The sequence below is a fragment of the Corynebacterium sp. HMSC05E07 genome, assembly GCF_001807225.1.
In the GTDB taxonomy this organism is placed as follows: domain Bacteria; phylum Actinomycetota; class Actinomycetes; order Mycobacteriales; family Mycobacteriaceae; genus Corynebacterium; species Corynebacterium singulare.
The window spans coordinates 13,497-126,851 of record NZ_KV788207.1 but is presented as its reverse complement, the minus strand read 5'-3'; the positions used below and the strand labels follow the sequence as shown (position 1 = coordinate 126,851).

Annotated in this window: 101 protein-coding genes, 1 tRNA gene and 2 pseudogenes; 50 read left to right on the top strand and 54 right to left on the bottom strand. The window is 59.3% G+C overall.

Annotation, left to right across the window (positions count from 1 at the left end; translation table 11 throughout):
- Window positions 1-526: 526 nt before the first annotated feature.
- The 14 genes from HMPREF3149_RS02350 to HMPREF3149_RS02285 form a co-directional block, all read right to left on the bottom strand.
- The gene (locus HMPREF3149_RS02350; RefSeq protein WP_070536299.1) at window positions 527-1,327 is read right to left on the bottom strand and encodes an enoyl-CoA hydratase-related protein; all 801 of its coding nucleotides are present in this window, start codon (window positions 1,325-1,327) and stop codon (window positions 527-529) included.
- 3 nt (window positions 1,328-1,330) lie between these two features.
- Window positions 1,331-2,302 carry an NAD(P)H-dependent flavin oxidoreductase gene (locus tag HMPREF3149_RS02345; RefSeq protein WP_070536297.1) on the bottom strand — a complete coding sequence of 324 codons (972 nt, stop codon included), beginning with the start codon at window positions 2,300-2,302 and terminating at the stop codon, window positions 1,331-1,333.
- 28 nt (window positions 2,303-2,330) lie between these two features.
- On the bottom strand, window positions 2,331-2,741 hold the full coding sequence (locus HMPREF3149_RS02340) for an acyl-CoA thioesterase (RefSeq protein WP_070536295.1): 411 nt from the start codon (window positions 2,739-2,741) through the stop codon (window positions 2,331-2,333).
- 316 nt (window positions 2,742-3,057) lie between these two features.
- Complete coding sequence (locus HMPREF3149_RS02335) at window positions 3,058-4,572, bottom strand: hypothetical protein (RefSeq protein ID WP_070536293.1); 1,515 nt, start codon at window positions 4,570-4,572, stop codon at window positions 3,058-3,060.
- Between the two features lie 69 nt (window positions 4,573-4,641).
- The gene (locus HMPREF3149_RS02330; protein ID WP_070536290.1) at window positions 4,642-5,760 is read right to left on the bottom strand and encodes an alcohol dehydrogenase catalytic domain-containing protein; all 1,119 of its coding nucleotides are present in this window, start codon (window positions 5,758-5,760) and stop codon (window positions 4,642-4,644) included.
- Window positions 5,761-5,877: 117 nt separating this feature from the next.
- Window positions 5,878-7,596 (bottom strand): helix-turn-helix domain-containing protein, encoded by a 1,719-nt coding sequence (locus HMPREF3149_RS02325; protein ID WP_070536288.1) that lies wholly within the window; start codon window positions 7,594-7,596, stop codon window positions 5,878-5,880.
- A 42-nt stretch (window positions 7,597-7,638) separates the two neighbouring features.
- Window positions 7,639-9,285 (bottom strand): AMP-binding protein, encoded by a 1,647-nt coding sequence (locus HMPREF3149_RS02320; RefSeq protein WP_083280746.1) that lies wholly within the window; start codon window positions 9,283-9,285, stop codon window positions 7,639-7,641.
- A gap of 16 nt (window positions 9,286-9,301) precedes the next feature.
- Window positions 9,302-10,093 (bottom strand): enoyl-CoA hydratase/isomerase family protein, encoded by a 792-nt coding sequence (locus HMPREF3149_RS02315; RefSeq protein ID WP_070536286.1) that lies wholly within the window; start codon window positions 10,091-10,093, stop codon window positions 9,302-9,304.
- On the bottom strand, window positions 10,086-10,517 hold the full coding sequence (locus tag HMPREF3149_RS02310) for an acyl-CoA thioesterase (RefSeq protein WP_070536284.1): 432 nt from the start codon (window positions 10,515-10,517) through the stop codon (window positions 10,086-10,088). Before HMPREF3149_RS02310 ends, HMPREF3149_RS02315 begins: the two co-directional genes overlap by 8 nt.
- Entirely contained in the window at window positions 10,510-12,096 is a 1,587-nt protein-coding gene (locus HMPREF3149_RS02305; protein WP_070536283.1) for a sodium:solute symporter family protein, read from the bottom strand. Before HMPREF3149_RS02305 ends, HMPREF3149_RS02310 begins: the two co-directional genes overlap by 8 nt.
- Window positions 12,089-12,340 carry a hypothetical protein gene (locus HMPREF3149_RS02300; RefSeq protein ID WP_070536281.1) on the bottom strand — a complete coding sequence of 84 codons (252 nt, stop codon included), beginning with the start codon at window positions 12,338-12,340 and terminating at the stop codon, window positions 12,089-12,091. Before HMPREF3149_RS02300 ends, HMPREF3149_RS02305 begins: the two co-directional genes overlap by 8 nt.
- Window positions 12,324-13,154 (bottom strand): enoyl-CoA hydratase/isomerase family protein, encoded by an 831-nt coding sequence (locus HMPREF3149_RS02295; protein ID WP_070536279.1) that lies wholly within the window; start codon window positions 13,152-13,154, stop codon window positions 12,324-12,326. The genes HMPREF3149_RS02300 and HMPREF3149_RS02295 overlap by 17 nt, the downstream gene beginning before the upstream one ends.
- 6 nt (window positions 13,155-13,160) lie before the next feature.
- Window positions 13,161-14,033 (bottom strand): 3-hydroxyacyl-CoA dehydrogenase family protein, encoded by an 873-nt coding sequence (locus HMPREF3149_RS02290; RefSeq protein WP_070536276.1) that lies wholly within the window; start codon window positions 14,031-14,033, stop codon window positions 13,161-13,163.
- A gap of 2 nt (window positions 14,034-14,035) precedes the next feature.
- Window positions 14,036-15,214 carry a thiolase family protein gene (locus HMPREF3149_RS02285; RefSeq protein ID WP_070536274.1) on the bottom strand — a complete coding sequence of 393 codons (1,179 nt, stop codon included), beginning with the start codon at window positions 15,212-15,214 and terminating at the stop codon, window positions 14,036-14,038.
- 142 nt (window positions 15,215-15,356) lie between these two features.
- On the opposite strand from HMPREF3149_RS02285, the gene HMPREF3149_RS02280 reads away from it, so the two are divergent.
- A complete protein-coding gene (locus tag HMPREF3149_RS02280; RefSeq protein WP_070536273.1) occupies window positions 15,357-17,276 on the top strand; it encodes a helix-turn-helix domain-containing protein in 1,920 nt (639 codons plus the stop codon).
- Between the two features lie 87 nt (window positions 17,277-17,363).
- On the opposite strand, the gene HMPREF3149_RS02275 is transcribed toward HMPREF3149_RS02280, so the two are convergent.
- From HMPREF3149_RS02275 to HMPREF3149_RS13835, 3 genes are all read right to left on the bottom strand, one after another.
- Complete coding sequence (locus tag HMPREF3149_RS02275) at window positions 17,364-19,373, bottom strand: hydantoinase B/oxoprolinase family protein (RefSeq protein WP_070536266.1); 2,010 nt, start codon at window positions 19,371-19,373, stop codon at window positions 17,364-17,366.
- A 38-nt stretch (window positions 19,374-19,411) separates the two neighbouring features.
- On the bottom strand, window positions 19,412-21,469 hold the full coding sequence (locus HMPREF3149_RS02270) for a hydantoinase/oxoprolinase family protein (RefSeq protein ID WP_070536264.1): 2,058 nt from the start codon (window positions 21,467-21,469) through the stop codon (window positions 19,412-19,414).
- Between the two features lie 196 nt (window positions 21,470-21,665).
- The gene (locus HMPREF3149_RS13835) at window positions 21,666-22,046 is read right to left on the bottom strand and encodes a hypothetical protein (RefSeq protein ID WP_246819922.1); all 381 of its coding nucleotides are present in this window, start codon (window positions 22,044-22,046) and stop codon (window positions 21,666-21,668) included.
- 75 nt (window positions 22,047-22,121) lie between these two features.
- Here HMPREF3149_RS13835 and HMPREF3149_RS02265 point away from each other — a divergent pair, with 75 nt between their 5' ends.
- Window positions 22,122-23,126: a helix-turn-helix domain-containing protein gene (locus tag HMPREF3149_RS02265; RefSeq protein ID WP_246819921.1), complete on the top strand. Its 1,005-nt coding sequence runs from the start codon at window positions 22,122-22,124 to the stop codon at window positions 23,124-23,126.
- Between the two features lie 67 nt (window positions 23,127-23,193).
- On the opposite strand, the gene HMPREF3149_RS02260 is transcribed toward HMPREF3149_RS02265, so the two are convergent.
- From HMPREF3149_RS02260 to gabT (HMPREF3149_RS02245), 4 genes are all read right to left on the bottom strand, one after another.
- Window positions 23,194-24,504, bottom strand: coding sequence for a YkvI family membrane protein (locus HMPREF3149_RS02260; protein ID WP_070536260.1), 1,311 nt, complete (start codon window positions 24,502-24,504; stop codon window positions 23,194-23,196).
- A 100-nt stretch (window positions 24,505-24,604) separates the two neighbouring features.
- A complete protein-coding gene (locus HMPREF3149_RS02255) occupies window positions 24,605-25,585 on the bottom strand; it encodes an alpha/beta hydrolase (RefSeq protein WP_070536258.1) in 981 nt (326 codons plus the stop codon).
- A 9-nt stretch (window positions 25,586-25,594) separates the two neighbouring features.
- Window positions 25,595-27,043, bottom strand: a complete 1,449-nt coding sequence (locus HMPREF3149_RS02250; protein ID WP_070536256.1) for a flavin-containing monooxygenase — start codon at window positions 27,041-27,043, stop codon at window positions 25,595-25,597.
- Between the two features lie 54 nt (window positions 27,044-27,097).
- Window positions 27,098-28,423: a 4-aminobutyrate--2-oxoglutarate transaminase gene (gene gabT / locus HMPREF3149_RS02245; RefSeq protein ID WP_070536254.1), complete on the bottom strand. Its 1,326-nt coding sequence runs from the start codon at window positions 28,421-28,423 to the stop codon at window positions 27,098-27,100.
- Window positions 28,424-28,561: 138 nt separating this feature from the next.
- Between gabT (HMPREF3149_RS02245) and HMPREF3149_RS02240 the strand changes: the two genes are divergently transcribed.
- A complete protein-coding gene (locus HMPREF3149_RS02240; protein ID WP_246819924.1) occupies window positions 28,562-30,094 on the top strand; it encodes a PucR family transcriptional regulator in 1,533 nt (510 codons plus the stop codon).
- Here the strand turns inward: HMPREF3149_RS02240 and HMPREF3149_RS02235 are convergent.
- Window positions 30,072-31,523, bottom strand: a complete 1,452-nt coding sequence (locus tag HMPREF3149_RS02235) for a PucR family transcriptional regulator (RefSeq protein ID WP_070536252.1) — start codon at window positions 31,521-31,523, stop codon at window positions 30,072-30,074. The genes HMPREF3149_RS02240 and HMPREF3149_RS02235 overlap by 23 nt on opposite strands.
- A gap of 116 nt (window positions 31,524-31,639) precedes the next feature.
- On the opposite strand from HMPREF3149_RS02235, the gene gabT (HMPREF3149_RS02230) reads away from it, so the two are divergent.
- Window positions 31,640-32,968: a 4-aminobutyrate--2-oxoglutarate transaminase gene (gene gabT / locus HMPREF3149_RS02230; RefSeq protein ID WP_070536250.1), complete on the top strand. Its 1,329-nt coding sequence runs from the start codon at window positions 31,640-31,642 to the stop codon at window positions 32,966-32,968.
- Window positions 32,969-33,098: 130 nt separating this feature from the next.
- Here the strand turns inward: gabT (HMPREF3149_RS02230) and HMPREF3149_RS02225 are convergent, their stop codons facing one another.
- The 5 genes from HMPREF3149_RS02225 to HMPREF3149_RS02205 form a co-directional block, all read right to left on the bottom strand.
- Complete coding sequence (locus HMPREF3149_RS02225) at window positions 33,099-33,968, bottom strand: endonuclease domain-containing protein (protein WP_070536247.1); 870 nt, start codon at window positions 33,966-33,968, stop codon at window positions 33,099-33,101.
- Between the two features lie 176 nt (window positions 33,969-34,144).
- Complete coding sequence (locus tag HMPREF3149_RS02220) at window positions 34,145-35,521, bottom strand: NAD-dependent succinate-semialdehyde dehydrogenase (RefSeq protein WP_070536245.1); 1,377 nt, start codon at window positions 35,519-35,521, stop codon at window positions 34,145-34,147.
- A gap of 26 nt (window positions 35,522-35,547) precedes the next feature.
- Window positions 35,548-37,101: an APC family permease gene (locus HMPREF3149_RS02215; protein ID WP_070536243.1), complete on the bottom strand. Its 1,554-nt coding sequence runs from the start codon at window positions 37,099-37,101 to the stop codon at window positions 35,548-35,550.
- Window positions 37,098-37,997 carry a universal stress protein gene (locus HMPREF3149_RS02210; protein ID WP_236684022.1) on the bottom strand — a complete coding sequence of 300 codons (900 nt, stop codon included), beginning with the start codon at window positions 37,995-37,997 and terminating at the stop codon, window positions 37,098-37,100. The genes HMPREF3149_RS02215 and HMPREF3149_RS02210 overlap by 4 nt, the downstream gene beginning before the upstream one ends.
- A 47-nt stretch (window positions 37,998-38,044) precedes the next feature.
- The gene (locus HMPREF3149_RS02205) at window positions 38,045-39,550 is read right to left on the bottom strand and encodes a flavin monoamine oxidase family protein (RefSeq protein WP_070536241.1); all 1,506 of its coding nucleotides are present in this window, start codon (window positions 39,548-39,550) and stop codon (window positions 38,045-38,047) included.
- 120 nt (window positions 39,551-39,670) lie between these two features.
- Between HMPREF3149_RS02205 and HMPREF3149_RS12885 the strand changes: the two genes are divergently transcribed.
- On the top strand, window positions 39,671-40,417 hold the full coding sequence (locus tag HMPREF3149_RS12885; RefSeq protein WP_246819920.1) for a TetR/AcrR family transcriptional regulator: 747 nt from the start codon (window positions 39,671-39,673) through the stop codon (window positions 40,415-40,417).
- On the opposite strand, the gene HMPREF3149_RS02200 is transcribed toward HMPREF3149_RS12885, so the two are convergent.
- From HMPREF3149_RS02200 to HMPREF3149_RS02190, 3 genes are read right to left on the bottom strand one after another with little or no spacing between them, the layout of a single operon-like run.
- Window positions 40,350-41,384: a histidinol-phosphate transaminase gene (locus HMPREF3149_RS02200; RefSeq protein WP_070536239.1), complete on the bottom strand. Its 1,035-nt coding sequence runs from the start codon at window positions 41,382-41,384 to the stop codon at window positions 40,350-40,352. The two genes, HMPREF3149_RS12885 and HMPREF3149_RS02200, sit on opposite strands and share 68 nt — an antisense overlap.
- Window positions 41,385-41,396: 12 nt before the next feature.
- On the bottom strand, window positions 41,397-42,734 hold the full coding sequence (locus tag HMPREF3149_RS02195; RefSeq protein ID WP_042529750.1) for an aromatic amino acid transport family protein: 1,338 nt from the start codon (window positions 42,732-42,734) through the stop codon (window positions 41,397-41,399).
- A gap of 12 nt (window positions 42,735-42,746) precedes the next feature.
- Window positions 42,747-44,393 carry a thiamine pyrophosphate-dependent enzyme gene (locus tag HMPREF3149_RS02190; RefSeq protein ID WP_070536237.1) on the bottom strand — a complete coding sequence of 549 codons (1,647 nt, stop codon included), beginning with the start codon at window positions 44,391-44,393 and terminating at the stop codon, window positions 42,747-42,749.
- 130 nt (window positions 44,394-44,523) lie between these two features.
- Between HMPREF3149_RS02190 and HMPREF3149_RS02185 the strand changes: the two genes are divergently transcribed.
- On the top strand, window positions 44,524-45,405 hold the full coding sequence (locus HMPREF3149_RS02185) for a LysR family transcriptional regulator (RefSeq protein WP_246819919.1): 882 nt from the start codon (window positions 44,524-44,526) through the stop codon (window positions 45,403-45,405).
- A gap of 178 nt (window positions 45,406-45,583) precedes the next feature.
- Entirely contained in the window at window positions 45,584-46,516 is a 933-nt protein-coding gene (locus HMPREF3149_RS02180) for a type IV toxin-antitoxin system AbiEi family antitoxin domain-containing protein (RefSeq protein WP_070536234.1), read from the top strand.
- Between the two features lie 102 nt (window positions 46,517-46,618).
- Here the strand turns inward: HMPREF3149_RS02180 and HMPREF3149_RS02175 are convergent, their stop codons facing one another.
- From HMPREF3149_RS02175 to HMPREF3149_RS02165, 3 genes are read right to left on the bottom strand one after another with little or no spacing between them, the layout of a single operon-like run.
- Window positions 46,619-47,341, bottom strand: a complete 723-nt coding sequence (locus tag HMPREF3149_RS02175) for a sulfite exporter TauE/SafE family protein (RefSeq protein ID WP_070536232.1) — start codon at window positions 47,339-47,341, stop codon at window positions 46,619-46,621.
- 24 nt (window positions 47,342-47,365) lie between these two features.
- Entirely contained in the window at window positions 47,366-48,049 is a 684-nt protein-coding gene (locus HMPREF3149_RS02170; protein WP_070536230.1) for a TIGR03089 family protein, read from the bottom strand.
- A 45-nt stretch (window positions 48,050-48,094) separates the two neighbouring features.
- Window positions 48,095-49,747, bottom strand: coding sequence for an LCP family protein (locus HMPREF3149_RS02165; protein WP_083280743.1), 1,653 nt, complete (start codon window positions 49,745-49,747; stop codon window positions 48,095-48,097).
- Between the two features lie 68 nt (window positions 49,748-49,815).
- Here HMPREF3149_RS02165 and HMPREF3149_RS02160 point away from each other — a divergent pair, with 68 nt between their 5' ends.
- The 3 genes from HMPREF3149_RS02160 (at window position 49,816) to HMPREF3149_RS02150 (ending at window position 52,597) form a co-directional block, all read left to right on the top strand.
- Entirely contained in the window at window positions 49,816-50,712 is an 897-nt protein-coding gene (locus HMPREF3149_RS02160) for a glycosyltransferase family 2 protein (protein ID WP_070536339.1), read from the top strand.
- Between the two features lie 54 nt (window positions 50,713-50,766).
- A complete protein-coding gene (locus tag HMPREF3149_RS02155) occupies window positions 50,767-51,861 on the top strand; it encodes a mannose-1-phosphate guanylyltransferase (RefSeq protein WP_070536228.1) in 1,095 nt (364 codons plus the stop codon).
- Between the two features lie 433 nt (window positions 51,862-52,294).
- Entirely contained in the window at window positions 52,295-52,597 is a 303-nt protein-coding gene (locus tag HMPREF3149_RS02150; protein WP_042529766.1) for a WhiB family transcriptional regulator, read from the top strand.
- An 80-nt stretch (window positions 52,598-52,677) separates the two neighbouring features.
- On the opposite strand, the gene HMPREF3149_RS02145 is transcribed toward HMPREF3149_RS02150, so the two are convergent.
- Window positions 52,678-53,148: a metallopeptidase family protein gene (locus HMPREF3149_RS02145; RefSeq protein ID WP_042529768.1), complete on the bottom strand. Its 471-nt coding sequence runs from the start codon at window positions 53,146-53,148 to the stop codon at window positions 52,678-52,680.
- 93 nt (window positions 53,149-53,241) lie between these two features.
- Here HMPREF3149_RS02145 and HMPREF3149_RS02140 point away from each other — a divergent pair, with 93 nt between their 5' ends.
- Both HMPREF3149_RS02140 and HMPREF3149_RS02135 read left to right on the top strand, forming a co-directional pair.
- Complete coding sequence (locus HMPREF3149_RS02140; protein WP_083280742.1) at window positions 53,242-53,685, top strand: DUF3499 domain-containing protein; 444 nt, start codon at window positions 53,242-53,244, stop codon at window positions 53,683-53,685.
- A 38-nt stretch (window positions 53,686-53,723) separates the two neighbouring features.
- A complete protein-coding gene (locus tag HMPREF3149_RS02135; protein ID WP_070536226.1) occupies window positions 53,724-55,091 on the top strand; it encodes a phosphomannomutase/phosphoglucomutase in 1,368 nt (455 codons plus the stop codon).
- 194 nt (window positions 55,092-55,285) lie between these two features.
- Here HMPREF3149_RS02135 and HMPREF3149_RS02130 read toward each other — a convergent pair whose 3' ends face one another.
- Window positions 55,286-56,641, bottom strand: coding sequence for an FAD-dependent oxidoreductase (locus HMPREF3149_RS02130; protein ID WP_042529772.1), 1,356 nt, complete (start codon window positions 56,639-56,641; stop codon window positions 55,286-55,288).
- Between the two features lie 231 nt (window positions 56,642-56,872).
- Between HMPREF3149_RS02130 and HMPREF3149_RS02125 the strand changes: the two genes are divergently transcribed.
- From HMPREF3149_RS02125 to HMPREF3149_RS02110, 4 genes are read left to right on the top strand one after another with little or no spacing between them, the layout of a single operon-like run.
- Window positions 56,873-58,543 carry a nitrite/sulfite reductase gene (locus HMPREF3149_RS02125; RefSeq protein ID WP_070536225.1) on the top strand — a complete coding sequence of 557 codons (1,671 nt, stop codon included), beginning with the start codon at window positions 56,873-56,875 and terminating at the stop codon, window positions 58,541-58,543.
- Entirely contained in the window at window positions 58,540-58,791 is a 252-nt protein-coding gene (locus HMPREF3149_RS02120) for a hypothetical protein (protein WP_070536223.1), read from the top strand. Before HMPREF3149_RS02125 ends, HMPREF3149_RS02120 begins: the two co-directional genes overlap by 4 nt.
- A 22-nt stretch (window positions 58,792-58,813) precedes the next feature.
- Window positions 58,814-59,491, top strand: a complete 678-nt coding sequence (locus tag HMPREF3149_RS02115; RefSeq protein ID WP_070536222.1) for a sirohydrochlorin chelatase — start codon at window positions 58,814-58,816, stop codon at window positions 59,489-59,491.
- On the top strand, window positions 59,484-60,458 hold the full coding sequence (locus HMPREF3149_RS02110; protein ID WP_070536220.1) for a sulfite exporter TauE/SafE family protein: 975 nt from the start codon (window positions 59,484-59,486) through the stop codon (window positions 60,456-60,458). The genes HMPREF3149_RS02115 and HMPREF3149_RS02110 overlap by 8 nt, the downstream gene beginning before the upstream one ends.
- Here the strand turns inward: HMPREF3149_RS02110 and cobA are convergent.
- Complete coding sequence (cobA, locus tag HMPREF3149_RS02105; protein ID WP_070536219.1) at window positions 60,455-61,183, bottom strand: uroporphyrinogen-III C-methyltransferase; 729 nt, start codon at window positions 61,181-61,183, stop codon at window positions 60,455-60,457. The two genes, HMPREF3149_RS02110 and cobA, sit on opposite strands and share 4 nt — an antisense overlap.
- Before the next feature lie 29 nt (window positions 61,184-61,212).
- Between cobA and HMPREF3149_RS02100 the strand changes: the two genes are divergently transcribed.
- A complete protein-coding gene (locus tag HMPREF3149_RS02100) occupies window positions 61,213-62,166 on the top strand; it encodes an exopolyphosphatase (protein ID WP_239180552.1) in 954 nt (317 codons plus the stop codon).
- Window positions 62,167-62,175: 9 nt separating this feature from the next.
- Window positions 62,176-63,405: a mannose-6-phosphate isomerase, class I gene (gene manA / locus HMPREF3149_RS02095; protein WP_070536215.1), complete on the top strand. Its 1,230-nt coding sequence runs from the start codon at window positions 62,176-62,178 to the stop codon at window positions 63,403-63,405.
- 63 nt (window positions 63,406-63,468) lie between these two features.
- Here the strand turns inward: manA and HMPREF3149_RS02090 are convergent, their stop codons facing one another.
- Entirely contained in the window at window positions 63,469-64,518 is a 1,050-nt protein-coding gene (locus tag HMPREF3149_RS02090; RefSeq protein ID WP_070536213.1) for a hypothetical protein, read from the bottom strand.
- A 327-nt stretch (window positions 64,519-64,845) separates the two neighbouring features.
- Here HMPREF3149_RS02090 and HMPREF3149_RS02085 point away from each other — a divergent pair, with 327 nt between their 5' ends.
- The 7 genes from HMPREF3149_RS02085 (at window position 64,846) to hpf (ending at window position 71,653) form a co-directional block, all read left to right on the top strand.
- Window positions 64,846-65,199, top strand: coding sequence for a DUF4259 domain-containing protein (locus HMPREF3149_RS02085; protein WP_042529787.1), 354 nt, complete (start codon window positions 64,846-64,848; stop codon window positions 65,197-65,199).
- Between the two features lie 21 nt (window positions 65,200-65,220).
- Complete coding sequence (locus HMPREF3149_RS02080; RefSeq protein ID WP_070536211.1) at window positions 65,221-65,841, top strand: dTMP kinase; 621 nt, start codon at window positions 65,221-65,223, stop codon at window positions 65,839-65,841.
- A gap of 1 nt (window position 65,842) precedes the next feature.
- The gene (gene mtrA, locus HMPREF3149_RS02075; RefSeq protein WP_042529791.1) at window positions 65,843-66,529 is read left to right on the top strand and encodes an MtrAB system response regulator MtrA; all 687 of its coding nucleotides are present in this window, start codon (window positions 65,843-65,845) and stop codon (window positions 66,527-66,529) included.
- Between the two features lie 90 nt (window positions 66,530-66,619).
- On the top strand, window positions 66,620-68,386 hold the full coding sequence (gene mtrB / locus HMPREF3149_RS02070; protein WP_083280753.1) for an MtrAB system histidine kinase MtrB: 1,767 nt from the start codon (window positions 66,620-66,622) through the stop codon (window positions 68,384-68,386).
- The gene (gene lpqB / locus HMPREF3149_RS02065; RefSeq protein WP_070536209.1) at window positions 68,383-70,092 is read left to right on the top strand and encodes an MtrAB system accessory lipoprotein LpqB; all 1,710 of its coding nucleotides are present in this window, start codon (window positions 68,383-68,385) and stop codon (window positions 70,090-70,092) included. The genes mtrB and lpqB overlap by 4 nt, the downstream gene beginning before the upstream one ends.
- Window positions 70,093-70,151: 59 nt before the next feature.
- Window positions 70,152-70,832, top strand: coding sequence for a ComF family protein (locus tag HMPREF3149_RS02060; RefSeq protein WP_236684025.1), 681 nt, complete (start codon window positions 70,152-70,154; stop codon window positions 70,830-70,832).
- Between the two features lie 170 nt (window positions 70,833-71,002).
- Window positions 71,003-71,653 carry a ribosome hibernation-promoting factor, HPF/YfiA family gene (gene hpf, locus HMPREF3149_RS02055; protein ID WP_042529795.1) on the top strand — a complete coding sequence of 217 codons (651 nt, stop codon included), beginning with the start codon at window positions 71,003-71,005 and terminating at the stop codon, window positions 71,651-71,653.
- A gap of 126 nt (window positions 71,654-71,779) precedes the next feature.
- Here the strand turns inward: hpf and HMPREF3149_RS02050 are convergent, their stop codons facing one another.
- Window positions 71,780-72,085: a hypothetical protein gene (locus HMPREF3149_RS02050; RefSeq protein WP_042529796.1), complete on the bottom strand. Its 306-nt coding sequence runs from the start codon at window positions 72,083-72,085 to the stop codon at window positions 71,780-71,782.
- A gap of 265 nt (window positions 72,086-72,350) precedes the next feature.
- On the opposite strand from HMPREF3149_RS02050, the gene secA reads away from it, so the two are divergent.
- Window positions 72,351-74,936, top strand: coding sequence for a preprotein translocase subunit SecA (gene secA, locus HMPREF3149_RS02045; protein ID WP_070536206.1), 2,586 nt, complete (start codon window positions 72,351-72,353; stop codon window positions 74,934-74,936).
- Window positions 74,937-75,073: 137 nt separating this feature from the next.
- Window positions 75,074-75,448, top strand: coding sequence for a hypothetical protein (locus tag HMPREF3149_RS02040; protein ID WP_246819918.1), 375 nt, complete (start codon window positions 75,074-75,076; stop codon window positions 75,446-75,448).
- Window positions 75,449-75,507: 59 nt separating this feature from the next.
- Here the strand turns inward: HMPREF3149_RS02040 and HMPREF3149_RS02035 are convergent, their stop codons facing one another.
- Complete coding sequence (locus HMPREF3149_RS02035) at window positions 75,508-75,894, bottom strand: hypothetical protein (protein WP_236684026.1); 387 nt, start codon at window positions 75,892-75,894, stop codon at window positions 75,508-75,510.
- A gap of 251 nt (window positions 75,895-76,145) precedes the next feature.
- Between HMPREF3149_RS02035 and HMPREF3149_RS02030 the strand changes: the two genes are divergently transcribed.
- From HMPREF3149_RS02030 to HMPREF3149_RS02015, 4 genes are all read left to right on the top strand, one after another.
- Complete coding sequence (locus HMPREF3149_RS02030) at window positions 76,146-76,556, top strand: HAD-IA family hydrolase (RefSeq protein WP_042529806.1); 411 nt, start codon at window positions 76,146-76,148, stop codon at window positions 76,554-76,556.
- Between the two features lie 12 nt (window positions 76,557-76,568).
- Window positions 76,569-77,078, top strand: a complete 510-nt coding sequence (locus tag HMPREF3149_RS02025; protein ID WP_210385393.1) for a DUF6912 family protein — start codon at window positions 76,569-76,571, stop codon at window positions 77,076-77,078.
- Between the two features lie 87 nt (window positions 77,079-77,165).
- Window positions 77,166-77,540, top strand: coding sequence for a hypothetical protein (locus HMPREF3149_RS02020; protein ID WP_042529810.1), 375 nt, complete (start codon window positions 77,166-77,168; stop codon window positions 77,538-77,540).
- A gap of 53 nt (window positions 77,541-77,593) precedes the next feature.
- Window positions 77,594-78,202 (top strand): hypothetical protein, encoded by a 609-nt coding sequence (locus HMPREF3149_RS02015; RefSeq protein ID WP_070536201.1) that lies wholly within the window; start codon window positions 77,594-77,596, stop codon window positions 78,200-78,202.
- A 113-nt stretch (window positions 78,203-78,315) separates the two neighbouring features.
- On the opposite strand, the gene rsgA is transcribed toward HMPREF3149_RS02015, so the two are convergent.
- Complete coding sequence (gene rsgA, locus HMPREF3149_RS02010; protein WP_042529814.1) at window positions 78,316-79,338, bottom strand: ribosome small subunit-dependent GTPase A; 1,023 nt, start codon at window positions 79,336-79,338, stop codon at window positions 78,316-78,318.
- On the bottom strand, window positions 79,331-80,638 hold the full coding sequence (gene aroA / locus HMPREF3149_RS02005; RefSeq protein WP_042529816.1) for a 3-phosphoshikimate 1-carboxyvinyltransferase: 1,308 nt from the start codon (window positions 80,636-80,638) through the stop codon (window positions 79,331-79,333). The genes rsgA and aroA overlap by 8 nt, the downstream gene beginning before the upstream one ends.
- Here aroA and HMPREF3149_RS02000 point away from each other — a divergent pair.
- Window positions 80,637-81,299: an SOS response-associated peptidase gene (locus HMPREF3149_RS02000; protein ID WP_070536199.1), complete on the top strand. Its 663-nt coding sequence runs from the start codon at window positions 80,637-80,639 to the stop codon at window positions 81,297-81,299. The two genes, aroA and HMPREF3149_RS02000, sit on opposite strands and share 2 nt — an antisense overlap.
- Window positions 81,300-81,351: 52 nt before the next feature.
- Here the strand turns inward: HMPREF3149_RS02000 and ybaK are convergent, their stop codons facing one another.
- On the bottom strand, window positions 81,352-81,855 hold the full coding sequence (gene ybaK, locus HMPREF3149_RS01995) for a Cys-tRNA(Pro) deacylase (RefSeq protein WP_042529821.1): 504 nt from the start codon (window positions 81,853-81,855) through the stop codon (window positions 81,352-81,354).
- A 38-nt stretch (window positions 81,856-81,893) separates the two neighbouring features.
- Between ybaK and HMPREF3149_RS01990 the strand changes: the two genes are divergently transcribed.
- Together HMPREF3149_RS01990 and rsrA are read left to right on the top strand one after the other, a co-directional pair.
- On the top strand, window positions 81,894-82,529 hold the full coding sequence (locus HMPREF3149_RS01990; protein WP_070536198.1) for a sigma-70 family RNA polymerase sigma factor: 636 nt from the start codon (window positions 81,894-81,896) through the stop codon (window positions 82,527-82,529).
- Entirely contained in the window at window positions 82,529-82,801 is a 273-nt protein-coding gene (rsrA, locus tag HMPREF3149_RS01985; protein WP_042529825.1) for a mycothiol system anti-sigma-R factor, read from the top strand. The genes HMPREF3149_RS01990 and rsrA overlap by 1 nt, the downstream gene beginning before the upstream one ends.
- A gap of 75 nt (window positions 82,802-82,876) precedes the next feature.
- On the opposite strand, the gene HMPREF3149_RS14045 is transcribed toward rsrA, so the two are convergent.
- Together HMPREF3149_RS14045 and HMPREF3149_RS01980 are read right to left on the bottom strand one after the other, a co-directional pair.
- Window positions 82,877-82,951, bottom strand: coding sequence for a 50S ribosomal protein bL37 (locus HMPREF3149_RS14045; RefSeq protein ID WP_100227335.1), 75 nt, complete (start codon window positions 82,949-82,951; stop codon window positions 82,877-82,879).
- A gap of 80 nt (window positions 82,952-83,031) precedes the next feature.
- Window positions 83,032-83,289, bottom strand: a complete 258-nt coding sequence (locus HMPREF3149_RS01980) for a WhiB family transcriptional regulator (protein ID WP_042529827.1) — start codon at window positions 83,287-83,289, stop codon at window positions 83,032-83,034.
- A 510-nt stretch (window positions 83,290-83,799) separates the two neighbouring features.
- On the opposite strand from HMPREF3149_RS01980, the gene HMPREF3149_RS01975 reads away from it, so the two are divergent.
- Window positions 83,800-84,300 carry a hypothetical protein gene (locus HMPREF3149_RS01975; RefSeq protein WP_042529829.1) on the top strand — a complete coding sequence of 167 codons (501 nt, stop codon included), beginning with the start codon at window positions 83,800-83,802 and terminating at the stop codon, window positions 84,298-84,300.
- Between the two features lie 37 nt (window positions 84,301-84,337).
- Here the strand turns inward: HMPREF3149_RS01975 and HMPREF3149_RS01970 are convergent, their stop codons facing one another.
- Complete coding sequence (locus tag HMPREF3149_RS01970) at window positions 84,338-85,585, bottom strand: Rv3212 family protein (RefSeq protein ID WP_070536335.1); 1,248 nt, start codon at window positions 85,583-85,585, stop codon at window positions 84,338-84,340.
- 77 nt (window positions 85,586-85,662) lie between these two features.
- Window positions 85,663-87,048 (bottom strand): DEAD/DEAH box helicase, encoded by a 1,386-nt coding sequence (locus HMPREF3149_RS01965; protein WP_070536196.1) that lies wholly within the window; start codon window positions 87,046-87,048, stop codon window positions 85,663-85,665.
- A gap of 114 nt (window positions 87,049-87,162) precedes the next feature.
- On the opposite strand from HMPREF3149_RS01965, the gene HMPREF3149_RS01960 reads away from it, so the two are divergent.
- The 8 genes from HMPREF3149_RS01960 to HMPREF3149_RS01925 are packed head-to-tail and all read left to right on the top strand — an operon-like array spanning window position 87,163 to window position 99,462.
- Window positions 87,163-87,384: a DUF3107 domain-containing protein gene (locus tag HMPREF3149_RS01960; protein WP_042529833.1), complete on the top strand. Its 222-nt coding sequence runs from the start codon at window positions 87,163-87,165 to the stop codon at window positions 87,382-87,384.
- Between the two features lie 38 nt (window positions 87,385-87,422).
- Entirely contained in the window at window positions 87,423-88,373 is a 951-nt protein-coding gene (locus HMPREF3149_RS01955; RefSeq protein WP_371440935.1) for a DUF3152 domain-containing protein, read from the top strand.
- A 24-nt stretch (window positions 88,374-88,397) separates the two neighbouring features.
- Window positions 88,398-89,171 carry a hypothetical protein gene (locus HMPREF3149_RS01950; RefSeq protein WP_042529837.1) on the top strand — a complete coding sequence of 258 codons (774 nt, stop codon included), beginning with the start codon at window positions 88,398-88,400 and terminating at the stop codon, window positions 89,169-89,171.
- Between the two features lie 3 nt (window positions 89,172-89,174).
- Window positions 89,175-92,339, top strand: coding sequence for an ATP-dependent DNA helicase (locus tag HMPREF3149_RS01945; protein ID WP_083280741.1), 3,165 nt, complete (start codon window positions 89,175-89,177; stop codon window positions 92,337-92,339).
- Window positions 92,332-95,553: an ATP-dependent helicase gene (locus HMPREF3149_RS01940; RefSeq protein WP_070536190.1), complete on the top strand. Its 3,222-nt coding sequence runs from the start codon at window positions 92,332-92,334 to the stop codon at window positions 95,551-95,553. Before HMPREF3149_RS01945 ends, HMPREF3149_RS01940 begins: the two co-directional genes overlap by 8 nt.
- 42 nt (window positions 95,554-95,595) lie before the next feature.
- Window positions 95,596-96,708 carry a potassium channel family protein gene (locus tag HMPREF3149_RS01935; protein ID WP_042529843.1) on the top strand — a complete coding sequence of 371 codons (1,113 nt, stop codon included), beginning with the start codon at window positions 95,596-95,598 and terminating at the stop codon, window positions 96,706-96,708.
- Complete coding sequence (locus tag HMPREF3149_RS01930) at window positions 96,708-97,442, top strand: NAD(+) diphosphatase (RefSeq protein ID WP_042529845.1); 735 nt, start codon at window positions 96,708-96,710, stop codon at window positions 97,440-97,442. The genes HMPREF3149_RS01935 and HMPREF3149_RS01930 overlap by 1 nt, the downstream gene beginning before the upstream one ends.
- Window positions 97,411-99,462, top strand: coding sequence for an ATP-dependent DNA helicase UvrD2 (locus HMPREF3149_RS01925; RefSeq protein ID WP_070536188.1), 2,052 nt, complete (start codon window positions 97,411-97,413; stop codon window positions 99,460-99,462). The genes HMPREF3149_RS01930 and HMPREF3149_RS01925 overlap by 32 nt, the downstream gene beginning before the upstream one ends.
- Window positions 99,463-99,474: 12 nt before the next feature.
- On the opposite strand, the gene HMPREF3149_RS01920 is transcribed toward HMPREF3149_RS01925, so the two are convergent.
- The gene (locus HMPREF3149_RS01920) at window positions 99,475-100,326 is read right to left on the bottom strand and encodes a TOMM precursor leader peptide-binding protein (RefSeq protein WP_246819917.1); all 852 of its coding nucleotides are present in this window, start codon (window positions 100,324-100,326) and stop codon (window positions 99,475-99,477) included.
- 51 nt (window positions 100,327-100,377) lie between these two features.
- On the opposite strand from HMPREF3149_RS01920, the gene HMPREF3149_RS01915 reads away from it, so the two are divergent.
- Window positions 100,378-100,875, top strand: a complete 498-nt coding sequence (locus tag HMPREF3149_RS01915; protein WP_070536185.1) for a M48 metallopeptidase family protein — start codon at window positions 100,378-100,380, stop codon at window positions 100,873-100,875.
- A gap of 30 nt (window positions 100,876-100,905) precedes the next feature.
- On the opposite strand, the gene HMPREF3149_RS01910 is transcribed toward HMPREF3149_RS01915, so the two are convergent.
- Window positions 100,906-102,375: a zinc-dependent metalloprotease gene (locus HMPREF3149_RS01910; RefSeq protein ID WP_070536184.1), complete on the bottom strand. Its 1,470-nt coding sequence runs from the start codon at window positions 102,373-102,375 to the stop codon at window positions 100,906-100,908.
- 93 nt (window positions 102,376-102,468) lie between these two features.
- On the opposite strand from HMPREF3149_RS01910, the gene HMPREF3149_RS01905 reads away from it, so the two are divergent.
- Window positions 102,469-103,560 carry a YlbL family protein gene (locus HMPREF3149_RS01905; protein WP_042529854.1) on the top strand — a complete coding sequence of 364 codons (1,092 nt, stop codon included), beginning with the start codon at window positions 102,469-102,471 and terminating at the stop codon, window positions 103,558-103,560.
- Here HMPREF3149_RS01905 and HMPREF3149_RS01900 read toward each other — a convergent pair whose 3' ends face one another.
- Both HMPREF3149_RS01900 and HMPREF3149_RS01895 read right to left on the bottom strand, forming a co-directional pair.
- Window positions 103,561-104,259 carry a beta-N-acetylglucosaminidase gene (locus HMPREF3149_RS01900; RefSeq protein WP_070536182.1) on the bottom strand — a complete coding sequence of 233 codons (699 nt, stop codon included), beginning with the start codon at window positions 104,257-104,259 and terminating at the stop codon, window positions 103,561-103,563.
- A 66-nt stretch (window positions 104,260-104,325) separates the two neighbouring features.
- Window positions 104,326-104,889 (bottom strand): PPA1309 family protein, encoded by a 564-nt coding sequence (locus tag HMPREF3149_RS01895; protein ID WP_070536181.1) that lies wholly within the window; start codon window positions 104,887-104,889, stop codon window positions 104,326-104,328.
- A 123-nt stretch (window positions 104,890-105,012) separates the two neighbouring features.
- On the opposite strand from HMPREF3149_RS01895, the gene HMPREF3149_RS01890 reads away from it, so the two are divergent.
- The 5 genes from HMPREF3149_RS01890 to HMPREF3149_RS01875 all read left to right on the top strand — a co-directional run bounded on the left by HMPREF3149_RS01890 (window position 105,013) and on the right by HMPREF3149_RS01875 (window position 110,534).
- On the top strand, window positions 105,013-107,997 hold the full coding sequence (locus tag HMPREF3149_RS01890) for a UPF0182 family protein (protein ID WP_070536333.1): 2,985 nt from the start codon (window positions 105,013-105,015) through the stop codon (window positions 107,995-107,997).
- Window positions 107,998-108,153: 156 nt separating this feature from the next.
- Window positions 108,154-108,230 (top strand) — tRNA-Met (locus HMPREF3149_RS01885).
- Window positions 108,231-108,695: 465 nt separating this feature from the next.
- Window positions 108,696-109,718, top strand: a complete 1,023-nt coding sequence (locus HMPREF3149_RS01880) for a DUF4192 domain-containing protein (RefSeq protein ID WP_042529873.1) — start codon at window positions 108,696-108,698, stop codon at window positions 109,716-109,718.
- Between the two features lie 161 nt (window positions 109,719-109,879).
- Complete coding sequence (locus HMPREF3149_RS13520; RefSeq protein WP_005291046.1) at window positions 109,880-110,023, top strand: hypothetical protein; 144 nt, start codon at window positions 109,880-109,882, stop codon at window positions 110,021-110,023.
- A gap of 91 nt (window positions 110,024-110,114) precedes the next feature.
- A complete protein-coding gene (locus HMPREF3149_RS01875; RefSeq protein WP_042529874.1) occupies window positions 110,115-110,534 on the top strand; it encodes a single-stranded DNA-binding protein in 420 nt (139 codons plus the stop codon).
- A gap of 360 nt (window positions 110,535-110,894) precedes the next feature.
- Here HMPREF3149_RS01875 and HMPREF3149_RS13265 read toward each other — a convergent pair.
- From HMPREF3149_RS13265 to HMPREF3149_RS13830, 4 genes and pseudogenes are all read right to left on the bottom strand, one after another.
- Window positions 110,895-110,999 (bottom strand): annotated as a pseudogene (locus tag HMPREF3149_RS13265) (IS6 family transposase); the annotation flags it as partial.
- A 115-nt stretch (window positions 111,000-111,114) separates the two neighbouring features.
- Window positions 111,115-112,302, bottom strand: a complete 1,188-nt coding sequence (locus HMPREF3149_RS01870) for an MFS transporter (protein WP_070536180.1) — start codon at window positions 112,300-112,302, stop codon at window positions 111,115-111,117.
- Window positions 112,303-112,387: 85 nt separating this feature from the next.
- Window positions 112,388-112,990 carry a TetR/AcrR family transcriptional regulator gene (locus HMPREF3149_RS01865; RefSeq protein WP_042529878.1) on the bottom strand — a complete coding sequence of 201 codons (603 nt, stop codon included), beginning with the start codon at window positions 112,988-112,990 and terminating at the stop codon, window positions 112,388-112,390.
- Window positions 112,991-113,195: 205 nt separating this feature from the next.
- Window positions 113,196-113,355, bottom strand: a pseudogene (locus tag HMPREF3149_RS13830) (IS6 family transposase); the annotation flags it as partial.

Here is a 113,355-nt window from a genome sequence, read left to right as displayed (position 1 = left end):
GGTGGGGGATAGGCAAAACTTCAGCGCCCGGGCCGCACGAATACGGGGCCTCAGGCGCTGAAGCTTCTCTATCTCTCTGTGTGCGTTCTCTCCAACGCACGACACTAAGTATGCAACTTTTCTGTTGAGAATGCTCATTCGGGAGGTTATGAATAAATTGGAGTTGGCTGAATTTTACCTGGGTACGCAAGATTTTGCTGGTTATGGCCACCTGGTGTGCGTTGGTGGTTGCTGGAGAGCTTCCACGGGGTTAACAGCGGGGGTAAGGCTCACCTGATCCTGGGGTGAGGTGGTGCCTCGCGTGGAGGTGTGGAACCTCTGGGTAGAAAACGCCAACGAGCCCCCAGGGAATAGGGGACTCGTTGGCGTCTCTATCAAGTCCCTCCGTGTATCGGCTAGGGGCCGCCCTCCGGAGGGTGAGGGGTTCTCTCTCTCGCATGCGCTCTCTCAAACGCACAACAATGAGTATGGTGTCCTGCGCTGGCACCGCCATGAACTCAAGCTGGCAATCGCCTGCAAGTCTTGTCTAGTCGAACCGCGCCGGGCGCTTTTCAAGGAAGGCCATGATGCCTTCCTTGTGGCCCGCAGAGGCCATCTGGGCGTACTGCGTGGGTTCTTCCCACTGCAGCTGTTCGTCTAGCTGGCGCACTGTGGTGCGGTTGATGGCCTCCTTGGCCTTGGCCAGGGCATCACGGGGTGCGATGTGCAGGCGCTCGGCTACCTTGAGTGCGGTCTCTAGGGCTTGGCCCTGGGGTGCGCGCTTGGCGACGATCCCCGCCTCAGCTGCTTCCTCGACCCCTAGCTTGTCCTGGAGGAGCGACAGGGCTAGGGCACGGTGACGGCCGAGCGAAGCGAGGGCGGTAAGGCTCACGCCGCCATCAGGGATGAGGCCAATCTTGCCAAAGGGGAGGGTGAAGTAGGATTCCTCGCCACCTACGATGAGGTCGCAGGCAAACGCCAATGACGCGCCCGCGCCGGCGGCTGCGCCTTCAACAGCGGCGATGACGGGAATCTCAGCCGCGTGAATCTCGGTGATGAGCGCGTTGAGCTGGGGGAGCATTGTTGACTCGGCGGGGTTCGGGGTTTCGCCTGACTGCTGGGCCGCGGCGGCGGCCTGAGCTGCTGCCACAATGTCTGCACCGGCGCAGAATGCGGTCTCGTCACCAGTGATGATGAGGGCGCGAAGGGAGGGATCCGAGGAGGCTTCGGCAAGCGCGGCGGAGAGGGCCACGCAGTGCTCCTTCGCAATGGCGTTACGACGAGAAGAATTGTTGATCTGGGCGATGAGAACGCTGCCTTCGCGGCGCGTCAGAATGGCGTCGGTCATGATTTAGTCCTTAACAAGTTCGGTGAGGGAGGAGATGATTCGTGCTGCATCGGCGCTAATGCGGGAGACGATCTCAGAACAGGGTGCGACATCGTGAATCAGACCTTGCGAGGTGCCACAGGTCCACACGCCCGCGTCGAGGTCACCGGTCTCATACACAGCGCGTCCACGCTTGCCGGCTACGAGATGGCGGATATCACCGAACTCGGCGCCCTGGGCTAAGCGTTCTGCCACTTCATCACTCACTGCATTCTTGGCGACGCGCGTCGAGTTGCGCAGCTCGCGCAGGATGAGCTGGGTATCGAGCTCGGAGCGCTCCACGATGGCCTGCTTGACGTTCTCATGCACAGGCGCCTCTGTAGAGGCGACAAAACGGGTTCCCATGTTGATTCCCTCTGCACCAAGGGCGAGGGCTGCTGCCAGACCGCGGCCATCGGCGAAGCCGCCCGAGGCAATGATGGGGATGTCCACCTGGTCCTTGGCGGCTGGGATCAGCACGAGGCCGGGGATGTCATCCTCGCCGGGGTGGCCGGCACACTCGAAGCCGTCAATGCTGACGATGTCCACTCCGACTTTTTGGGCACTGAGCGCGTGGCGCACCGAGGTGCACTTGTGAATGACAGTTACACCAGCGTCCTTGAAAGCTGGCATGTGGTCCTTGGGGTTGTTGCCAGCGGTCTCTGCAATCTTCACGCCCTCTTCGATGATGACGTCGCGGTACTCCGCGTAGGGCGGTGGGGTAATGGCTGGCAACATGGTGAGGTTGACGCCGAAGGGCTTGTCGGTGAGTTCGCGGGCGCGGCGAATCTCGGCGCGCAAATCCTCTGGGGTGGGCTGGGTCAGGGCGGTAATCACGCCGAGGCCGCCGGCGTTGGAGACGGCTGCGGCGAGTTCGGCACGGCCGACCCACTGCATGCCGCCTTGGACGATGGGGTGTTCGATGCCGAGCATCTCGGTTACGCGGGTGGAAATCATGGTTGTTCTCCTTCTATGGGGTGAATGGTTATTCGGAATAATGAGCGCGCATGCGCTCTTTAAGGTCCTCGGGGAGGGGGATGGGGCGGCGCTGTGAGACGTCGATAAGCACCAGCGTCGCCGTAGCAAACACGCACGCCGTACCGTCCTGGATGAGCTCGTGGGAGACCTGGTAGGAGGTATTTCCGATGCGAGAAACCCACACGCGGGCCTCAATGGAATCGGTATAGGTGAGCTCGGTGTCATAGACCACTTCGAGAGAACGCACCACGTGAGCGTAGGTATCCGTGGAGAAAGGCCCAGTGAGATCTGTGGCAGCGCGCACGCGGGCCTCCTCGATAAGAGTGACCATGGTGGCGTTGTTGACGTGAGCATTCGCATCCTGGTCGGACCATCTCAACGCGAGGGTTACCGGGATGGCGTTGTCGGGGGCGCGCATTGTTCCTCCTTTGACATGCGGGCAGAGTGTTTCATATCACTATACATACGAATTGTGGTTCGTACCGCGAATCTGGAGCAGGGTGCCGCGATATCCACTTCTTTGAGAGTTGACTGGTGGTTTGCCCTCTAAGAGGGGCCCGTGGAATCGAGGTTGCTCTGGTTTGGACCCTTACCTGGGATGAGAGACCAACTGTGTGCTCAAGAACAGAGAAAGATGGTCCCTTCACTCTGATGCGGGACCAAAGTAAAGGGACCATCTAAAAGATGAGGCGCGTGCCGACGGGGGAGCGCGGTGGCCGGGAGAGAAATATTTCCTAGTCGCTCGAGCTCTTCGGCTTCGGGGTATTCGGATTGATCGGGCGGCCGTCTGCATCGAGGTCATTGAGTTCGGCGAGCTCGGTGAAATCGGCCTGAGCGTCAGCGAAGCCTTCCTTGGGATCGATCTCATCGAAGTTGCGGATGGTGCCATCGCGCTCGTCCTTGAACAGGTCCTTGCCATAAATAACGAGGACCATGATGATGCCCGCAGCAAAGCCCCATGCTGCGCCTTGTGTAGCCAGTACACCGGCGGTAACACCCGCGATTCCGAGGTCTTTCTGATTCTTGGCTTCCATAATGCCGACGCGGACCGAGACGAAGCCTTGAATGATAAGGGTCAGTGCCAGTCCAACGGGAAGAATGGGCTCGACGAAGGAAGTGATTGGCAGCAGGATAAGGCCGACGTTGGTGCCCCAGCGGAAGGAGCCGGCACCGCCGAAGATGGTCCGCATGGCGCGTTTGCCCTGCTTGTAGCGCTCCACGATGACGACGTGCATCGCGGCCCATAGAGGCCCGCACATAGCAATATCGGGGCCGATGATGGACATCAGCATGTTGCGTCCGCCGAAGAGCAAGTGGGCACGGGACGGGCTGTACACCACGGCTTCGTCGGTGCGCACGTGGTCGGCTTCCTTAAGCACGGCGTTGGCCTGCAAGACGTCACCGAAGACGACGATGTAGGCGGCCAGCACCGTGGGGATGGCGGTGAGGAACATGTGGGCCGGGGGCAGACCCACACCGAAGACGGTGTACTCAGACCACAGGGTCATGAAATCCGGCTTAGAGAAACCCCACTGGACATCCGGCCAAGGAGCCTCGCCCGCAAGAGGCGCGACGAAGACGGCGATGAGGATGGCGGGCAAGATGCCAAGGGAAGCAAGGAAGCGCCACCCGGCAGCCTTTTGGCGCAGGGATTGGAATCCACGCGAATACATGAGGAAGAAAGCCACGGCCACCGCGATGGTGATGGTGATGGGGAAGGAGTGGAAACGTCCGTCTTCTTGGAACACTGAAATGATGGCGGCGATACCGGCGCCGAGAACGATTCCCGCGCGCAGGCCTGACGGAATTAGGCGAACGACTTTCGATGCTAATCCCGTTGCACCTAGCGTTAAAGAGAATATGCCCAGCATGAGCTGGAAACTGATAAGCGCCCAGACGCGCTGCTCGCCCTCCGGGAAGGTTTGGATGTAAACGGTTAGCAGCGGAATAGCTGGGGTAATCCAGCCCGGAACAACCGGGTCTCCCAGGAGGTGGTGGGTCAGATAGAGAAGGCCGTTGAGCATGACGACAGCCAAGGCGGCCTCATAGGGCATACCCAGGGCTTCGGTCATCAAAGGAATAGCGCCCAAGTCGACCACACACATGAAGAGGCCTTGGGCGAAGTCCGGCCATTCCATGCGGTAGTGCACGAAGGGGAGGCGAACATCAAAGGGCCCCATCTTCCAGTGGGGTGATGCTTGACCGATGCCCTGCTCTTCGGGTTCGGTGGCTGCGTTGGGTTCGGCCATTGTGGCCTCCTTTCAAAGGTTTTAAGCCCCGCGTGCAGTGGCGCGGGGCTGTGTAGGAGTGGCTGGTGTTTAGTCGAACTCGATGATTTGGCGCAGAGCCACACCGTCGGACAGACGGTCCATGGCGGTGTTGATGTCCTCGAGCTTGATGTGATCCGAGATGAGAGCCTCAGCATTGAGCTTGCCCTCACGCCACAGCTGCTCGTACTTCGGGATGTCCTTCGCGGGAACCGAGGAACCCAAGTAGCAACCGTGGACGCGGCGTGCCTCAGCGGTCATCACGAGCGGGTCGATGGTGATGGTGGAACCCGGGGCCGGCAGGCCGACGGTGACGGTTAGGCCGCCGGGGGCGGTGACCTTGTAGGCGGTTTCCAGGGCCTTCGGGTGGCCGGCGGCCTCCACGACTGCGGTGAACTTCTTGCCGGACTCTTCAGCCTCCTGCGGAGTCATGGCAGAAGTAGCGCCGATTTCAATGGCCTTCTCGCACTTGTCCTTCTGCATATCGATACCGACGATTTCCTTTACACCGAGAGCAGCGGCAGTGATGACGGCGGCCATGCCGACGCCACCAAGGCCGACAACGGCGATGCTGTCCTCTGGCTGCGGGTCGATTTCGTTGAGGATGGCGCCGCCGCCGGTGAGGATGGCGCAGCCGAGGATGGCTGCAATATCGGCCGGAACATCGGCACCCACCGGGACGACAGATAGCTCGGACACTACGGCGTGGGTGGCGAAGCCGGATACACCGAGGTGGTGCTGAATGGTTTCGCCATCGCGGGTGAGGTGGCGGGTTCCGCGGATGAGGGTGCCCTCGTTGTTGGTCTTGGAGCCGACTTCACACGGCATCTTGCCGTCCGTCTTGCAGCCGGCGCACTCGCCGCAGCGAGGGAGGAAGGTCATGACGACATGGTCGCCAACCTTGACGTTGGTGACGCCTGGGCCGATTTCCTCGACCACGCCGGCGGACTCGTGGCCCAAAAGCATGGGAAGTGGGCGTGGACGGTTGTTGTTGACCACGGAAAGATCCGAGTGGCACAGGCCAGCTGCGGTGATCTTGACCAGGATTTCGCCCTCGCCCGGCCCTGTGAGCTCGAGCTCGCTTACGGTGATGGGCTTGGAATCGGCGTACGGGCGCTCGTCGCCAGAGCGCTCGAGAACGGCGCCGCGAATGGTGAGAGTGTCAGACATGGTTACCTCCAGACGTGGGATGAGCTGATGCATCGAAATCTACGTCAGCAGCGCGCCGGGAGGGACGGAATAAGGTGTGGATAAATACACCTAAACGATGGTTCGGTGTGGGTTTATCTACCTTCGGATGGTGTGGGCGCGCAGGGCGAGGAAGACGTCGAGTCCGCGCTGACCAGTGCTCCAGTCCTTACCCATGAGTGCCACAATGCGGTCGAGCCGCTGGCGCACCGTATTGGGGTGAATGAACATTGCTCGCGCGGTCTGGGGAATGCTGTGACCGGATAAAAGATACTGATGAGCCGTGGCTACGAGTTCGGTGGAATTCTCTTCGTCATAGCGCACCAGTGGGGCAATGGTGCGTGTAGACAGCAGCTCCAAGGCATGGGGGTCCGCCCCCATGATGAGGCCCACTGTGCCGAGCGTGTCCTCCGTGACCAGCTGACCGTGCAGGCCCAGCGCAATGGCGGAGTCGAGATAGGCCATGGCGGAATCGTGTGCGCTGCGCGCGGAGGCCACACCGCTAAAGCCGATGGCGGACACAGCCAATTCTGGATGAGCAGCGAGCAAGGGAGCGAGGGCCTTCCTCACATCCCTCTCCGGTTGGTAGAGCACACACACGTGTTGGTCGTGGTGCGTTATTGCCGCGCGCCCAGGCAAGAGTTTCTCCAGCTGCGGACGGGTCGGCAAGTCCTTGTCGGAGCTCATGCCCAAGAAATACAACTGTGCGGAGGACGTCAGGCTAATACCGGTGAGATGGCGCAGGCGAGCGATTTCTTCGCGTCCGGCGTTGCCCAGAGCGACGGCGTAAACGAGGTCATCGACTTTGCGCGCTGTGGCGTCGACAAGCGCCTCAGCAAAAAGCGCAATCGAGGTAAACGCTGCGGAGGCGTGGCTGATAACGCGCAGCTCGGTATCGCTGAGCTCCTTGTCCACGCCAATGGTTCCCAGCACACGGCCATTAAACTCGACTGGGAACGTACTATGCGGTCCTTCGATGGGGGAGTCCTCAGTCGTCCAAAGACTCACGGGAGCATCAAGACTCGTGGCCAAAACGCGCTCGAGTTCCTCGAAGCTGGCGTTGGTCATAAGGACGTGCAACAGCTGCGTATCGACGTCATTGAGCCACTGCAGTTCCTTCACGTGGCGGCTCAACGCGATTTGGGAGCGAGTGAGCTCTTCGACGGATTCGCCCTGGCTCTCGATGACCTGGGCATTTTCAAGTGCTACCGAGGTGATGGAGCCGAGCACCTCTAATGCCGCGATTTCCTCGTGTGTGTAGTGGCGTGGGTGGCGGTCCCCCACGAGCAGCGCGCCGATCGTCTTGCCGCCGATGCGAATTGGGGCGCCGAGGATGCCGCGAATACCTTCGGCTTGAACTGCATGGTCAACATAATCAACGTGCGTGACATCAGGATCCGCGGAGTGGTCAAAGGTCCACGCCGGACGATTCGTCGCCGCCACGATACCAAGGATGCCGGAGCCCATGGGCATATTGATGGTGCGAAACTCCTCGGTCACCACACCACTGGTGGCCAGCACATTGGTGAAACCGGAATCCTCATCGTTGAGGCTTAGATAGCCCACATCCGTACCGATGGTGGAGCGCGCGTGCCGCACGATAGCCTGCAGAATATCGGTGGATTCGCGGCCGGCATTGAGCATCTGGGAGACATCGAGAAGCTTCGTCGACATCACCCGCCACGTGTGGTTGGCGCGCATGGTCTCTTCTACAGCCCGCAGCGCGCTAAGCTCCTCGGCCGCCAGTTGCTCGCGCAGCTCGTCGGGGACACGGGTGCCAGTGCTTAGGTGGTTCAGAATCTCGCCAAACTCGCTCATGATTACATGCAGTGTAGCCGGGATTGGCGCCACTATGCTTATCTATTCGCGCAGCTTAGCCCGCAACATCTTGCCAGTTGCAGTCTTGGGGACCTCGTCGATGAATCTCACTGACCTTGGATACTTGTAGGCAGCCATATTCTCCTTTGCCCAAGAAATAATCTCTTCTTCAGAGGCCACTCCCTTGTATTCGGGGCGCAGTACGATGAAAGCTCTGACGGATTCTCCTCGTCGGTCGTCCTGGTAGCCAACAGCCACGGCCTGCTGGACTGCTGGGTGGTCCTGGAGATACTTCTCCACTTCTTCTGGGAAGACCGAATAACCATTGGATTTTATCATCTCTTTGAAGCGGCCTTCGAAGAAGAGGTAGCCGTTCTCGTCCAAATATCCCATGTCACCTGAGAAATACCGCCCACCGATCTTCGCAGCTTCGGTGGCTTCTGGTTTGCCCTTATAGCCGAGGAAGACCGCCGGGCTTTCTACACTGATTTCTCCTAATTCGCCGGGGCCGAGCTCACGGCTACGGTCGTCAGGATCAGTGATCTTGATATCGGTTTGGAAAGTAGGCCGTCCAGTGCTTCCCCACACGATCTGTCCGGGAGGGGTCATTGTATCCGCGGTATGAGTCTCGCTCATTCCGTAGGCAAACTCAAAGAAGTCCTGGCCTGTATGTTCTTTCCACTGATTGGACAGTGATTCCGTGATTTGTGAGCCAAAGCTGGTGCCCATGCAGACACGCAGTTTGTCCATATGAGATGCGCGACCCGTAGCTAGGATTTCAGAGTTCATCGGAGGCGTTGTGTATGAGACCGTCATCCCGTACTTGGAGGCCATAGTGACGAAGTCCTCACCATCGAAGCGCGCTTGAAGAATCATCGAAGCGCCCGCGACGAAGACAGCAGACATCCCAACGATTTTTCCAGCTACATGGAAAATCGGCATTGAGGCAGAAACCTTGTCAGACGGCGTATATCCGAAGTTGGCTGCAACGCAGTTCGCTTTGAAAGTGCAGTTTGTGTAAGACAGCATCGCGCCTTTGGGCAAGCCGCTAGTGCCGGACGTGTAGATGATTAGCGCGCAGTCTTCATCCAGATTGATTTCTGGGCTCATGAAAGATTCAACTTCGTCCACAAGCTCGCTCTGTGTTGTCGCCTTTTCCCAAGAAATATGGTCGAGAGCAGTCGTGCGCCGGTCCGGCATACTGAAGTTGAATTCCTTTGAATGCTTTTCGCGGTCTAGCGCATCGTCGAAAGAAGTAACAATCAAAGTATGGATCGAAGTGTCGTCTGCCTTTTCGTATTCGACGAGCAGTTCTTCGCTGGCGATGAGTGCAACTGCTTCCAAGTCATTGAGCTGATATGATAGTTCCTTTGCTTTGAGCATGGGGTTGCAGGGGCTGACAACCGCTCCTAGCTTCTGAACAGCAATATATGAAATTACAAACTGGGGGCAGTTTTGCATGTACAGCGCGACTACGTCTCCAGTCCTGATCCCCTCGTGGGCCAAGTTGGTTGCTAGCGCTGATGCTTTTTGCTCAAGCCATCCATAAGTGAATTCAGAACCGTAAAAATAGATTGCGGTCTTCTCTGGGGTATTTTCGGCATGCTCCGAAAAATACTGAGCCAAAGTTTGTGGCTTGAAGAAGGTGAGGCCTTCATCCGGAACGTATGTGGTCAATGACTTGGTCATGGCAATCCTTTCTTGTTTAGCGGCCGGTGAAGCAGGGGTCCCGTTTTTCTCGGAACGCAGCACGCCCCTCGATGTGGTCTTCCGTCAACGTTGACGAGACTGTGGAGTGGGCCTGCATGAGCCACGCTGCACTTTCATCGAGATGCTGTGTTGCGCCCATGGTTTTCTTCATAAGTGAGATGGACTTTGTTGGCAGTGACGATAGCTGCTTAGCAAGAGACCTTCCTTCAGTATCCAAGTCTTCGGGCTCGCAGACTTTTGATAAGAGTCCAAAGTTTGAGAGTTCAGACACCGGTACAAATTCACCGGTCAGTAGGAGCCTGTTCGCGAAAAGTCGGTTTGTTAGCCGTGGGAGCAAGGTTGTTCCTGACGAGAAACCGCGGAGCACAAATGGGAGTCCGATCTTGGTGTTCGAAGATGCGATGATGAAGTCAGAGGCAAGCGCCAACTCTAGCCCGGCTCCCATTGCGAATTTGTGTAGTACCGCAACAACCGGTTTCGGGCATTCACGAATCACATCACAGACTCTTGGGTAACCATCCAAGAATTCTCGGATCTTGTCTTCTGGTACGGGGCAGTTGTCTGTGCCCATATCGATGAGGTCGTCACCGGCGCAGAACGCTTTACCGTTCCCACGTAGAATAATTGCTCGAACGTCAGGATTATCGCCAAGTTCCGCGAACGCAATCTCGAGGCCACGAAGCATTTCAAATGTCAGAGCGTTGAGGGATTCAGGTCGGTTGAGCGTTATTGAAGCAATAGAACCCTCAGTTTCAACCACCACGCTATCGGTGAAAGACTTAAGCATCGCTGGCTCCTTGTTGATTAGATTCGTTGGGCTCCGCGCTAAGGTGCGCGGACAGTTTTTCCCGAACCGGCTCGGGTACTTCCTCCGGTCTTCTGGTGCGCGGGTCAACGTTTACATAGGTCACCTCAGATACAACGCACAGTTCACCTTCTTGGTAGAGCTCCTCATGAAGGGTCACTGAAGTTCTGCCAAGACGGGAAATCGACGTGTGGATTGCGACTTCCGGTACCCAGTTCACTTCTTTTAAGAAGTTCAATTCGTAGCGAACAACGAGAAGCGTCCAGGGTTCTGTCGCAAGATCAGGGTCAAACTCGGCGAAGAAATCTCTGCGAGCAGCTTCGAACCAGGCAGGAAACTTCGTATTGTTTATGTGTCCAACCGCGTCAGTTTCGTTGAAGCGCGGTGTGATAGTCGTCTTATACATTGTTTCCCCCTTTTGAGACTGATCCAGAATTCGACGTTTCGAAGGAGTTCTCCTTGGCACCAGCGTAGGGCTGTGTTCCATTCAGCTCTGCCATGGCGATGCGATTAAACTCCTCCGCTTCAGCGTCAGTTACCTCACGGCTGTGAGCGATTGTGATGCGTCGAATTTGCTCGGGAGTCGCAGGCTTGAAGATATAGGCGCTAATGATGCAAGCAACAGCGGACAAAGGCAGGGCGAAGGCAATCTCGGATAGCGGTGGAAGGTCGAATCCAAAGAGAAGTACAAGGTATGCGATGCCACCGATGCTGGCACCTACGAAAGCGGCACTACCGCTAATCCTGCGCCACCAAATTCCGAGAAGCGTCGGGAAGAAGAGGGAGGAAGCGAGGAGGCCCATCGCTGCGGAGTACAAAAGGGTAAGGAATTGTGGTGGATTCAGCGAAAGCACTAGCGTGAGCGCACCGAATCCTAGAATTCCGAACTTGGTAATCTTGCGCTTCGTTGCATCGGACGTACTTGGCTTAAGCTGACCGATCAGGTCGTAGGACAGAGCTGCTGCCAAGGCGAGGAGCATTGCCGACACAGAAGACATGACAGCGGCAAAAATTCCTGCGAATGCGAGACCTCGAAGCCAATTAGGTACCGCTTGGTCCAGGAAGAGAAGGAAAGCGCCGTCGCTTTGCTCAATATCCTGCCCACCAGTGAGGATGATGGTTCCTGCGATGACGAATACACACGTGGCAATAGACGTAATGACGTACAGCCCCAGCCCCAGGGCCAAAGATGCGCGACCTGTTCGCTCGTTCTTCGCAGCGAAAATACGCATCACAGTGTGAGGGAGAACCGCATTACAAGTTGCCCAAATCAAGAAGGCACCGATATATGCAATTGGAGGATAGGTTTCAGCGCCTGTCCACTCAGGGCGAAGGCCTTGGGCTACCTCATAGACTGAAAATCCGCCGTTTGAGTTAACTGCAATGAACCCAGTTGCAACAACCACGCCGATCATCATGACTCCTTGAAGGAAATCAGTCAGCGTGACAGCTTTCATACCTCCGGCAAATGTGTAGAACACGTAGACAGCACCGATAAGGACAACAGACCAGGTATACGGGATGCCGAAAATTTGTTCCCCAATCAAGCCACCAATCTTCATCTGCGCGACGATGTATGCAGTCAACGTTCCGATGAGAACAATTGGTACTACTAAGTTCATCGCGCGGTGATTGTACCGAGCCTTAATGAGTTCAGGAACAGTAGCTACGTTCATATTACGGAGGACTTTTGCGAGGAAGAACGTTGTAATAAGGTAACCCAACGCGACGCCACCGTTATAGGCAGTGATGTATCCCCAGCCCGCCGAATAAGAAAGGCCGATGTTTCCGAGCATAGTTCCGCCGGTGGCGAAAGCAGCGAAGATTGCGAAACCATTGATCCAAAGGCCAACACCGCCGCCTCCCGTTAGGAACGACTTTGCGGAAGAGTCTTCGGTTTGGCGGTGGGCATAAATACCGATACCGACCGTGATGGCCATGTAAAGAATAAGTATGGCCAGGGGCAAGATATTCTCTTTAGGCATTGTTAACACCTCCATCGTCATTCTTGTTGACGACAAGATCGACAAGCAGAATGATGAGACTCAAAACCATAATGGCCACGAGTACGAAGTTGACTAGAGTCGTGCCACTGATCATGGTGTTAAAACTCATCGGCAGGAAGGCGAAGACAGAAAGCGCGATGATGAAAACTGTCGAACCAAGATGAAACTTCGATGGCTTAAAGAAGCCAAGGTCATTGGTGTTCGGACTATTTTGTTGAGACATGTGATTCTTCCTTTTTGGTTGAGATAGAGACAGAACTGTTGAAATTGGGGGTTCGCTTATCGAGGAATGCCGACAGTCCTTCAGACCGGTCAATGTGACTGAAGGCCATTCCTTGTGAAAGCTGTTCCTGTTGGTGCCCGCCTAGGGCACCTGTTTTGATGGATTCCCGCGCAACACGTTGAGCTAGCGGTCCGTTTTCATTAAGCACGTGGCAGATCTCCATCGCTGTGGCGACCGGTTCATCACTGATGCGGGTGATGACTCCCCATTGCAGCGCAGCCTCAGCATCGAGTTCTTTGCGTGTCAGAATGAGGTCCAAAGCGATAGCTTTACCGGCGACCTCGCGAAGCCTCTGGGTACCACCTGCACCCGGAATGATTCCTAGTCCTAGCTCTGGAAATGCGAAGCGAGATTGCGGAGCCGCAACACGAATATCACACGATAGAGCTAGTTCGAAACCGCCTCCTAGCGCCAATCCGTTAACTGCTGCAACAGTAGGTTTGGGGTAGCTCTCAATTCGGTTGTAGAGCTCTGCCATTGGATACTCATTGACAACCTGCCACGGTGACAGCTGAGAAAGTTCCTTGATATCTGCTCCAGCAGCGAATGCTTTATCGCCAGCGCCGGTGAAGATGACGGCTTGCACTGCGTCGCAAGATTCCCACTTTTCCAGTATCGAGTTAATCGCATTTAAAACTTCAGTGTTTAATGCATTGAATTGCCGGGGCCGGTTGATAGTGATGATCCCGATCCCGGATTCATGTGAGTGCTCGACTACGTTAGCTGGGTTGGTTGTGTTCTCGTTATTAGACATACTCACTCACTTCTCCTTCTCGTACACGTAGAACCCTTGGCCAGACTTACGTCCAAGGCGTCCTTCCTGATAGAGACGCGTAAGGGTTTGAGAAGGGCCCTTAGAAGGGTCACCGGAGTCCTCAGCTTCTAGAACCTTGATGCCGTAATTGACATCGATTCCGGTTAGATCAAGCAATTCGAAGGGACCGAGCGGGTGGTTAAGCCCTGCCTTGACAGCGGTGTCGATCTGTTTAAAGTCCGCAATCCCGTTTTCGTATAGGGAGATTGCTTCATCGAATATGGCTGCAAGAATTCGGTTCGTAATAAAACCGAAAATCTCCTTCTCCAAGCGGACCGGCGTTTTGCCGATGCTATCGACAAAATCGACGGCTCGATCAATAGTTTTCTCTGAGGTGTGGTCGCCCTTGACCACCTCCACAAGAGGCAAAACCAGGGCCGGATTGAAGAAATGAATATTGCATAGACGAGAAGGATCGCGGATTTCGCTAGCTAACTTCGAAGAGACGATGCTGGACGAGTTAGTGGCAAGAATCGCTTCTTTGGGGGCGTACGATGAAATCTCTGAGAAAAGCTTCTTCTTTGCTTGCAGGTCTTCGACGATTGCTTCAATGATCAGACTGGCGTTGGAGCAAGTTTCCTCGAGACTGGTTTCGTACTTTAGCCGAGCGAAAGCTTGGTCAACTTCGTCTTGTGTGATTTTTCCCTTAGCTAGCTTCTTTTCCATCAGCTCGTGTAGAAGGGAATCGGCACGGACGAGTTGGTCAGTATTGATGTCGTAAAGCGTTACTGTGTAGCCCTTGAGCGCGCAGTGAAAGGCAATCTGTGCACCCATAGTCCCTGCTCCGCAAATGGCGACTTTAGATTCAGTTGGATTCATTGCTATTTCTCCTCCATGATGATTTCAGTAGCGATTCCTTGACCGCCGCCGATGCAGGCTGAGACGATTGCTCGGCCTCCGCCTCGCTCGGAAAGCTCGGTGATTGTCTTCTGGATTAGGGCGGTGCCTGTGGCGGCAATAGGATGTCCATGGGCAATTGCGCCGCCCAGTGGATTTATGTTGTCCACTGTGATGTCAAGCTCTTTTGCGCAGGCAAGCACTTGACTCGCGAATGCCTCATTGATTTCGATGAACTCGTAGTCAGAGATGCTCCGTCCAGTTTGTTTTAGTACTGACTGAATGGCAGGTACCGGTCCAATTCCCATATAGTTCGGATCAACGCCAACGACAGAACTTTCTCCGATGCGTGCCAAGGGAGTGAGGTCGTGGTGCATTGCCTTATCTGCTGAAACGATGCAGACTGCTGCAGCGCCGTCGTTAATTCCCGAGGCATTCCCTGCAGTAACAGTGCCTGAGGAAATGAAAGCAGGACGTAAAGCTGCTAATTTTTCAGCGTTGGTATTAGGCCGAGGGTGCTCATCGTGTTCCACCGTCCCGTGACTAGAAGTCTCAGTCGGAATTAGGAAATGCGAGTATTTTCCTTGTGATTTTGCCTTTGCATAGTTTTCTTGACTTCGTAAGGCAAATTCATCCTGTTCTTCCCGCGAGATGGAGTATTTTTCTGCAAGATTTTCAGCTGTTATTCCCATTGTGGGATCGCCAATATCGGCTGTAGAGAGCTCGCGGCGAAGGAAACTCGGGGGTTTGGCATCGTAGGCCCGCTTTGCGCGTGATAATTGGAAAGGTTCGTTAGTCATACTTTCCATTCCTCCTGCTATGTAAACTCCGCCGTCAGAGGCCACGAGCTTTCCAGCAAGCGTTACAGCATTGATTCCTGAGCCGCATTGCCGGTCGATCGTAAGTCCCGGAGTATCTACAGGCAGCCCTGCGCTAAGCGCCGCGACGCGAGCAGGATTCCCATAATGGGAAAGCGTATTTCCCATGATGACGTCGGTTATAGGCTCGTCATTCAAAAGTTTGTTGATGCTTGGATTGCCGATTAAGGCTTTGATGGCAAGTGCACCAAGCTGTACGCCATCAAATTCGGCTAGGGTTCCTCCCTTTCTTCCGATAGGGAGACGTGCGCCGGCGACAATAATTGCATCGCTGGGGCTCGACATGATTACTCCTTCATTGATGTGAGGTAGCGCGAATACGTGGGGTGACTCGAATCACTTGAGGAAGAGTATTGCAGTCTAACTCACACCCGTAAAGTGGTTAATTGCACACTATCGGCCTAGTTATTGTGGGAAAGGACAATCGATGTCGGACTTGGGGATTGAAGGCGTGGTCCAGCTGTGCCGTAAGGCGTTGCAGTTGACACCTGTTAGCTTTCGGGAGGAGCTTCAAGATGCTGTTGCTTCATCTAGGTTTCCGGAACTTAAAGAGGTCCTGCTGGAGATTAGTAACCGTGCCGAGTCATCGCGGAAACTCCGTTCACTGGTTTCGGAAATTGCTGAACTGTCCTTGGACATCAATGGTGACGAGAACGTAGATGTGGCTTTCGGCAGAATACTTTCTTTGGCCCGTCAGATGTTGGGGGCAGATGCGGCGTTCATCATGGAACTTGATGAAACTTCCGGCAGTGCAAGCATTATTCTTTCCAGCGGAATCTGGACCACGGAATTGCAAGAAGTTGAACCCAACGAGAAGGGGTTCTTTTTCGAGATTTATCAGGTAGCTGCGCCATTGCAGGTGGCAAACTACTTGAAAGACGATGACTTTGAACATGATCCCGTGTTGGATACTGCAATAAAGCGAGAAGGGATACGGTCTTTATTGGGGATTCCCGTCGAAGCTGAGTCAGGGTTTCAAGTTCTTTTCGTTGCGGATAGGCACGAGCGTATTTATCACACGGGGGACATCTATATTCTTGAGCAGCTAGCAGTACAGGTGTTAGCGGTGGGGGTCCGTGGAGAAGAGTCGAATCGCCACCAAAACGAAGTAGATAGTCTCAAGACGGTTGCGGAAGAATGCCGTATAGAGCTGGCGAACTCTGCAAAAATGCTAGAAACTGTGGAAACGGTCATTTCAATGGTCGGTGATTTGCTATCTGAGTCTCGCGTAGCCGCTTTTCTTGCAGAAAACATGGGGGTCCAGATCCATATTTCAAGCTTGGAAGACCTCATGCTCGATAGTGCTGGAGGCTGGCTTCCGGCAGATGGTTACGCCCCTATCGAGAATTATGTCCGGAGAACTTCTTCGCCGGGACGAGGAGAGTCCTTATCGATGGGTGAGCGCGAGGTTTATGTCTCTCCCGTAATTCGCGGTGGGAAGCCCTGGGGAGTGGTTGTCGCCGACTTGATCATGCCTAGCCCTGAAGCCCGGATTATTGACTTGGTAGCGCGCGCCTTGAGCATTAAAGACGTCAGTGGATTGGAGCCTGATTCGCAGCGAGTAGTAGAGTCCTCAAATCTCTTCTTTTCATTGATGAGTTCTGGAAGAACGCAGCTAACGGCACGCCAACAAGGCTTGCTTACCGAAGCGGAAATCGCAGAGGATGGCTTAAATCGCTTACTTCTCTTTTCTGGCGATGAAGCAGGTCTTCGACTGATTGCACGACGGTGTTCTGAGGTCTCTAAGGGGAAGCTCCTGATTGGTGTGTCTACTGATCAGGTTGGCGTTTTAGGAGAGGCGAGCATTCTTTTATCCTTTTTTGAAACCTTTTCAAAGCTTGTTGATTTGCGACGCTTGAAAGTTCACGGGTATCTATCAGAAAAATTTACTGGTTTTCATAGAGTGGCGGAAGTATTCCGCTCTTGTATACAGTTCCTTGATGACATCGCTTCCCTGGATCTATCTAGTGAAACAGGATGGTATACCGACACTGCACTTCCGCAGTCTGTGCGCCTATTGGCTCGAATGACTAATGCTCAGCGAAAAGCATTGGTTGACGAGTCAATAGGTAGTTTGCTTCGCTATGATAAGGAAAATTCAAAGGTGCTTGTTCCTACTATGCAAGCCCTTTTCTCGCACCACTTTTCAGCATCCATCGTAGCCGAAGAACTTGATGTTCACGTCAATACCGTTCGCAACAGGATGAAGAGAATTGATGAAATATTAGGTGAAGGCTGGAACGAGGGGGTGCGGTTGCTAGACGTACAGTTAGCACTCGTAGCACTGCGCATCGAGTCTGGTATGCCGACCGTCTTTAACGATGTCACCTGGACAGGAAGCCATTAGCCTAGAATTCTCCAGACACTTCAAAATGAAATTCCCCTCGCCGTTAACCACTGTTGGCTAAAGGCGGGGGGCTAGTCAGGACGCTTACTACTTCCAGTGGGAGGAGGAGCGCTTGGTCATCTGCTCGCGGTACTGCTGGGTGGTGGTGGGCAGGAGCTCACCGGTGGACCAATCGAGGATGACGCCGTAGTGGCGGACTAGGTCGAGCTGATCCAGCTCGCCGGCGTTGTAGCGCTCCGCTACGGACTCGGGTGACTCGGCGAGCTTGTCTAGGCGGGTGGAACGAAGTTCCTCGCGTTGCTTCGCCGTGGCTTCCTCATCGAGTTCGTACTCATCAATTTCCGGGTCAATGGGGCGAATTACTACGCCGTAGTCCTTTGCTGCACGGTTTACGGAGACATAGCCGTCGATGACGTCTTCTAGTACGGCCTTTGGGTCGCGCTCTAGGGCATCGCCGAAGCCACCGCCACCGGCAGAGGGGCGCTCAAAGGTATCGCCCGGTCCCACCGGAACATTGGAGAAAAGCGCACCGAGGAATTTCTCATCCGGGGTGCCACGGTTGAGCCACACTCCCTGCGGGATGGACGGAAGTCCGCCGTCGATTCCCCAGGTGATTGAACGCGAGCGGTCGCAGCAGTAACTCATGACGGTCTGGACGGCGTCTGTGAGCACACCACCCTTAGATACGCCGACACCGCCGCGGAACTTGCCGGGGCCCGCCGAGTCGGTGACCAGCGCGTGGTGGCTTGTGAGCACCGGGGAGAGGCGTTCCTGGCCTTCCACTGGCTGGACCGCCAGACCTGGGCCGAAGACCGGTGCGGTGGCAGAGGATCCATCGCGATCGACGCGGCCGCCCCAGCCGCCCGCCATCCAGTCGTACCACATGAAGAACTCACCTTTGTCCTGTGGTTTCCGCGCATCACGGGTATCCCAGCCGCCGATCAGGAGGTATTCCAGGTTGAAGGCACAGGCCATGGCGCGCTCTTGCATGAGCTGAGACCAAAGCTCAAAGACGGCATTCATGATCTTCTCGAAGGGTCCGGAACAGAAGCCTGTTACCGCGTGCGGCATTCCCGCGTTGACCACGGTGCCCTCTGGACCTAGGTCGATGTCCATGGCGCGGTAAAGGCCGGAATTCAAAGGCACGTCAGGGAAGAAGGTCTTGGTCCCGGCTACGATTCCTGAGAACGCGGAACCGTAGCCCGCGTTGAGGAAGCTAGCGACGGCAGGTGCGGAACCATCCAGCGAGTAGGACAGGCGCCCGCCTTTGATGCGCATTGTCACCTTGATGGGCACGAGACCTTCTTCTTTTGCTGGGTCGAGGTCGAGGTAGTCGGTGGTGGACCACTCGCCGTCCTCCAAATCGGCAACGCGGGCGCTGACAATGTCTTCCACGTAGTCCTGGACTTCACGCAGCGCGGTGCGCACGATGTTCACCGAGTATTTGTCCACGAGACGGAGGATTTCGCGCTCGCACACCGCGGTGGCCTCGGCCTGGGCCTTAAGATCGCCTATGACGATTTCGGGGCTACGAGTGTTGCCCGCTAGGAGCTTCGCGACGTCCTTGAGGAACACGCCCTTGGACCAAACGCGTACCGGAGTGATACGTAGACCCTCAGTGTAGAAGTCGGTGGCGGACACATCGAAGGACCCGGGGACGGAACCACCGGCATCGGCCCAGTGGCCCTTGTTCTGCGCGAAGGCCAGAAGGGTGCCGTCATAGAAGATAGGGCGTAGGAAGGACACGTCATTCATGTGCGTGCCGCCTTGGTAGGGATCATTGATGGCGAAGACGTCGCCTTCGTGGATGTCATCCCCGAATTCCTTGAGCACGGCTTGGCATTGGAAGTGCAGCGTACCTACGTGGACGGCGATGTCCTGGTCACCCTGCATGACGGTGTTGCCCTCGGCGTCGCAGAGCGCGGAGGAGAAGTCGCGGGAGTAGATGACGAAGGAGTAACAGGTGCGCAGAATTTGCTCGGACATTAGGTTCACCGAGGTGGCGAACGCGTTCTTGAGAACCTCGAAGGTCACAGGGTCGAGCGAACGACGGTTGGATGAGGACTGCGACTGCGGTTGTGATTGAGCTGTAGTCATGTCAATTCCTTTCAAAGGAGAGTCTTAAGGCGAGAGGCTTAGGCGTTAGTGGCCTTGCCGATGTGAATGCGGATGTTGGACCACTCATCAATTTCTGCGCGGTCTCCTGGCGGAATGACGGTGGTGGCATCGAACTGATCGATAATGGCAGGGCCGTTGAGCTTTGCACCGGCCTTCAGATCGGGGCGGTGGTAAATCGGGACATCAGCCCAGCCACCGTGGTCGGAGAAGTACACCGGGCGGGTGGTTTCCGGGAGCTCTGCCTCGTGCTCTTCGACCTCGTAGTGTTTGAAGGGTGGGTTCTCCAGCTCACCGATGGCGATCAGGCCGATCTGGTAGAACTCGACTGCGCCCTCTCGGTCAGCGAAGGAGTACTCGCGCTCGTGCTCGTCGTGGAACATGGCGACGGCATCGTCCAAGGGATTATCGGATTCCGGGATCTCCACGGTGAGGGAGCGCCACTGGCCGCGGTAGCGCATGGATGCAGTCAGCTTGAACTTCATGCGCTCCTCAGGCACGTGCTCTTTGCGGAGGCGCTCGCGGGCCTCGGAGATGAGGTCCTGGAATTCCTTACGCAGTTCCGAGGTGTCTACCTCGTCCACGGGTGCTTGGTACATCTTGGTGATGTCGTGGCGGATATCCACGAGCAGGCAGCCTTGAGCGGAGGTAACGCCTGGGTGCGGCGGGACCACGACAGTGGGGATGGAGAGGTCGCGGGCCACCTCGGCACCGTGCAGTGCGCCAGCGCCGCCGCCGACGACGAGGACGAAATCACGCGGGTCGTAGCCGCGGCGGATGGACAGAAGGCGAACGGCGTCGGCCATGTTGGCGTTGGCCACCTGCACGATGTTTTCCGCGGCGGTCTCGGTTTCGAGGCCGAGGGGTTCCGCGACCGTCTTGTTGACGGCTTCGCGCGCGGCATCCGGGTTCAGCTTCAGCGCGCCGCCGATGAGCTCTGTCCCAAGGCGGCCGAGGGTGACGTTGGCATCGGTATTCGTAGCTTCGGTGCCACCGCGCTCGTAGCAGACGGGTCCCGGATCAGCACCGGCCGATTGTGGGCCGTTGCGCAGGGAGCCTGCCTCATCGATCCAGGCCTCCGAACCGCCACCGGCACCGATGGTGCCTACCTCGATGGACGGGAAGCAGATGGGGAAGCCGTACTCGACCTGCCACTGCTTGGTAATACGGATATCGCCTTCGTAGACCAAGGCGATATCGGTGGAAGTACCGCCCATCTCCAGGCCAATCGCGTTGGAGTAGCCGCAGCGCGTAGCAATATCCTGCACCGCGATGGCGCCAGCAGCGATGCCCGAGGCAGCTAAGCGGACTGGGTAGCGAGAAACCATCTCTGGGGTCATGGAACCGCCACCGGAGTGGAGGAGTAGCAGGTCACCGTCGTAGCCGCCTTCCTCCAACTGACGGGACAGGCGGTTGACGTAACCGGAGACGAGCGGAGCTAGGACCGCATTGGCGACGGTCGTGGAGAAGCGGTCGTGCTCGAAAATCTCCGGGAGGATTTCGGAAGAGGTGGAGATAGCGGCGTCGGGAAGCTCTTCGCGCAGGATTTCCGCCATGCGCTCCTCGTGGGAGGCGTTGGCGTGGGAGTTGATGAAGCAGACCGCGACAGTCTCAATCTTCTTGCGGCGCAAGATTCCGGCAATGCGGCGTGCTTCTGTTTCATCGAGCGGGGTGACCTCGGCGCCATCGAAGTCGACGCGCTCTTCTACCTCGTAGCGGTCGCGGCGGCGGATGTAGGGCTCCGAAACGTCCGAGTAGGCATCCCAAAGCTCATCCTTGGTTCCGTCACGAATCTCCAGAACATCCCTGAAGCCCTTCGTGGTGATGAGCGCTGCTGGCGGGAAGCGGCGCTGGATAAGCGCGTTGGTGGCCACCGTGGTGCCGTGCGAGAAAACATCGACCTGGTTGAGCTGGACGTCGGCCTGCTTGAGGCCGTTCATCACCGCCTTCATCGGGTCATCAGGGGTGGAGGGGACCTTGGCTACCGACAGCTCGTGGGTGTCGGTGTTGACAATCGCGACGTCAGTGAACGTTCCTCCGACGTCAACGGATACGCGATAAGGTTTATCCTCCGTCATGGTGTGGACCTCTCTTTCAAAGGTGGGTGAATTCGGTTGGATGAAATCTTCATTGGCTCGCTGCTAGCTAGCAATGGAGATTTGATGAATCTGATGAAAGAAAGTTGGAGGAAGCTCCAAATATCGAGGCGGGAGGCTCTAAAATTGATCCAAAAAAAGTTAGCTATGACACTATTTAGTGGAGGTTTGAATGGAGTCACAGTCTGCGCCAGTGTTGAGTATCGCCGATCTTGTTGTCATGGAACCGCGCCTTCGCCGCATTACTAAGGCGTCGGAAGGTGAAGATTTTGTGGGGTTGTGCTCCGAAGGAGACGGGGATGCGGCCGGCTGGTTGGTCCTGCCACAGGTGCAGGGAACCCCACGTGCCATTCAGCGGCGACTTTCCGATGCTGTAGGGGTTGTCTTTTTCGAATCTGATTTCACCGAGCAGGAGATTCTCGATTCTGTGGATGGCAGCGTTGCCCTCCTGTACGGCACAGGTGGTCTCACACGCCAAGATGTCAGGCGTGCGGTCGATGAACTCCTGCGCCGCCAACCCAACCTCGTGGTTTGGCGCAAACTCAGCGCTATCGGACAATTGAGTCCTGGACTGGTTAACCCGACCCCAGAATCCGAGATTCTTTCCCGCTTCGCTAGCTTCAGTGGTGACTCCATGCTGCTTTTGTCTATCGACGGTCAAGTGGTCGCCGGCGCTGGTGAGCTGCCTGCACGTACCATTGCTCGTTCGCTATCTGTTGTCACTCGCCGCAGTACCACTACCCTGCATGTGGGTCGGTGGAAAGTTTTTGCGCGATGGATGGATATAGCGGGCGAAAGTCCTTCCTTTGACCATGGCTATTGGCTCATTCGTGGTCGGCAGACCAGTCAAGACGTAGATTTCGATGACCCTAGCTTTGCGGCATTGGAGGAGCTACTCACTGTCTCTTTGGTGGCGCAGAGAAACATTCAGAGCAATCATGTGGCTGAATCGACTGCCCTGTTGGAAGCTCTGTGCGGTGACAATTCGAACAAGGAGGAAGCCGCTACTGCTTTGTGCCGGAGAGGGTTTTCGGAGCGCGCAAAAATGCGGCTAATCATCTCCGACTCCGTCAAGGACGCTTACCGCAGCGATGTGCGAGACAAGGTCTTTGCCCTAGCCTACGATGCAGGCGTGCCGATGGTACTCGGTTATGTCGCCGGGCGGACGTGCGTTCTGACGACTCAGTCAGGAACCGAGCATAAGATAGCAGAGCTACTCTTTGGCTCTGTAGGTCTTTCTGATCCCTTTGAGTCTGTGGAAGAAGGAGCAAGTGCATGGCGGCAGGCGCTGGTTGCCGCAGTGGTAGTGGAAAGAAAGCACTCCCTACACATGCAGAGCTTGGAATTTGCGCACTGTAGCGCAGTTGAAAAGGCGGCGGCGTATTTGGGGAAGCGTGATTTGGATAAAGCTGTCGGAGAACTAGACCGAGCCATCCATGAAGTTAAGAACGGGGAAGAGATCCTTCGTGCGTATGAAGCCCAAGGTTTCTCCGTGGCCAAGGCAGCTAAAGTCACGGGAGTTCACGCGAACACTGTTCGGCACCGGCTCGAAGCATTGGAAGAGCGTGTCCGATTCGCTGAAGCCGATCTTGCCCTTTGGGCAGTGTGGAATGCACTTCGCCCCCGCACGCAGTGGTAAGACCGGATGCGGAGGCGTAACTCGCGCAGCGCTTCAAGCAGAGCTACGCAGTTAGTGATTGGAAGGGCTAAATTTTCTTTCTGGTACGCGGGATAGGCTTGCCGGTAACGAGGGCATGGAGCTTACCGTCACCAATCTGCATATCTTCTGGAACGGCTTCGGAATCGACCTCGGTCATAATTTCGCGGATGAAGTCAGACTCCGGGATGGAGGAGTTACGCGCAATGGCGGTGAGCTCGCGCATTTCTTCGTCAGAGAGGTGGTTATTGTTCTCGAAGCGGTGCTGGAGCAGTTCGCGCGCACGGCGGCGAAGTTCTGCCTCAGTCTGCAGTTCCTTACGGTTCTTGAGCCAAGCGAAGCCGATGATGAACATGATGGCAATACCCATGTAGCCCAGAATCGGGTAGACCCAGCCGATGAGGTTGGAGAAGCCGATGAAGGAGAGCACGAATCCGATGAGCACGGAGATGACGTAGGCCTTGTAGAAGTGCTGCGGCTTGCCGCGGGTCAGGCGCTTGGCAAAGGCGTAGAACATGCCGATGGCGGTGTTATAAATCATGCCGTAAATAGCGATGGACATGGCGACACCAAGCCACGGATGAATCTGCTCAATCATGGCCAACGTGGGCATTTCAGCCTCAGTGATGGGGCCCACGGACACGTAGAGGCCACCGACCAGGACGGCGAGCAGGAACAGGAAGGATAGGCCGCCGAGAATGCCGCCGTATCCCACTTCCTTAGCATCCAGGAAGTTACCGCCGATGACGATCATCATGGAGACCACCACGATGACGTTGAGGCCGAGGTTATTGAAGGCAGAAACCCACCAGTTCGGCAGCGTCGTGGGGATCTGTTGTGCCTGCTCGTTGAGGTGCGACCAGTCGGGGTTTGCCGTGAACACGGTGTAGACGGTTCCGATGGTCAGCAGGACGATGATGAACGGGGTGATGAGGCCAATGGCGATGGTCACCTTGTCCACGTCCAGCAAGCCGGTGAGGAGAGTGAGCACGAGCATGAGGATCGCGCCGATCCAGACCGGCCAGCCCCACTGTTGGTTGAGGTTGGTGCCGGCACCAGCAAACATGGCGAAGCCGATGCAGAACAAACAGGTGAGCGTGGCGATATCGAGGATTTTGGACACGATGGGCGTTGAGACCGCGTCGAAGACGGAGGTGTGCTCCTTGGCGCGGTGATAAGAACCCAGCTGAAGAATGGTGATACCGGAGATGGTCATGGCAAGGGCGGTGACGACGGCGCCGACAATACCCATGTTGCCGAAGGCAACGAAGTATTGAAGGGCCTCACGGCCGGAGGCGAAGGATGCGCCTGCGAGCACGCCGATGAATGCCATCGCGATACCAAATGAACGCTTGAGCATGATGAACCTAACTGTTAGGGGATAGAAACGTGTGGTTATGCGAACGGGGCAGGCTGCCTGACGTGAGGGAGCCTGCCCCGCGACGTAGCGACAGGATTAGTTAGCTCGTCGCCGCCGTGATGAATTGGGCAACCTGTGCGAGTTCTTTTTCGCCGCGGTCAATGATGGCTGCGGAGGTAAACAAGCCGTGGTGGTAGCCCACGAGGTGCTTGTGTGTGACGTCGACACCAGCTTTGGCCAGCTTGCCGGCGTACTCGATGCCCTCGTCCGCGAGCGGATCGTTATCCACAGTGATGACGAGTGCTGGGGGAAGACCTTCGGGGAGTTCGTCGAGAAGCAGTGGCGACAAATCCGTGGCCGTGCGCTGCGATTCCTCCGTGACGAAGGTATCGATGAACCAGCGCATCGTGTTCGCAGTCAGCGGGAAGCCCTCTTCCAGACGCTTATAGGAGGCGCCGTTCTCGGTGCGCTCGCGGGAGCAGTCCGTGATGGGGTAGAGGAGGACCTGGGCGCTGAGCTTGGCGGTGTCTTCACTCCCCGTGAACTCATTGGCCAGCGTGGCAGCAAGCTGTCCACCGGCGGAGTCACCGGCCACCGCAATGGAGGTGACGGTGAGGCCGTGTTCGGCTTCCGGATCGGAGAGCCATCGGTACGCAGCGCGGCAATCATCGATGGCCGCCGGGTAGGTGTGTTCCGGGGCGAGGCGGTAATCCACCGCCACCACGGGAAGGCCGGTGAGCACTGCTAGGCGGCGCACCGAAGAGTTGTGGGTCTCCAGGTTGCCCATGAGCCACCCACCGCCGTGCATGTAAAGCACCGCGGGGGTCTCCTGGCCGCGCTCTGATTCCGGACGGGGATCGTAAAGGCGAACCTGGAACTCATCGACCTGGAAGTCGGTGGTGGCCGGCTCGGTGTCCTCATGGAGAGGATTAGCCTTCGCGGAAGCCACGTAGTTCTCACGCACCTGCGGGATGGGGAAGTTGTCGAAGGACTTTGCGCCGTTGTCGCGGAACGGCTTTAGCGCCTTCCACGCATCCTCGGCGACGGGGCGCCCGGAGTAGTCATCGTCCAGCGTATGCATGTCTGCCTCCTAGACCAGCTGGTAATCGTCGAGCTTGAGCTCGTCGGTGAGCTCGTAGTACTCGGCGACGTTGCCGGACCAGTTGTTGATGACGCGACCTTCTTCGTTCTTGTACCAAGAGGAGCAGTCAGCGGAGAAGGCGGAAGCCTCGAGCTCCTTCTGGATGCGGGTGTTGAACTCGTCGATGACGTCCTTCTTCACATCGAGTGCAGCCTCCGGGTTATCGCGCAGGTAGGCGACAGCCTGGGAGATGTAGCGGTCCTGTGCCTCGAGCATGGCCACCACCGAGTGGTGGTTGAGGTTGGTGTTGGGCCCGTAGAGCATGAAGAAGTTGGGGAAGCCATCCACGGACATGCCCAGGTAGGCCTCCGGGGAGTTGCCCCAGCGCTCGCGCAGGTCGATGCCGTCGCGGCCAGCGATGGGCAGGTCACCCTGGAACTCCTGGGAGTGGAAGCCGGTGGCGTAGATGACGACGTCGAACTCGTGCTCCTCGCCATCATCGGTACGGATGCCGGTCTCGGTGAACTTTTCGATGCCCGCGGTGATGAGCTCCACGTTGTCGCGGTTGAAGGTGGGGTAGAAATCATCGGAGCGCAGGATGCGCTTGCAGCCGAAGGCGAAGGTGGGGGTGAGTTTCTCCACGAGTTCTGGGTCATTGACCTGGGAGCGCAGGTGCTCCATGGCCTGCTCCACGCCTTCGGCAGCGGAGTCGGTGCCCTTGCGGGTGCGGTCGAAGCCTTCCTCGCGAACCTCGTGGATCTCCTGGCGGATAGCGCGGTAGGAATCGGGGTTCTCCTTGAACTCCTTGGTCTCCTCCTCGGTGAAGATGACCTGGTTGCGCGGGAGGATGTAGTTAGCGGAACGCTGGAAGACGGAGAGCTTCGCGGCCTCCTTGGCTACCTCCGGCACCAGCTGGACTGCCGACGCCGCATTGCCCACCACCGCGACCTTCTTGCCGTTCAAATCCACATCGTGGTTCCACTCAGCGGAGTGGAACTGCACGCCCTGGTAGGCCTCGCGGTTCGGGAAGCTCGGGATCTTCGGCTTGGAGAGCTGACCCCAGGCGCCAACGAAGACGCGGCCGTAGTAGGTTTCACCTGCAGCCTCGATCTCCCAAGCCTTGAGGTCTTCCTTCCATTCGGCACGGGTGATGCGGTGGTTGAACTTGATGTGGTCGTAGAGGCCGAACTCTTCTGCGAGGGCCTTCAGGTAGCCCTGCATCTCGACCTGGCCGGCAAACATGCGGGAGACACCGAGGTTGAGGAAGTAGGAGTAGCAGTAGATGAGCGCCTGGGTATCGCAGGCAGCGCCTGGGTAGGTGTTGTCACGCCAGACGCCGCCGACCTCGTCGGCTGCCTCGAGGATGAGGAAGTCCTTCTCGTTGTCCTTGACCAACTGGGCACCCATGCCCAGTCCGCCGTAGCCGGTGCCGAGGATGATGCAATCGTAAATCTTCATGGTGTGTGACTCCTTAGTGAGTAGTGATGGGTAGCAGTGAGTAGTTGGGGAGGATTAGTTGGCGCGGATGGCGTCGGCAAGCACGCCAAGGCCGTCGCGGAGGGTGGACTCGTTGATGACCAGCGGCGGGAGCAGGCGGATGACGTTGCCGTCCAGACCACACGTAAGGACGATGACGCCCTGCTCGCGGCAGGTCTTCGCTACCTTGGCGGTGAGATCGGCGTTGGGCTGGTTGTTGTCATCGACGAGCTCGAGGGCGATCATGGCGCCGCGGCCACGAACCTCGGCCACGGTGGTGAGTTCGAGCAGCGGCTCCAGCTCCTCGCGGATGATCGCCTCAATCTCGCGAGCGCGGGAGTTGAGATCAAGCTCTTCCATCTCCTCGAAAGCGGCGAGGGATGCGGCACAGGCCACCGGGTTACCGGCATAAGTGCCACCGAGGGAACCAGGACCGGGGGAGTCCATGATTTCCGCACGGCCGGTCACAGCAGACAGCGGCATGCCGCCGCCGACGCCCTTGGCAGTGGTGATGAGGTCTGGGATGATGCCCTCGTCCTCGCTGGCGAACCAGGAGCCGGTGCGGCAGATGCCAGCCTGAATTTCGTCGGCGACGAAGACGACTCCGTTGTCGGTGCACCACTCTTGCAGTGCCGGGAGGAAACCCTTGGCCGGCTCGACGAAACCGCCTTCGCCCTGGACGGGCTCGATGATGACGGCGGCGAGCTCTTCGGTGCCGACGTACTGTTCGATGTAGCGCAGGGTACGCTCGGCGGCCTGCTTGCCATCGAGGCCATCGCGCAGCGGGTAGGACATCGGTGCGCGGTAGATGTCAGCCGCCAACGTGCCGAAGCCCGACTTGTACGGCTTGTTCTTGGCGGTCATGGTCATGGTGAGGTTGGTGCGGCCGTGGAAGGCGCCGTCAAAAACGACGACGCGGTTCTTGCCGGTGTAGTTACGGGCAATCTTTACGGCATTCTCGACAGCCTCCGCACCGGTAGAGAAGAGTACGGTCTTCTTGTCGTGGGTACCCGGGGTCAGCTCGTTGAGCTTCTGTGCCACCTTGATGAAGCCTTCGTACGGTGCATTGAGGAAGCACGTGTGGGTGAGGTGGCTGGCAGCCTCGGCCACGGCCTTGGCTACGCGCTGGTTGGACGCACCCACGCTGGTGACCGCAATGCCGGAGGCGAAGTCGATGAGGGTGTTGCCGTCGACATCGAGAAGCACGCCGCCGTCACCGTCTGTGATGTAGGACGGGTAGCCCGGGATGACGCCGGCAGCGATTTCGGATTCGCGGGCGGCGTTGAGCTCTTGGCTGCGCGGGCCAGGAATTGCAGTGGTGACGTTCCGCTCCTGAGGGAGGCGGTGGGTGAGATCCTGCATGTTTGTTGTCTCCTTGTGATGCTCGGCGGTGTGCATCGGGTCGATGCTTCACTTTTTATGATGTACGTCATTGTTGCGGTTAGGATGAGGTTGAGGCCATAGACAAACCGGCGAAAGAAAGGTGAAGATTTGTCCACGGTGGATACGGGGGTAGCGTTCGGGCTTGAAGAAGGGCAGGTTTCTCTGCGCTGGCTGGCTGGCCAACCCGATCTGGGGATTGAGATTCTCCATGATTCAGGGCGCGATTTCTCCGTCTTGCACCCCTGTGAACTGCGAGATCCACGTGAATTTGTGGGATCAGGCGCGGTCATTTTGCTCACTGGTATTGCCTTTGAGGGGCACCCAGATCAGCTGGCGGAGTACGTCCGAGGGGTGGCATCAGGTGGGGTTTCGGGGGTGGGATTTGGCGTTGGCATCGCTTTTGATGAAGTTCCGCCCGCTATGGTCGACGCTGCTCGTGAGTGTGATGTATCGCTATTCACCGTGGCCTTGCGAGTTCCTTTTGTGTCTGTCTTGGCTTGTGTGCATGCAGAGCTGCAGCGTCAGCGCGAGGAAGGTCTCGAGCGCTTCATTGCTCAGCAGGGCGCGCTGAACGACGCCGCCGTGGCAGGTCTCGACGAGTTGGTGGAGAAGACCACGGAACTGTTAGGGGCTCATGTCTGCCTCGTAGACAAAGATGGTCGGGTATTCGCCCAGGCCTCAGCGCCGACGCTGCCACCGGTGGACTGGAATCCTGTTATTGCTGACGCCCGTTCTCAAAACTTTCATGCCGCCCGCCATGTGGGGCAGTGGAATGTGCTGGCGCAGCGCTTAGCGGACCATGGTTCGCGCTCTTTCGGCCTGTTAGCGGCATCCCGTGAAAGCTTTGGGGTGAACGAACGTGCCTTGCTGAAACAAGCCGCAGGTTTGGCAGAGCTGAACGTGAAGCGCCCGCAGGAGCTGCGCCAAACGCAAAATCAGCTCAATTCGATGGCCATGGCGATCCAACTCGGCATGGATCAGCCAGAGGATCCCATGCGGCGCATCTTTCACATGGTCGGTGATGCTCAAGGGCGCGTCCGCCCTGTTCTGGTGAAATCGGAAGGTGAGCGTGCTCATCAGCGCTTTACGCAGGCGCTTGATGCCCGGCTCCAGGACCATGGCCGTTTGCTTTTCGAGCTCACGGTGGATGAGTCATCTAGTTTGTTTTTGTTTCGCGGCAACCGCAGTATGAAGAATCTGCAGGACTTGCTGCGCGATATTCGTGGTAACAAACGCATCGTGGTGGGTCAGCCCATGCCGTGGTCCGAGTTGGGAGTGGGGATCGTGCGCGAGCTGGAGTCCATTGCGTTCGGACTTCAGCCGGGAATGTTGGCGGGTCCAGAATCCCGCACTCTGAGCTGGGCTAAGGATCCGCGAGTTAAAGGTGCAGTTGATACTCGAGCCAGAGAGACATGGGGCAAGGTACGTGCTTATGACGCCGAACACTCGACCGATCTTGCCGATACTCTCGAGGTCTACCTTCGTGCTGGTGGGCACGTTAGCCGTACAGCTGAAGAACTCCATGCCCACCGCCACACGGTGCGCAAGCGCATCGCCGATTTGGAGGACCTCCTCGAAGTGGACCTCAAGGATCCACTTGTGGCAGCCGAACTGCTCATTCTAGGCATCAGCGTGACGAATCAATACTGAGTAGCAAAAGCTCTGCCCGTGTCACCGGGTTAGTGAGGTCAACCTGGCACAGCTCCTCTACCTTGTCGAGCCGCGCGCGAACCGTATGACGGTGGACGCCCAGTTCCGCGGAGGCAGCGGCTAGGTTCGCGTTGCCCACGAGGAAAGCGCGAAGCGTCGCGGCAAGCTCGGTGCTGTGACGGGAATCGTGAGCAGCAAGCTTGTCTACGGTCGCTGCGCGGCGAGTGGATAGCGCCTCAGGCACCCCAGGCTCGGCGAGCCAAGAGGGGGCCGCAGAGTCGAAGGGAGACATGGTGCCCAGTGGCAAGCTGCGCGCATGTGCGCTGAGGGATGCGACAAGGGAGGGGGTCACTGTCTGCCACGCAGTGTGGTGTATGACTGCTATGCGCAGGTAGCGTGCATGTTTTTCCCATAAATTACTTTGAGCAGCGCCGGGCGGAAGCACGATAAGTGCCGCATCATGTTCCGGACGAACAAAACTTTCTGGCTCTGCTTTGGTGAGTTCTCCCAACGCACGTGCCAAGCGCGAAGGGGAGGGGGCGGTGACGTACAGCAGATCCACGACCCCGTGGTTATCCACCATGTGGAAAGCCGCTTGTAGGGCGGGGGTGGACACGCCTGCGAGGTGGGCATCGAGAGTTAAAGCACCAAGAATGGTGTGCGCAGTCATATCTGGATGGTCTAGGAGCAAGCTGGCCAGACCTGCAAGGTGGCGAATCAATGCACGTGAGTAGGAATCGAACTTCTCCACGCGGGTGACGGCAAGGGCAAAACGGCGCCCCGTCGTGCCAAAAACACTGCTGATGGTGGCACCAGTGCTTGTCGACGTCCCTGCGCCGCGCGCCGTCTGCTCCGCTGCGGCCACTGCGGAAGACGCGGCGCTGAGTTGCCCACGGTCTCGGTGACTGATGACTGTTCCGGAGGCGCTGGCCACGGCCACAGCAGCGCCGAGTTCCTTACTAGCTTGGCTGATGAGCGCGCCGATGCCGTTAGTGGCCGCTTTGTTGAGGCGTTCCTGTTGGCGGTGCAGTGCGAATTGTGCGTTGTTGTTGAGGCGAGCCTGTTCCTGCGATACAGCGGACATGATGGCGATGAATCGTGTGGCGCGCGGAACCTCGAGCAGGGTGACATTGTGGTGGCGGCAGGCGGCGATAAGCTCGGCGGGCACCTGTGTGAACGCCAGCCCCGTGCCGAAGCCAATGCCGCGTACGCCCGCCGAGGCTAGCCTCGCAGCGTAGCGCTCGAATCCCTCCGGGTTTTTCTCGAAGGCCAAGCCCAAAGTGAGTAGGAGCTCGCCGGGTGAGGTGAACTCGGTGGGGTCAGCCAACTCAGAGGCGTGGATGGTGTCGAAATGCTCGGGCCCATCCACTACGGTTCGCAGGTTGAGGGAGCGCTGGTTGCTGAGCCAGCGGAAGGAGATCTCGCGCATAGTGGACAGACTACACAGTCAAGAGCTCAAAATTTGTACGTGATGTCCATAGAGCGGCCGGGGTGGCATGAGACACACTATGTGCATCCTAGTTACCCGCCGAACAAAGGAACATCATGCAGGAACTTGAATACCACATCGAACAGTCCCGTCACCTGGGCCAGCAGGTCCCCGGCCCGAAGAGCTCCGCGCTGGACGAGCGCCGCAAGAACGCGCTTCCCGCAGGCATGGCTCCGTCCCTTCCGGGCTACGTCGTCGACGCTGACGGCGGCATTCTTGCCGATGCCGACGGCAACCGTTTCATCGACCTTGCCTCCGGCATTGCCGTGACCTCCGCTGGTGCCTCCAACCCGGCAGTCGTGGCTGCGGTGCAGGAAGCCGTGGCGCACTTTACCCACACCTCTTTCACCGTGTCGCCGTACGAGTCTTACGTTGCCGTGGCGGAAAAGCTCAACGAGGTCACCCCGGGCGATCACCCGAAGAAGACCGCACTGTTTAACTCCGGCGCTGAGGCCGTAGAAAACGCCGTCAAGATTGCCCGCAACTACACCGGCAAGCGTGGCGTCGTGGTCATGGACCGCGCTTTCCATGGCCGCACTAACCTCACCATGGGCATGACCGCAAAGCAGTCGCCGTACAAGAACGGCTTCGGTCCCTTTGCCCCGGAAATCTACCGTGCCCCGATGTCTTACCCGCTGCGTGATGGTCTGACGGGTGCTGAAGCGGCGAAGAAGACCATCACCATGATTGAGCAGGAGGTTGGCGCTGCTAACCTTGCCTGCGTGGTCACCGAGCCGATTCAGGGTGAGGGCGGCTTCGTTGTTCCTGCCGAGGGCTACCTGGCTGCCATCCAGAAGTGGTGCAACGATAACGATGTCGTCTTCATCGTCGATGAGATTCAGGCCGGCATGATGCGCACAGGTACCTGGTTCGCTTCCGACCACGAGGGCATCGTCCCAGACATGGTCACCATTGCGAAGGGTATTGCCTCCGGTATGCCGCTCTCTGCTGTTACCGGCCGCGCTGAAATTATGGACGCCCCACAGCCAGGCGGCCTGGGCGGCACCTACACCGGTAACCCGGTTGCGTGTGCTGCAGCGTTGGCCACCTTCAAGGAATTCGAAGAGAAGGACTTCGGCGCCCGCGCACAGAACCTGGAGAAGGTTGCCCGTGAGGAGCTGGAGCCAATCCTAAGCGACGACCGCGTTGCTGAGTTCCGCGGCCGCGGCGCGATGCTGGCCCTCGAGTTCGTCACCGCCGATGGTGAGCCAGACTCCGAACTGGTCCACAAGATTGCCGACGCCGCCAAGTCTGAAGGCGTACTTATTCTTACCTGCGGCCTTGACCACAACGTCATCCGCTTCCTGCCGTCACTCGCCATTCCGGAGGACCTGTGGCGCGAGGCGTTGCAGGTTGTGGTGAAGCAGTTTAACGAATACAAGTAAGCGGCATGTGAAGCCCTGATGGGGCAGTGCAAGATTTGAGCACGATAGTCTCGGAATCGACTCGGATTCTAGGGCTATCGTGCTCATTTTTTGCACCCGCTATCCAGCTCCGCCGTTTATCGACCAACGCTCAAGAGGAATAGATGGTGTACTGGTCCTGATTTGCCTCGCGAACGAAGAGCCAGTGCCAAGTCCACACCCCGTGCTCTGGCATAGGTACTGGGCGCTCACGCACAGACAGAATCTGGTCGACTACTCGGGGAAGTTCGTAGACGATACAACTTCCGCTGTACCGGAGGAGAATATAGCCGGCTAGGGTAGCGTCGTTTCCCTTCCACCGATCCTTCGCGAAAGTCAAGCGATTATCGCTTGTGTGGAAACTAAATCCATCGATTTCCACGATGACGTTGAGCTCAGGGATGACGATGTCCCAGTAATACGCTCCCAGACGGACGTTGTTGGTTACGCGCAGCCCTGCCTCAGTGAGTGCGTGGCTAAGGATCTTCTCCACCTCGGAATCAGTGCCTAGTGCAGCGAGTTCGATGAGAGAGCGCACCCGCGGACTAAAACGCACGCCCTCGTTATGGCGCTTGAGGTACCGGGGTCCGTCTCGGCGAGCGTAGAAGGTTTCCAGCAATGTAGTGGCGGTGGCGTCATCAAGCCTTTCGGCAGCGAGGCACGGTATATGGATAGCGAACCCATTCTTGACCAGCGCTTTAAGTTTCTTTGTGCGATAAGCATGGAAGTAGGGCGGCTGCGGCAGCTGGCTGCGATGGGCGACATGCAGTGGGAATGAGAGTTCCTGTCCCAGATAGATCTGCGCGGCAGTTGGACCCGTGCCCCGCAGTCCGGGGTAGCGTTCCACCAGAAGAGTCAAAAGCTCGTGCGGAGTAGGTTCACGCGTGAGATAAAGCGTCGAGCACACTTTGATGTAACGCCCGGATTTTGCTCCGCGGCTCAACGTGGCGCTACTGACGCCAGTTACGACGAAATTAGTCATGGAGAACCCCCGAGTTCGTGGTGTGCTGCACCCCGCAGCACGTTTCCAGAGTAGCGCTTTGAATGTAGCTGTGCAGAAAACTGCCAAGGAGACCGCGTAATCCTTTGGGATCCGGCAGTCTCCTTGGCAAAAAATTTACACTGGGTGTGTGCTCAGCGCGATAGCGGGAGCGGGGTTTACTTCTCCACGTAGTAGAGCTGCTTGTTGACAAACTCATCCATGCCCAGCGGTCCGAGCTCGCGACCAAAGCCGGAGCGCTTCACGCCACCGAAAGGCATTTCTTCGCCTTCTCCAGCGGGGGTGTTGACGTTGGCCATACCGCACTCGAGGCGACGGGAGACCGCTGCAGCGCGTTCGGTGTCCTGGGAGAACACGGTACCGCCCAGGCCGTACTGAGTGTTGTTTGCCAGATCGAGGGCCTCTTCATCGTTGCTGACCTTGTAGACAGTTGCGACTGGGCCAAAGAACTCCTCGTAGTAGATATCGGAGCCGACCGGAATATCAGTGATGACGGCGGGGGAGACGTAGGAACCTTCTTCGGAGAGTTCTCCACCAGCGCGTAGATTAGCGCCAGCCTTAACGGCACGGTCCAGCTGGTCGCGGAGCTTCTCGGCGGCATCACGGGAGGAAAGTGCGGAGTAGCCGCCTTCCTTCTCGTTATCCGGGGTAGTTTGTACGGCTGCGTTTGCGAGGCGCTCGAGTTCTGCAACGAACTCGTCGTAAATGTCCTCCATCACGATCATGCGCTTGTTGGAATTGCACGCCTGGCCCGTGTTGTACATGCGGGTTCCCCATGCGAGCTCGGCAGCTGCCTTGACGTCGTCGGTGTCGAGCAGAACGTACGGGTCGGAGCCGCCAAGTTCCAGAACAGCCTTCTTCAGGTTCTCACCTGCCTGGGCGCCAATAATGGATCCAGCTCGCTCAGAACCCGTGAGGGAGACGCCTTGGATGCGGGAGTCCGCGATGATGGTGGAAATCTGGTCGTGGCTAGCGAAAACGTTGTTGTAGACGCCTTCCGGAACGCCGGCGTCGTCCATGATCTTCTGAACTGCCAGAGCAGAACGTGGGCAGATTTCCGCATCCTTGAGGATGATGGTGTTTCCCAGCATCAGGTTTGGTCCTACGAAACGAGCGATCTGGTAGTAGGGGAAGTTCCACGGCATGATTCCCAGTAGCGGGCCAATAGGCAGGCGGCGAATAACAGCGGTTCCGTTGGAGGCAGTGGGAATCTCCTGGTCCTTGGTGAAGTCAGCGCCGTTATCGGCGTAGTACTTGATGATGGCCGCGGAGAACTCTGCTTCTTCGATACCTTCGGAGTGGAGCTTACCCATCTCGTCTCCGGCGATCTTGGCGAGCTCTTCCTTGCGCTCTTCGAAAAGCTCGCTGACGCGGGTCATAATTTCGGCGCGCTCAGAAATTGGGCGAGTGGACCACTCTTGGAAGGCAGCAGCGGATTTGGCCAGGGTGGCTTCAATTTCGGCATCGGTTGCGGTGTTGAAGGTTTCGACCACTTCGTTGGTGACCGGGTTTTGGACGCGATAGGTGATGGACAATTTTTTCTCCTTATGTGAGTTTGTAGCTAGACCAGCGGTTGCTGGTCGTCGTCGCAAGAGGTGATTCGTTTGAGTGTTTCGCCCTTGAAGAACCCTGGGTGGGCGAAACGGGTGAACAGCATGAGGATGACGCCTAAGCCCAAGACGGCGACGCTCAAGATGAATACCATGCCGATACCACCGATTTCTGAACCAGATCCGTAGGACGGGTCCATGGAATCGAACGCGGTGATGAAGAACATCATGAGCAAGAATCCGCCGCCGACAGTGGGGAAGAGGAACTTAAATATGATGTTATGCACCGAGCTAAACAATTCCGTTCGGAAGTACCAGATGCAGGCCACGGCCGTGATTCCATAGTAGAAACAGACCATGAGCCCCATGGTAGCGATGGTGTCCCACAGTGCGTTCTCCGAAATGAGACGAGTGACCGCGTAGAACAGAGCTGCTGCAACTGCGGAGACAATGGTTGCTGTCGAAGGAGAGCGGAACCGTGGACTGATCTTTGCAAATGCTGGAGGCAGGGCACGGTAGTAGCCCATCGCCAACAATGTGCGGGCAGGCCCTACCATCGTCGATTGCAGTGAGGCGAATGACGAGGACAAGACGGCAATGTAAATGAGAATCGAGGCCTTACCAAGGACCGGTTCGGAGAGCACTGCGAATATTGATTCCTGGTTCTCTGGGTTGCCCGCACCAAGACCGGTATCTCCGGTGCCCGCCCACGTCACGACAGCGAGCGCCGTGAGGATGTACAACGCGATGATGATGAGCACGGTAATCGTCGCAGCGCGGCCAGGGGTCTTTTCAGGATTCTTGGTTTCCTCATTCATCGTGAGGGTTACATCCCATCCCCAGAACATAAAGATGGAAAGCGAGATACCTGCAGCGATAAGTGAGAAACTACCGATTCCAACGGGGTTGAACCACTCTAGGGAGATCGGCGTGAAATCGAAGCCTCCATTGTTGTAGGCGTTATGGATAGCGACAACGTCGAAAAGCACGATTGCGGAAATCTGAATAACCACAAGGACGTACTGCAGCTTCTGGGTCGAATCCAGGCCGCGGTAGGAAATATAGCCAGCGATGGCGATAAATACGAAGGTAGTGGGGATATTAACCCACAAGTTTCGGGTGAGTTCACCTATCGTCGGGTTATTGAAAAGTTGACCTAGAAGCAGGTAGAAGAAGTCCACAGCAACTGCTGCAAGGTTGGACAGCACAAGGATAGTTGCGGTGATTAGGCCCCAGCCGCCCATCCAGCCTGCCCACGGCCCAAAAGCCTTCGTGGCCCACGTAAATGAGGTACCAGAGTCTGGTACCGCATTGTTGAGCTCACGATAAGCAAAGGCGACCAGCAGCATGGGGATGAAGCCGAGCAGGAGTACCGCTGGGACGTACTGTCCCACTGCGGAAATAGTGGGACCGATACCGGAGGTCAAGGTGTACGTAGGTGCAATGCAGCTAACACCAATGACAACAGCACCTAGCAATCCGACGCGGCCAGTTGCCAAGCCTTTGTCTGAGGCGCCACCTGAGGTCTTGGTGGACGAGTTCGTTGGGGGAGTGGTGGTGGTCATGTGTTCTTACCACCTTTCGGAAGAAGGTTGTTTTCTTCTCCTGCCTGCATGTAGCCGGCGGGAACAACAACCATGGGGACAGGGATCAAACGGAGCATGCGGGATGCTGTCGTGCCGAGGAAAAGACGACCCGGCACGGCCATTCGGGAGGAACCTACAACGGCAATTTCGCCGTCCTCCCAGTCGAGTTTCTCCAAGGCTGCAGCTACATCCTTGCCGGATGCCACCTCGGTTGTGGCGTGGCCTGCATCAAGCATGTGTTGTGCGGAATCGGCTAGTTTGCGGTTGGCGTAGGCGTTAAGTGCGCTGGGCACATCGGTTCCGAGTCCCTGCATGTCAGACTCACCATTGAGGACGAGGGAGACCAAGCGTAGTGGGATTCCACGACGGTGAGCTCGGTCGAGCCCGATGGCAATGACGTCAGAGGTTCCTTGGCGGGGTCCGAAGAATGTGGTGATGCGCCCAATCGGGCCGGGGTGCGAAAATCCGCGTGGGGCAAGCGCAACGGGAACTGGGGCGGAGTGAAGAAGGACGTTGACTGCTGCTCCCATCTGGAAGCGGCCGAACAGACCACCCTTACGAGCTCCGACAACCAGTAGGTCCGCACCTAGCTTCTCAGCGGTCTCACTCAGGGCGGATGCCTCAGACTCGCCGGGAACGATTCGAGCGGTGGCATCGATCCCCTCAGGGACCGCAGCCAAGGCCTCTTCCAGCCAACCGGCGATTTGCTCCTCCAAGATTGATCCATACCCGCGATCGTGCGGGTACACACCGGAGAAAGAGTTCTGTGCCGGTGCGACCATGACGATCTCGAGGCGTACGTTGCGTTCCTTTGCCAAGGCGATACCAAGCTGCAGTGCATCTTTGCCAAAGTCGGTGGCGACGTAACCGATCACAATGCAGCCGCTGGCACCTCGATGAGGAAAACTTGCCGGTGACATATTTACTTCGCTTTCTCAGCGATGGTCAGTGCAGCGATTTCGCCCTGGCGAATGGCACCGTCGACGTGCTGGTAGCCTTCGGCGGCGATGTCAGAGCAGGCGTAGTAAATCGGGCCTGTTGGTTGGTTCTGAAGGTGACCCCAACGGGAGAGTCCACCGAGGTCGTAGGAGGTGGCGTAAGCGCCTCGGGTCCACTCTTCAGCGGCCATATCGGAAAGGTAGAAAGCGATAGGTTCCTTAGTCTTCGGACCGAGGTAGTCTGCCATCGCATCGAGAATTCGGATCTTGCGCTCCTCGGGAGGCAGGTGCCACATCTCTTCAGCGTAGACATCGGAAACAAAGCCCACGAGGGTACCGTAGGTGTCTTCTTCTCCTTCGGCAGACTCGGCAAAGTTCTTGCCGTAGTTGGTGTTGTCATACACTTCCTGAACCAAACGTCCGCCACCGAAACCGGTACCGGAGAGGCCTTCCTCACGCCAGAACGGAGTGTCGTAAACAGCGTGAACCTTAATAACAAGACCCATGGAGATGTGCTGATGGGCGATTTGCTGGTCGCGTGGCATCGGGGGGACGAAAGAGATGCGGTTATACAGGTTCGGCGGCACGGCCAGAACAGCGAAACGAGCCTTGACAGTGACCTTTTCCGAGTAAGCAGTGACGTTACCCGGCTCGCCGTTACCTTCGACTCCATTGCGGACGTCAGCTTGAATCTTGTTGAGTTCATCTGCGGTAGAGGCGTCTGGCTCAGCCCAGTGGAGCTCGCGTACTGGGGTGCCAAGGTGGACGTCTTCGCCTAGGCCCTCGGCCAAAGTAAGGGAGACGGACTGCATACCGCCAACGACGCGCTTATCAAGGATGAAATCTTCATCCACGAGGTTGCTGAAGGATCCTGCGGAGCACGCCATAAGTACTGCTTGCAGGGTGGAGAACGTGTAGGACGGCTTGGTGAGCATGCCGGAGGCGACGTAAATGGAAACGTTGTCGATGGCCTCAGTGTCGTCTGACAGAGTCTCGAGCCAGTTGCGGAAGGAAATGGAGTCCAGCTCCTTAGCGCGCGGGTGTGACCAGGGGTTGGCCGGATCCATCTCAGCGGCGAGCTTGTCCATCATCTCGATCAGTCGGTCCATCTCAGCGATGGTCTTCTCATCGGCGGGAAATACGGTGCCTTCGTACTCGTGGCGGGTGCCGTCCGGTGCGACGTAAATGGACTTGCCCTCGCGGTAGCGCGAGAAGGTCTCGAGGCCGAGCTCGTCTACGAGCTCAATCAGGCGGGTCTGATCAGGGGAAATCCACTGGCCACCCAGCTCGACGAAGTGCTCAACACCTTGGTCGTCCTTGACTTTGCCGTTCCAGGTGCGGCCTCCGACGCGCTCGCGGGCTTCAAGAACGGCAACGCTTAACCCCTTCTTTTTCAAAGTGTGGGCAGCCATGAGGCCAGCCGGGCCGGCGCCGATAACGACGACGTCGCGTTCGATGACCGGGTTATCGGACTTAATGAGGGAGGTCATGATGGGGACTCCGTTCCTGTGGGATGATGGAGGGACAATTAGGCAAAAAATGAATGTGATTCATTTTGTGTCACGTATCACTGTACCGAAGAAACGTAACTCACGACAAGGAAATGAACTGTGACCCGTAGTCGATCAAAGGGACGTCCCACAAAAACACTGGTGACGCGGGAAAAAATAGCAGAGGCCGCTCTCACCATTGTGGGGGCAGAAGGCTACGAAAAACTGACTATGTCGCGCATTGCCCGTGAAATCGGTGTGGGAACCAGTGCGCTCTATAACCACGTTTCGGGGAAAGAAGAGCTCATTACACTTGTCGAAGATGCGGTCATGGAGCAAGTCGACTGTGGCCCTCTCTATGCCGCGCTTGGCGTTGCACCAACGAGCACGCCTTATAAGGCACTTTCCGCTTGGGCCACGTCTTATCGTGATGTCTGTGCTCGGCATACCCCTTTGGTGCAGTTTATCGCCGTCACGCCAATCTCGGGTGCACCGCGAACGATGGAAATGTACGAGCTCGTCGTGCAAGTGTTTAAAAAAGCTGGCTTGTCGGATGAGCGGATCATGCCGCGCATTGTGGCGCTTGAATCCTTTATTTACGGCAGTGCCTACGACGTTCATGCTCCAGAGGAAATTTTTGATATTCCCCCTGAAAATGCCGTCGAGGCACCTCACCTTGTTAGAGCTCGTGAAGCTTTCCTGCCGCACTCTAATGGAGCAGAAGCGGGTAATACAGCGGACCGTAACCCCTATGCCGATGAGTCGTTCCGCCTAGGGCTAGAGGCCTTGCTGGCGGATATCACCACGGCTGAATGCCGGCCCGCTCCCACGCCTCAAGGAACTGCGTCGTTTCCTGCTCATTGGTAATGGACACGCGCACACCTTCGTCGAGATAGCGGCGGATGACTACGCCTTCGTCGAGGATCTTCTTCTCAACTTCGGCAGCGTCGCCGCGGGGAAGCCACACGAAGTTGCCATAGGATTTCTCGGCCCCGAGGGCTTCCGCGACTCGGTCACGTTGGGCTTTGGTCGTAGCGACGGCGTCGAGAAGCTCGTCCTGGTGCTTGAGCACCTCTACAGCGGCCATCTCTGCCATGGCGGTGACCGTTAGGGGCAGGGAGAGTAGACGCAGGGCGTTGATGATCTCGGGGCCGGCTACTGCGTAGCCCACGCGCATGCCTGCGAGACCCCAGGCCTTGGAGAAAGTGCGCACGCCGAGCAAGTTGGGATAACGCAGGTATTCTTCGGTGGAGTCCGGGGTATCGGGGGCATCGTTGTATTCCCAGTAGGCTTCGTCGAGTAGAACGACGACGTCCTTAGGCACGCGGTCCATGAAATCACGGAACTCGGTCCGGGTAATGACCGTGCCCGTGGGGTTGTTGGGATTGCACAGGATGATGAGCCTGGTCTTGTCAGTAAGGGCTTCGAGGGCGGCGTCGAGATCCACGCGGTAGTCGTCCGTCAACGGGGTGAGTACTGGGGTCGCACCGGCCATGCGTACGTAGAGGGGGTAAGCCTCAAAGCTGCGCCACGGCACGATGACCTCATCACCCGTTTGGCAGCATGCGAGGATGGTGGCCTGCAGAATCGGTGTCGAACCAGCAGAGACGAAAATATTGTCCGCGGGTACGTCAAGGTAATTGCACAGAGCGTTGGTTAGTTCCGGGGAGCCGGGTTGCTGATAACGGTTGGTGGTGCGGGCGGCGTCGGCAGCCGCGGCGATGATGTTCTCCGACGGGGAGAAGGCAACCTCGTTGGAGGAGAGCTTGAGGGCATCAGGGTAGTCCTTGCCCACCTTGTATTCAGGGAAGCTGGAGAGATCGCTGCGAAGCATTCACGTTCCTTTCTAAAGCAGGTCCCAGATGGTGACGGCCATGATGAGCACGCCCATACCGAAGACGAAGTAGTTCCACGGGTCGTTACGGAATTTCTTGTAGACGTCGAGTTTCTTGAACATGTACACCGGCACGATGTAGACGATGAACGCCACGAATACACCGGAGACCACGGAGATCATGGAAATGATCGACGGGTTGAACACTGCCACGAGCGTGGTGCCGACAAAGGCAATGAGATAAATGATGTTAAGAACGGTGCGGTGTGAGACCTTCTCTGCCAGCTTCGGGGCGGCTGTCTTGATCAAGTATTCGGTGCCTTCCTCGGTGCCGAGCATGTGTCCGAAGTAGGAGGACACAATGGCGCAGATGACGACGATGGGAGCCATGTAGGCCATGAAGGGAGTGCCGGTGACGTTGGCGAAGTAGGAGAGCACCGGGATGTTTTGCTCGAGGGCCTCATTCATGCCATCCGCGCCCAAGGCAAGGACGCAGGACCACACGAAGAACATGGTGAACACCACGAGGAGGATGGCGGTGTAGAGCTCCGTGCGGGAGACGCGCTTCTCGGTCTTCTCACCGTACTGCGGCTGCATATCGATAGCGAACTGCGAGAGCGCTGCCATGTGGGAGAAAGAAAAGACCAGGACCGGCAGGATGAGGAAAATGCCTTTAAGCATCTGGCCCCAGCCATCAGCGCCGTCGTCGAAGTGGATAAAGCTCTGGAGATCCCAGCGGGGGATGAGGTAAATGGAGGTTACTGCTAGTGCGATGATGAGCGGGTAGACCAGTACCTGGGCCAACCAGATCATGGGCTTGCGGCCGATGGCAAATCCACCGGTCATGACTCCGACGCAGATGGTGGCGAGTAGCCAGCGGTTCAGCGAAGGGCCTCCCAGCTGGTTCACGATGAAGCTATCCACGGCATTGGTGATGGAGACACCGTAAATAAGCACGGTAGAAAAGACCGTAATCCAATACAGCAGGGCGAAGACGACACCTGAGCCCTTGCCCAAGTATTGGGTAACGAGCTCAAGGATGTCCTTGCCATGATCTTCCTGTGGGGCGCCGGCCACGATGCGCGCGTAGGTGCGGTGTGAGAAGTACACCAGCGGCAGGATGAAGACGGTAGCGAAGACGAGCGGCCAGAATCCGAAACCGCCGGCGTTGAGCGGCAGGAAGAGGATTCCGGCGCCCACGGCGGTGCCAAAGAGCGTGATGATCCATGAGGCGGTGGAAGCCGCCGGTCGCTGCTTGGCCACGACATCATCACCGACGCGGTGCTCACCTTCTTTCAGCTCACTGGCAGGCACGGAGGATGCCGCTGAGGGATTATGCGTGGTGCTCATGGTGAGCCTCCTTTAGTCGATGGGCAAGGAAAGATCTTGGTCGGTGATGACGTTGATGAGCGCGGGTACGCCGTCGTTGTTGATGGCAGCTAGGGCGCGGGCGATGGCATCGGGGACTTGAGAGTCTTCGGTGACGAGTTCGCCGTGTGCGCCGAAGCCGCGCGCGACCGCCGCGAAATCCGGGTTCACCAGTTGGGTGCCGGAGACGCGGTCGGGGAAGTGTTTCTTCTGGTGGTCGCGGATAGTGCCGAACTCGCCATTGGACATCACGATGATGAGGAACGGCGCACCATACTGCAGGGCGGTGGCGAGCTCTTGGCCGTTCATGAGGTACTCGCCGTCGCCGGCGATGGTGACCACTGTGCGTTCAGGGAACTGCAGCTTGGTGGCTACAGCGGCGGGGACGGAATAACCCATGGAACCGTTGCGCACGCTGAACTGCGAGGGGTAGACCGTCGAACGAAGGAACCGTTGGGCCCAGATGCAATGGTTGCCGGCGCCGAAGGTGTAGAGGGAGTCTTTGGGCAGTTGCTTGTGGAGGGCCGCAAAGACGGTTTCCATGTGGGCCGTGCCCTCCTTGCCTGCGCGGTACTTGGCGGGCTCAGGTAGGGTTGCGAAGTCTAGGTGGTTCGCATGAGCAGTGTTGAACCACTCCTCGCGCGCCTCCGCGCCCTGGACGCTTAGGCGTTCCAGTGCGTTCGCGAAGGCAACTGGGCTCGCCACGATGTGGCGCTCTAGGGCTACCGAGTGGCCGCGCAAGCTGGTATCGGGGCTGATGACGATGTTGCGGGCATCGGGGGACTGGCGCAGGGTATAGCCGTCGGTAGGGACATCACCCAGTACTGCGCCTACCTCGAGCACGAGGGAGGCTTCCTCCAGCAGTTGTGCTGCGCGTGGATCGCGGCCGTAGCCCAGCCACCCGGCGTTGGCCGGGGACTCGAAAGGCACACGGTCAGCGGCGCGGAAGTCCTGAATGATGGGGATGTGGTTGTCCTCGGCAAACTGGGTAATGGCTGCGGCGGTCTCCGGGGTCCAACGCGGTCCGCCGGCGAATATGAGCGGGCGCTGCGCCTGCGTGAGTTCGCGGCTGAGATGGTTGAGGTCGGCGTCGGAAAGAGCGCCGTCCGCGACCTGGATGGGAGGGTGAATAGTGCCGGTGAACTCGCGGTGGAGGATGTCCTCGGGCAAGCCCACGATCACGGGGCCGGGGCGGCCTTGTTGGGCCTGGAAAAAGGCCTCGGCTACGACACGGGAGGCGCGCTGCGGATCGTCAAGAACGAAGACCTGCTTGGCCTGGGTTCCAAACCAGGCCTTTGGGTCGAACTCCTGAAAGGACTCGCGGTCACGGTCCGAAATGGGGATGAGTCCCACGAATAGCACGAGCGGGGTGGCGTCCTGCCACGCAGTGTGGATACCCACGAAGGCATTGGCCGCGCCGGGGCCGCGAGTCACCATAGCCACACCTGGCTGGCCCGTCGCCTTGCCGTGGGCTTCCGCCATATAGGCCGCTCCGCCTTCTTGACGAGTGACGATGGCCTCGACAGGGGAATCGTAGAGACCGTCGAGGACGGGCAGGAAGCTTTCGCCGGGGACAAGGAACGCGCGGCTGACATTGTGTGCTGCGAGGGATTCGGCAATAGCGGTGCCGACATGTGACATAGAAAACCTCCCGTAGGTTGATGTGGCGATGGTCTCATTATTCTCACTTAATTTTATGTTGTCTAATGTCTAAAAAGCTGGAAACCTATTCCCTAAGGGCATAGGTCGTGCTAAGAGTAGAGAAATGGACATGGTGAAAGCCAGATATTTTCTCGCACTCGCAGACGCCGGCACGGTGACGGCCGCAGCTACGCAGTTGGGAATTACCCAACCGGCGCTCAGTCGCCAGCTGCGTCGCTTCGAGAAGGAACTGGACCTCGAGCTCTTCGCCCGCGCCGGGTCAGCGCTGGTGCTTACAGACGCCGCCCATGCCCTCATCCTCACCTGCCGGCGCCTTCTCGCGGAGTCCGCACGCGCCGGGCAAGCAGTCGATGCCCTGCGCTCGGGCACCGTTGCCGCACTGCGGGTAGCGGCGACACCGACGACAACCTCTACCTTGCTTGCGCCGTTCATTGAAGCAGCGGGTTCCTCTGTTCCCTTGCTTACTACGTTTCCGGTGTCGCACTACGAGGTGTTTGAAGCATTGGAGGGCACTGCCGACCTCGTCATCGCACCCATACCGCCAGGACCCGAGGTTGCCTCGTTGCCGCTCGGCTCAGTTCCTGTTCGTGCTTGGATGCCGCCCACGCACCCCTTGGCGCTGGAGTGTGCTGGATCGGCTGCGGTGGAGGCTGAGCGGTTATTGAAGGAGCGACTTGCCCTTCCCACGCGCCGCAGCGTTTCTCGTGGGGTGCTTGATTCCTTTATTGGAAGGGCAGGCTTGAGCCTCGGCTCTCACGTTGAGTGTGATGACACCGCAACCTTGAGTGCCTTGGCCCGCTCGGGCCAGGCCGTGGCACTGATGACTGAGCTGCAACCGGCGCGACTAGTGGGCTTCGACGTGGTCGATGGTGGAAAGTCTCTGGACGGTGTGCCGCTGGTGGCGGCCTGGTCCCCGGGGCACTACGCGAGGGAGGAGATTGCGCAGATTGCCCGGCGGTTTCGCAGTTTTATTGTGGGATCTCTTCGCTAGAGCTGCTTTCTTGGTGCTGAGCGGTGCACTCCTAGTGGCATTGGATATTACTGCCCTCGTTGCCAAAGATCTGGCTGGATCTTGAGTCAGAGACGATAGCTTCGGCAGATAGGGCAGTTGCTCTGCACTCAGCGGTGCGCCGTGTTAGTTTGGGGCCGAGCTTTCCGGGGGGAATGACATGAAACACGGCATTGTGCGCGGCTTATCTAAAGGTGCGCTTGCAACTCGGGTGCGCCGGGGAGAGATTACGCGTCTCGCCAGGGGGCTCTACGTCTGGGGCAGGCCCGAGCCATTGGAACTATTGAAGCTTTTACAGGAGCACCGGCCATTCCTTAAGGCGACAGGTACAACGGCTGCTCAGGTACTCCTTGGCGAGACCGTCACTTTTCCACTGAGGCTCGCCAGTGTGGAGAGAATGCCGACATCAACCTTTTATGTGCACACACGGGTGAGTGTCGAAAGCTTTGTTACGCTGTCTGGGATCCGGGTCCTTAATCCTCTTGTCGCAATGAAGAAAGTTAGCCCTGAGCTGGGAATTCGCGTTTTTGAGTCCATCTATTCCTCAAAGGCCGGGCGGGCTCGCCTGGATAGTCACCGCGAAGCGCTCAAGGTCACCCCTGTTGCAAGCCAACGGATGCTGGAGCAGGCTGTTTTGTTCACAGACTCTGGTGCGGAGGTCAAGGTGGCCAAGGGATTGAAAAGGCGTGGGCTTAAGGTTGAGTGCAACGTTGTTATCGGCCACTACACCTGGGACATTGTGCTCCCAGCGCTCAAAGTTGCGGTAGAAATCAACGGGATGAAATTTCATTCCCAACAAGAGGCATGGCTGCGGGACCACTGGAAAAACAACGAAGGTGCGCTGATTGGGTGGCTAACGCTGCGCTACACAGGTCATTGCGTGGCGCACCACTTGGACTACGTCATCGACCAGATAGCTAATGCCAGGAATCCCGACTTCGAGAAGCGCTACTTCAAGTTCATCGGCTTCTGGCATGAGGGAGTGTTGCCACCCAAACCAAAACCCTGGGAGTACAGCGAGCACTTGGGATATCTTCCGCCGGACTTGCCTGACCCTCCTGATTACTCAGAGCCATCTAACTGGCCTAGTTGACGAAGTTATTGCCAGATCGTGAACCGGAGGTGGTCTCTTTGGCAGATCGGGTCAGTGTGGAGCGTGATCCTGGCAGTTGACCCTGACAGTAGGTCGCGGACGCTAGGCTGCAATGAGTCCTTCAACAATGAGCGCCAAGGCCGCGCTGATGGCCACCACGAGCACAATGCGATTGAGCACGTTCGCATTGATGAAGCGGTTGAGGTAGCCAGCGGCGATGAGCCCCACAATGGCCACGGGGAGATAGGCTGCGGCGGCGGTGAGCTGCAGCTGGGTGACTTGCCCGTTTACGGCGAGGATGGCCAGGGAGATGAGCGTGCCGATGATGAAGGTGCCGGAGAGCGTGCCGCGCACACGGGCGGGATCGTAGCCTTTGAGCACCAAGGCCATGGGCGGGCCGCCAATTGAGGTCGAAGTACCTAAGAAGCCAGAGGCCACTCCGGCGACAGCGATGTTGCTTGTTGTGCGCTTGGGGGACCAGCCGAGGCTCGACAAGGTCATGGCAAAGATAACGGCGCAGCCAATGAACAGGGATAGCCCACGGTGAGACAGGGAGGCAATCGCCCACGCACCTGCGAGGGAGCCGGGGATGCGCGCGATGGAGGAAATAGCCACAATGTCCCAGGACACGGCTGTGCGCGCCTTGAGCATCGTCGTGGTTGAAATGACAAAAGCCAGCAGGAGGATGAGCGTGGGAACCAGCTCTGGCTTAATCAGCGCCAAGATAGGGGTGGCGATGGTGCCCAGCCCAAATCCGATGGTGCCCTGGCAGATTGTGCCCACGAGGATGAGCACGCCGATGAAGATATAGAGCCAGCTGAACATTGCTCCACTATCTCACGGCGCCACCTAGGCGCGGACGGTGACCTTCTCGTTGTCCGCGATCTCCTTCAAACGGTCCGCCGAGCACAGGCCCGCCACAATGACGGCGGAGCCGCCCGCGGCGAGTGGTTGGAGTACTGCGCGCTCGAAGGAGGAGGTGTCTGTCCAGCCTTGGGAGAGCACGCGTTCAGCGCCCCCTTCGGTGGGGAAGAGCTGCGGGAGAGGTGTGGTTTCCCCGACGAAGTGATCGCCGTAGAAACGGACGGTTGGGCCAAAATCGATGGTGCCGGTGGGGAGCTTACCGCCGGTTTCGGTTACGCCGCGTCCAAAAGGATCTTGAGTAACCAGGACGGTGTCTGCCCCGGGCACTGTGGAGCCTTCAGCACATGCTTCGGGGGAGGTGAAAAGCACCGCGACAGATTCGACAGCCCCAACCGGAGATGCGCCATCGGTCACATCGAAGGGGATACCGGCGGCTAGCGCGCCGAGCGCGATGACCGCTGACTGCCAGGACACGGGCAAATCAATGAGGATACGGGACTCGGCGCCGGGCTCAAGGTCGAGCTCCTCGAGCAACATGTTGGCGATTTTGGAGGTCCAGTTCTCCAGTGTTTGCGCCGAGAAGTCCATGCGGGTGCCATCAGACTCGTTATAGACGCTGAGGCGCGGCGCGGAGGCATCGGCGGACAGGAGATGCTGTAGGAGTTCCATGGCCGCCCATCGTAGGTGGTGAGCACGAAGCCCGCCACGGGGTCTTTAGTTCACGCAGCGCGGGCCATCGCCGCCGGCATCAATTTCAGGTGCCACCTCGGCTGTGCCGAAGTCATCGCCCGGGGTGCCTACCTGCTGGTCTTCGGCCACCTGGTTCGATTCCGCTTCAGCTTCTTGCTCCATGGCGGTGTCATCCTTTGGACCGGCGTAGTCGTCGGTAGCCACAACAATGAAAGTGTCTGGCTCCAGGTTCTCGTTCGCGGTAACCGGCAGGCCACCGAGCTGCTCGGCCAGAGCGAGGGCGCGCTCGTCGGTGGCATCAGCAGCGACAATTTGGGACTCGGTGTAGAGGCCTGATTGCGCGTTGGCGGTGCGTTCGACTGTGTAGCCTACGTTTTTCAGCCACGTGCCGATACCGCCGGCCATGCCGTCGACGGTTCCGGCATTGAGCACGTGGAGGTTGAGGCCCTCAGCCACGGGTTTGTCGCCGTCGTCAGCAGCCTCGTCCGAGGCTTCTTCCTCAGCCTTCTTGTCGTCTTCCGCAGCTTCCTGGGACTTGGCCAGGTCGTCCATGAAGCGATGTACCTCGGCAGCGTCGATGGTGACGACGGACTCGCCATAGTCACCGACGCCGGTAATGGAGGTCACCGGGATTGTCGTAAAGGTGACATTGCCGCCGGCGAGGCCTGCCAGCTGCGTGACAAATCCCATGATGTCCCAGTCATCATCAATGACCACGGAGCGCTCCACCGCATCCGCAATCTTGTTGAGTTTGCCCGGAGAAGTGAGGGTGCCGGAATCCAGAACCTTAGAAGTCAGCGAGGCCATGTAGGCCTGCTGGCGCACGATGCGGTCGAGGTCGCCGCGCGGCAGCTCGTAGCGCTGGCGCACGAAGGACAGGCCCTCTGCGCCGTGCAAGGTCTGGCGCCCAGCCGGGAACTTGGCGCCTGACATCGGGTCGTCCACATCGTCGTTGAGGCAGACGTCGACGCCCCCGACGGCGTCGGTAAGCAGCACGAAGCCCAGAAGGCCCACCTCGGCGTAGTGATCCACGCTGACGTCCGTGAGGGTGCGCACCATGGAAATCAATCCCGTACGTCCCGCCTCCGTGCTGAGCTGCTCCATCTCCTTCTCAGTGTGTGGCGGTTTCTTGCCCTCAGCCTCAGCCTCGGCATTCTCCTGCGTCAACTCCTCCATCGCTGCGGACTTGTGCAGTGCAAAGACGGCGTTGATTTTGGTGTTGCCAAACTCGCTGTCGTGAACGTAGGTATCGCGCGGGATCGACACAGCCGTGGCGCGCGAGCCATCGTTGGGAATGCGGATGACCATGATGGTGTCCGTATTCTCCTCGCCTTCATCCACACCCGCGTGGAGATCCGCCAGCTCCTGCTCAGACAGAGGATTTCCCTTGGCATCAGTGCGGGAGTCCTTGCCCACGAGCAGGATGTCCACTGCGCCGTCGATGCCTTGATCCTTAAACCCCCCGTCGTTGCCCAAGGACAAATTCGAGGCGGAGGAGATGTCATTGCCCAGTTTGCCCACGGTGAAGTAACCCACACCGGAGAGCACGAGGACCACGGCGGAGAGGAAGGCCACGATGGCCTTGAGCGGCGTGGACCCACGCTGGGTTGCGGGTGCGGACTGCGACGGCGCGGCCTGGATGTGGCGGGCGGCGCGCGGGGAGTTCGGGGAAGTCACGGCAACAGTTTAAGTGAGCAAGCGGTCAAAACGTGAAGCAGTGTCGCGAGCGCGTGCGCGCGTCGTCGTTGGGTACGCTCGATGCCATCGTGAAAGATTTACGCAAACCCCTGGCTGTGGTCACGGTGACATTCTCCCCGGGCCGCTACCTCAGTGACTTTTTGGACTCGCTGTGCTTGGCGACGTCCCACCCAACCCTCACCGTTCTTGCCGATAACGGATCGGCCGACGGCGTGCCGGAGGCCGCCGCGCGGGATCATGCGCATGTGGAGTTCCTCGACACCGGAGGAAATAGCGGTTATGGCGCTGGGATGAACGCCGGTGCCCGGTTTGCCCGCACGCGCGGAGTGGATGAGGAGTTTTTCCTTATTGCGAACCCTGACGTGACGTTTAGTGAGGGCTCCCTCGACGAGCTCATAGCGTGTGCGCGTCGCCACCCAGAGGCTGCGGCCGTGGGCCCGCGCATCGTCGAACCGGACGGAACGAATTATCCCTCCGCCCGCGCGGTGCCAACGCTCTTCACGGGCATCGGTCACGCTCTCTTCGGAACCGTGTGGCCCTCTAACCCATGGTCGAAGGCCTACCGCGATGACGCTGACATGGACAATGAACGGCCCGCCGGCTGGCTATCTGGTTCATGTTTGCTCGTACGCTGGGAGGCATTCGATGCAATCGGCGGCTTTGATGAGCGCTACTTCATGTATATGGAGGATGTGGATTTGGGTGACCGCTTCACTCGCGCCGGTTGGAACAACATCTTTTGCCCCTCGGCGGTGATTACTCACGCTAAAGGGCATTCGACGAAGGCTCACCGCGGCGCGATGCTGCGCGCGCACCATGATTCCGCCTACCGTTTTCAGGCGGATCGATACCCACAGTGGTTCGAAGCGCCTTTACGCGCAGTGCTGTGGCTGGGATTGCGGGTACGCGGGCTGGCTTTGAGCGCGTGCCGCGACAACTCCTAGGGCACGCGCCCTATACACTAACGGTGACTTATCTGTGAGAGTTTAAGGATCGATATGACTGAATCAGCGCCCCAGTGGGGATCGACGGCCGATGCCGTCATTCTGGTGGGAGGCCGCGGTACTCGCCTGCGCCCGCTGACGATTGGTACGCCGAAGCCGATGCTGCCGACGGCCAACTACCCCTTCCTTCAGCATCTGTTGGCCCGCATCAAGGAAGCGGGGATTGAGCATGTGGTGCTCTCCACGTCCTTTAAGGCGGAGGTCTTTGAAGAGTACTTCGGTGACGGCTCCGAGCTGGGCCTAGAGATCGAGTACGTGGTGGAGGAGACCGCACTGGGTACAGGCGGCGGTATCCGCAATGTCTACGACAAGCTGCGCCACGACACGGTCATGGTGTTCAACGGTGATGTGCTCTCCGGCATGGACCTCAATGGCATTCTCGATACGCACCATTCCAAGGATGCGGACGTGACGATGCACCTGCTCAACGTGGCTGATCCGCGTGCGTTTGGGTGTGTGCCTACGGATGCTGAAGGGCGCGTGACGGCCTTCTTGGAGAAGACCGAGGACCCACCAACAAACCAGATCAACGCTGGTTGCTACGTATTTAAGCGTGAAGTCATTGAGACCATTCCGGCAAATCGTGTGGTGTCCGTCGAACGCGAGACTTTCCCGCAGCTCCTCGAGTCTGGCCGCCTTGTGGTGGGGCATGTGGACAACTCTTATTGGCGCGATATGGGACGCCCAGATGACTTCGTACGCGGTTCTTCTGACTTGGTACGCGGCATCGCGCACTCGCCGCTGTTGGCTGGGCGCACCGGTGAATCCGTGGTGGATGAGTCTGCGGGTATTGCTGGTGGTGTGCTGTTGCTCTCCGGTACGGCCGTGGGCCGCGGCTCGGTGATTGGTGCGGGCTCACGCCTTGACGGCACAGTTGTTTTTGATGGCGTGACTATTGAACCGGGTGCGATCATCAGCAACTCCATTATCGCGTCGGGTGCGCACATCGGAGCCAATGCGCACATCGATAACTGCGTTATTGGTGAGGGCGCAACGATTGGTGCACGCTGCGAGCTGCAGGGCGGCATGCGCGTCTTCCCGGGCGTGAACCTGCCGGATGCGGGCGTGCGTTTTAGCTCTGACGCTTAACACAGCCCGAGGCGCTGGGAGAGTTTCTCCCAGCGCCTCTTTTTTCTGGCACCACCGCCGTCTGCTCGAGGAGTGACGGAAGGTTTTCGTGGTGCCGGTGAGATCCACGAGAATTGCGCGCATGGGTGGCGACACGCCGTGGAAACCTTGGAATTGTTCACAGGACAAGAGGGTGCCACTATATGTAGTACCCCCGATGTTCACCCCCGCCGTCGGGGTGCTGTGACTGGTGTGAAAGTTGAGGATCGCGTGCTGCGCTTTTGTCGACATTGCGAAAAAATCACTCCTGACAGGTTGACGATATTTAGTGATCCGGTGTGAAATGACATCAGTGTAATCAACGGCACGGCGGGCGCGGCACTGAAAGAAAGTTTCGGTGTAGGGTCGGTGCCACCGACGTGAGAGAGAAACGACCTCGGAGAAAGGAAGCGGCGTGGACGATACAACGAATAACAGCGCTATTCTCCGTGGCGGTGCTGCTGCAGAGATGTCGCTCGATGAACTCTTTGGTGCCGTCGAGCAGGAGTGGCAAGACCAGGCGCTGTGCGCCCAGACGGATCCGGAAGCCTTCTTCCCGGAAAAGGGAGGCTCGACGCGTGAGGCCAAGCGCATCTGCCAGGCCTGCGCTGTGCGTGATGAATGCCTTGAATATGCACTGGAGCACGATGAGCGCTTTGGAATTTGGGGCGGATTGTCAGACCGCGAGCGCCGCCGATTAAAACGCGAAGTCGGCTAGCGCAGCGGATCTGGTAGTGCAGCATCTTCACCTCCCTCGGCACCTTTGCTTCCTGCAGAGTGTCGGGGGAGGTTTGCGTTTTACCAGCTGAAGCGTGGATCGATATCCTCAGGGTCTACATTGAGGTAGTTGGCTACAAGGGCGGTGAGGACGGTAGCGAGTAGCTCCTCGCGCTCCTGAGCTGAGCGCACGCGTTCTTCCACGGGCATACGGAAAATGACGAGGCGGGCACGCGTAGGCTGCCCCGCTGAATCAACGCCAGCCGGCACAATGCGTCCCAAGGGGATGGGGCCATCCGCGATGATCTCATCTGGCATCACCGTCATATCTACAGACAGGCGCATGCGAGGCACAGTGTCGACGGCGAGATCTAGGCCCGCGAGCTGTTCGGCGAAGGCGTTCTGAATGGGGGCATAGGCTTCAAGCACCGCCATGTCGAAGCGCTCGGCGCTGCTGCGATAGCGCGGTGTTGCATGCGGCAGCAGTGGCCCACGGGCGCCGCGGCCGTGGCGGTGGCGGGCCGGGCGAATGTGGGGGCGAGGCGTGGTCATGCGGCTTAGTTTAAGGCGCACTGGCATCCCTTCGTCATGGGGCGCGCCGCGTGGGACTATCTAAATCTCAAGTTTGGGTTTAGACTTGGGCCCGTGAATAGCTCCCGCCGTTGCTCCCGCCCCGGCTGCGGCCGCCCCGCCGTGGCGACGTTGACCTATGCCTACGCTCAGCAGACTGCCGTCGTGGGCCCGCTTTCTGAGGACACCGATCCCCATGCCTGGGACCTGTGTGAGAAGCACAGTGAGCGCATTACGGCACCACAAGGGTGGGAGATGGTGCGCGTCGACCGCATTGAGCTCGATGAGGATGATGATCTCACCGCGCTGGCTGAGGCCGTGCGTGAGGCCGGCCGTGTGACCACCGGGCTTGTCGACGATTCCACGACTGGCTCTGGCGCAGATCCCATTGATTACTCCGCCAACTTTGATGGTGCAGACCCGCGTAACTCCAACCATCCAGTCTTCCGCACTCGCCGTGTTCATGACGCTCGTCAGCGCCGCCGCGCACACCTCACGGTAGTGCCGGACGCCGACTAACCGGACTGCACAGGGGGGCACGGGTATGCTTGTGGGCTATGCGAACTCGTGAACAGCTCAATGCAGTGATTAAAGCCTATGACGTCCGCGGCGTCGTGGGCGAGGATATCGACGAAACTTTCGTGCGCGATACTGGCGCGGCCTATGCTGCGATTCTCCGCGGTGAAGGTGAGAGCACCGTAGCGGTGGGCCATGACATGCGCCCATCCTCCCCACAGCTGGCTGCTGCCTTCGCTGAGGGTGCCGCCGGCCAAGGCGTCAACGTCATCATGCTGGGACTGACCTCCACCGATGAGCTCTACTTTGCAGCTGGTGACCTGAACTGTGCGGGGGCAATGTTTACCGCCTCGCACAACCCAGCTAAGTACAACGGCATCAAGCTGTGCCGCGCGGGAGCGGTGCCGGTGGGCCAGGAGACTGGTTTGGAGCAGATCAAGGACATGCTGATTGAGGGCACCCCTGCCTTCGATGGCGAGCCTGGCTCCATTGCCAAGCGTGAAGTGCTGGGTGACTATGCAGCTTTCCTCCGCGGTCTGGTCCCGTTGGAAAACTCGCGCCCGCTCGTGGTCGCCGTGGATGCTGCCAACGGGATGGGCGGCCACACCGTCCCAGCAGTGTTTGAGGGACTGCCTTTTGACGTGCGTGATCTGTACTTTGAACTGGACGGAACCTTCCCCAACCATGAGGCCAATCCGCTGGATCCGAAGAACTTGGTAGATCTGCAGAAGTTCACTGTTGAACAGAAGGCTGACATTGGCCTGGCTTTTGATGGTGACGCGGACCGATGCTTTGTCGTGGATGAGAAGGGTCAGCCGGTTTCGCCGTCTGCAATCTGTGCGTTGGTGGCTGAGCGCTACCTAGATAAGTTCCCCGGCGCCACGGTCATCCACAATCTCATTACGTCGAAGACGGTTCCGGAACTCATCGCAGAGAAGGGTGGCACAGCGGTGCGCACTCGCGTGGGGCACTCCTTCATTAAGGCACAGATGGCTGAGCACCAGGCGGTCTTTGGTGGTGAGCACTCGGCTCATTACTACTTCCAGGAATTTTGGAATGCAGATTCCGGCATGCTTGCGGCTATGCACGTGCTGGCAGCGCTGGGTGAGCAGGATAAGCCGCTGAGCGAGCTCATGGCGCAGTACTCGCGCTACGAGGCCTCCGGTGAGATCAACTCGACCGTGGATGACCAGAAGGCAACGACACAGCGCGTGCTCGATGAGCTGGCGGACAAGATTGAGTCCGTCGACGAGCTCGATGGTGTCACCGTTGAACTTAAGGGGACCGATGCTTGGTTTAATGTGCGGGCCTCTAACACGGAGCCGCTGCTGCGGCTCAACGTTGAAGCCAAGACCGAGGACGAGGTTCAGGCCATCGTTGACGAGGTGCTGGGTATCATTCGCGCCTAGCGCGAGGGCATGAGCCTTCACGCGCAGTCCTTGAGACAAGAACTGCCCTAACTGACGAGCTTCTCCGCGTTAATTGTGGCGGAAGCGAGAGTTTCGTCAGATAGGGCAGTTTTAGTTCGGGTACGGCCGTAGCGTTGGCGGAGAGGGGGCTGGCGAAGGAGGCTGGGCTGTGGGCCCATCCTTGAGACAGCAGCCTAGTCGCCGCGCGAGTTGAGAACCATCTCTTCCCACTCGACAAACTTCTTGCGCTCGCGGCCCTCGGCCTCACCCAAAGCGCGCTCGGCGGCGTCGAGCTTCTTCCAGCCTTCCCAGGTCAGGTGTTCGAGTCCCTTGGACTCGAAGAGGTCGACGATGTCCTCGTCACGGGAGTGGGAGAGGTTGCCCGCTTCGGCGTCATCAAGCAGCATGCCGATGGTCTCCGTCGCATCGGACTTGGTGTTACCGATAAGCCCCACCGGACCGCGCTTGATCCAGCCGGTGGTGTAAAGGCCCGGCACGATGGTGCCGTCGAGGTCAATGACGTGGCCACCGTCGTTGTTAATGACGTTCTTCTGCGCATTGAAAGGCACGCCGTCGATGGCATCGGAGCGGTAGCCCACCGCCAGGTAGACGGCCTGTGCCGGCCACTCGGTGAACTTGCCGGTTCCGGAGACGGAACCGTCGCCGTTGAGCGCGGTACGTTCGGTCTTTACTGCGGTAACCTTGCCGTTCTCCCCGATGAACTCCACCGGCTGCTCAAAGAGGTGAATCTGCAGGGTGTGCGGGGCATCCTTGGGTTCGCGGATGGCGTAGCCCTCGAGAGTCTGGCACACGAGGTCGCAGGACTTTGCTTCCTCGCGGGCCTTGAGGGAGGCCTCGTCGTAGTCGATGTCCTCCGGGTCCACCACCACGTTGATGGTGGGGGAGTGGTCGAGCTCCTTGAGCTCCAGCGGGGTGAACTTTGCCTGAGCCGGGCCGCGACGGCCGAAGACGCGCACGGTGGTGGCCTGGTTCTTGGCCAGAGATTCGTAGACGTTATCCGAAATCTCGGTGGATTCCTTGAGCTCGTCACCGGTCTTGGCCAGGATTCGGGCGACGTCAAGGCCCACGTTGCCCACACCAATGACGGCAACTTCTTCGGCGGAGAGATCCCAGGAGCGCTCGAAGCGCGGGTTGCCGTCGTAGAAGCCAACGAACTCACCGGCGCCGTGTACGCCTTCAAGATCAGAGCCGGGGATGGACATGCCAAGGTCGCCGACGGCGCCGGTGGCGAAGACGATGGCGTCGTAGTACTCCTCCAGCTCAGCCACGGTGACATCGCGGCCGACGGTGATGTTGGACAGCAGTCGAATCTGTTCGCTATCGAGCACACGGTGCAGGGAATTGACGATTCCCTTAATGCGCGGGTGGTCCGGGGCCACGCCGTAGCGGATGAGGCCGAATGGTGCTGGCATCTGCTCGATGAGATCGATCTGAACGTTGCCGCCGGTCTTCTTAATCAAGATATCGGAGGCGTAAATGCCGGCCGGGCCGGCACCAATGACGGCTACTTTCAGGGGCTGCTGGGTCATGGATGGCCTTTCGGAGTGTTGTGCTAACTAACGAAAGCTTAGGTCTTAAACAAGCGTGGGGTTTATTGAACCGGCTTGTCTGCTCAAGGGCAACTGTGCCTAATTACATTCGGAGAACATTGTGGCATAGACGCAGCGTGCTTTGCATATTGCCGCGAAAATAAAAAAGACTGCTTTGTCTGTTCTGTCTAGACCGGTAGGTTTTCACTATCCGACGAAAGGCAGCAGACTATGACCACCGCCACAAAGCGACCGGCCCGCGCGAAGAAGCCCGAAGGACAGTGGAAGATTGATGGCACCTCCCCACTCAACGGGGATGAAGAGATTAAGCAGGCCGATGAGGCGCTCGCTGTACGTCAGCGTGTCATTGACATCTACTCCAAGGAAGGATTTTCCTCGATTCCCGCGGAGGATCTCGCTCCGCGCTTTAAGTGGCTCGGCCTTTACACCCAGCGCAACCAGAACCTTGGCGGTGAAATGACCTCGAAGCTCTCCAACGCAGAGTTGCAGGATGAGTACTTCATGATGCGCGTGCGTTTTGACGGTGGCGTAGCGGATCCCGCCAAGCTGCGCGCAGTGGGTGAGATCTCTCGAGATTATGCGCGCTCCACCGCGGATTTCACCGACCGCCAGAATATTCAGCTGCACTGGATTCAGATCGAGAATGTCCCCACCATCTGGGAGAAGCTGCGCTCCGTTGGGCTGGATACTCTGTTGGGCTGTGGTGACGTGCCCCGCGTTATTCTGGGTTCCCCCGTGGCGGGCGTGGCCGTTGACGAGATTATCGATGCCACCCCGGCTATCGAGGAGATTAAGAACAATTACCTTCCGCGCGAAGAGTTCCACAACCTGCCGCGCAAGTTCAAGACCGCTATTTCCGGTAATGCTCGTCAAGACGTGACCCACGAGATTCAGGACATTGCTTTCGTCGGTACCAATCATCCTGAGCACGGCCCTGGCTTCGATTGCTTCGTGGGAGGTGGCCTGTCCACCAATCCAATGCTGTCGCAGTCCCTGGGCGCGTGGATTCCGCTCGAGCGCGTCCCCGAGGTCTGGGCCGGTGTGGCCCGCATCTTCCGTGATTATGGTTTCCGCCGCAACCGTAACCGTGCACGCCTGAAATTCCTCGTGGCGCAGTGGGGCATTGAGAAGTTCCGCCAGGTGCTGGAGGACGAGTACTTGGATGAGCCGCTTCTCGACGGCCACCCCCTCCCCGTTGCCCCCGGCAACCGCGATCACGTGGGCGTGCATCGCCAGAAGGATGGCAAGTTCTACGTCGGCGTGAAACCAACCGTGGGCCATGCCACGGGTGAGCAGCTCATTGCCATCGCAGATGTGGCCGAGAAGTTCGGCATCACCCGCATTCGCACCACTCCGATGAAGGAACTGCTCTTCCTTGATGTGGAGGAAAAAGACATCCCGGAGCTGTCTCGTGCACTCGATGAGACGGGCTTGTACTCGCAGCCCTCAGAGTTCCGCCGCGGTGTCATTTCTTGCACCGGCCTGGAGTTCTGCAAGTTGGCGCACGTGACCACCAAGGCCCGCGCTATCGAGCTTGTTGACATTCTCGAAGACACCCTGGGTGATCTGGATGTGCCAATCTCCATTGCCCTCAACGGCTGCCCGAACGCCTGCGCCCGTTCGCAGGTCTCTGACATCGGCCTCAAGGGCCAGATCGTCACCGATGAAGACGGCAACCGTGTCGAAGGTTTCCAGGTGCATCTCGGTGGCGCGCTGGGGCTGTCCCCGGACTGGGGCCGCAAGCTGCGTGGACACAAGGTCATTGCTGATGAAGTTCCGGAGTATGTCATCCGGCTGGTGAGTAAGTACAAGGAGCAGCGCGAAGACGGCGAAGAGTTCCGCCACTGGGTCTTGCGCGCCGAGGAGGAGGATCTGCAGTGAACTTCCGCCGCCAGCCCAACCCTAACCGCAATCATCCGGCCCATTGCCCCTACTGCGCCGGTACGGATCTCTTCCCGGATGAGGAAGATGACTTTGCCTGGAAGTGCCAGGAGTGCTTGCGCATCTTCTCGCTGCGATTCCACGGTCAGGATGATGCCCCGGTAGCCCCTGCACCGGCGCTCTCTGCGAACGAGGCGCTCAAGCGCTCCTTGGCTCGCCGCGGCCACTCCACCGCGCCCAAGGACTAAAGACTGAAGAAGGAGGGCCGCCATGACCGCATTGATTACCCTGTCGCACGGCTCGCGCCACCCTGAGGCCGCGTCAAGCGTGGAGGCCTTGACCCGCGCTGCGGGGGTGCTCACTGGCGTGCCTGCTGTGGCAGCGCATCTGGAGTTCAACACTCCAACTCTGGAGGCCGCAGCTCAGGGATTGGCTGCGCGCGGTGAGCGCGAGGCAGTCGTCGTGCCATTGCTGTTCACCGAGGGCTATCACCAGCGCGTGGACGTTCCCGCTGCGCTCGACAGCGCCTCCGCGTCGACCGGGCTCATCCTTCACCGAGCACGGGGGCTCGGTACCGGTGAGGACATGGCCCAACTGCTGGCTACGCGAGTTCCCGAGGAAGCCAGCAAGGTCATGGTGTATTCCGTGGGTTCTTCTGATGCGAGTGCCAATGCCGCGGTGGCCCGACTCGCGCGCCGCGTGGGCGAGATTGCCGGGTGTGAATGCTCTGCTGCCTATGCCACGGGCCCTAAGGCCGTCGCCGAACAGAACTTTTCACCGCGCGAGCATGGGGAGGTTGTCGTACCCTTATTTGTTAGCCCTGGACTCTTGCTTGACCGCCTCGATGGTGGCTTGACCACGGCTTCGCAACGTCAGGTGCTCCCGCCGCTCGGGACAGCCCTTGCGGAGATTGTCTCCCAGCGCTATCAGGAGGTGGCCCATGCGTAGTCTCATACTTATCGCTCTCGCGGGGGCTGCGGCGCAGCTTGTCGACGGCGGCATTGGCATGGGCTTCGGTGTCACCTCCACCACCATTCTGCTGCTCGCGGGCTTGGGTCCGGCCACGGCCTCCGCCGTGGTGCATACCTCCGAGCTGGGCACGACGCTCGTCTCTGGAATCAGTCACTGGCGCTTTGGCAATGTACATTGGCCGACAGTGCTCAAGCTGGGCGTTCCCGGAGGAATCTCAGCCTTCCTGGGTGCGACATTACTGTCGAATCTGTCGCTCGAAGCGGCAGCTCCCGTCACCTCGGCCATCCTCGTCATCATGGGCATCAATCTGGTGTGGCGTTTTTCTCAGCCGCGCCGGAAGAAGCCCCTGACAGCCCGCTCGCATTCCACGCCTTTCCTCGCCGGTCTTGGCGTGGTTGGCGGCTTCGTCGACGCCTCCGGGGGCGGCGGATGGGGGCCGATTTCCACCTCGACGCTCTTGGCGGTGGGCAGTGAGCAGCCTCGCCGCATCGTCGGCACGGTCAACACCGCTGAGTTTCTTGTTACTTTCGGTGCGACCGCAGGGTTCCTGGTCGGCCTCTGGGAACAGATCGTGGCCAATGCCGCGGCCGTTGTGGCACTGCTGATCGGTGGCACCATCACCGCGCCAATCGCGGCGTGGCTCATCTCGCGCGTGAACCCCACAGTGCTGGGCGGGCTTGTGGGCACTGCCATCGTCACGCTCAACGTGCCTAGAGCCTTGGGCTGGGCGCTGCCGCATCCGGCCATCCTTGGTCTTCAAATCGCGGCGCTCGTCGTGGGCGTGGGCCTCTCCGTGTGGGCGAGCCGGCGCCGCACCCGCTGTGAGCGTGAGGGGAATCAGGACGGCCGTCACGCACCGGCGCGCGGCGGTAGCCGAGTTGTGGTTTCTTCAGAGCCAGAAGCTGCCGAATCGACGGAACCGGTGGGTGTCAACGCTGACTAAAGCCCAGCAACCTCGCCAATGACGATGACGGCCGGCGGGGCCACCGCTTTGTCCTCCATCGTGGAACCAAGCGTGGAGAGCTGGCAGCTAAAAACGCGCTCCTCAGCGAGGGAGCCTTCTTGGATGATGCGCACGGGGGTGTGGGGCGGGAGGGAGGCGTCGATAAGCGCTGCGGCAATGGCTGCGGCATTCTTCACCCCCATGATGACGGACAGGGTTGCTCCCGACTGTGCCAAGGCGGCCCAATCCACCAGTGACTTCGGGTGGCCCGGCGGGAGGTGGCCGGAAACCACGGTGAGAGCATGGACCATGCCGCGATGCGTGACCGGGGTCCCGGCCAACGCCGGGACGGCCACGGCCGAGGTGACGCCGGGGATAACCTCCACGGGAATACCCGCGTCCGTGAGTGCTGTGAGCTCCTCAAAGCCGCGTCCGAAGACATACGGATCCCCGCCCTTGAGGCGCACCACGCGGCGGCCTGCTCGAGCCTGTTCAATGAGGATCTCGTTGATGCGCTCCTGAGCCACCTGCTTGCGGTAGGGGATCTTGGAGACGTCGATAAGCTCCTTGGCGTCAATGTCACACAACCGATCCAGCTGTGCGGTAGGGCCGAGATGATCCGCCACAATAACGTCTGCGGCCTGCAGAGCGTGCATGCCGCGCACGGTGATGAGGTCCCACGCGCCCGGGCCGCCGCCGACAAGGACTACCGGATGAATGCTCATGGCCACTCATCCTAGCTATGCTCGGGCTCATGACTTCCTATGACCCCGAAACCGTGCGCTTCTTCGACGTTGCCCACGAAGGAGCCCAAGCCCGTGTCGTGGCCTCTGCTGTGCCCGACCTCGCTCGAGTCCTGGGCGGAATGCGCCCGCGGTCCCTCGTCATCCTTGCCGCAGACCAGATTTCGCGCGCCGCCGCGCACGTAGCCGTGGGCCTAGCCGAGCCAGCGGATGTGCCCATCATGGTCAGTGAGTCTTTGCCGCGCTTTACAGGCGCACTGGATGTTGTCGTTGTAGCAGGGGAGAGCCTGTGGGCAGAGCGCGCGCTCCATGATGCAGCGCGGCGCGGCGCAACCACCGTGCTTGTCGACGTCCTAGAGGACCCACCTGAAGACACCATCGTGATCGATGCTCTGCCCACAACAGAAGGAGTCTCCCCAGTACGAGCTATCACCGCGCTCCACGCGGTGCAGGCAGTACTGAGCGAAGACCCAGAGTTGGTGGCACGCCGTCTCGACGACGTTGCAGACGCAATCGACCGCGAGATTGACGCGCTGTCCCCGCACCGCGATGCCACCACCAACCCTGGGCGAGCCCTGCGTGAGTTCGCGGAGGGCGGGCGCGTCGTTCACAGCAGCGGGGTGGACCCCTATGGTTTCTCGGACGAACGCACCCGCGTGGACCTCGGTGCGCTCGTTGCCCGCATGGCAGGCGCACTCTGGTCAGTTCATGGCCTCGGCGGCACCGTCGTGGATGCGGAAGGTGTGGGGCCACTTCTTAAGGACGCGCCGACAGATATCTTCTACGACCCGTTTGAGGACGAGGAGCCTTTGGTACCCTTGAAAATTGTTTTATGGGGCCAGGAAGAGGCGAACCTGCCCCATTCCTTCGCTGCAGCGAGCGCCGACCCCGACTGTGGAGATGTGGCTCGCGCGCTGCAGTTGATTACGCGGAGTTATGCCGCGACCGCCTATGACGTGAAATAGAGGATGTCAATGAAGCTGCTTGAGAGCGCTGCCCGCAATTACTCCTGGGGTTCGCGCACGCTGATACCGAACCTATTAGGCGAACCAGAGACTCAGAGCCCTGTTGCTGAGCTGTGGTTCGGCGCACACCCCGCGGATCCCTCAACGATTGATGGCGAACGACTCGACGGCATTATCGCTGCCGACCCAGAAAGCCACGTAGGCCCGCGAGTGACGGCTGACTACGGCGAGAAGCTCCCCTTCCTCCTGAAAATCCTCGCCGCAGCGGAACCGCTGTCACTGCAGGCACACCCGTCCAAAGTCCAGGCCGAAGAAGGCTTTGCCCGAGAGAACGAGGCCGGAATTGACCTGACCGCCTCCAACCGCAACTACAAGGATGACAACCACAAGCCAGAGCTCATCGTGGCGCTCACGGAGTTCTACGCCATGGCGGGCTTTCGTCCACTGGAACAGACTCGTCGCCTCTTTGCCGCGCTGGACTGCCCAGAGCTCGACCACTACGTGAGCATGCTGGCGGACGATCCCGCGGCCGAAAATGATAACCTCCGCGCCCTGTTCACAACGTGGATCACCATTCCCGGTGCCAAGCGCAAGGAACTTATTAACGCCGTGGTCGCTGCCGGTGAGCGCCTTCGTGAGCACGCTGCTGGCGACGAGTGGATGCGCACGGTCATGGACACCGTGGCTCAGCTCAACGAGCAGTACCCGGGTGATATCGGCGTTCTGGGCGCACTGTTGCTCAATCACTTGGTACTGCAGCCAGGTGAAGCGATCTACCTCAACGCCGGTGAGCTGCACGCCTACGTCTCCGGCTTGGGCGTAGAAATTATGGCTAACTCCGACAATGTGCTCCGAGGCGGCCTCACCCCGAAGTTCGTGGATGTTCCGGAATTGGTGAAGGTCCTGACTTATTCCGCCGCGGAGGACCCGCGCGTGGCGCAGGTAGACAAGTCGGGCCAAGACAACGTTCACGGCGCCCAGGCGTGGTCATACCCGGTACCAATTGAGGAATTTGCCCTCGACCGCGTAGAGCTTTCCGGTGAGGACTCCGTGGACGTGGATTTCGACGGCCCCATTATCGTCTTGTGCACATCCGGTGTGGCAGCTCTCAGCAACGAGCAGGGCGACAGCATTGAGCTGACCGCCGGTCATGCTGCGTGGCTTCCGGCACATGACCCTGCCGCCACAATCCGCGCTGTGGAAGGTAAGAGCGCGCAGGTGTTCGTCGCGCGAGTGTAGGCCCGATCACATGACCACCCAAGCTCGTGGAGCTTGGGTGGTCATGGTTATGCGCTGGGTGCTTTAGGGAGCGTCAGCGGTGCTGCCAGACAGCTCGGCTGGAGAGGAGGGCATCTCTGGAATTTCCGCAGAGTCTTCCTCGACAGGAGTCGTACCCTCCGGGGAGTCCTCGGACGTTGTGTCACGTGGGCTGGGGGATGGGCCAAGAGAGGCAGTCTGGACGGATGGCTCCTCGGCGGCGGGCCTGTCGTCGGTAGGAGCTGCCGGAGTCGGGGCCTCGTTGGTGTGAGAAGCTTCCTGCTCGAGGGCGTTGGCGAGCTGAGCCAGCTCCTCGGATTCCCTTCGAGCTGCCTCTTCTTGTGCCTTCTTCTCCGCGTCAGTTGGTTCGTTAAACCCTGCACCGTCGCGTGGCTCTTCCCTGGGCTTTGGTGCTTCTGGAGTCCATCCTGCAGGTTGTGGGGTTGGGTTGTCGCGGTGTGGGGCATCCGCATCGCTCGGCGCCTGAGTGTGCTCTGGCACGTGGGACGGCTGCGGAGCAGGGGAGGCCTGCGGCCCGCTATCACGTGAGTCGGAGTCATCCTGGTGATTCTCGTGCGCGTCCTGCGGGGAGGCGGTGTGCGGCGCTGGCTGGGCGGTGGGCTCCGAACCCGGGGTGACCTTCTGGGTGGACTCTGGGGAAGGAGCGGCAGGCGAGGGTGCTGTGGATTGATCTGCGGGCAGCGGGGTTAGCGGGTAGTTGCTTTCAGTTCTCTGATCCTGCGGTTGCTGATTGTTCAGTGCGGACACGTTGTCAGGGCGGTAAACCGCCGTCGGGCGGGCCGGCTCCGTGCGGTTGAAAACTGCATTGGGTGCCAAGTACGGGTCATCCGCGGGAGCGGCAATCTGCGCCTGCGAAGACTTTGGTTGTGGGGCAGAGGCAGTGGTCGTGTAGGAATGCTCCGCGGACGAGGATGTCGTCGTAGTGACGGAGGCGCTGGTCCCAGCGGTCGCCGCCGAGGGCTCCGTTAAAACAGACTCCGGAGCGCTCATCTGCCAGACAGCAATGCCAATGGCCACCGCGCACAGGAGACCCGCCGCCACAAAAGCGAGGACGCGGCGTGGGGTGCTGGTCATGCTGGGGTCTCCTTTCCGCGCAGAAGGTCACAAGTCGGTAACAACGATAGCATGAAAACCAGCGCAGCTGGTGGTTCCCCTTTCGGCGCCCACATGTGCACAGGATTTTGCCAGGAAAAGGTCGTTTGGCATCGTCCACACGGCCCAGTGTCGTGGCCCTAGACACGGTACGGTGAAGACTAGCGTGACACGGTCTAAAGAATGGTAAAACGTGGGTAAGAGACCTCCCTCGAGGCGAGGAGTGCTGTCGCCCACCACCCCCACAGTTACAGATTTCAGCATCAAGCACCAAGTATGAACAAGCACTAGGTATTAAGGAGAAAACCAATGAGCTCATGGGACGAAGACATCTTCACTGACGAGGCTAACGTCGACTTCCTCGACGAACTGTCGGACCTCGAAGACGACGATATCGTGGCTGCGGTGGATGATGCCTGTGCGCTTGCGGTCTCCGGGGAGGACCAGACCGACGAGGAACAACGCAACGCTCTGGCGGCTGCCACCATCGCTGCAATTTGGGCTGGCGCCCCGTTTAGTGCTGGTGACGTGGTGGAGGACTATCCCTTCATTCGCGAGCTTGCGGGATCCGGTAGCGAGAACCTCAATGAGCATGCTGTGGAGTTGCTTGAAAGCGTAGAAGAGGACTACGACCTCGAGGCTTTCATCGAGGCGCTGTCGTAGTTTTAGAGGTTTTCTACCAGTATGCTGATCAGTATTGAAGGTATCGACGGCGCCGGCAAGAACACCGTCACCCTGCGTCTGTGCGAAGAGCTTGACTGCGCGGTTGAGGTCCTGAGTTTCCCGCGCTATGAGGATTCCATCCATGCACAGCTCGCGCAGCAGGCGCTGTACGGCAATATGGGAGACCTCACCGATTCTGCCTATGGCATGGCCACGCTTTTTGCCTTGGATCGATTGGGTGCGAAGGAGCAGCTGATTGCCGCAGCTGAGGACACCTCGTCCCTTCTCATTCTTGATCGTTATGTGGCCTCCAATGCGGCATATTCGGCTGCCCGAGTGGGTGAGGAGGCCGTCGTTCAGTGGATTTATGACCTAGAGTTTGAACGTTTCGGCCTGCCTGTCCCTCAGCTGCAGATTTTCCTCGATACGGACGTGGCAGTGGCCGGTCAGCGCGCGGTCACCCGGGCGGCGGAGGACGGAACCCGGTCCCGTGACCGCTATGAGCGCGATGCTGGGCTTCAAGCCCGTACGGCCGCTGCCTACCGGCGATTGGCAGATCAGAAGTGGGCAGGGCGGTGGATCGCCACCGCGGATGCCGATATGATTATTCAATCTGTCAAGGACCTTGTAGGAGAACAGTAACGTGGCACCGAAAATCTTGGTCGTGGATGATGACCCGGCAATTGCCGAAATGCTTACCATCGTGCTCGAAGCCGAAGGCTTGGAGCCTATCGCTGTCAATGACGGTAATGAGGCCATTCCTGCCTTCCACGCACACGACCCTGATCTGATCTTGCTGGACCTCATGCTGCCGGGCATGAACGGTGTGGATATCTGCCGCGCCATCCGCACGGAATCTTCGGTACCCATCGTGATGCTCACTGCAAAAACGGACACCGTTGATGTTGTGTTGGGCCTCGAGTCTGGCGCCGATGATTACATCACTAAGCCTTTCAAGCCCAAGGAGCTGATCGCTCGCATTCGCGCACGTTTGCGCCGCACGGATTCTTCTTCTGGTGAAATGATTGAGGTGGGGGACCTGCTTATCGATGTCCCCGAACACACCGTCACTCGCAAGGGCGGTGAGGAGATTTCCCTGACGCCCCTGGAATTCGACCTCCTGCTCGAGATGGCCCGCAAGCCCGGTCAGGTGCATACCCGTGAAGCGTTGTTGGAGTCCGTGTGGGGTTACCGCCACGCTTCGGATACGCGTCTGGTGAATGTGCACGTGCAGCGTCTGCGCGCCAAGATCGAGCACGATCCGGAAGATCCACGCATCGTTCTCACTGTGCGCGGCGTGGGATACAAGACCGGAAAAATCGGCGAGTAAAGGACAGCCGTTATTTTTGTTGGGTTGAGACGCGTCAAGGACGGCGTCGTCGAGCGCTGGCGCACATCCCTGCAGACCCGCGTAATCGGCATGATTCTCGTGGCCTCCGCAGTGGTCATGCTGTTCTTGGCGTATGCGCTGGTCTCCGTGCTGACACAGCAGCTGGTGAGCCAGAAGGAAGACACTGCGCTGCAGGAGCTTGAGCGTGCCCGCGTGGCCGTTGAACAGCAGATTGATGCGACTGGTACGGCGAACTCAACGCAGGTTCGCATCAACTCGGCGCGTGCGGCACTGGGTCAAATGTCAGCGCAGCAAAATGATGCGCAGGCGGTCTATGAGCCGGTTGTCGTCGTCGACAACTCCGACGGGACTGCCACAACCTCCCCAGAGGGCTACCGCATTCCAGAGGGGATGCGCGAGCTCGTCGGCCGCGGGCAGATTGTGCAGCAATACGCCACCGTGGACCAGCAGTCAGGCGCCACCTATAACGCGCTCATGGTGGGCACACCTATCGAGTGCGATATCCCCAACACGCAGGTATACCTTGTGCTCTCGATGGAGTCCGAGGAGTCCACAATGGCGCTGATGCGCGGTTTGCTCTCCGCAGCTGGGGTGGTTGTTGTGGTGCTGCTCGTAGGTATTGCGTGGCTGGCTACCCAGCAGGTCATTACCCCAATTCGGTCGGCATCCCGCATTGCACAGCGTCTGGCCGCTGGGCATCTGCGTGAGCGCATGGTGGTGAATTCTGATGATGAAATGGGCCGCCTTGCTTCCTCCTTTAACGACATGGCGGACAAGCTGTCTAAACAGATTGCGCAGTTGGAGGAATACGGCGACTTGCAACGCCAGTTCACTTCTGACGTATCGCATGAGCTGCGTACTCCGCTGACGACGGTGCGCATGGCTGCGGACGTCATCGCTGCCGACGCCGATGATTTCAATCCTTATACCAAGCGCTCGACCGAGCTTCTCATCAAAGAGTTGGACCGTTTTGAGGAGCTCCTGGCGGATCTGTTGGAGATCTCGCGCCATGATGCCGGCGTTGCAGATTTGTCGACGGCATCCATTGACATTCGCTCCTGCATCGATTCCGCTATGAGCCAGGTTGAGCACCTTGCGGAAGAACTGGGAGTCGAGGTTCGCGTCAACGCCCCAGGAGAGGCTGTGACCGTGGAATGCGATTCACGTCGCGTTGAGCGTATTTTGCGCAACCTTTTGGCCAACGCCATCGACCACTCTGAGGGTAATCCTGTCACGGTGGACGTCGCTGCGACTGATGACGCCGTCGGAATCGCCGTGACAGACTCCGGAGTGGGCCTGAAAGAGGGGCAAGAGGAGCTCGTGTTCAATCGTTTTTGGCGTGCGGATTCTTCACGCAAGCGCCACTCCGGCGGTACTGGCCTGGGCTTGGCTATTGCGCGTGAGGATGCCGTATTGCATGGCGGCACTCTGGATGCGACAGGATACTTGGGCGTGGGTTCGCGTTTCCGACTCATCCTCCCGCGCACTCCAGGTCACAAGATAGAGTCCGAGCCTATTGCTTTGGTGGTACCGGGAGCACCGAGCCCGGACCAGATTCACGCAGATGAGCAAGCTGCCTTGCCCTCCGGCTTCAGCTCTGAAAGCGTGGGCGTAGCGAGCGTAGTAGACGGCATGGGAATGGTGGGAAACACGGTTACCGTCGACGCCGCATTCCGAGACAGCGGCGCCACTGCGTCACAGAGCACGACCACCGGGGATGACGCCGGCATCGTGTGGCCCTCGGAACGTGAGTCCCGAGCTGCTGCCGCTATGGACTCGGAGACTCCCTTCAACCAGGAGCGCGTTGCCGATTTCGACGAGGAGGCCCAGCGATGACCCCCGCTCGCCGTGTTCTCGCTGTTCTCAGCTGTATCTCACTGAGCACTCTCGTGGGCTGCTCTACACTGCCGCATGACACCGACCCCCAGGTCATAGGCACCTTTGAACCACACGAACGGGTCGAGGATGCCGTCGTCGAACCGCGTACCGATAGTGACCCGGATCTTTTGATCCGTGATTTCTATTCCGCGGCGGCGATCCCCACTAGCAACTACGCCGCCGCACGCACCTTCCTGGCCTCCGACATTGCTGACACATGGGATCCCACGAATACGGTCCTTGTCGTGGATTCCATCGATCTGGTGACCTCCAAGATGGACGATGGTGTGTTGGAGTATTCGGTGCGCGGCAACATCATCGGCCGCCTCGCCGATGGCGGTGCCTATGTTCCCGATAACTCACGCATTGAGGCCACCGTCCGCCTGAGCCAATTTGATGGTCAGTGGCGGATTACGGATCTGCCCACTGGTGCGGTTATCGAGCGCACCGAGTTGCGCAACCGTTATCGCCCTCAGTCGTTGTATTTCTATGACGTCACCCAGCGCGTGCTCGTCGCTGATAGGCGGTGGCTCTACACAGGTAAGGATTCCATCGCCGCTGAGCTCGTGACGCTGCTGCTCCAGGGGGCATCCTCCGATATCTCGCCGGCCATTTCCACCCTGGTTCCTAAGGACGCCACCTTCCTGGGGATCAACGACGGGGTGTATGAGTTCAGCGGCATGTCAGGAATGTCGCAGGAGGAACGCCTCAAGTTCGCAGCCCAGTTGGTGTGGACGCTCAACAATGCGGAAGTGGCTAGCACTGTGCGAGCCACCATCGACGGCAGCCCCATGGTTGATGGCATGGAGGAGATGACCATCGATGACTTCGCGGAGTTTAACCCGGAAGTCGCGGCGCAATCCGTGGCCAAGCTCTATGCGGTCAATGATGGCTCCCTTCTTGACATCACCGCGGACGGGCCCACCGAGCTCGCTGGCCCACCTGGCGAGATCAGCGATATTCAATCCGCCGACATCTCAGATGAGGGATTAGTGGCGGCCATACGCAAGCGTTCCGAGAATGAGTCACAGCTATTCATGGGCGAGCTCGACCACAACCTTGGTGATTCCGTCACGGGCAAAACGCTTGCCCGCCCCACGTTCGAGATGGGCGGTCAAGTGGCATGGACCGTCATCGACGGCGAACATGTCGTTCGCGTGACGCGGTCTCCGGCTACTGGTGAACTGAGCACGTCTGAGGTGGATACCTCGGCTCTCGATAGCATTGATGGCGAGATCTCCGTCATCCGCCTATCCACTACGGGGGCGCGTATCGCCATGATTATCGACGGCAGCATCTACACTGGCGTCGTTGCTCGTGCGACCTCGGGAGAGCGGCGCATTGTCAATGTCCACCAGGTCGGCCCTGAGCTCACTGGCTCGGCGCTCTCGTTGGAATGGCAAGCTGATGGCTCACTGCTGGTAGGCACGTCAGCCTCGAGCTCGCCGGTATGGCGTGTGGAGCAGGATGGATCTGCTGCCACCACGTTGCCGACGGGTAACATCACTGCTCCCGTGGTCGCGGTGGCAGCGTCGCCGTCGACGCTGTATGTCACCGACACCCACGCGACTTTGCAGATGCCCGCAGGTGGCTCGGAGAGCTCCTACTGGCGTGAGGTCGATGGTTTGCGCGGCGTGCGGTCCTCACCGATTGTCCCGCGTTAAGCTTCGCTTCGGCAGTCTCACCACAGCAACGTCGCGTCGTCACGGCTACTGTAGGCGCTATGCCGAAGAACTGGGGGATGGGGGAGCTGGCCGCCTCGCTCGTGGAACTCGTCCTACCGCGTCCCTGTGCCGGCTGCGGCGCAGCGACTGAAGCGGGAGGGGTGCTCTGTGGTGCTTGCCAGGAGCATCTGCGCCACGTTCCGCGCCGGGTGGAACGGCCGATTCCACTGGGCTTTCCCGCGTGGGCGTTGGGGCCCTATTCGGATACGCGCCGTGGCGTCATCATTGCGATGAAAGAACGCGGTAATCAGGCGGTGCGCAGGCACGTCGGTGCGGTGCTGGCGGCGGGGATCGAGTATCTGCGTGCGCGTGGCGATATTCCAGAGACGGCCGTGTTGGTGCCCGCGCCGACTCGGGCTTCCTCGGCGCGTCAGCGAGGGGGAGATCCCGTTACCGCGATGTGTGAGGCGGCTGAGGCACGCCTGCCGGGTTGGCGGACGGTGGTCGCCCTGGCCACAGCAGAATCAAGCGCAGACCAGTCGGAGCTTACGGCAGGGGAGCGAGCCGACAATATGCGATCGGCAGTGCTGTTGCGTCCCTGTGCGCAGCAGCTGCGAGGGCGTGCGGTGCTGCTTGTCGACGATGTCGTGACCACCGGTGCCACCCTACGCGCGAGTGCAGCGCGGGTGAGGGCCGTCGGGGGTGACGTGGTCGGCGCGATTGTGCTGGCAGATGCGTAAGGGGATGCGTCGACAAGCACGTGCCGAGGGGGCCGGTGGATCCGTTGGTTATGACCAGTGGTAGCATGAGGGGTGTCACAGGGAAGCGGGCACGAAGCCTTCATCACAGGCCTTGGATAGTCCGCAGAATGTGCGTCATTCAGTCCCCACGAGTAAAGGGAGGCATTTACATGTCCCAGCAGACCAACGCTCAAATCACCATCACGGGCCGCAACGTGGAAGTTCCGGAACACTTCCAGGAGCGCGTCGCGGACAAGCTGGCCAAGATTGAGCGCCTTGATCCGACTCTGACGTTCTTCCATGTGGAGCTGCAGCACGAGCCTAACCCCCGCCGCGAATCTCAGGCTAACCGTCTACAGATCACCGCTACCGGCAAGGGTCACATCGCCCGCGCTGAGGCCAAGGAAGATTCCTTCTACGCCGCCCTCGAGACGGCGTTGGGTAAGATGGAGCGCTCCCTGCGCAAGGTGAAGGTACGCCGTGAGAACGTGAAATCCGGCCACCGCGCACCGAAGAGCACCGGCCAGCTCGCCGCCGAGATGGTGGCGGAAGCTGAAGCCTCCAAGGCTGCCAAGGAAGATCGCTACATCGATCCCTACGCAGAGACCGTTGAGGATGTTCGCCCAGGCCAGATCGTGCGCTTCAAGGAGCACCCGGCCACCCCGATGTCCGTCGATGATGCCCTCAGCGAGATGGAGCTGGTGGGACACGACTTCTACCTCTTCGTTAACGAGGAGAACAACAAGCCATCCGTGGTGTACCGTCGCCACGCCTTTGACTACGGCCTCATCTCCCTGACTGAGGAGAACGAAGAGAGCTAAGCTCTCGTGCCTTCCCGTCTAGTTGCGTAAGTCAAGCGCATACTGGTCGCCGAAGAGCCAAAGGCCCTCGCTGCACTGTGGACTGTGCGGCGAGGGCCTTCTTGCTCTGTACTGATAGGCGGATTCCTAGAGGGAGAATTGGCTCGATAGGCGGACTTCTTGCTCGGCCACGAATTGGAGTGGAATCAGCGCGATAGCTAGCGGGGCGACGATGAGCAAATCCGTGCCGAAGTTTTCGGTTGGATGCGTGTTAGGGGCGTGAGAGCTTTTAGCGATTTCTAATGCTCCGGTCATAATGGTGCTATAGAGCCACATGGCACTTCCGCCTTGTGGGGCATCGTCTTCGGCAGCAAAGGCGGCAGGGGCGGTGAGCGTGCTGACCGCCAGGGCGGTGGAGGTGGCTGCGGCTACGGCAAACCTGGAAAGCTTCATGGTTTAGTCCTTTTCGTGTAGGGCGTGGAGTGGACATTCCTCGGGACGAAGCGAGAGGAGCAAGATGAACATCGTTCACCTTTGTTAAGGAAATCGTTGTCCTCCACGGAATTGTTAACAGGGAGAACTGAGTGAACGTCGAACTCGCGGTGGAGTGAGGCAGTGTAGAGAGACTTTGGGCTAGCCCTGCAGCGAGGCTTAAAAGCTAGTGAGTACAATGGCGACGAGTTAACTATATTGTCGCGACAAGAAGGACTATCTAGACGTGTTTGGACTTTCCAAGCTGCTCCGCGCCGGTGAGGGACGCACCGTGAAGCGCCTAGCCAAGATGGCTGATGATGTTATTGCCCTCGAAGAAGACTTTGGCAAGCTCACGGATGATGAGCTGAAGGCGAAGACTGACGAGTTTAAGGAGCGCCTGGATAAGGGCGAGAAGCTCAACGACATTCTGCTTGAGGCCTTCGCCACCGTGCGTGAGGCTGCATGGCGTGTGCTGGACCAGAAGCACTACAAGGTTCAGATCATGGGTGGTGCTGCTCTGCACTTCGGCAACGTTGCTGAGATGCGCACCGGTGAGGGTAAGACCCTCACCTCGCTGCTGCCGGCTTACCTCAACGCGCTTGAGGGCAAGGGCGTGCACATCGTGACCGTCAACGACTACCTGGCTAAGCGTGACGCTGAAATGATGGGTCGTGTGCACCGCTGGCTCGGTCTCTCCGTTGGCGTCATCCTTTCTGAGATGCGCCCAGCGGAGCGTAAGGAAGCCTACAACTGCGATATCACCTACGGCACCAACAACGAGCTGGGCTTTGACTACCTGCGCGACAACATGGTCCGCTCGCTCGATGACACCGTGCAGCGCGGCCACAACTACTGCATCGTCGATGAGGTGGACTCCATCCTGATCGATGAGGCCCGTACCCCGCTCATTATTTCCGGCCCGGTTGATGGCTCTTCCCAGTTCTACAGCGTCTTCTCCCAGCTCGCTCCGAAGATGCGTGAAGGCATCCACTACGAGGTGGACCACAAGAAGCGCACCATTGGTGTGCTGGAGGACGGTGTTGAGTTCGTCGAGGATCAGCTTGGCATCGACAACCTGTATGCCCCAGAGCACTCCCAGTTGGTGTCCTACCTCAATAATGCTCTTAAGGCTAAAGAACTTTTCACCCGCGATAAGGACTACATTGTCCGCAACGGCGAGGTCATGATCGTCGATGGCTTCACTGGCCGTGTGCTGGCTGGCCGCCGCTACAACGAGGGAATGCACCAGGCTATCGAGGCCAAGGAGCAGGTGGAGATCAAGAACGAGAACCAGACTCTGGCCACCGTTACCCTCCAGAACTACTTCCGTCTGTACAACAAGATTTCCGGCATGACCGGTACCGCCGAGACCGAAGCAGCCGAGCTGCACTCGATCTACGGCCTGGATGTTGTGCCGATTCCGACCAACAAGCCGAACCAGCGTGCTGACCGCGCTGACCGCATTTACAAGACTCAGGAAGCTAAGTTCGCCGCAGTGGTGGATGACATTGCTGAGCACGTTGAGTCTGGTCAGCCGGTCCTGGTGGGTACCACCTCGGTGGAGCGTTCGGAGTACTTGTCGCAGCTTCTGAGCAAGCGTGGCATCAAGCACTCCGTGCTGAACGCAAAGCACCACGAAGAAGAAGGCCAGATCGTTGCTCGTGCTGGTCGCCCTGGCGCCGTCACCGTGGCCACCAACATGGCCGGCCGTGGTACCGATATCGTGCTGGGTGGCAACCCGGAAGTCATCCTGGATGAGAAGCTGCGCGAACGTGGCCTCGATCCTTTCGAGGATGAAGAAAAGTACCAAGAGGCTTGGGACGCCGAGATTGACGCGGAGAAGGAGCACTCCAAGAAGCTGGGTGACCAGGTCCGCGAAGCCGGTGGTCTCTATGTGCTGGGTACTGAGCGTCACGAGTCGCGCCGTATTGATAACCAGCTGCGTGGTCGTTCTGGCCGTCAGGGTGACCCGGGTGAGACCCGCTTCTACCTGTCCATGCGTGATGAGCTGATGGTGCGCTTCGTGGGTCAGTCCATGGAGAACATGATGAATCGTCTCAATGTGCCGGACGATGTTCCGATTGAGGCCAAGATGGTCTCCAACTCCATTAAGGGCGCCCAGGCGCAGGTTGAGAACCAGAACTTTGAGATGCGTAAGAACGTGCTCAAGTACGATGAGGTCCTCAACGAGCAGCGCAAGGTTGTCTACGCCACCCGTCACGATATTCTCGATTCTGGTGACATTAAGGACAACATCCGCACGATGATCGATGACACCGTCTCGGCCTATGTGGCCGGCGCAACTGCCACCGGATACGTGGAGGACTGGAACCTCGATGAGTTGTGGAACGCGTTGGACTCGCTGTACGGTCCCACCATGTCGCACGAATCCCTCGTGGAGGGGTCCGCGTATGGTTCGGCAGGTGAGCTTTCTGCAGAGCAGTTGCGTGACGCTTTGCTTGCCGACGCCAACAAGGAGTACGACAAGCTGGAAGACGCCGTCATTGCCATCGGCGGTGAGAACCAGATGCGTAACACTGAGCGCATGATCATCCTCCCGATCATCGACCAGAAGTGGCGTGAGCACCTCTACGAGATGGATTACCTCAAGGAGGGCATTGGTCTGCGTGCCATGGCGCAGCGCGATCCGCTGGTTGAGTACCAGAAGGAGGGCGGCGACATGTTCAACGCAATGAACGACGGCGTGAAGGAAGAAACCGTGCGCCAGCTGTTCATGTTGCGCAAGCAGTTCAAGGCTCAGGAAGAAGCCAACGCTGCTGAAGCAGGCGAGGCAGCCGGTGCAGACACCGCTGGTCAGTCTGAGGCTTAGGAAGTAGTTCACAGCATCTTGAGAAGGCGCTGCGGGGTTGTCTCCCCGTGGCGTCTTTTCATTGGAAGCACTTAGTTATATACTGTCAGAATCTTATTCATTTCGCGCCCCCGGAGGTTCGTATCACTATGCGCCGCATGTCTTTGCGAGTAGGTTTGTCCGTCTTTGCCTCCGCCACCCTTCTGGGCGGCGGCGCGGTTGCTTCTGCCTTTGAGGCAGCTCCGGAGGAGCAGTGCCACCTGTCCTCCGTTCTGGGCTCGGAGGGCAGTGCCGAGGCTGAGGGCTCTTCCGTTCTGGAGGGTATGAGCTCCTCCGCGGCGGCCGCTTCTCAGTGCGGCACTGCCGCTGATGCGCCAGTTGAGGCTGGCTCTTCCGCTGCAGCTCCGGCCACGGGTGCTGCCACCCAGGCCACCATGTTCGGTGGCATCAGCTTGGCGCTCATCAGTGCATCCGCAGCCTTCGCCGGCATCGACTGGACGCCGATCCTCATCAAGCTGGGGTCCTGGTTCTAAGGCCTAGGGTCTCTAGGGGATAGAGCCCTATGCTGGTGCCGCGTGGGGAGGAGAGCGCATCAGAGCTGGGTTCGCGGGCCGACGGAGAGCATCCGGAATGATTGCAGCTGCCTGCCCGCAGCAGCGCCTGTAAACGCGCGCTGCTGACCACCAATCACGGCGGAGCCGAAGTATTCTCCGTTCTCGCGCGCATGTAAACTGCTGAGCGCTATGCGCCCTCGGCTTTCATCGGCGGGCAGCGCCTTTTTCCACGCACGGATATGAGTTGAAATCTCCGGAGCGAAGCGGCTGTTGTTGAGGTGACTGAGCGGGCGCAGTGACGCGGCGACCTCTAACACAATAACGACGAGTCCACGAACCTCTTCGCGTGTGGCGAGATCACCAGCAGTTGGCTGGCGGTCATAGCGGATACGCTGAGGAGCGACATAAAGCTGTAGGTGGCTCATGCCGGGGATGGGGACATACACAGTTTCTCTGACCTTCCCAGCGGTGAGCAGCGCAGGGAGAGAAGGGGAGCAAGCTGGACGCCCCTTCATTGTGCCATGCTGGTGCAGTGGCTGGCCACTGATGTGTGCGGTGAGTGAAGGGGTGACGACGCACTGGGAGTTGCAGTAGGCGGTGGGAGCAGTGGGGCTGTATGTTCGCTATACTTTCGGACGATATACACAGCTCAACGCGAAGGGTGAAGATAGAGACTATGCGTGGACTCATCGTCGATTTTGTAGGTGTGCTGGATGGCACCGAGGAAGACGTCAAGCGCTGGCGTGCGCTGTTTGCTGCGGCCAAGGCCAATGGCGTGGCCACCGCTATTCTCTCCAACGATCCGGGCGGCCCAGGCGCGGAGCACATCCGCGAGTGGGAATACCGTGGAATCGTGGATGCGGTCATCCTTTCCGGAGAAGTCGGTGCAGAGAAGCCGGACCGTGCTGCTTTCCAGGCCGCGGCGGATGCCATCGATTTGCCAATTAATGACTGCGTCATGGTGGATGATTCCATCGTCAACGTGCGCGCTGCCGTTGAGAACGGCATGGTGGGCATGCTCTACACGGTCTTCGACCGCACCAGCGTTGAGGTTCAAGCCGTCTTCGATATTGAGGGTGAGTTCTAAATGTCCTCGGACGTGCGTGTCTTCCTGCCTGCCACCTTTGCCATGCTCGCTGAGCTAGAAGAAACCGGGCAGCTTGCTGCCCGCAGCGGGTGGGGGTTCATGGTCACCCCGGCGCTCCGCGAGTTTTACACCGAGGGTGGCGACGAAGAAGAGATTGCATACTCAGCCTTCCTAGAAGCTTCCATGGCCTCGCTGCGTCTTTTAGCTATCGGAGACGAGGAGAAATTCCCGCACCGCCGAGTTGTTATCTCCGTGGACGTTGATGAATCCGTGGTGACGCCGAAGCCTGACATGGGTGAGCCGGTTGTCGCGCTGAATCCGGCCGTCATTACCAAGGACAACCTGCAGGCTATCCACGTCGACATCGAAGAATCTGAAGCGGCCACAGCGAAAGCGATCGAAGCTATCGATAACGCTGACCTCGGTGACGAAGACGCAGAGCTTGCCGTTGGTGATGCTCTGGATAATTTCATGGCTTTCTATGACCCGACGGAGCTGCCCTTCCTCGTTGAGCTGCTGTAGGACCGGCCCTGTCCTCACCTATTTTTCCCTGAGCCATGCCTCCCTGCAGGGCTCTCTTGTTCGAGTGTTTTAAGGAGTACCACCACCATGAAGGCATCCCGCCTGACCACCCTCGTCGCTGCCGCTGCTGTGTCGGTTGCTGCTGTCGCTGTTCCGACTGCCAGCGCCCAGGAGGCTCCCACTCCCGTCGAAACCGCAGTTGACACCACTGCAGAAGCTGTTGCCACCACTGCAGGAGCTACCGCAGAGACCACGACTGACGCTGACAAGCTGATTGACGCTGACGAGCTGACAGAGCCGGATCCGAACATCGCTGAGCAGCCCACAACACCGTGGCTGCGCATCCTCGAGGGATCCTCCGCTGGGCCAGTGGGCGTCATTATCACGATTCTGTTCGGCATCATCAGCCTGGGGATGGCTGCTTACCAGCAGTTTGGGGAATATCTGCCCAAGCTGGGCTAATTACTGATAGTCTGCTTGAGTAAAATCACAGCTCAATCGAAAGGCTCCCTATCATGTCTTCCTCTCGTCTGCGCCGCGTCGTAGCTACCTCTACGCTGTCCGTCGCGCTCATTGCTGGCGGCGTTGTTGCCCCGACCGCAGGTGCGGTGACCACCTCTATCAAGAACGAGAAGTGCACCATCACCTTGAGCGATAAGGAATCGAGCGACCTGTCCAATGCTGAGTCCAAGGACAATGACGTTGACTCGGGCCTCCTGAAGGATGACTACGAGATTCTGCCGAAGGATGCCGCTGCCCGCGCTCGCGCTGTTGAGACACAATCGGATGAGCTGTACCGCGACTTGGCTGCATATGAGACTGAAGCAGAAATCGGCGATGAAGAATCTGCCAAGCGCGCCAAGAACAACGTCAAGGTCGTTGAGACCTTCCGCGACATCGCTCCGGAGTACGTGAAGGCGCTCAACGCGTGCGCAAATAACAAGGAGTTCAACAAGAAGAAGGACTCGGACAGCGACAACACCTCGTCCAATATTGATACCGGCGGAGCTATCCTCTTCGGTGTGACCGGTGGCCTGACCATCATTCTGATGGCTCTCCGTGCGGCCGGCCCGTTCCTCAAGACGATTCTGCCGCCGCAGCTTGCGAACATGATCCCGGCTTAAGCACATAATTCTTAGCGTTACGCCCTCAGCGTTTAGCCCCTAGCGTGTGGCGTTGAGATGTCCGGCCCGAGGCACCTCCCCAGTATGGAAGGAGGAGCCTCGGGCCTTGTGCGTTACGCCCAGTCCACGTTGGTGCGCAGGGCTGCAAGCAGGCTGCGGACAGCATCGCGGCGGCGGGCAGAGGCCGTGCCATCGTCGATGTTGAGATCCAAGCCGCACTCAGGGTCAGCTGGGGGGCCAGCGTGGGTACAGCCGCGGGGGCAGTCCTCGATGGCCTCGGCAAGATCCTCGAAGACGTCGATGACGTTCTCCGCATCGATGTGGGCTAGCCCGAAAGAGCGGATGCCAGGGGTATCGATGATCCATCCGCCCCGTGGGGTGTCACCAGTGGCAGGAAGGCGCAGAGCTACCGACTGCGTCGAGGTGTGACGGCCCTTGCCCACGGCAGAAACCTCACCGGTTTCTCGGTGAGCGTCCGGAACGAGGCGGTTGACCAAGGTGGACTTACCTACGCCGGAATGGCCGATGAGGGCGGTAACGTGGCCGTCGATAGCCGCGCAGACCTCCGTGAGGTCATCGTCCACGCCGGCCTCGACCACCGTGACATTCAGATCCTCGAATTCCTTGGCAAACGGCGTGGGATCGGTGAGATCAGTTTTGGTCAGGCAGAGCACGGGCCGAATATTGCCGGCAAAGGCGGCAATGAGCGCGCGCTCAACAAACCCAGAGCGCGGCGGAGGATCCGCCACGGCGGTGACGATGAGGAGACGGTCGGCATTCGCCACGACGATGCGCTCATAAGGGTCCGTATCGTCGGCAGTGCGGCGCAGGACGGAGGTGCGGTCTTCGAGTTTGACGATGCGCGCCAGCGTATCTTTCTTGCCCGAGGTGTCGCCCACGACACCAACGCGGTCGCCGACCTCCACCGGGGTGCGGCCCATTTCCCGGGCGCGCATAGCGGTAACAACGGGGCCATTATTATCCAGCGCTACTCCCCAGCGCCCACGGTCCTTGGTGATGACCATGCCGAACTTGGCGTCCTTGTGTTTCGGACGGTCCTTCGTTCGCGGACGTGAGCCCTTGCCAGGGCGGATGCGGACATCGGATTCGTCATAACTGCGTGCTCGTCTAGCCATGAACCATGGCCTCCCACATGTCGGCGAAGCCAGGCAAGGTCTTTGAGGTGCATTCGATGTCATCGATGTCCACGCCCTCGACGGCCAGGCCAATGATGGCGCCGGCGGTGGCCATGCGATGATCCGCATAAGCATGCCACTGACCGCCGTGGAGTGGGGCGGGGGTGATGCGGAGGCCGTCGTCAAGCTCAGTGACGTTGCCTCCCAGACCGTTGATCTCCGCAGCGAGCGCTGCCAGTCGGTCCGTCTCGTGACCACGCAGGTGAGCAATGCCCGTGAGCGTCGACGGCGTTGAGGCCAGCGCGCACAAAGCAGCAACGGTTGGGGCGAGCTCACCTATAGCTGACATGTCTAGGTCAATGCCGCGCAGCCCAGACAATCCCTCCGCCGGGCCGGTGACCGTAAGGTGCGGGTCCTTCCGTGGTCTCTGCGGCACATATTCCACGGTGGCGCCCATCTGCTCGAGGATGCTGCGGAATGCATCGCCCGGTTGGCACGTCTCTTCGGGCCAGTGAGGAATACTCACGCTGCCGCCCGCGACGGCCGCAGCGGCGAGGAAAGGAGTGGCGTTGGACAGGTCCGGCTCAATGTGCCACTCGCGGCCCTGAATCGGTCCCGGATGCACGACCCACGTGTTGTCTGCCGCGAAAGCTTCAACACGGGCCTCTCGCAGCATAGAAATGGTCATCGCAATATGCGGCTGGGAAGGCACAGGTTCTCCCTGGTGACGCACGACGAGACCATTGCGGTAGCGCGCCGCAGCCAGGAGAAGTCCGGAGATGAACTGGGAGGACGAGGAGGCGTCGATCGTGACCTCGTATGTGTCCGGGATTCCCCGCGGTGTGATGCGCAGCGGCAGGCTATCGCCGTCCACGTCCACACCAAGTTCTCTCAATGCGGCAGTCATGGTGGACATAGGGCGCTTGCGGGCGTAGGGGTCACCGTCCAGGAGCACCGGACCATCCGCCAGCGCTGCTACCGGTGGTAGAAAGCGCATGACGGTACCTGCGAGGCCACAGTCAATCTCTGCGCCGCGAAGCGTTTCAGCTGGGAAAACGCGAAGATGGGGACCCCACGGGACGAATCCCGCTCCCATGGCGTGCAACCCGTCTTTCATGAGTTCGGTATCGCGCGAGACCAGCGGGTTGTAAATGATTGACGCGGAGTCAGCCAAGGCAGCGAGGACGAGGGCGCGATTGGTCATCGACTTCGAGCCCGGGATCTCCTGAGTCCACGACAAAGGGCCGGTGGGTTGGGGTGCACTCCAGAAAGCAGACATGTAGTCCATAATAAAGGGCATGTGCGGAAGATTTGTACTGTTCACTGAGTCCCTCCTTGAGGAGGTCGGGGAGTGGGAATCCATTACTGAGGTCCATGCCCCCGAAGGCCTGCCGCCAGCGCGCTACAACATCGCGCCGACGCAGCCCGTGGCCATCGTGCGGGTGGAGGACAACACGGCGCGGATCGATCCGGCGCGCTGGGGCCTCCTACCGCATTGGAAGAAGGACATGGATGGTCCGCCGCTGTTCAACGCGCGTGCTGAGACCGTGGCGACAAAGCCCTCTTTCCGTGATGCCTTTAAAGCCCAGCGCTGTGTGATTCCTCTTGATGGCTACTACGAATGGAAGGCTGGAGACGAACCAAAAGCCAAGAAACAGCCCTATTACGTCACTGGTCCACATGGGCTGTTGTGGGCAGCGGGCCTGTGGGCCACGGGAATGGATAGATTGTCCGCCACGATGGTGACCACGGAAGCTACTGAGGAGATGGCATGGCTGCATGGCCGGTTGCCTAAATTTCTGACACAGGATGAGATTGCGCCATGGTTAGCGGGGGAGGCTTTGTTGGAGCCAAGCTCTGTGCACGGCTTCAATGCTCGCCCGGCAGACCCTGCGGTGGGTAACGTCCGCAACGATTACGCCGAGCTTATCGACGCACAGCCGTCCAGTACCCTCTTCTGATTCAAGCGCAGTGGTGCTCACGCATGTGTGATTACTGCGTGGAGCTGGGGACCTATTCGGCGAGAAGATCGGTGAAGGTGACCTCGAGGACGGGGGAGAAATCCTCAGGGTTCATCTCGATATCGAGCCCGCGCTTGCCGCCGGAGACAAAGATGGTGTCCCACAGCAACGCAGTTTCATCGATGGCGGTGGGGAGTACATGCTTGTGTCCGAGCGGGGAGATGCCGCCGGGGATGTAGCCAGATGATTTCGACGCATCGGCAGGTTCGGCCATGGATGCCTTGGAGGCGCCGAAGGCAGCAGCAGCTTTCTTGAGGCTGAGCTGGTGGCTCACGGGCAACACGCATACGGCAAGGCGGCGCTTAGGACCTTTTCCTGCGGTGAGATCGATAACGAGGGTTTTGAAGATGCGCTCAGGCTCGACGTCGAGAGCCGCTACGGCTGCTTCCCCGAAGTGATCGCTGCCACCATCGAACGTGGTGACGCGGTGCTCGATTCCGGCTTCTTCAAGAATCTTGAGGGCGGGGGTAGCTGCGTGAGGGGTCTTCTTAGCCATGAAAACCACCCTAGCCTGTCAACGCTAGGATGGAATCCATGGCCACAGACACAACGAGTGCGACCGAGACTGCCGAGGAGCAGCGCGAACAGCAAAGGCTGTTTGAAGAGCAAGCCCTGCCGTTGCTGGACCAGCTCTACGGTGGCGCCATGCGCCTCACCCGCAATCCACAAGATGCGGAGGACTTGATTCAAGAAACTTATTTGAAGGCGTACAAGAACTTCAGCTCCTTCAAGCAAGGCACCAATCTCAAGGCGTGGCTTTATCGCATCATGACGAACACGTACATCAACTCTTACCGCAAGGCCCAGCGCCGGCCTACGGAGTCGTCAGCAGATGAGCTCAGCGATTTTCAGCTCTACACCACGGCCGGGCACGATTCGACCGGCCTAGAGTCAGCCGAGGTAGCGGCCTTGAAGCAGATGCCGGACTCGCAGATTTCCGAGGCGATGAATGACCTACCGGAGGACTATCGCATGGTCGTCTACTACGCGGATGTGGAGGGGCTGGCCTACAAGGAAATCGCCGAGGTCATGGGAACTCCGTTAGGAACCGTGATGAGCCGGCTGCACCGTGGAAGAAAATTGCTAAGGGCGGCGTTGAAGGACGTGGCACGAGAAAAAGGTATTGGCCGTGACCACCCAGAAATGATGTCAGATACGGAGGAGAAGTAATGGAACGCGCAACCGGACGCAACTGCGGTGCGTGCAACTCTCCAGAGGTCAACGCACTCTTTCGGGAGCTGCTCGACGAATCGACGAGTTATGCACGGGCACTGGCCATTCGTGAGCACATTGCTCAGTGCGATGCCTGCCAGGAACGCCTCGACAGCGAAGAGGTGGTGAGAGCCCTCGTGCGTAAGTGCTGTGGTGGACAAGAAGCACCGCAGTCCTTGCGCCAGCGGATTTCGGTGCAGATCACGCGCACTGAGATCACTTGGCGTTAGGTGCGCAGGATCCAGCAAAGGCCCGTTCCCCGCCGTGTGTGCACGGTAGTGGGGAACGGGCCTTCAATGCTGACGTTATGCGTTAGGACGCTTGCCGCGGTTAGCGGACTTCTTACGGCGATCCTTGCGCTTACGGCCACGCTTGCTCATCGCGTACTCCTTCTTTTAAGGGTAAATGAACTTATTCAACTGTAGCGGCAGGGTATGCCGGAGTGCTAATCGGGGTCTGGTTAGGCAGACACGCGGGCACGGGCGCGGCTGCGGTTGCGACGCTTGATTGCGCGGCGCTCCTCCTCAGAGAGGCCGCCCCAGACGCCGGCATCCTGACCGGACTCGAGGGCCCACTTGAGGCATGAGGATGCAACCGGGCAACGGTTGCAGACCAGCTTGGCCTTAGCGATCTGAGTAAGTGCTGGGCCGGAGTTACCGACCGGGAAGAACAGCTCCGGGTCCTCGTCGCGGCAAACGGCTTCGTGGCGCCAATCCATGATTGAAATCTCCTAACAAAATTGTGACAGCAGTGGGCGCACTAAGAACAGCTCACAGCAGTAGCTCACAGCCGTAAACTGTCCCAAGTGTTAGTGGGGTGGAAGTGGACTGGTCTGCGGTCAGTGGGGCCCTGTCTCGAGTTAGGGCCAGCGTCGACGCCGCCTTGGTTCACTTTCTGTTTACTCGGATTTTGCTCCGAGTTACGAACCGGTTTAACGGCTCGTTGTTTTTTCTACCTGAGAATAATGACATGTTTACTCAAAGTGCGCTAGGGGTAAAGGCTAAAAAGTGGCCAAAGTCACTAAAAAATAGAACGCTTGTTGCGCTTACGCCTCCGTCGGCTTGCTGAAAGAAGCCTGCCAATAATCTATCTACCAGCAACAACTCCTTCTGTGTGGTGAGTGTGGTGACCTGGATCGCGTCAAATCCATTCCTGAAGGACTGCCCCCGACATTGCCCACTGGTTCGGTGAACCCTGGGGTGGAGTAAGCGAAGTAGACTTACACAACGTGACTAAGAAGAAGAAAAATACTGGTAGCTCGAAGAAGTCTCGGACGGAGGCGCAGCCGCAGGGGAAGGCTCAAGGGAAAAGCGGGCATACTGCAGGCGCGCCGCGCTCCGTTGTGTTCTCGGCAGGCATCGCGATAGTGCAATCCATCGTGGTCATCATTTTCGGCATCTTCCTTATTGTCCGCGAGGTAACCGGTGCGGAGAATTCCTCGATGGTGTCTGACTCTGGTGCGACGGGGTTTGTGGGACTGGGGACAGCCATCTTCCTCTTTATCGTGTTTGGCTTCGTCATCGTTGGCTCATGGGCCTTTGTGAAGGGCAAACGCTGGGGACGCGGGGCCATCGTGCTCGTGGAATTCATCCTGGCGGCCATCGCCTTCCAAATGTTTAGTGGAGGATCACCGCTTTTGGGTGCCGTCACCTTGGCCAGCGCGGCCATTGTGCTCTACCTGCTCATGGCGGTGCCAGAAACAGCTCACTGGGCAGAGCGCAACTTTTAGAGCGCTTTCTGCCCACCTCCGCCTGCCTGTGCAGAAGCTACGACGCTACAAGGCCCACAGCGGTATCGCCGCGCTGTTCGATAATGGCCTTTCCCGCGAGCGTGAGCGAGATTGGCCCCGTGTAGCCGTCGCGGTCAACGGGGATAGTTCGCTCAGTTCTACCGCTGGACCAGTTCACTACGTCAATGCCCTCCTCGGTGGGGACTAACAGGCGCTCACCCAGGGTAATGCCCGTTCCAAGAGCATTGTCGAGAACGTGATCAACCTCCAGCGCGGTAGGGGTGAAGAGGTAGAGACGCTCGCCATCGAACCAGGACATGTGGTGGGGGAGATCTGCAATCGCCGGCGCAAACGGCGAGGCAGAGTCCGTAATCGCGGTGGAGGGTTCAACCTCCGTGGTGGACACGACTTCGCCGTCGAAGTTGTAGGAGATAATGCGCGGCGTGTCGGCGGGGAGGTACACGGCGGCGGCTTCTTGGCCAAAGGCGACAAGACGTGCGCCAGGGTCAGAAATCTCGATGTCCTTGGTAATTTCTGGCTTTCGGGAATCTTCCGGGGTGGCTTCTTGAATGCGCAACCACGTGGAATCTGGGGAATCGGGGCAGGACTCGGTAACAGCTAAAGACTCAGTACGTGTCAGTGCTGATGTAATGGAGCAGTCCTCGTGGGGCTGCATATTTGGCTCCTGTTTGGCATCGACATCACCGTATTCAACGGTGCGCACGAGATCTGAACGCCACAATTCGACGCGACCAGTGGACACGGTTCCCACGCGGTCATTGGATGTAATGGGGACGACCTCATCGGCGCTGCGCGCGCTGCGCGTATCCGCGTACTCGCCGTTGGCGGCGTGCAGGGCCACGACATCACCACAGCCCACGCCTGTCCGATAGGTCGCCACAACCTTGTTCCACGCCGTGCCCAGTGAGCAAAGATCAGCATCGCGGCGCTCGTAAGACCAGACTGTATTGCCAGCGGAATCGGTGGCGGAAAGAGTGTCACCTTCGTGGCTAATCAGGAGTCCCTTCGAGGACACTGCCCGAGACTGGCCTGGCATCAGGGTGTTGGGCACGGAGAAAGACTCGGTGAGGGAGTCTGGGATGGCGTCGAGAAGCTCCGGCTCCGCGTCGGTAGAGACGTTAACGGCCGGGGTGAGCTCCGCTTTGTGAATGGGGGCAGTGATCACTGCACCGCCGATGGCAATGGCGCACACCGCACTGATGATGCCGACGGCCGTCCAATCTGACTTGGTTGAGCGCAGAATCGGGGCCTTCCTTGGGGGCATAGTTGAGGGCGTGTCCTGCGTCTGCCCGGAGTTATCATCCTGTGGCTGCACGAGGTTGTCGTCCTGCGCCTCTAGGCTCATCGGCGTCCTCCTTGACGGGAATTGCGTTTGCGGGAGCGGGTGCGGCGAGAAGCACGCGCGGAATCAGTGGCAGAGCGGCGCGGCGAGGGTGACCTGCGCGGTGCCCCTAACACCTTGGTTGCGGGGCCGACAGTGTCCTCGGCATCTGCCGGAATAGCGAGAGCCTCAGCGAGTTCCGGGGATGTACTGAACCACTGGGGCGGCTCTGGCTGACCCAAATCGAGTTCATCATTGATGATGCGCCATTTGCTCAGTTCATCGTAGCCCACCAGTGTTACAGCGGTTCCGGTATGCCCCGCACGGCCGGTGCGACCAATGCGGTGAACAAACGTCATGGGGTCATCGGGGACCTGATGATTGATGACGTGCGTGACATCATCGACATCGATACCGCGTGCAGCGACGTCCGTGGCGACGAGAATCTCCACGGTCCCCTCGCGGAAGGCGGACAGGGAGCGTTCACGTGCAGTCTGGTCCATATCGCCATGGACCGCGCCCACGCTAAAGCCTCGCTGCGCTAGCTCATCTGCTACCACCGCGGCTGCGCGCTTAGTGCGGGTGAAGATGATTGTTCGTCCGCGTCCCTCGGCCTGCAAGATTCGACTCAGCACGGCGACCTTGTCCATGCGGTGAGCTTGGAAAGTGACCTTGCGAGTGGAGGAGTGGGTCTGCTGGTCATCGCCGGACTCAGCCCGAATGTGGACTGGTTTGTTAAGGAACGTGCGGGCCAAGGTAACGATGGGCCCAGGCATGGTGGCGGAGAACAGCATGGTTTGGTGCGGGTTGCCGTGGAGAAGAGTGAGAATCTTCTCGATGTCCGGCAGGAATCCCAAGTCCAGCATCTCGTCAGCCTCATCGAGAACGAGGACGCTGACCTTGTCGAAGGACAGATGCTTCTTCTGACACAGGTCGAGCAGGCGCCCCGGAGTGCCCACAACGACGTCGGCGCCGGCATTTATCTGCTTAATCTGTTCTTCGTACGGGCGGCCGCCGCACAAGGTGATGACGCTGAGCGGTAGGTTCTCTGCAGCGACGCTGAGATCCCCGCTAACCTGAATAGCCAGCTCACGCGTCGGTGCGATGACGAGCGCGCGGGGAGTCCCATCCAGTTCGGGAATGTCGGCGTCATCGAAAACCCGGTCCAGCAGAGGGACCCCGAAGCCATAGGTCTTGCCCATACCGGTGCGGGCCTGGCCAATGAGGTCTTGACCGCTGAGAGCGATAGGTAGCGTGAGCTCCTGGATTGCGAAGGTGTGCGTGATCCCACGTGTGGCCAAAGCATCGCAGATCTCGGCAGCGACGCCGAGCGCGGCAAAGGTGGGGGATTCACTGGTACTCCCGCGCTGATCGCGGGAAGCGTTCGAGGTTTTCGGGGCATGCACACCTTGATAGTAGAGGACGTGGCTATAGTGGGGCCATTAGAGCGCTGGAGCGCGGGCGCCTGCCTGCGTCCCTCCGGCGAATGACGTGCGAACGATTAAAGGAGTACAGAAGGTATGGACATCAAGTTTGGATTCGCTGATACGGCCCGTGAGCTGGTTATTCATGCTGAAGGAAAGCAGGAAGATCTCGCGCACACCATCAACGGTGCTCTGGCGGAGAACTCGACTTTGGAGCTGGAGGATGCGAAGGGCCGCAAGTTCATCGTTCGCACCGACCGCGTGGTGTACGTAGAAATCGGCACCGCACGAGCTCACACCGTGGGCTTCGCGGGTTAAGTACGCACCAGCCGCAACAGCGGGTAGCCTAAATGGCCATGGACAATCCCGCGCACACTGATCAGCGCCCCCAGCAGCCCGTCCAGCGCGCCTCAGCGCTGACGCGATTTGCCCGTGACTACGGCTGGTGGCGCGTGGTGGCGATCCCGGTCATGGTGGTCATCACGGTGTGGGTCATGGTTGATATCCTCCGAACTCCGTCGGAGGACGCACTGGAGCCGACGGCAGGGGAGGCCGACACAACGACAAGCGTCGTTGAAACGACCTCTGCGCGCCGGGGGCCGGATCCTGCCAATGCCAGCGCTGTTGCGGCGGCAAAGGATGGCCTTCCCGCCGGTGGTAAGTTTACGGAACAGGGAGAAGAAACCTACCGTGACGCCGGCCCGTCCACGATGCACGTTGGCAAAGGCGGCAAGAATACAGTCCGATTCTCGGTTGAGATTGAGAACGGTGTGGACACGTCCGCATATGGTGGCGACAGCGCAGTGGTAGCGCTTGTCGACGCCACCTTGTCCGACCCCCGCGGTTGGACCGCCGCTGGTGAGTATGAGTTCATCCACGTTAAAGCGGACGATAATCCCGATACCCATATCCGCTTAACCTCGTTGGGCACAACGGCAAAGATGTGTGGCGCGCAGCTGCACACTGAGACCTCATGTCACACAACGATTACCGGAGAATCGGCGGTTCACCTCAATGAATCGCGCTGGGTGCGCGGTGCTGGGACCTTCGAGGGCGACCTGGGTAATTACCGGCAGTACCTCATTAACCACGAATTCGGCCATGCCATTGGCTACGCTGCTCACCAGCCGTGCGGCGGTAAGGGCAAGCTAGCTCCGGTTATGATGCAGCAAACGCTCAGCCTGAATAACGCTGAGCTCTTCATGAAGGATTCGAACGAGGTGTACCCGGATGAGGACGTGACCTGCGAGCCAAACCCGTGGCCCTATCCGAATCCGGCTAACCACGACCACAGCAAGCCGGAATAGCCCAACAAGAAGGACTGAAGAACCATGCCGCTGCCGCCCGAACCTGTTCTGGCCACGTTCAACGCTGAGGTCCGCTCCCGCCGAGCGGGCGGTGAGGTGCTGGGGCCTGCCTGGGATAACGGCATCCTCGTGGGCGATGTCGTGTTTGCTGAAGCGCGCGACTGGTCCGGCTGGTCTGCCAAAGTCCGTGACAAGCTTAGTGTTCCCGGTATGCGTATCGCCCGTCCTGTACTCACTACAGATGGCCGCTACACTGCTGCTGGCTGGAAGGCCACGCAATTTGTCCCTGGTCAGCTGCGCGGGCGTATTGATGAGACAGTGCACGTAGCACTGCGTTTAGAAGCCGTCCTGGCTACCGCACCGCTTCCTACCTTCGGCCAGCGCGACGACATCTTCGCCCGGGCAGAGCGTGCTGCGTGGGAGGAGACAGGTGAGGCTTATTCGGACGCCGAGCTTGCCCAGCTTCCGCTAATGACCGCACATGTCGATGTCGTGGGGACGACGATTTTCTCTGGGGCACATCCCCCTGCGGTGACCGATATCGTGCCCTCGGCGGCTCCTCGCCCGCAGGGTTGGTCTGCAGCGTTGGTCATGGTGGATGGACTTATCGCGGACGCCGTCGACGCGGATATCTGTAGCCGCTTTGCTGCAGTGCCGGGCCTGCGCCAGCTGTTGCTGCGTGCCGTGGCGTACCGTCGCTACGTCAATACTCTGCATCCTTCCTCGAAGTCGACGGTGCGTTCGAATATTGAGAAGGTGGAAGAGGCCCTCGTGTCCGCGGTATCTGACAGACTATAAGGCGTGAATTACAGCAGTCAGTCCGCCACCCGCGCCGGCGTCACGCTTCCTCCATCGCCGGATGTCCGCCTCGTTCCCCGCACTCGTCGTGTTTCCCGGCGTACGTGGGATGTTCCGCTACCGAAGGAGGGAACCTGGCGAGTACTAGGCACAGCGGGGTCGGGCGTGTCGAGCTTGCTTATCGACGTTGTCGTGGAACAACTCACCAGCGGCGCCGATGCTTCCGGCATCCTCGTTGTCGCACCATCGAAAGAGTCTGGTTCCTTACTTCGCCGTGAGCTAGCCGAACATCTTGATGACTATGCCGCACAAGCTTCCATGGTGCGCTCCGTGCACTCCTTGGCTTTCGCACTCCTGCGCCGTGGAAGTGATGAGGAGCTACGGCTAATTACCGGTGCCGAACAGGATGCAGTCATCCGCGAGCTTCTTGCCGGCCACGCGGCCGATGGTCGAGGTGCGTGGCCGGCAGACATCCGCCCAGCTTTGGACTACGTAGGCTTTGCCCGTCAATTGCGTGACCTCCTGTTGCGCGCCATCGAACGCGGGTTGGGCCCCAGCGATCTAGAGGAACTCGGTGCTCAGTACGAGCGCCCCATGTGGTCCGCAGCCGGAGACTTTCTCCGCGAATACGAACGCATCCAGGCGCTTGCAGGTTCGCACTCGTACTCCGCGGCGGAGCTTGTCAGTCAGGTACTTTTGCGCCCAGAGCTGCTCCAGGAGCACCCATGGCACACCATTGTGGTGGATGATGCTCAGCTGTTGGACCCCACCTCCGGACAGCTCATTGCGGAACTAGCAAAAACTGCCCGCCTCACCGTCATTGGCGGTGACCCAGATCAGGCCGTGTTTGCTTTTCGCGGCGCCAACTCGGAGTTCTTGACCACGTGGGAGGCGGGCAACGAACTGCGCCTCGAAGCTCCGCAACGCAAGCCCGCCCCGGCCTGTGTCAGCGTCGTGGATTCTCGCCGCACGTTGCGCGACGTTGTGGCCAATACGGTCCGCCGCCGTCATCTAGAAGACAACGTGGGCTGGCGCGATATTGCAGTCATCGTGCGCTCGACGGGAGACATCGGACCGGTTCGCCGCACCCTGTTAGCGGCGGGCGTTCCTGTGCACATCAACCCTACGGACGTTGTGCTGGCAGAACAGCGTTTGGTGAAGGCCGTCATGCTGGCGCTGCGTGCGCTAGAGTCCGAGCTTGACCCAGCAGACCTTGAGGAACTCATCACCGGGCCAGTAGGCGGTGCCGATCCGGTCACGTTGCGTCGTCTTATTCGCGGCTTGCGCCGTTGGAAGCCGGAGCAGCGCGGCATGGATACGCTGCGCGAGCTGCTCGAGGGTGAGCTGCCGGATTTCAATAACCTCCTTACCGAGCGCGAAGAAGCCATCTTGGCGCGTATTCGTGGCGTCCTCTCTGCCGGGCGTGAAGCCCTGCGCACCGGGGCCGCTGTGGAAGAAGTCCTGTGGGAAGTGTGGCAAGCTACCGGCCTTGATACCCGCCTGCAAGCCGCAGCATTACGCGGTGGTGCGGCTGGCTCGCAAGCAGACCGTGACCTTGATGCCATGATGGCGCTCTTTGATGCTGCGGGTGACTACGCCGAACGCCGCCCCTCAGCCTCGTTGGAGTCTTTCATTCTCCACATTACGGAACAAGAGCTGCCCACCGGTGTGCGTGACCGCCGTTCTGCGCTGCCAGATGCGGTGGAGATTCTCACTGCTCATGGCGCGGTGGGACGCGAATGGGACACCGTCGTTGTCGCTGGCGTACAGGAAGGAACCTGGCCCTCGGTGGGAGAGACTGGTTCGCTGTTCGGACAGGAGGACCTCATCGAACTGCTCGATCGTGGCATCGCACCGGGCACTCCGGTCAGCCATGTTTCCGGGCGCTTGGCAGAAGAGCGGCGTCTTTTCCACGTGGCCACGACTCGTCATCTGCATCGACTGCTCATTGTGTCGGTGGATTCCCCCGAAAGTGATGAGGTGGAAGAACCTTCCCGCTTTATCGCGGAGTTCCTGTCAGCTGGCGGCGTGGATGTTCCCGGAGCCCGGGCGCGCCGGGAAGCAGGTCAGCGGCTGTCGCGCCAGGCCCTGCCGCGCGAGTTAGGCCTGGAGCTTCCGGAGCCAAGTCCGGTAACGGTGCGTCGCGGTGGCGACAACGATGAGGAACTGGATCCTCTGGAAATCTCGGTGCTTTCTGTGCCATCCTTTGTTGCACAATTGCGCCGGTGCGCCACCGACCCAGAGTCAGGGGAGGCCGAACGTTCTCAGGCAGTACGCCAACTAGCCCGACTTGCTGAGGCTGGTGTCCCGGGCGCTCACCCGGATCAGTGGTGGGCCGCACGTTCCGTGGCCTCGGAGCAGCAGCTGCGTGGCTCCACCAGCGTGTCGCCGTCTCGGGTGGAGGCACTCATGGCGTGCCCTCTCAACGCCGTGTTGGGAAGCCTTGCTGAAGAAGAGACGACGAATATCAATCTTATTCGCGGCAACCTTGCCCATGCTTTCCTTGAAGCACTGGGGCGTCGAGTTGAACCTGGAGCTGCGAAGCAACTCGTGGTCGACGCCTTCGCATCCCTGCTTGACGGTCCTTTGTGGCATCGGGATGCCGAGCTTGCCGATTTTGAGCGGCTTATTGATCGCACCTATAGCTGGACTCTGAGCAACAAATTGGAGTCCGTTGGCGTCGAGGTCCCCGTGACCGTTGACGTCGCGGCTGAGGTGACCATACGTGGATACATCGACCGGCTCATGAAAGACGGTGAGGAGTACGCCGTGGTCGATCTCAAGACTGGGGGGCAGGTAGCAACGCAAAACAGCGTTCGGGACAACACGCAGCTGATGACTTACCAGCTGGCCCTTGCTCACGGAGAATTGGTCAGGGAGGACACAGCTGATGGGGAATGGGTCAAGGAAATCCGCACTGGCGGCGGTGTCCCCCGTGCTACAAGCCGGTTGATATTCCCTCGCTCCTCGGCTGCCTCCGTGACGGAACGTGAACAAACAGCGAAGCCGCCCGAGGAACTCGAGGAATTCGCAGCACAGTTACCGGCCCTCGTCGCAGAGCTGCGCGGACCCAGGCTCACTGCCCGTGAGAATGACGGCTGCGATCGATGCGCTATCCGCTCCATCTGTCCCATCATGAACGAAGGAGGTCTGGTGACCAATGCCTAATCAATCTCAGAATCCCAGTAACCACTTCAGCCCTGAAGAATTGGCGGCTGCCCTGGGCAAGCCATTCCCTCCTACGGAAGAGCAGGCTGCCGTCATCGAAGGTCCGCTCGGGCCCAAACTCGTCGTTGCTGGTGCTGGCGCAGGCAAAACCGAGACGATGGCGTCCCGCGTTGTCTCCCTTGTTGCCAACGGCCTTGTGCGTCCCGAACAGGTCCTTGGCCTGACTTTTACCCGCAAGGCAGCGCAGCAGCTTGAGCAGCGTATCCGGCGTCAGCTTATGACCTTGCGCTCGTCGGGAATCCTTACTCCCGGCAGCGCTGCTGCTGAGGCCGTCGAAAATATTGTGCCCAAGGTTTCTACCTACGACTCTTACGCAGGTGACCTTGTTCGTGAATATGGGCTTCTCATGCCGGTGGAACCGAGCGCACGCATTATTACGGAAGCTGAGCGCTACGCCATTGCTCATGAGGTAGTGAGTAACTATTCCGGCTCCCTGAGTACCGATAACTCAGTTGCCTCTGTGACTGCCACCTTGTTGAACCTCGCACAGACTATGGACGGTGAACTCACGGATCCAGACACGTTGCGCGAGCATGCGGAGATTTTTCGCAAAACTGCCGAGGACCTTCCAAAAGACAAAAGGACCAAGGGCGAGTTCAGCCAGGATGTTCAGCGCTATCTTGACACGCAGCGCCTCCGTGTGGAGTACTTGCCTCTCGTGGAAGCCCTCAAGAAGGAGCAGGCTGAGCGCGGTGTTATCACCTTCGGCGAACAGATGTCCATCGCAGCTACCTTGGCCAAGAACTTTCCGCTCTTGGGAGAACAGCAAAGCGCGCGCTATCGCGTTGTCATGCTCGACGAGTACCAAGACACGTCTCACGCACAACGCATCTTGCTGCGCTCCCTCTTCGGTGGTCTGCGTGAGGGATTGTCGGTGACCGCCGTTGGTGACCCCATGCAGTCCATCTATGGCTGGCGTGGTGCTACATCCGAAAACCTTGCCGCGTTCGTGACGGACTTCCCACAACAAGACGGATCCGATGCGCCGAAAGACCAGCTCACCACGTCGTGGCGAAACCCCTCCACGGTTCTAGAGCTGGCCAACGATGTTGCTGCGAAGCTCTTTTCTGGAAGCCCAGGGCAACGTCCCGTTGATGAGCTCTCAGCGAAACCAACGGCCCCGGCAGGAACCGTTGAATTGGGCTACTTCGCCACGGAAGCAGAGGAGCGAGCCTTCATTGCGGAACACCTTCGTGAGTTGTATGAGGCCACGCCTGAGGGCGAGGATTTTAGTGCTGCAGTTTTGGTACGCACTAACCGGCAATCCCCATTGATCGCTGCGGCTCTCGACGAGGTAGGTGTGCCTAATGAAATCTTCGGTGTGGGAGGACTGCTGTGGCGTCCTGAAATCCAGGACCTCGTTGCAGTAGCTACGTTGCTGGTTCGTCCGCAGAACACAACGGCAGCGTTGCGTGTGTTGACAGGACCGATGTGTGGATTGGGCATTGCCGATATCCAGGCCCTTCACTCGCGTCAGCGCAACCTAGCTGGCGCCACTGAAGGCCGCTTGCGGTGGGAGGATGGCGACCCCGTGGAGTACCTAGCCGAACAGGTAGATGCCATCACAACTGAAGGACCTGACCAAGTGCTGGGCCTCGCAGATGCCCTCGCCGATCTTGGTGAACGTGACCGCTACAGTCCAGAAGGGCTCGAGCGGATGGAGGATGTCGCGGCCAAATTGCGCTACCTGCGCACGTACTCGCTGGGTAAATCACTGAATGACATTTTCGCTGATATCGAGCTCGTCTTTGGTGTGCGTACTGAGGTTCTCGCTGCCGGCACTCTCGGAGGAACAACGCACCTCGATGCCTTCGCTGACCTAGTCGCCGGTTTCCACGGGGATAGCTTGGCTGCATTGTTGGACTATCTCGAGCTTGCCAAGGAGAAAGAGGATGGACTCGCCTTGGGTGAGGTTCCAGTAGTGCGCAACCGGGTCCAGATCATGACCGTGCACAAGGCCAAGGGCTTGGAGTGGGAGCACGTGTGCGTAGCGCACGCAGACTCATCGAGCTATAAGGCTCAGGCTGAAACATTCCTCACCAAGATTGAAAAGGCTCCCGGCGATGATGACTACATCGAGCTTCCCGATGACGCTACAAGTCGGTCGGATTTCGGCAAAGCCTGTGAGGCATTCAAGGACCTTGACCGAGAATTCCAAGCAGAGGAAGCAGCTCGCCTTTTCTATGTAGCGATGACGCGCACAGAGTCCACGCTCACGGTGACGGGATCAGGTACCACTAAGCAAAAAGGAAAGAATAAGAAGGGGCCGTACTCCTACCTGCAACTGCTCGCCGCCAAGCATCCTGAGCTCATCATCCATTGGGAAGTCCCAGACCTCCCAGTTGAAGCTGAAGAAGGCGCAGAGCTCAAAGCTCACTTCCCGTCGCTGACCCCGCAACCGGAGGCGGTGGATGCGGCAGCAGCGGTGCGCACTGCACTGGAGGAGCTTCCGCCGTTGCGCGCTGGCGAGACCTTTGATTTGTGGGAGCAAGAAGCCAGCGCACTTATTGAAGAGCATAAGGCCCTACAGGCTCCCGTCGTTGATGTGGAGCTGCCGAGCGAACTGACGGCATCTGACATGGTGGCCATGTCAGCCGATCCCATCCAGTTCGCCCGCCGCCAACGTCGTCCCATTCCCTTTAAACCTAATTCCTATGCCAAGCGCGGTACTGCCTTCCATGCGTGGTTGGAGGAACGCTTTGGAGCACCGGCATTGTTGGGCGAGGATGAGCTGCCTGGCTCCCATGACGAACCGGACCATGATTTGGAATCGCTCAAAGAGGCTTTCCTTGCCTCTGATTGGGCACAGCGGACCCCGGCACACGTCGAGGCGCCGTTTGAAATCACCATCGGGGATTCCGTAGTGCGCGGCCGCATGGATGCCGTATTTCAGCAGCCAGACGGATCGTGGCTCATTGTGGACTGGAAGACGGGCAGACGCCCGCAGGGAGCTGCGCTAAAGTCAGCACAGATTCAGCTCGCTGTATATGCCGAAGCGTGGCGCCGAATCCACGGTGTTGATTCTGTCCGAGCAGCATTTTTCTACGTCCATGAGAACTTCCTTTTGGAGCCGGAGGACTTGCCCACAGGCGCTCGTCTCGCAGAGCTTTTAGACTCTGCAGTTTCAACCCCGCCGGGGTTGAGTCTAAGGTAGTCTCACGGTACATTCGCTCCGTCCAAGGGAGGTTGGCACCTCGTGGCCAAACGCATAGGTAAACGCCTTAAGTCGCGTTTCTTACCGCAGATCGAGTTGACGTCGCAGCCTGACCATGCGCTGATTGACGTCATCACTCTCCCGCGTACAGAAAGCACCAACCCGTGGAAGCAGCTCGCACGCCGCGTTTTGTGGGCCATGGGATTGCTCGTTTTCGTCACCATCGTCGTTTACTTCGACGGCGATGGCTACAGCGAGGATCTGTCGTTCCTCGATGCGGCGTATTATTCGGCAGTGTCACTCACCACCGTGGGTTATGGTGACATCGTTCCGGTTACCCCACAAGCACGGTTTCTGAACCTCGTCATCGTTACACCTGCCCGACTGCTCTTCCTTGTGCTGTTGGTCGGCGCTACGTTGTCAGTGCTCACGGATCGTGCGCGCCGCACATTTGAAATCCAGAATTGGAGAAAGCAATTGCGTAACCACACTGTCGTTATCGGCTATGGCACCAAGGGCGCTGGTGCGGTGGCCGCACTCATTGCGGATGATGTCCCGCCTTCGCAAATCGTCGTCGTGGATACGAACCGTGCTGCACTTGCCAATGCAGAACACCATGGTCTTGTCACCATCTACGGTTCGGGATCGAAGCAGGACGTGCTGCGCATCGCCGGTGCACAACATGCGTCGTCAGTCGTCGTGACGCCGTCCACCGACGATACTGCGGTGCTGTGTACGCTATCCGTGCGCGAGCTCAACCCTAAGGCCAAGGTGGTGGCTTCTGTTCGTGAATCCGAGAACCGCCACCTCCTTCTGCAGTCAGGCGCTGACTCAGTGGTGACCTCTGCAGAGACCGCTGGACGCCTCCTCGGCTTGGCCACCGTTACCCCAACCGTGGTGGAGATGATGGAGGATCTTCTGTCCCCGAATGAGGGCTTCTCCGTCGCGGAGCGCGCGGTACGTGAGTTTGAAGTCGGCTCTAACCCACGCCACTTGGCAGACATCGTGCTAGCCGTCCTCCGCAACAATGAGCTGCACCGCGTGGACACCGCGGATGCGTATGCCCTGAAACCGGGTGACCGCCTGCTCTACATCAAGCATGAGATGCAGCAGGCAATTGAAGACTCCGATGAGGACGAGGACGACGACAAGTAATGTTCCTGCCTGTCACCGAAACCGGCCGGATCCCTGTGGATACAGAGGGCCGGCCGGTCCTTGTTGCCGAACCGGCAGGTGACATTCTTGTGGAGGTAGGCGAGGTCCGTGCCTTTGTACTTGAGACTTCTGCCGCTGAGAAACTTGGTGCTTTGCGGGATGCCACGTTCTTTACTGGTCAGCACGCTGTGCTTAAAGCGCTGCATCTTATCCGTAACCGTCGCGAAGCGCGCTTCGATCCGCGCACAGGTCAGGAGTTGGACTACCCAGCACCTGGAGCCGTGGGGCGCATAGGGGAGCGAATGGTCTTTCCGCGAGTAGATCCCGCGGTTATCGGTATCATTCATCATCCTGAGCTGGATCGCATCCTGTTGGCCCGGAACAGGCACCGCCCGGGATTCTTTTCCCTCATCGCGGGCTATGTTGATCCGGGAGAGACGTTGGAGGACGCGATGGCACGGGAGGCCCTCGAAGAAACCGGCCGCCGTATCCATTCAGTGACGTATTGGGGTTCCCAACCGTGGCCGCCCAGTGGGTCCCTTATGGTGGGCTTTTCCGCGGTGGCACAGGATGTCCAACCCGTGTGCGATACTGACGAAGAACTCGCAGAGGTTCGGTGGGTGTCCCGTGCCGATGTGCCGAGTTTGCCCATTGCCCGTTCGGGCTCAATTGCACACACGATGATTATGGAGTGGTTCCACGGTGATGAGACCGGATCTGTCCCTGCTCGATGAAGATCAGCGCGCCGCTGCGACGGCACCGCGCGGCCCGGTCTGCATCCTCGCGGGCGCGGGCACGGGTAAAACCCGCACGATTACCTACCGCATCGCCCACATGGTGGACCAAGGATTCGTCAACCCGCAGCGCGTGCTCGCCGTCACATTCACCACACGTGCGGCGAGTGAGATGCGCGAGCGCCTCCACCAGATGGGCGTCGGGGGAGTGCAGGCCCAAACCTTCCATGCGGCGGCTCGCCGCCAACTGAAGTTCTTCTGGCCGCAGGTGGCTGGAGACCTGCCATGGCAGCTCATCGATAACAAATTCAGCCTCGTTGGCCGCGCAGTCCGGTCATTGGGCCTAGAGAACACCAAGGACACCATTAGGGACTTCCTTGGGGAAATTGAGTGGGCTAAGTCCTCACTCATTAGCCCCGAGGGCTACCCAGGCATCATCGAGAGCACGGACCGCGAAGCGCCTGGGGATCCGAACGCCGTGGCGGAAGTTTTTCGCCGCTATGAGGATATGAAGTCCACCCCTGACCTCATGTACTTGGACTTCGATGACTTGCTCATGCATATCGCCGGGGCCATTGAAAATGTGCCGTCCGTGGCGGAAGTATTCCGTGAGCAATATCGCACCTTCGTCGTGGACGAGTATCAGGACGTCACACCGCTGCAGCAGCGCGTACTTGAAGCCTGGCTAGGGGAGCGCGATGACCTGACTGTGGTGGGTGACGCCAATCAGACCATTTACTCCTTTAACGGAGCCTCCCCGGAATACCTGCTGGACTTTTCCCGCACGTATCCGCAGGCCACGATGATTAAGTTGCAGCGAGATTACCGTTCCACCCCGCAGGTCACAGATCTGGCGAATGCGGTCATTGCTAAAGCTACTGGACGCGCCGCTGGCACTCGTCTGGAGCTGCAGGGCATGCGTGAGCCGGGGCCAGAGCCCACATTTAAGGCCTATGAATCCGAGGAGATCGAGGCCAAAGAGGTCGCTGGTCAGGTGCTCACCCTGCTGAACCAGGGCGTGAAGGCATCAGAGATTGCCATCCTTTACCGCATCAACGCGCAATCGGAGCAATTTGAACAGGCTTTAGCGGATGCAGGAATTGTCTACCAAGTTCGCGGTGGCGAAGGTTTCTTCCGCCGCCCAGAAATTCTGGAGGCCATCCGCGTGCTCATTGCGGCTACGCGCCGCGATGATCTTCCGGAGGACCCAGTGGCTATTGCCCGTGCCGCCTTTGTGGAGCTGGGGTTAACGGCTACTGAGCCGCAGGGTGCGCAGGCTCGTGAGCGTTGGCAGTCCCTCAGCGCGCTCGTGGATCTCATTGCTCAGATTGTGGAAGACCACGAGGACATTGACCTCAATGGTGTGCTGGGAGAGCTACACCGCCGTTCGGACAACAAGCACAACCCCACCATGGAAGGCGTTACCTTGGCCACCATTCACGCGGCCAAGGGCTTGGAGTGGGATGCGGTGTTCCTCGTGGGGCTCACCGAGAAGCTGCTGCCCATCAACCACGCCATCAAGGCAGGTGACGAGCAGGTGGAAGAGGAACGCCGCCTGTTCTACGTGGGCATTACCCGTGCCAGGGAGCATCTAGCCTTGTCGTGGGCATTGGCAAAAACAACTGGCTCGCGGGCCTCGCGTGAACGCACACGTTTTCTCGATGGCCTTGTTCCTGAACTCGAAGAAAGCCAATCCAGCAACCGCCGTTACCGCCCACGCCGCTGTCGGGTGTGCTCTGCTGAACTCACCAGCCCGGCAGAAAAAGTCCTCGGCCGGCACGAATGGTGTGAGTACGAAGGAGATGAGGACGTATTCACAGCATTGCGTTCCTGGCGTGCCTCAGTGGCGAAGGATTCCAAAGTTCCGGCCTACGTCGTCTTTTCCGATGCCACCCTGCAGGCCATCTCAGAGGCGCTGCCCTCCACGGAAGCTGAGCTGCTCGATGTATCTGGCGTGGGCCCTGCCAAACTGGAGCGCTATGGGGCGGAAGTCCTGCAGATCATTGCCTCTACCCACTAGGGCCGCACAGATTTACCCCCTGCAATAAGGGCAGCGTGGATGTTCCAGTACGAGGCGGTGCTGTTCAACTCCGTACAGGTCAACCTCCTTGAGCTCTCCCGCCAGTGGTCGTGTGCGTGGCGCTCCAGGCGGAGCTGGACGTCCCATCAGCCGCCGGATTGTGACCACTGCATGCATGACCACCGCGGTGCGTGTCACGGGGTCTCCCGGCCGTGATGCTTCACTAGCGCGTTGGGCTACCTCGTGCCACTGTTCATCGGCATCGATGCGGTGCAGGTGTGCGCACATCGGACAAGGTCCTGTGCCTTTGACACGCACTGGCCCGATGATGCCCCGAGCGTCCAGCATGGAAACCGGAAGCCATGTCGCCGGACTTTTGTGGAGAGCATGCGCCCATTCCACCGCTCCACTGAGCATGTCGACCGCCACGATGGGCAGATGCCCGGACACTCCTTCGATATACTTCGCGGGCGTTTCTGTGGGCAGTGGTGAGCGAGGTTGGAAATGGTCGGTGAGGAGGGCATCTCGAAGCTCATCGGCCAACACCGACGTTCCCAGCACCGCCACGCGTTGTGGTGTGGGTTCCGGCCACAGGACGTTGTAGCTGATGAGATCATCCACCACACTGCGTGCGGCCGCTGGGGTAAGCCCGGTGTTTTCAATTGATTTTTCAATGGTTTGCCTTGTCAGCGGCGTGCGAAGGCGGTTGAGCAGACTTGCCAACTGTGGGTGCGCTTCCAGCACACCGACCCGTGTGGCATCCATACCGCACTGTAAGATGCCTGGCTCGCGTTCCAGTACTGCCACGTCGGGCGCCAATGCGTAGGCCTGTGCCGCCATGTGTTCCTCCCCGTGTCGCGGCATCCCTCCCAGCCGCGGTTGGCTTCCATTGCACCACAGGTAGAATGCCCTGTCATGTCGAGTAATCCCGAAGTGCGTGTCATCCGTTCCGCCCGGCGCCGGCGTACCGTCCAAGCCCGCACTGTCGACGGCATTCTGGAGGTACGCATTCCCGCGTGGATGTCCGCCGCGGAGGAGGAGAAGGCCGTGGCGGACATCGTGGCGAAGGTGCAGAAAAAGCACACATCGACGCAGCTTTCCGACGCCTCCCTCACCACCCGCGCCCACTCTCTCAACACGCGCTACCTGGAAGGCCGCGCGAAGCTGGGGTCTATTCGTTGGGTGAGCAACCAAAAATCCCGTTGGGGCAGCTGTACTACCTCAACGGGAGATATCCGCATTTCTGACCGTCTGCAGGACGTCCCTGAGTACGTTCTTGACGCCGTGATCATTCACGAGTTAACCCATACCTTCATTTCCGGGCATGGCCCGGAGTTTTGGGAGTGGGCTGACCGGGCACCGAAAGCGGAACGGGCCAAAGGCTATTTGGAGGCCTATCAGCGCTTCCGCTAACCGCGCAGCACAGTAGTCCTGCCGCGCGCACTAGTTTTCGCGGGATTCTTTGCCTTCGCCCTCATCCTTACCCGTGCCGTCGTCCGAATCGTGGACGTCCTCGTTAGACGCGGAGTCTTGGTCGGGAGTGCCGTCTTCTTCCGCGGCATCAGTTTGGCCACTGGACTGCTGCTTGAGCATTTCCTCCAGCTTGGAGAACTCCTCTTCGAAGCCCTCGTCAGTGCTGTCATCGAGCAAACCGTCGATGAAGGAGGCAGGGTTCTCGATGTGTTCGGCCGTAGGAAGCAGGTCTGGGTGATCCCACGCGGAATCACGCTTGTCCACACCGACGGCCACGGTGGCGCGGCGCCAGAGCTCAGCGGCAGCCTCCACCTTCGGGGCGTTGAGCTCAATGCCGACGACCTGGGAGAAAGCCTTCTCGGCAGAGCCACCGGTGGAGCGGCGGTGCGACCACGCCTCATTCATAGCCTTCGTCGATGGAATGCGCTCGCCTAAGGCTTCGGTGACAACATGCTCGACCCAGCCCTCAACGAGCGCGAGCAAGGTCTCTAGGCGGGAAGCTGCGCCCGCATTACGGGAGGTAATGCGGGGGGAGAGGTCCATGCCCTGTAGTTTGCCCATCGCATCCTGGATTGCCTGCGGGTCACCGGACTCGAGGTTGAGCTCGCGGGTGGCCTCCTCAATGTGGGAGGTGTCGATGACGAGGCCCATGGCGTATTCCTCCACGGAGGATACAAGGCGTTCTACCAGCCATGGAACGTGCCTGAACAGGCGCTGGCGGGCGGCCTCACGGGCGCCGATGTAGACCAGCACCTCTTGGCCCGGAACGTTGAGGTTTCGGGCGATGGCCTGGATGTTGTGCGGCAGCAACGCTGTGGTGCCAGCAGGGGAGACCGGCAGTCCGAAATCGGAACCGGTGAGCGCCTGGGAGGCCAAATCACCGAGCGCGTGGCCGAGCTTCATGCCGAAATTCATGCTGGACATCGAGTTCATCATCGAGGTCATCGGCCCCATCATCTCGCGGGCCTCCTCTGGCAGGGACTCGAGCTGCGCATTGTTCATGTGCTCAGCCACCGGGGTCACCATGCGCTGCCACATGGGCAGGGTGTGCCCCAGCCACTCTGTGGAATTCCACGCCGTAACAGAACCGGAGGCGGTGGGGAGCAGGGTGGCATCATCAAGCCACAGCTCCGCCAAGCGCACGGACTCCTGAACCGCAGTGCGGTCCTTCTCGTTGACTTCCTTGTCTCCGGAGATCTGTTGCTGGGCGATGCGCTTGGCCAAGTCATAGTTGACCGGTCCGGAGCCTTCCGGTGAGCTCATGGAGGAACCCATGCCGGAGAGCATCTGGCCAAACTGGTTGAGGAGATCGCCTAGGCCACCGCCACCGCCAGCGCCACCCGCGCTGAAGCCGAAGGCGCCAAACGGGTTCTGGTCGCGACGATCCTTGTCGTCGTCATCATCGTTGTTGGGAAAAGAGAAACCGAATCCGTTGTTCATGCGCCCCAATCTACCGGTTTCTGAGCTAAGGATTCTAGGTTCACGGCAACGCTGAGAGCGAACAGGCCGACAAACGTTGTAGGCTGTTTCTCCGTGAATCGACAGCAGAACCCCCGAACCCGCCGCCTTCGTACCCTGACCTGGGGAGCGATCCCGGTGGCGCTGACGGGAGCCTTGCTGAGCATCGACCGCATCCCGGGCACGGACATCACGCTGACTGTTCCCTATGCTTCTGAAGGTCCGGGGCCCGTCGTGGATACCTTGGGTGAGGTCGAGGGCATGCAGGTCGTTGAGGTTAAGGCGCCCGAAACCTTTGAACCTTCTGGTCAGCTCAATATGACCACGGTGTCGGTGCGCACCAACATGACGATGGCGCAGGCGCTTGGCCGGTGGATGTTTACTGATGACACCCTCGTGCCGATCGAGAACATCATTCCCCAAGGTAAGACGGATGAGGAAGTCCAGGAGGCTAACCAGCAGGCTTTTACGCAGTCGGAGTCTGCCGCCACGGTGGCGGCCATGGACTACCTCAACAAACCGGTGCGCATTGAGGTAGCGCAGGTGCTTGGTGACGCCCCCGCGGCCGACTCGCTCCATGAAGGCGATATCATCACCGCCGTTAACGCAGATCCCGTCAGTGAACCCGGTGAGGTTCAGGAGAAGGTTCGTGAGCTCGCTCCAGGCGATGAGGTGACACTGGACATCGTTCGCGAGGGCAAGGACAGTACGGTGACAGTGACCCTCGGTGCGCATCCGGAGGATGAGGACACCCCGCTGCTGGGCATTCTTATGATGTCGGTGCCGACTGAGGACATTAGTGTGGATTACAATCTGCAGGACATCGGAGGCCCGTCAGCAGGCATGATGTTTACGCTCGCGGTCATTGACAAACTGTCCACTGAGGACCTCACAGGCGGTGCGGTTGTGGCTGGTACCGGCACCATCGGTGAGGACGGACAGGTGGGGCCCATCGGAGGTATCGCCCACAAAGTTCGCGCTTCCCGTGATGCGGGCGCGGAGCTTTTCCTGTCCCCAGCGGAGAATTGTGCGGAAGCCACCAGCCGAGACACCGGTGACATGGTGGTGGCGAAGGTACACACCCTCGATGACGCAATAGCGGCAATGCGAAACTTCGCCGATGGGGAAGAAGTCGAGACCTGCGGGACCCCGCCGCACCGCGGCTAGCTAGACCAGCCCCAGCTCCTTGAGCCGCTCCTCCGGATCATCCTGGTCGGTGGAGATCATCTGCTGCATGATGAGGCCTTCGTCGTTATCGACGACGGTCAGGATTGCGGTGTTACCCAGCATGGACCAGCCCACTACGCGGTTGCCGCTGTCCTCGATGACGCGAGAACTGCGAAGCTCCGTGAGCACCTGGGTGGTCTGGGAGGCTTTGGCCTTGGATTTGAAGAACTGGAACTGGCCCACCTCAGCGCCAGAACAGTTGAAGGAGTCCGTCACACCATTGGGATCGCAGCGATCGAACTGCTCGAAAATCTCTTCCGGAACGAGGCCACCGAAAATCTCGTAGGCCTCGTTTACGGAAGCGTCGAATTTCCCTCCCGATGCCGAGCTTGGCTCGGCAGAGTCAGAGCCCTCGCCATCCTCCCCGTCAGCGGTGGAGGCAGAGCTGCGTGAACCACTCTTACCGGCAGATGCGTCCGCGGACTCGGATTCTTCAGCGGAGCTCGTCGAGACAGCCGAGCTTGTTTCAGTGGCCTGCTTCGATGCGGAGGTGGGAGACTCTGGGCTCTTCTCCTCGGTGGCAGCAACTGTGGAGGCCGGTGCTGGCTCAGGGTTTTCCTTGTGGCCGCATGCGGCAAGGAGTGAGCCGGTGGCGAGCACGACTGAGGCAGCGGCGGTGAGGCGGGTGGTCAAGCGCACGAGATACTCCTCTAAATTGCGGTACTGCGGTACACGTTGGTAATACTATCTGCCCAGTTTAGTCGATTAAAGGACGTCGTCTGGATCCTGCTCGAGGCCATAGCGCAGGGCGGCGATGACTCCGGGGGCGACGTTGGGCCCGCCACGCAACTGGATATCATCCTCCGCGAATGGGCCAGCGGCCTCTAGCTCCTCTTCAGTGGGGCGCAGCTGGAGCAAAGTGAGCTCTGCACCTTCCGTCCCATCCTCTCCCACGCCTTCGCGGAGGACACCGGAGAAAAGGCGAGCGGGGTGGGCGTCGGCAAGCGCGGCGTCTGCGGTGTCTTTGAACGTGATCTCCTGTGCCAAGATGACTCCGGCGACCTCACGCGGCCATGCCAAACGTGCAACGTACTCGGCTAGGTGCTCCGAACCCGGCTCGATACCTTCGGGGAGATCCTGGACCACGAGTGTGAGAGGGGAATCCTCGTCGACATCCCCCAGCTGCGCTGCCACCAAGTCGGTGGGGACAAGGGCAAACAGCGTAGGAGGGGCGTCCCAGCCTTCGGCGTGAATGAAATCCACGGCCTCGCGCATGGCCTTGTTGAGCGCGCGGTTAGCAGCTGGCTGGGAGTTGGGTTGGGAACTCATAAGCGTCCTTGTTCGTTGACGGTGGTAGTGCTTCTCTAGACTAGAAGCTTGATACCTCTATATTCGCACGACACTTGATTGGAGCTGGAGTTGGCTTCCGGACTCAACCGACCCACCGCCCCGATGAAACGTCCACCCAGGGTGCTGTCCTGGGTAGTCGCCGTCATCGCTATCCTCTTGTTCATCGGCCCCATGTTCGTGGGCTTCTACACAGACTGGAAGTGGTTCGGCGCGATTGAGTACCGCGGGGTCTTTACCAAGACCCTGATCACGCGCATCGTGCTCTTCCTTATTTTTGGTCTGGTCGCCGCCGCCATCACTTATGTTGCCGGCCTTCTGGTTTGGCGCGGGCGCGGGGCGTCCATGGACATGGCGGACCTCAATTCGCCCGTCTACCAGTACCGCAAGTCCATTGAAAGCACAATGGGGGTCTTCCTCAAGGCCATCCCTGTGCTTGTTGGTATTGTTTCCGGCCTGCTGGGCCAGGCTAACTGGCGCCCAGTCATGCTTTTCCTTAACTCGCATGATTTCGGCGTGACTGACCCGCAGTTCAACCACGATCTGGGTTTCTATGCTTTCCGCCTGCCGGTGTGGTCGATGCTGGTCAATGCTCTTTCGTTGCTGTTTGCCGTGTGCTTCCTCATCGCGCTGGTGGGACACTACATTCTCGGCGGCATCCGCATTGGTAACCGCGCGGCCGGTGTGCGCGGCTCGTTGTCGAAGTCCGCGCGCACCCAGCTGGCCGTGACGGCTGGCATCTGGATGCTGCTGCAGGTGGCCAGCTACTGGCTGGAGCGCTATCAGTTGCTCTACACGAAGCACTCGCTGTTCACCGGTGGTTCTTACACCGACATCAACGCCTACCTGCCGGCGAAGATTATCCTCATGATCATCGGCGTATTCGTCGCCGTGGCCATTTTCTCCGCAGTGGTGATCAAGGACCTGCGCATCCCTGGTCTTGCTGTGGTGCTCATGGTGCTCTCGGCACTGGTTATTGGCCAGGGCTGGCCGCTCATCATGGAGCGCTTCTCTGTGAACCCGAACCGTCAGGCCAAGGAAGCCGAGTCCATTTCCCGCAACATCGAGTCCACGCGTTTTGCTTACGGTCTGACCGAAGACAAGGTGACGTACGAGGAAAACTGGGGCGCCGGCGATGTTGCCGATGACAAGGTTGCGTCCGATGATTCGACGATTTCTAACCTGCGCTTGTTGGATCCAGATATTCTTGCGCCGACGTTTACGCAGATGCAGCAGCTGAAGAACTTCTACGGCTTCCCAGAGACTCTGGCGATGGATCGCTACGAGATCGACGGCGATATCCGTGACTTTGTGGTTGCCGCCCGCGAGCTCGACCCGAATGAATTGCAGGAGAACCAGCAGAACTGGATTAACCGTCACACCGTGTATACGCACGGCAATGGCTTCATCGCCGCCCAGGCCAATACGGTTGATGAGGTCGCCCGTGATGCAGGTTCTGCCCGCGGTGGTTTCCCCATCTTCACCGTGGCTGATCTGCAGACGCAGTCCGGCAAGGATGCAGAAGGCGAAGGCGAGACCAAGAACGCCGAGGAATCCTTGGGCATTAAAGTGGACGAGCCGCGCATTTACTTTGGCCCGGTGATTGCTAGCGCACGCGATGGCATGGATTACGCCATCGTGGGCAAGACTGGTGAGCAGTCGGTGGAGTACGACACCGATACCTCCACCTACACATACGAGGGGAAAGGTGGCGTGGACATCGGAAACCTTGTGGACCGCACAGCCTTTGCCCTGAAGTACCAGGAGCTGAACTTCCTGCTGTCGGACCGTGTTGGTTCGGAGTCCAAGTTGCTTTATGACCGCGATCCGCGTGAGCGCGTGGAGAAGGTTGCTCCGTGGCTGACCACGGATTCTTCCACCTACCCGGCGGTTATTGATGGCCGCATCAAGTGGGTTGTCGATGGCTACACCACCCTGGACTCGCTGCCGTACTCGCAGCGAACCTCCCTGACGGAGACTACGCAGGATGCGCAGAACCCGAACGGCACGACGCAGCGTCTGGTCAACGACCAGGTGGGCTACATCCGTAACTCGGTGAAGGCTACTGTCGACGCCTACGATGGCACCGTTGATCTCTATGAGTTCGACACCGAAGACCCTGTCCTCAAGGCGTGGGAAGGCGTCTTCCCGGGCGTCGTCAAGCCGGAGTCGGAGATTTCCGACGAGCTGCGTCAGCACTTGCGCTACCCGGAGGACATGTTCAAGGTCCAGCGCAACCTTCTGGCCAAGTACCACGTTGATGACCCAGGAGTGTTCTTCAACAACGATGCCTTCTGGTCTGTCCCGGAGGATCCGACCGCCGGCGAGTCGCAGGGTCTGAACCAACCGCCGTACTATGTGCTGGCCTCTGACCCGGAGACCAATAAGCCGAGCTTCCAGCTCATCACCTCCTACCGTGGCCTGAACCGTCAGTTCCTGTCCGCACACATGGCCGTGTCCTCCGACCCGGAGACCTACGGCGACATCACCGTGCGCGTGCTGCCGACGAATACCCAGACTCAGGGTCCGAAGCAGGCCCAGGATGCCATGATGTCCTCCGACCAAGTCGCGCGTGACCGCACGCTGTGGCAAGGCTCGAATGACCTGAAGAACGGTAACTTGCTGGCGCTGCCGGTGGGCGACGGTGAAATCCTTTACCTCGAGCCCATCTACTCTCAGCGCAAGGGCCAAGAGTCGGCCTTCCCGAAGCTGCTGCGCGTGCTTGTGTCCTACAAGGGCCGAGTAGGCTACGCCCCGACGATTGGTGAGGCCCTGGAACAGGTCGGCATCGATCCGAAGGCCGCCCAGGACATCACGGAGATCGAGGGCGACTCGGGCAAGAAGACCGACAAGGATGAGGCGAAGGATTCCGAGGGCGACCAGAAGGACGCCAAGGATGGCAAGGACTCCGAGTCTTCTGCACCGGCCTCCGCGCCGAAGGCCTCCAACGAGGGCGAGGCGATCGACGCCATCAACAAGGCTCTCGACGGCGTGGACAAGGCCAAGGGTGGCTCCTTCGAGGAGTACGGCAAGGCTCTGGACGAGCTGGACAAGGCAGTGGAGGATTACCGCTCACTGCAGTCCCAGTAAGTCCGATTGAAGGCTGAGCAAGATAGCCGGCCACTGACCGCGAAATGGCGCCTGCCCAGGGGATTTGGGTGGGCGCCATGGCGTCTGTATAGTTACATGAGTCGCCAGCGCACGAGACAGTGTGCAGAGCGCTTGATGTTTGGAAGTGCATCTCGACGCGGGGTGGAGCAGCTCGGTAGCTCGCTGGGCTCATAACCCAGAGGTCGTAGGTTCGAATCCTGCCCCCGCTACCAACTTCCAAGCCCCTACCAGTGGAAACGCTGGTAGGGGTCTTCTTTGTTTTGTGTTGAAACCCGGCATTTTGTGCACTAGATGGTGCACTAGAGTCAGAATCCTGCACCAAACGGAACTGCGACGCTCCAACGAAGCGGCGCAGGTTTTCGGGGCATTGCTTAGTGATTGCGAGGTCGGCGGCAACGAAGGAACGCCACGGGAGCCGGCAGTTCGAGGAAAGCAACTGCGAACTGCTGTGCAAGTCTCACAACCGCGCCAAAGGTAACGCTTAACCAGCGGCGACGCGGGGATCTAACAATGCTGCGTCGCTAGCGCCCGCACCCGGCAAGCCCAATACCAGGCTGCGCTAGCGACGCCCGACACACATCAGTGCTGCACTGCTAGGATACGCCTGCGACCGGCAGAGCCGGGCCGAATACGGGATTGACCACGTACACCCCGTATTCGTGCAAAGGAGCACTGTCATGTCCACTCATTCCCACACGCTTGCATCCCACGGAGAGATCCTCGCGAACCTCCCCGGCATCCTCGGCTTCTACCCGAACAACTCGCTGATCCTCGCGTTCTTCGTCGACGACGAGGGTGTCGACACCATCCGCCTCGGCCCGGTCGCGCGGTTCGACCTGGACGAGGCCGTGGAGAAGCTCACCGAGAGCCGCGAGCGGTTCGCAGCGTGGGTCCACCACCTCGAACTCGACGCTGTTATCGCGTACATGATCAGCGACGACATTGCGCAGCCGGTCTTCGGCGAGACAGCCACGTATCTCACGAGCGGGGCCGTGCACCTACCGCCGCTGCTCGGGGTGGTGCAGGTGCCTGAGATCGTCACCGGGGCTGCGTGGTGGTCTGTGTACCAGCATCCGCTCATCGACGAGCCGCGCCACGGCGTTGTCGGCGAGGTCGCCGCATCGGCGGCGCTGCGGCAGATGCTAGAGCACACCGGCGAGCTGCCGGAGCCGAGCAAAGACGACATCGAGGCACGCCTGAACAGCACCGATCACGGCATCGACGCTGCCGAGCACGCCGACATCATCGAAGACGCGCTGGCGTATATCCCGCCCATGTTCTCCGACGTGCTGCAGCGTGAATACGAGCAGGCGGCGGCAGGAATAACCCAGCCGAGCACGCGCGCTGTTCGATCGGCGCTGAAATGCTTCACTACAAAGCGCTTGCGAGACGCGCTGCTCGCAGCGCTGCTCGATGACCCGCAGGCGGGCCTTGCGTTCATAGAGAAGGTTATGCGCGCTGTCCCGACCAGCTGGCCAGGGATGCGCGCGCAGCTCACCGCCACTGTTGCCGTGCTTGCGCACGCCACAGGCCAGCCGGGGCTAGCTGGCGTGGCTGCGCAGCGAGCCACCGAGATCGGGCCAGACGAGAATTTCCCGTCGTTGGTGGCGAAGCTCACCGACATCGGCCAGGGCGAGCGGATGGTCGAACTCGTCCGCGAGGGCGCCGAGAAGACCCGCACGATCTTGTTTGCCGAGTAGCACCACCTACCCCGTTGCAGCGATGCAACGGGGTTTTTCTTTTCTCGCGGGGCCGTGGCTTGCGACGACCGACACCTCAACGAGGCAGGGGAGTGGCCTTTAGACAGCAGAGCTGTCTCCAACAGACGGATTGACCATCAATCCGAACAAGGAGGCACCTGATGCGCGACTTCATCCACACCGACCTGGAACTGCTCTACCAGCTCGCCGACGGTATCGACGGCGAGGACGCCGATCCGGGCGCAGCGCAAGAACTGCGCGACCTAGAGGCGGCAGGCACACCGCTGCCCTGGGCAGTGCTGTAACGACAGCGCAACCACCCCACAGCAGCAAAGCCGCTGCTTAAGTACCCAAACTGCACAGCAATTCACACCCACTCACGTAAGGAGAACCACCATGTCCAACCCATTCAACAACGGCACCATCGTCGGCAACGCAGCTCGCGCACCGAAGCTGTTCGAGCACGCAAACGGTGGCGCGACGGTGAAGCTCAGCGTCTATGCGCGCAACACCTTCAAGAACAAGGCCACCGGCAAGGTCGAGTCCGAGATCGTGGAGCTGACCGGCTACGTCCAGGACGCGAAGAACCCCGGCGTGTTCGGCTGCATCGGCTCCGGCGATCGCGTCGTGGTGAGCTACTCGTTGAAAACCGACGTCTACACCGACAAGGACGGTGTGAAGCACTACCCGCTGGTCGCACGCATCGACACGGTGCAGTTGATTGATTCCAAGAAGGAGTCCGCGGCCCGAGCAGCCCGTCGAGGCAACGACGCTGCGACCGCAGCGCTCGCAGACGCTGAACAAGCACCGTTCTAGTTACAACAACACCCCGTAGGTTTCCCTGCGGGGTTATTTTTTCTTCAAAATACTAGATCCGCCGAGGTCGTGGTCGACCCATACATCGATTCGTACAGTTCCCGTGTCGCTGAGATGGGATTCATCCAACCTTGCCCCCCGGAAGAGCCCAGTGCAGGTTGTCGACCACCTGTGGGAGCTCCTGGGCCTACAAGACCAGGTACCCGTTACGACTCCCAGAAATACAAGATCTGACCCCTGCGAATGTCGCCCCGGACCTTGAGACCGTCGGTCCCCATTTCAGGTGCTGTTGCAAAGTTGGGGGGAGAGCAGCGAAGACTCAGTTTCTCATTCCCTGATGGCCGCTGCGTGTGGGCGTTCTCAGGCCGTCTCGAAGGCCCGGTTGACGATGACCGCGTCCGGGTTCGGTTGCCCGTAGACAAACATCGTGCCTTGCCCTTTCCGCAATGAGTGCATCGCCTCCACAGTGCTACATGGAGACGAGAACGCCGTTGGGATGCGAAAGTAGCTACGTCTGTTTGATGGTCCAGGAGATCGACGGGCCTGCCGATTGGAGATGTGATCTGATCAGATCAGCAGATCAGACACAATCTGCTGTTTCAGTTGCATGGGGCGGTCGAAGAGGTTGTCTTCTGCCTCGTGCTTGTGTTGCGAGGGTGAGTGTGGCGAGAACGGCGAAGGCTGCTCCGATCCACATGGCTGCGGAGGGATCGTCACCGGCTCGGCCGATGGCGAGCGCGCCGATTGCTGATCCCAGGGCGACGCCCATGGTAATGACGGAGGTGTGCACCGTGCTGACCATGTTCCCGGTTCCTCCGATTTCGGCGACGCGGGCGACCATGGCGGGGTTCATCGGCACTCCGGCGACGCCTACGATGAGCACCATGGCCAGCACGAGCGGCTGTGCGTTGCTGAAGGCTCCAAGGAGCGCGAGTGAGATGAATAGCAGTGTGTGTCCGATGCGCAGGATGCCGATGGCGTGCTGGTCGGCGAACTTGCCGACGATGAGGTTGCCGATGAAGGACACGATCCCGTAGGCGAGCAGGATCAGGGTCGTCGTATTCGTCGCGAAGCCGGCGTTCTGTTCCAGCAGCGGGGTGAAGTAGGAGAAGCCGGCAAAGGCTGCGCCGATGGTCAGCAGGCTGACCAGGTATCTGGACCAGAGTTTCGGCGAGCGCAGCTTGCGCAGGTCCTGTGCGGCGGCTTCCTGGGTGGCGGCTTCACGGGCGGGCAGGGTGAGCAGGCTGATGAGGAACACGGCGAAGGCCGCGATGCCTAGGATGTAGAAGCTGGACTGCCAGCCCCAGCGGGCCGCGAGGAAGTGCGACAGCGGCAGGCCGATGACGGTTCCGATCATGATGCCGCCGAGCACGATGGACACTGCTTCGCCGATCTTCTCCGGACTCGGGGCCAGTCGGGCGCTGTAGGACACGGCGATGCCATAGGCGGCGCCGGAGAGGCATCCGGTCAGGACGCGAAGCAGTGCCAGCCACCAGAACTCGTGGATCAGCGGGACCAGGACCTCCAGCGCGGCATAGGTTCCGATGACGATCAACAGCGAGGCTTTGGGTGGGCGATGCCGCAGGAGGTACACCAGCAGCGGGCCTCCGAGCGCCATGCCGAGCGCGTACAAAGTGACCACCGTCCCGACCTGGCCGGTCGAGACGCCCAGGTCTGCGGCGATCTGCGGCATCATCCCCGCGGTCTGGAACTCGCTCATGACCACCACCATGATCGTGAGCATCAGTACGTACAGGTATTTCTTCATTGCTCGGTCTCCAATGTGGATTCTCTAGTACAAAATAAAGGTGCAGGTGAGCCCGACAGCTCACGGATTTCTCAGTAGTAGCGTATCAAGGTGTCAGGGCACTGAGGCCGAGTGCGACGATCCGCCGCAGTTCCTCGGGTGCGGAGCCGGCCTGTGCCATGACGCGAATCCCTGAGATCAGGGTGACGACCAGCAGTGCGGTGTCCCGAGCGTCCAGGTCCGGCCGGAGGCTGCCGTCGAACCTGCCGGCCCTGACGGCGTGCTCCAGCATCGCGAGCTGGCGTCCCAGTGCACGGTCGAGGATGCGGGCGACGCGCGGGTCCTGACTGCCGCGGTCCGGCGTCATGCGTGTCGTCACGACCATGCACCCGGCCGCGTGCCCTTCAGTGGACGCCTCGTACTCCTCGGCGATCATGAGATTCAGAACACCGCTCACGCGTGCGAAGCCATCCAGTTCGGCATCGGCGAGCACCGCCTCCTGACTCTCACCAGTGACCTCGACATAGCGCTCCAGTGCTCGAACGAACAGCTCATCCTTGGAGTCGAAGGCGTTGTACAGGCTGCTCCGCCGCACCCCGGCCGCCGCGCACAACTGCTCAGTCGACGTGTCCGCGAATCCACGCACCCTGAACTGCGCGGCCGCGGCATCCAGCACCGTCGCCTCGTCAAACGTTCGTGGTCTACCCATGTCCGCGATGCTAGCAGTTAATGGACTATGGAGTACAAAACAAACACAGGCCGCGACCGACGCAGCGTTGACTGGTGCAGCCGTTGTTGAATGGGCTGCCCGCATGACGCGCACCTGGCTCGTATAGGTGCTGTTGCAAAGTTGGGGGGGAGAGCAGCGAAGACTCAGTTTCTCATTCCCTGATGGCCGCTGCGTGTGGGCGTTCTCAGGCCGTCTCGAAGGCCCGGTTGACGATCACCGCGTCCGGATTGGGGTGCCCATAAGCAAACATCGTGCCCTGACCTTTCCGTAATGAATGCATCGCTTCCATCCCTTTCAACGTCCGGTAGGCAGACGTCCGGTTCTTAAACGCGCCTTTCGGCCCG

Excerpts from the sequence above, each read along its gene's own strand:
- HMPREF3149_RS02350 (WP_070536299.1), bottom strand. The coding sequence starts at position 1,327 with ATGACCGACGCCATTCTGACGCGCCGCGAAGGCAGCGTTCTCATCGCC.
- HMPREF3149_RS02345 (WP_070536297.1), bottom strand. The coding sequence starts at position 2,302 with ATGATTTCCACCCGCGTAACCGAGATGCTCGGCATCGAACACCCCATC.
- HMPREF3149_RS02340 (WP_070536295.1), bottom strand. The coding sequence starts at position 2,741 with ATGCGCGCCCCCGACAACGCCATCCCGGTAACCCTCGCGTTGAGATGG.
- HMPREF3149_RS02335 (WP_070536293.1), bottom strand. The coding sequence starts at position 4,572 with ATGGCCGAACCCAACGCAGCCACCGAACCCGAAGAGCAGGGCATCGGT.
- HMPREF3149_RS02330 (WP_070536290.1), bottom strand. The coding sequence starts at position 5,760 with ATGTCTGACACTCTCACCATTCGCGGCGCCGTTCTCGAGCGCTCTGGC.
- HMPREF3149_RS02325 (WP_070536288.1), bottom strand. The coding sequence starts at position 7,596 with ATGAGCGAGTTTGGCGAGATTCTGAACCACCTAAGCACTGGCACCCGT.
- HMPREF3149_RS02320 (WP_083280746.1), bottom strand. The coding sequence starts at position 9,285 with ATGACCAAGTCATTGACCACATACGTTCCGGATGAAGGCCTCACCTTC.
- HMPREF3149_RS02315 (WP_070536286.1), bottom strand. The coding sequence starts at position 10,093 with ATGCTTAAGTCTTTCACCGATAGCGTGGTGGTTGAAACTGAGGGTTCT.
- HMPREF3149_RS02310 (WP_070536284.1), bottom strand. The coding sequence starts at position 10,517 with ATGTATAAGACGACTATCACACCGCGCTTCAACGAAACTGACGCGGTT.
- HMPREF3149_RS02305 (WP_070536283.1), bottom strand. The coding sequence starts at position 12,096 with ATGCCTAAAGAGAATATCTTGCCCCTGGCCATACTTATTCTTTACATG.
- HMPREF3149_RS02300 (WP_070536281.1), bottom strand. The coding sequence starts at position 12,340 with ATGTCTCAACAAAATAGTCCGAACACCAATGACCTTGGCTTCTTTAAG.
- HMPREF3149_RS02295 (WP_070536279.1), bottom strand. The coding sequence starts at position 13,154 with ATGTCTAATAACGAGAACACAACCAACCCAGCTAACGTAGTCGAGCAC.
- HMPREF3149_RS02290 (WP_070536276.1), bottom strand. The coding sequence starts at position 14,033 with ATGAATCCAACTGAATCTAAAGTCGCCATTTGCGGAGCAGGGACTATG.
- HMPREF3149_RS02285 (WP_070536274.1), bottom strand. The coding sequence starts at position 15,214 with ATGTCGAGCCCCAGCGATGCAATTATTGTCGCCGGCGCACGTCTCCCT.
- HMPREF3149_RS02280 (WP_070536273.1), top strand. The coding sequence starts at position 15,357 with ATGTCGGACTTGGGGATTGAAGGCGTGGTCCAGCTGTGCCGTAAGGCG.
- HMPREF3149_RS02275 (WP_070536266.1), bottom strand. The coding sequence starts at position 19,373 with ATGACTACAGCTCAATCACAACCGCAGTCGCAGTCCTCATCCAACCGT.
- HMPREF3149_RS02270 (WP_070536264.1), bottom strand. The coding sequence starts at position 21,469 with ATGACGGAGGATAAACCTTATCGCGTATCCGTTGACGTCGGAGGAACG.
- HMPREF3149_RS02265 (WP_246819921.1), top strand. The coding sequence starts at position 22,122 with ATGCTGCTTTTGTCTATCGACGGTCAAGTGGTCGCCGGCGCTGGTGAG.
- HMPREF3149_RS02260 (WP_070536260.1), bottom strand. The coding sequence starts at position 24,504 with ATGCTCAAGCGTTCATTTGGTATCGCGATGGCATTCATCGGCGTGCTC.
- HMPREF3149_RS02255 (WP_070536258.1), bottom strand. The coding sequence starts at position 25,585 with ATGCATACGCTGGACGATGACTACTCCGGGCGCCCCGTCGCCGAGGAT.
- HMPREF3149_RS02250 (WP_070536256.1), bottom strand. The coding sequence starts at position 27,043 with ATGAAGATTTACGATTGCATCATCCTCGGCACCGGCTACGGCGGACTG.
- gabT (WP_070536254.1), bottom strand. The coding sequence starts at position 28,423 with ATGCAGGATCTCACCCACCGCCTCCCTCAGGAGCGGAACGTCACCACT.
- HMPREF3149_RS02235 (WP_070536252.1), bottom strand. The coding sequence starts at position 31,523 with ATGCGCGAGATCTCCTTCCGCTGGCTCAGCAACCAGCGCTCCCTCAAC.
- gabT (WP_070536250.1), top strand. The coding sequence starts at position 31,640 with ATGCAGGAACTTGAATACCACATCGAACAGTCCCGTCACCTGGGCCAG.
- HMPREF3149_RS02225 (WP_070536247.1), bottom strand. The coding sequence starts at position 33,968 with ATGACTAATTTCGTCGTAACTGGCGTCAGTAGCGCCACGTTGAGCCGC.
- HMPREF3149_RS02215 (WP_070536243.1), bottom strand. The coding sequence starts at position 37,101 with ATGACCACCACCACTCCCCCAACGAACTCGTCCACCAAGACCTCAGGT.
- HMPREF3149_RS02205 (WP_070536241.1), bottom strand. The coding sequence starts at position 39,550 with ATGACCTCCCTCATTAAGTCCGATAACCCGGTCATCGAACGCGACGTC.
- HMPREF3149_RS02200 (WP_070536239.1), bottom strand. The coding sequence starts at position 41,384 with ATGCTTCGCAGCGATCTCTCCAGCTTCCCTGAATACAAGGTGGGCAAG.
- HMPREF3149_RS02195 (WP_042529750.1), bottom strand. The coding sequence starts at position 42,734 with ATGAGCACCACGCATAATCCCTCAGCGGCATCCTCCGTGCCTGCCAGT.
- HMPREF3149_RS02190 (WP_070536237.1), bottom strand. The coding sequence starts at position 44,393 with ATGTCACATGTCGGCACCGCTATTGCCGAATCCCTCGCAGCACACAAT.
- HMPREF3149_RS02185 (WP_246819919.1), top strand. The coding sequence starts at position 44,524 with ATGGTGAAAGCCAGATATTTTCTCGCACTCGCAGACGCCGGCACGGTG.
- HMPREF3149_RS02180 (WP_070536234.1), top strand. The coding sequence starts at position 45,584 with ATGAAACACGGCATTGTGCGCGGCTTATCTAAAGGTGCGCTTGCAACT.
- HMPREF3149_RS02175 (WP_070536232.1), bottom strand. The coding sequence starts at position 47,341 with ATGTTCAGCTGGCTCTATATCTTCATCGGCGTGCTCATCCTCGTGGGC.
- HMPREF3149_RS02170 (WP_070536230.1), bottom strand. The coding sequence starts at position 48,049 with ATGGAACTCCTACAGCATCTCCTGTCCGCCGATGCCTCCGCGCCGCGC.
- HMPREF3149_RS02155 (WP_070536228.1), top strand. The coding sequence starts at position 50,767 with ATGACTGAATCAGCGCCCCAGTGGGGATCGACGGCCGATGCCGTCATT.
- HMPREF3149_RS02145 (WP_042529768.1), bottom strand. The coding sequence starts at position 53,148 with ATGACCACGCCTCGCCCCCACATTCGCCCGGCCCGCCACCGCCACGGC.
- HMPREF3149_RS02135 (WP_070536226.1), top strand. The coding sequence starts at position 53,724 with ATGCGAACTCGTGAACAGCTCAATGCAGTGATTAAAGCCTATGACGTC.
- HMPREF3149_RS02130 (WP_042529772.1), bottom strand. The coding sequence starts at position 56,641 with ATGACCCAGCAGCCCCTGAAAGTAGCCGTCATTGGTGCCGGCCCGGCC.
- HMPREF3149_RS02125 (WP_070536225.1), top strand. The coding sequence starts at position 56,873 with ATGACCACCGCCACAAAGCGACCGGCCCGCGCGAAGAAGCCCGAAGGA.
- HMPREF3149_RS02115 (WP_070536222.1), top strand. The coding sequence starts at position 58,814 with ATGACCGCATTGATTACCCTGTCGCACGGCTCGCGCCACCCTGAGGCC.
- HMPREF3149_RS02110 (WP_070536220.1), top strand. The coding sequence starts at position 59,484 with ATGCGTAGTCTCATACTTATCGCTCTCGCGGGGGCTGCGGCGCAGCTT.
- cobA (WP_070536219.1), bottom strand. The coding sequence starts at position 61,183 with ATGAGCATTCATCCGGTAGTCCTTGTCGGCGGCGGCCCGGGCGCGTGG.
- HMPREF3149_RS02100 (WP_239180552.1), top strand. The coding sequence starts at position 61,213 with ATGACTTCCTATGACCCCGAAACCGTGCGCTTCTTCGACGTTGCCCAC.
- manA (WP_070536215.1), top strand. The coding sequence starts at position 62,176 with ATGAAGCTGCTTGAGAGCGCTGCCCGCAATTACTCCTGGGGTTCGCGC.
- HMPREF3149_RS02090 (WP_070536213.1), bottom strand. The coding sequence starts at position 64,518 with ATGACCAGCACCCCACGCCGCGTCCTCGCTTTTGTGGCGGCGGGTCTC.
- HMPREF3149_RS02085 (WP_042529787.1), top strand. The coding sequence starts at position 64,846 with ATGAGCTCATGGGACGAAGACATCTTCACTGACGAGGCTAACGTCGAC.
- HMPREF3149_RS02080 (WP_070536211.1), top strand. The coding sequence starts at position 65,221 with ATGCTGATCAGTATTGAAGGTATCGACGGCGCCGGCAAGAACACCGTC.
- mtrB (WP_083280753.1), top strand. The coding sequence starts at position 66,620 with ATGATTCTCGTGGCCTCCGCAGTGGTCATGCTGTTCTTGGCGTATGCG.
- lpqB (WP_070536209.1), top strand. The coding sequence starts at position 68,383 with ATGACCCCCGCTCGCCGTGTTCTCGCTGTTCTCAGCTGTATCTCACTG.
- HMPREF3149_RS02060 (WP_236684025.1), top strand. The coding sequence starts at position 70,152 with ATGCCGAAGAACTGGGGGATGGGGGAGCTGGCCGCCTCGCTCGTGGAA.
- hpf (WP_042529795.1), top strand. The coding sequence starts at position 71,003 with ATGTCCCAGCAGACCAACGCTCAAATCACCATCACGGGCCGCAACGTG.
- HMPREF3149_RS02050 (WP_042529796.1), bottom strand. The coding sequence starts at position 72,085 with ATGAAGCTTTCCAGGTTTGCCGTAGCCGCAGCCACCTCCACCGCCCTG.
- HMPREF3149_RS02040 (WP_246819918.1), top strand. The coding sequence starts at position 75,074 with ATGTCTTTGCGAGTAGGTTTGTCCGTCTTTGCCTCCGCCACCCTTCTG.
- HMPREF3149_RS02035 (WP_236684026.1), bottom strand. The coding sequence starts at position 75,894 with ATGAGCCACCTACAGCTTTATGTCGCTCCTCAGCGTATCCGCTATGAC.
- HMPREF3149_RS02030 (WP_042529806.1), top strand. The coding sequence starts at position 76,146 with ATGCGTGGACTCATCGTCGATTTTGTAGGTGTGCTGGATGGCACCGAG.
- HMPREF3149_RS02020 (WP_042529810.1), top strand. The coding sequence starts at position 77,166 with ATGAAGGCATCCCGCCTGACCACCCTCGTCGCTGCCGCTGCTGTGTCG.
- HMPREF3149_RS02015 (WP_070536201.1), top strand. The coding sequence starts at position 77,594 with ATGTCTTCCTCTCGTCTGCGCCGCGTCGTAGCTACCTCTACGCTGTCC.
- rsgA (WP_042529814.1), bottom strand. The coding sequence starts at position 79,338 with ATGGCTAGACGAGCACGCAGTTATGACGAATCCGATGTCCGCATCCGC.
- HMPREF3149_RS02000 (WP_070536199.1), top strand. The coding sequence starts at position 80,637 with ATGTGCGGAAGATTTGTACTGTTCACTGAGTCCCTCCTTGAGGAGGTC.
- aroA (WP_042529816.1), bottom strand. The coding sequence starts at position 80,638 with ATGCCCTTTATTATGGACTACATGTCTGCTTTCTGGAGTGCACCCCAA.
- ybaK (WP_042529821.1), bottom strand. The coding sequence starts at position 81,855 with ATGGCTAAGAAGACCCCTCACGCAGCTACCCCCGCCCTCAAGATTCTT.
- HMPREF3149_RS01990 (WP_070536198.1), top strand. The coding sequence starts at position 81,894 with ATGGCCACAGACACAACGAGTGCGACCGAGACTGCCGAGGAGCAGCGC.
- rsrA (WP_042529825.1), top strand. The coding sequence starts at position 82,529 with ATGGAACGCGCAACCGGACGCAACTGCGGTGCGTGCAACTCTCCAGAG.
- HMPREF3149_RS01980 (WP_042529827.1), bottom strand. The coding sequence starts at position 83,289 with ATGGATTGGCGCCACGAAGCCGTTTGCCGCGACGAGGACCCGGAGCTG.
- HMPREF3149_RS01970 (WP_070536335.1), bottom strand. The coding sequence starts at position 85,585 with ATGCCCCCAAGGAAGGCCCCGATTCTGCGCTCAACCAAGTCAGATTGG.
- HMPREF3149_RS01960 (WP_042529833.1), top strand. The coding sequence starts at position 87,163 with ATGGACATCAAGTTTGGATTCGCTGATACGGCCCGTGAGCTGGTTATT.
- HMPREF3149_RS01955 (WP_371440935.1), top strand. The coding sequence starts at position 87,423 with ATGGACAATCCCGCGCACACTGATCAGCGCCCCCAGCAGCCCGTCCAG.
- HMPREF3149_RS01950 (WP_042529837.1), top strand. The coding sequence starts at position 88,398 with ATGCCGCTGCCGCCCGAACCTGTTCTGGCCACGTTCAACGCTGAGGTC.
- HMPREF3149_RS01940 (WP_070536190.1), top strand. The coding sequence starts at position 92,332 with ATGCCTAATCAATCTCAGAATCCCAGTAACCACTTCAGCCCTGAAGAA.
- HMPREF3149_RS01930 (WP_042529845.1), top strand. The coding sequence starts at position 96,708 with ATGTTCCTGCCTGTCACCGAAACCGGCCGGATCCCTGTGGATACAGAG.
- HMPREF3149_RS01920 (WP_246819917.1), bottom strand. The coding sequence starts at position 100,326 with ATGCCGCGACACGGGGAGGAACACATGGCGGCACAGGCCTACGCATTG.
- HMPREF3149_RS01915 (WP_070536185.1), top strand. The coding sequence starts at position 100,378 with ATGTCGAGTAATCCCGAAGTGCGTGTCATCCGTTCCGCCCGGCGCCGG.
- HMPREF3149_RS01910 (WP_070536184.1), bottom strand. The coding sequence starts at position 102,375 with ATGAACAACGGATTCGGTTTCTCTTTTCCCAACAACGATGATGACGAC.
- HMPREF3149_RS01895 (WP_070536181.1), bottom strand. The coding sequence starts at position 104,889 with ATGAGTTCCCAACCCAACTCCCAGCCAGCTGCTAACCGCGCGCTCAAC.
- HMPREF3149_RS01890 (WP_070536333.1), top strand. The coding sequence starts at position 105,013 with ATGAAACGTCCACCCAGGGTGCTGTCCTGGGTAGTCGCCGTCATCGCT.
- HMPREF3149_RS01880 (WP_042529873.1), top strand. The coding sequence starts at position 108,696 with ATGTCCACTCATTCCCACACGCTTGCATCCCACGGAGAGATCCTCGCG.
- HMPREF3149_RS13520 (WP_005291046.1), top strand. The coding sequence starts at position 109,880 with ATGCGCGACTTCATCCACACCGACCTGGAACTGCTCTACCAGCTCGCC.
- HMPREF3149_RS01875 (WP_042529874.1), top strand. The coding sequence starts at position 110,115 with ATGTCCAACCCATTCAACAACGGCACCATCGTCGGCAACGCAGCTCGC.
- HMPREF3149_RS01870 (WP_070536180.1), bottom strand. The coding sequence starts at position 112,302 with ATGAAGAAATACCTGTACGTACTGATGCTCACGATCATGGTGGTGGTC.
- HMPREF3149_RS01865 (WP_042529878.1), bottom strand. The coding sequence starts at position 112,990 with ATGGGTAGACCACGAACGTTTGACGAGGCGACGGTGCTGGATGCCGCG.